The organism is Kurthia massiliensis (genome assembly GCF_000285555.1).
GTDB classification, from domain to species: Bacteria; Bacillota; Bacilli; order Bacillales_A; family Planococcaceae; genus Kurthia; species Kurthia massiliensis.
The window spans coordinates 473471-588813 of record NZ_HE610997.1 but is presented as its reverse complement, the minus strand read 5'-3'; the positions used below and the strand labels follow the sequence as shown (position 1 = coordinate 588813).

General features: G+C 39.8%; 103 protein-coding genes, 1 tRNA gene, 1 pseudogene, 1 riboswitch and 2 other annotated features (1 of these 108 cut by a window edge). Of the genes and pseudogenes, 98 read left to right on the top strand and 7 right to left on the bottom strand.

Annotated features, from left to right (window positions below):
* On the bottom strand, window positions 1-292 hold the start of the coding sequence (gene hisJ / locus KMHG_RS07225) for a histidinol-phosphatase HisJ (RefSeq protein WP_010288308.1). Its footprint begins 500 nt before the window's first position; the window shows 292 of its 792 coding nt (coding positions 1-292); the start codon lies at window positions 290-292; its stop codon lies off the left edge, out of view.
* Between the two features lie 136 nt (window positions 293-428).
* Here hisJ and KMHG_RS07220 point away from each other — a divergent pair, with 136 nt between their 5' ends.
* The 9 genes from KMHG_RS07220 (at window position 429) to KMHG_RS07180 (ending at window position 10531) form a co-directional block, all read left to right on the top strand.
* Window positions 429-2132 carry a septation ring formation regulator EzrA gene (locus KMHG_RS07220; protein ID WP_010288307.1) on the top strand — a complete coding sequence of 568 codons (1704 nt, stop codon included), beginning with the start codon at window positions 429-431 and terminating at the stop codon, window positions 2130-2132.
* A 137-nt stretch (window positions 2133-2269) separates the two neighbouring features.
* Window positions 2270-3427 carry a cysteine desulfurase family protein gene (locus KMHG_RS07215; RefSeq protein WP_010288306.1) on the top strand — a complete coding sequence of 386 codons (1158 nt, stop codon included), beginning with the start codon at window positions 2270-2272 and terminating at the stop codon, window positions 3425-3427.
* Complete coding sequence (gene thiI / locus KMHG_RS07210; RefSeq protein WP_010288305.1) at window positions 3414-4619, top strand: tRNA uracil 4-sulfurtransferase ThiI; 1206 nt, start codon at window positions 3414-3416, stop codon at window positions 4617-4619. The genes KMHG_RS07215 and thiI overlap by 14 nt, the downstream gene beginning before the upstream one ends.
* A gap of 214 nt (window positions 4620-4833) precedes the next feature.
* Entirely contained in the window at window positions 4834-6405 is a 1572-nt protein-coding gene (gene mbcS / locus KMHG_RS07205; protein WP_010288302.1) for an acyl-CoA synthetase MbcS, read from the top strand.
* Between the two features lie 106 nt (window positions 6406-6511).
* On the top strand, window positions 6512-7417 hold the full coding sequence (gene rarD / locus KMHG_RS07200; RefSeq protein WP_010288300.1) for an EamA family transporter RarD: 906 nt from the start codon (window positions 6512-6514) through the stop codon (window positions 7415-7417).
* 14 nt (window positions 7418-7431) lie between these two features.
* The gene (gene sppA, locus KMHG_RS07195; RefSeq protein WP_010288299.1) at window positions 7432-8448 is read left to right on the top strand and encodes a signal peptide peptidase SppA; all 1017 of its coding nucleotides are present in this window, start codon (window positions 7432-7434) and stop codon (window positions 8446-8448) included.
* A gap of 11 nt (window positions 8449-8459) precedes the next feature.
* Complete coding sequence (locus KMHG_RS07190; RefSeq protein WP_010288297.1) at window positions 8460-8969, top strand: RDD family protein; 510 nt, start codon at window positions 8460-8462, stop codon at window positions 8967-8969.
* Window positions 8970-9005: 36 nt separating this feature from the next.
* Window positions 9006-9506 carry a thiol peroxidase gene (gene tpx / locus KMHG_RS07185; protein ID WP_010288296.1) on the top strand — a complete coding sequence of 167 codons (501 nt, stop codon included), beginning with the start codon at window positions 9006-9008 and terminating at the stop codon, window positions 9504-9506.
* 89 nt (window positions 9507-9595) lie between these two features.
* Window positions 9596-10531, top strand: coding sequence for a class I SAM-dependent methyltransferase (locus KMHG_RS07180; RefSeq protein WP_010288293.1), 936 nt, complete (start codon window positions 9596-9598; stop codon window positions 10529-10531).
* 63 nt (window positions 10532-10594) lie between these two features.
* Here the strand turns inward: KMHG_RS07180 and KMHG_RS07175 are convergent, their stop codons facing one another.
* Entirely contained in the window at window positions 10595-11044 is a 450-nt protein-coding gene (locus KMHG_RS07175) for a universal stress protein (RefSeq protein ID WP_010288291.1), read from the bottom strand.
* Between the two features lie 291 nt (window positions 11045-11335).
* On the opposite strand from KMHG_RS07175, the gene ald reads away from it, so the two are divergent.
* Window positions 11336-12454, top strand: a complete 1119-nt coding sequence (gene ald / locus KMHG_RS07170; protein WP_010288290.1) for an alanine dehydrogenase — start codon at window positions 11336-11338, stop codon at window positions 12452-12454.
* Window positions 12455-12495: 41 nt separating this feature from the next.
* Here the strand turns inward: ald and KMHG_RS07165 are convergent, their stop codons facing one another.
* Window positions 12496-13578 (bottom strand): M24 family metallopeptidase, encoded by a 1083-nt coding sequence (locus KMHG_RS07165; RefSeq protein ID WP_044504497.1) that lies wholly within the window; start codon window positions 13576-13578, stop codon window positions 12496-12498.
* Window positions 13579-13796: 218 nt separating this feature from the next.
* On the opposite strand from KMHG_RS07165, the gene KMHG_RS07160 reads away from it, so the two are divergent.
* The 27 genes from KMHG_RS07160 (at window position 13797) to rplT (ending at window position 45774) form a co-directional block, all read left to right on the top strand.
* Window positions 13797-14477: a metal-dependent hydrolase gene (locus KMHG_RS07160; RefSeq protein ID WP_010288288.1), complete on the top strand. Its 681-nt coding sequence runs from the start codon at window positions 13797-13799 to the stop codon at window positions 14475-14477.
* 105 nt (window positions 14478-14582) lie between these two features.
* Entirely contained in the window at window positions 14583-15893 is a 1311-nt protein-coding gene (locus KMHG_RS07155) for a DRTGG domain-containing protein (protein ID WP_010288287.1), read from the top strand.
* 99 nt (window positions 15894-15992) lie between these two features.
* Entirely contained in the window at window positions 15993-16922 is a 930-nt protein-coding gene (locus KMHG_RS07150) for a DHH family phosphoesterase (protein ID WP_010288284.1), read from the top strand.
* An 18-nt stretch (window positions 16923-16940) separates the two neighbouring features.
* Window positions 16941-20009 (top strand): DNA polymerase III subunit alpha, encoded by a 3069-nt coding sequence (gene dnaE, locus KMHG_RS07145; protein WP_010288283.1) that lies wholly within the window; start codon window positions 16941-16943, stop codon window positions 20007-20009.
* Window positions 20010-20136: 127 nt separating this feature from the next.
* Window positions 20137-20808, top strand: a complete 672-nt coding sequence (locus KMHG_RS07140) for a FadR/GntR family transcriptional regulator (protein WP_010288282.1) — start codon at window positions 20137-20139, stop codon at window positions 20806-20808.
* Window positions 20786-21640: an acetyl-CoA carboxylase, carboxyltransferase subunit beta gene (gene accD / locus KMHG_RS07135; RefSeq protein ID WP_010288281.1), complete on the top strand. Its 855-nt coding sequence runs from the start codon at window positions 20786-20788 to the stop codon at window positions 21638-21640. The genes KMHG_RS07140 and accD overlap by 23 nt, the downstream gene beginning before the upstream one ends.
* A complete protein-coding gene (locus KMHG_RS07130; RefSeq protein ID WP_010288280.1) occupies window positions 21641-22594 on the top strand; it encodes an acetyl-CoA carboxylase carboxyltransferase subunit alpha in 954 nt (317 codons plus the stop codon). It abuts the gene before it with no gap.
* 174 nt (window positions 22595-22768) lie between these two features.
* Window positions 22769-23725 carry a 6-phosphofructokinase gene (gene pfkA / locus KMHG_RS07125; protein ID WP_010288278.1) on the top strand — a complete coding sequence of 319 codons (957 nt, stop codon included), beginning with the start codon at window positions 22769-22771 and terminating at the stop codon, window positions 23723-23725.
* Window positions 23726-23746: 21 nt separating this feature from the next.
* Entirely contained in the window at window positions 23747-25504 is a 1758-nt protein-coding gene (pyk, locus tag KMHG_RS07120) for a pyruvate kinase (protein WP_010288276.1), read from the top strand.
* Window positions 25505-25955: 451 nt separating this feature from the next.
* Entirely contained in the window at window positions 25956-27074 is a 1119-nt protein-coding gene (citZ, locus tag KMHG_RS07115) for a citrate synthase (protein WP_010288275.1), read from the top strand.
* A gap of 134 nt (window positions 27075-27208) precedes the next feature.
* On the top strand, window positions 27209-28468 hold the full coding sequence (gene icd, locus KMHG_RS07110; RefSeq protein ID WP_010288274.1) for an NADP-dependent isocitrate dehydrogenase: 1260 nt from the start codon (window positions 27209-27211) through the stop codon (window positions 28466-28468).
* Window positions 28469-28556: 88 nt separating this feature from the next.
* Window positions 28557-29495, top strand: a complete 939-nt coding sequence (gene mdh / locus KMHG_RS07105; protein ID WP_010288273.1) for a malate dehydrogenase — start codon at window positions 28557-28559, stop codon at window positions 29493-29495.
* Between the two features lie 113 nt (window positions 29496-29608).
* Window positions 29609-30013 (top strand): hotdog family protein, encoded by a 405-nt coding sequence (locus KMHG_RS07100; protein ID WP_010288272.1) that lies wholly within the window; start codon window positions 29609-29611, stop codon window positions 30011-30013.
* A 47-nt stretch (window positions 30014-30060) separates the two neighbouring features.
* Window positions 30061-30762 (top strand): response regulator transcription factor, encoded by a 702-nt coding sequence (locus KMHG_RS07095; protein WP_010288271.1) that lies wholly within the window; start codon window positions 30061-30063, stop codon window positions 30760-30762.
* Window positions 30762-32201, top strand: a complete 1440-nt coding sequence (gene pnpS / locus KMHG_RS07090; RefSeq protein ID WP_010288270.1) for a two-component system histidine kinase PnpS — start codon at window positions 30762-30764, stop codon at window positions 32199-32201. Before KMHG_RS07095 ends, pnpS begins: the two co-directional genes overlap by 1 nt.
* A 193-nt stretch (window positions 32202-32394) precedes the next feature.
* Window positions 32395-35016 carry a DNA polymerase I gene (gene polA, locus KMHG_RS07085; protein WP_010288269.1) on the top strand — a complete coding sequence of 874 codons (2622 nt, stop codon included), beginning with the start codon at window positions 32395-32397 and terminating at the stop codon, window positions 35014-35016.
* Window positions 35017-35028: 12 nt separating this feature from the next.
* The gene (mutM, locus tag KMHG_RS07080; RefSeq protein ID WP_010288267.1) at window positions 35029-35901 is read left to right on the top strand and encodes a bifunctional DNA-formamidopyrimidine glycosylase/DNA-(apurinic or apyrimidinic site) lyase; all 873 of its coding nucleotides are present in this window, start codon (window positions 35029-35031) and stop codon (window positions 35899-35901) included.
* An 11-nt stretch (window positions 35902-35912) separates the two neighbouring features.
* The gene (gene coaE, locus KMHG_RS07075; RefSeq protein WP_010288264.1) at window positions 35913-36515 is read left to right on the top strand and encodes a dephospho-CoA kinase; all 603 of its coding nucleotides are present in this window, start codon (window positions 35913-35915) and stop codon (window positions 36513-36515) included.
* A 153-nt stretch (window positions 36516-36668) separates the two neighbouring features.
* Window positions 36669-37688, top strand: a complete 1020-nt coding sequence (locus tag KMHG_RS07070) for a glyceraldehyde-3-phosphate dehydrogenase (protein ID WP_010288263.1) — start codon at window positions 36669-36671, stop codon at window positions 37686-37688.
* A 177-nt stretch (window positions 37689-37865) separates the two neighbouring features.
* Entirely contained in the window at window positions 37866-38345 is a 480-nt protein-coding gene (gene nrdR, locus KMHG_RS07065) for a transcriptional regulator NrdR (protein WP_010288262.1), read from the top strand.
* A gap of 21 nt (window positions 38346-38366) precedes the next feature.
* Window positions 38367-40142 (top strand): DnaD domain protein, encoded by a 1776-nt coding sequence (locus KMHG_RS07060; RefSeq protein ID WP_010288261.1) that lies wholly within the window; start codon window positions 38367-38369, stop codon window positions 40140-40142.
* Between the two features lie 9 nt (window positions 40143-40151).
* Window positions 40152-41084 (top strand): primosomal protein DnaI, encoded by a 933-nt coding sequence (dnaI, locus tag KMHG_RS07055; RefSeq protein ID WP_010288260.1) that lies wholly within the window; start codon window positions 40152-40154, stop codon window positions 41082-41084.
* A 54-nt stretch (window positions 41085-41138) separates the two neighbouring features.
* Window positions 41139-41377 (top strand) — a binding site (T-box leader).
* A gap of 82 nt (window positions 41378-41459) precedes the next feature.
* On the top strand, window positions 41460-43391 hold the full coding sequence (thrS, locus tag KMHG_RS07050; RefSeq protein WP_010288259.1) for a threonine--tRNA ligase: 1932 nt from the start codon (window positions 41460-41462) through the stop codon (window positions 43389-43391).
* 189 nt (window positions 43392-43580) lie between these two features.
* Window positions 43581-44297, top strand: coding sequence for a glucosaminidase domain-containing protein (locus tag KMHG_RS07045; protein WP_010288257.1), 717 nt, complete (start codon window positions 43581-43583; stop codon window positions 44295-44297).
* Between the two features lie 311 nt (window positions 44298-44608).
* Entirely contained in the window at window positions 44609-45115 is a 507-nt protein-coding gene (infC, locus tag KMHG_RS07040) for a translation initiation factor IF-3 (protein WP_010288255.1), read from the top strand.
* A gap of 34 nt (window positions 45116-45149) precedes the next feature.
* Window positions 45150-45347, top strand: a complete 198-nt coding sequence (rpmI, locus tag KMHG_RS07035) for a 50S ribosomal protein L35 (RefSeq protein ID WP_010288254.1) — start codon at window positions 45150-45152, stop codon at window positions 45345-45347.
* Window positions 45348-45414: 67 nt separating this feature from the next.
* The gene (gene rplT, locus KMHG_RS07030) at window positions 45415-45774 is read left to right on the top strand and encodes a 50S ribosomal protein L20 (protein WP_010288252.1); all 360 of its coding nucleotides are present in this window, start codon (window positions 45415-45417) and stop codon (window positions 45772-45774) included.
* Between the two features lie 99 nt (window positions 45775-45873).
* Here rplT and KMHG_RS07025 read toward each other — a convergent pair whose 3' ends face one another.
* The gene (locus KMHG_RS07025; RefSeq protein ID WP_010288250.1) at window positions 45874-46311 is read right to left on the bottom strand and encodes an RrF2 family transcriptional regulator; all 438 of its coding nucleotides are present in this window, start codon (window positions 46309-46311) and stop codon (window positions 45874-45876) included.
* Between the two features lie 170 nt (window positions 46312-46481).
* On the opposite strand from KMHG_RS07025, the gene hmpA reads away from it, so the two are divergent.
* The 18 genes from hmpA (at window position 46482) to KMHG_RS06935 (ending at window position 68605) form a co-directional block, all read left to right on the top strand.
* Window positions 46482-47648, top strand: coding sequence for an NO-inducible flavohemoprotein (gene hmpA, locus KMHG_RS07020; RefSeq protein WP_010288248.1), 1167 nt, complete (start codon window positions 46482-46484; stop codon window positions 47646-47648).
* A gap of 205 nt (window positions 47649-47853) precedes the next feature.
* Window positions 47854-49572, top strand: a complete 1719-nt coding sequence (locus KMHG_RS07015) for a DUF5776 domain-containing protein (RefSeq protein WP_010288246.1) — start codon at window positions 47854-47856, stop codon at window positions 49570-49572.
* Window positions 49573-49667: 95 nt separating this feature from the next.
* Complete coding sequence (dut, locus tag KMHG_RS07010) at window positions 49668-50102, top strand: dUTP diphosphatase (RefSeq protein WP_010288245.1); 435 nt, start codon at window positions 49668-49670, stop codon at window positions 50100-50102.
* A gap of 95 nt (window positions 50103-50197) precedes the next feature.
* Complete coding sequence (locus tag KMHG_RS07005; RefSeq protein WP_010288244.1) at window positions 50198-51289, top strand: M42 family metallopeptidase; 1092 nt, start codon at window positions 50198-50200, stop codon at window positions 51287-51289.
* 280 nt (window positions 51290-51569) lie between these two features.
* Window positions 51570-52541: an ornithine carbamoyltransferase gene (gene argF, locus KMHG_RS07000; protein ID WP_010288243.1), complete on the top strand. Its 972-nt coding sequence runs from the start codon at window positions 51570-51572 to the stop codon at window positions 52539-52541.
* 208 nt (window positions 52542-52749) lie between these two features.
* A complete protein-coding gene (locus KMHG_RS06995; protein ID WP_010288241.1) occupies window positions 52750-52995 on the top strand; it encodes a hypothetical protein in 246 nt (81 codons plus the stop codon).
* Window positions 52996-53239: 244 nt separating this feature from the next.
* Window positions 53240-55072, top strand: coding sequence for a hypothetical protein (locus tag KMHG_RS06990; RefSeq protein WP_010288239.1), 1833 nt, complete (start codon window positions 53240-53242; stop codon window positions 55070-55072).
* A gap of 59 nt (window positions 55073-55131) precedes the next feature.
* Window positions 55132-56127: an NEAT domain-containing protein gene (locus KMHG_RS06985; protein ID WP_010288237.1), complete on the top strand. Its 996-nt coding sequence runs from the start codon at window positions 55132-55134 to the stop codon at window positions 56125-56127.
* Window positions 56128-56212: 85 nt separating this feature from the next.
* Window positions 56213-57196 (top strand): zinc-binding dehydrogenase, encoded by a 984-nt coding sequence (locus tag KMHG_RS06980; protein WP_010288236.1) that lies wholly within the window; start codon window positions 56213-56215, stop codon window positions 57194-57196.
* A gap of 10 nt (window positions 57197-57206) precedes the next feature.
* Window positions 57207-57953 carry a Cof-type HAD-IIB family hydrolase gene (locus KMHG_RS06975; protein ID WP_010288235.1) on the top strand — a complete coding sequence of 249 codons (747 nt, stop codon included), beginning with the start codon at window positions 57207-57209 and terminating at the stop codon, window positions 57951-57953.
* A gap of 86 nt (window positions 57954-58039) precedes the next feature.
* Window positions 58040-58798: a TrmH family RNA methyltransferase gene (locus tag KMHG_RS06970; protein WP_010288232.1), complete on the top strand. Its 759-nt coding sequence runs from the start codon at window positions 58040-58042 to the stop codon at window positions 58796-58798.
* 48 nt (window positions 58799-58846) lie between these two features.
* Window positions 58847-59076: a binding site (T-box leader), on the top strand.
* A gap of 76 nt (window positions 59077-59152) precedes the next feature.
* Window positions 59153-60190: a phenylalanine--tRNA ligase subunit alpha gene (pheS, locus tag KMHG_RS06965; RefSeq protein WP_010288230.1), complete on the top strand. Its 1038-nt coding sequence runs from the start codon at window positions 59153-59155 to the stop codon at window positions 60188-60190.
* Between the two features lie 15 nt (window positions 60191-60205).
* Window positions 60206-62611, top strand: coding sequence for a phenylalanine--tRNA ligase subunit beta (pheT, locus tag KMHG_RS06960; protein ID WP_010288229.1), 2406 nt, complete (start codon window positions 60206-60208; stop codon window positions 62609-62611).
* Between the two features lie 308 nt (window positions 62612-62919).
* Window positions 62920-63930, top strand: coding sequence for an ABC transporter ATP-binding protein (locus KMHG_RS06955; protein WP_010288227.1), 1011 nt, complete (start codon window positions 62920-62922; stop codon window positions 63928-63930).
* Window positions 63927-64877: an ATP-binding cassette domain-containing protein gene (locus KMHG_RS06950; RefSeq protein ID WP_010288226.1), complete on the top strand. Its 951-nt coding sequence runs from the start codon at window positions 63927-63929 to the stop codon at window positions 64875-64877. The genes KMHG_RS06955 and KMHG_RS06950 overlap by 4 nt, the downstream gene beginning before the upstream one ends.
* Before the next feature lie 2 nt (window positions 64878-64879).
* Window positions 64880-65842 carry an oligopeptide ABC transporter permease gene (gene opp4B, locus KMHG_RS06945; protein WP_010288225.1) on the top strand — a complete coding sequence of 321 codons (963 nt, stop codon included), beginning with the start codon at window positions 64880-64882 and terminating at the stop codon, window positions 65840-65842.
* A 30-nt stretch (window positions 65843-65872) separates the two neighbouring features.
* Window positions 65873-66787 (top strand): ABC transporter permease, encoded by a 915-nt coding sequence (locus KMHG_RS06940; protein ID WP_010288224.1) that lies wholly within the window; start codon window positions 65873-65875, stop codon window positions 66785-66787.
* Between the two features lie 30 nt (window positions 66788-66817).
* A complete protein-coding gene (locus KMHG_RS06935) occupies window positions 66818-68605 on the top strand; it encodes an ABC transporter substrate-binding protein (protein ID WP_010288221.1) in 1788 nt (595 codons plus the stop codon).
* Between the two features lie 48 nt (window positions 68606-68653).
* Here KMHG_RS06935 and rnhC read toward each other — a convergent pair whose 3' ends face one another.
* Window positions 68654-69586 carry a ribonuclease HIII gene (rnhC, locus tag KMHG_RS06930; protein ID WP_010288219.1) on the bottom strand — a complete coding sequence of 311 codons (933 nt, stop codon included), beginning with the start codon at window positions 69584-69586 and terminating at the stop codon, window positions 68654-68656.
* 93 nt (window positions 69587-69679) lie between these two features.
* Between rnhC and zapA the strand changes: the two genes are divergently transcribed.
* The 13 genes from zapA to KMHG_RS06865 all read left to right on the top strand — a co-directional run bounded on the left by zapA (window position 69680) and on the right by KMHG_RS06865 (window position 84216).
* A complete protein-coding gene (gene zapA, locus KMHG_RS06925; RefSeq protein WP_010288218.1) occupies window positions 69680-69952 on the top strand; it encodes a cell division protein ZapA in 273 nt (90 codons plus the stop codon).
* Entirely contained in the window at window positions 69945-70484 is a 540-nt protein-coding gene (locus KMHG_RS06920) for a CvpA family protein (protein WP_010288217.1), read from the top strand. The genes zapA and KMHG_RS06920 overlap by 8 nt, the downstream gene beginning before the upstream one ends.
* 59 nt (window positions 70485-70543) lie before the next feature.
* Window positions 70544-72250 carry a DNA polymerase/3'-5' exonuclease PolX gene (polX, locus tag KMHG_RS06915; RefSeq protein WP_010288215.1) on the top strand — a complete coding sequence of 569 codons (1707 nt, stop codon included), beginning with the start codon at window positions 70544-70546 and terminating at the stop codon, window positions 72248-72250.
* A 13-nt stretch (window positions 72251-72263) separates the two neighbouring features.
* The gene (locus KMHG_RS06910) at window positions 72264-74633 is read left to right on the top strand and encodes an endonuclease MutS2 (RefSeq protein ID WP_010288214.1); all 2370 of its coding nucleotides are present in this window, start codon (window positions 72264-72266) and stop codon (window positions 74631-74633) included.
* Window positions 74634-74648: 15 nt separating this feature from the next.
* Window positions 74649-75056 (top strand): DUF350 domain-containing protein, encoded by a 408-nt coding sequence (locus KMHG_RS06905; protein WP_010288212.1) that lies wholly within the window; start codon window positions 74649-74651, stop codon window positions 75054-75056.
* Window positions 75057-75236: 180 nt separating this feature from the next.
* Entirely contained in the window at window positions 75237-76949 is a 1713-nt protein-coding gene (locus KMHG_RS06900; protein WP_010288210.1) for a long-chain-fatty-acid--CoA ligase, read from the top strand.
* Window positions 76950-77025: 76 nt separating this feature from the next.
* Window positions 77026-77607, top strand: a complete 582-nt coding sequence (fadR, locus tag KMHG_RS06895; RefSeq protein WP_010288208.1) for a fatty acid metabolism transcriptional regulator FadR — start codon at window positions 77026-77028, stop codon at window positions 77605-77607.
* 60 nt (window positions 77608-77667) lie between these two features.
* A complete protein-coding gene (locus KMHG_RS06890; protein ID WP_010288207.1) occupies window positions 77668-78438 on the top strand; it encodes an enoyl-CoA hydratase in 771 nt (256 codons plus the stop codon).
* Window positions 78439-78465: 27 nt separating this feature from the next.
* Complete coding sequence (locus tag KMHG_RS06885) at window positions 78466-79239, top strand: electron transfer flavoprotein subunit beta/FixA family protein (RefSeq protein WP_010288206.1); 774 nt, start codon at window positions 78466-78468, stop codon at window positions 79237-79239.
* Between the two features lie 38 nt (window positions 79240-79277).
* Window positions 79278-80255, top strand: a complete 978-nt coding sequence (locus tag KMHG_RS06880; protein ID WP_010288205.1) for an electron transfer flavoprotein subunit alpha/FixB family protein — start codon at window positions 79278-79280, stop codon at window positions 80253-80255.
* A 195-nt stretch (window positions 80256-80450) separates the two neighbouring features.
* Entirely contained in the window at window positions 80451-80765 is a 315-nt protein-coding gene (trxA, locus tag KMHG_RS06875) for a thioredoxin (RefSeq protein WP_010288204.1), read from the top strand.
* Between the two features lie 103 nt (window positions 80766-80868).
* Window positions 80869-82641 carry an excinuclease ABC subunit UvrC gene (gene uvrC, locus KMHG_RS06870; RefSeq protein WP_010288202.1) on the top strand — a complete coding sequence of 591 codons (1773 nt, stop codon included), beginning with the start codon at window positions 80869-80871 and terminating at the stop codon, window positions 82639-82641.
* A 56-nt stretch (window positions 82642-82697) separates the two neighbouring features.
* Window positions 82698-82880: riboswitch (Lysine riboswitch) on the top strand.
* Between the two features lie 106 nt (window positions 82881-82986).
* A complete protein-coding gene (locus KMHG_RS06865; protein WP_010288200.1) occupies window positions 82987-84216 on the top strand; it encodes an aspartate kinase in 1230 nt (409 codons plus the stop codon).
* Between the two features lie 209 nt (window positions 84217-84425).
* On the opposite strand, the gene KMHG_RS06860 is transcribed toward KMHG_RS06865, so the two are convergent.
* Complete coding sequence (locus tag KMHG_RS06860; protein WP_010288199.1) at window positions 84426-84845, bottom strand: YslB family protein; 420 nt, start codon at window positions 84843-84845, stop codon at window positions 84426-84428.
* A 275-nt stretch (window positions 84846-85120) separates the two neighbouring features.
* Between KMHG_RS06860 and KMHG_RS06855 the strand changes: the two genes are divergently transcribed.
* The 12 genes from KMHG_RS06855 to KMHG_RS19420 all read left to right on the top strand — a co-directional run bounded on the left by KMHG_RS06855 (window position 85121) and on the right by KMHG_RS19420 (window position 93672).
* Complete coding sequence (locus KMHG_RS06855; RefSeq protein ID WP_010288198.1) at window positions 85121-85732, top strand: succinate dehydrogenase cytochrome b558 subunit; 612 nt, start codon at window positions 85121-85123, stop codon at window positions 85730-85732.
* A 58-nt stretch (window positions 85733-85790) separates the two neighbouring features.
* Entirely contained in the window at window positions 85791-87545 is a 1755-nt protein-coding gene (gene sdhA / locus KMHG_RS06850) for a succinate dehydrogenase flavoprotein subunit (RefSeq protein ID WP_010288196.1), read from the top strand.
* Window positions 87546-87547: 2 nt separating this feature from the next.
* Entirely contained in the window at window positions 87548-88315 is a 768-nt protein-coding gene (sdhB, locus tag KMHG_RS06845) for a succinate dehydrogenase iron-sulfur subunit (protein ID WP_010288195.1), read from the top strand.
* Window positions 88316-88447: 132 nt separating this feature from the next.
* A complete protein-coding gene (locus tag KMHG_RS06840) occupies window positions 88448-88897 on the top strand; it encodes an acyl-CoA thioesterase (RefSeq protein WP_010288193.1) in 450 nt (149 codons plus the stop codon).
* A gap of 75 nt (window positions 88898-88972) precedes the next feature.
* On the top strand, window positions 88973-89416 hold the full coding sequence (locus KMHG_RS06835; RefSeq protein ID WP_010288191.1) for a MarR family winged helix-turn-helix transcriptional regulator: 444 nt from the start codon (window positions 88973-88975) through the stop codon (window positions 89414-89416).
* 10 nt (window positions 89417-89426) lie between these two features.
* Window positions 89427-90221: a glutamate racemase gene (gene racE, locus KMHG_RS06830; protein ID WP_010288190.1), complete on the top strand. Its 795-nt coding sequence runs from the start codon at window positions 89427-89429 to the stop codon at window positions 90219-90221.
* Window positions 90222-90298: 77 nt separating this feature from the next.
* On the top strand, window positions 90299-90889 hold the full coding sequence (locus KMHG_RS06825; RefSeq protein ID WP_010288189.1) for an XTP/dITP diphosphatase: 591 nt from the start codon (window positions 90299-90301) through the stop codon (window positions 90887-90889).
* 11 nt (window positions 90890-90900) lie between these two features.
* A complete protein-coding gene (locus tag KMHG_RS06820; protein ID WP_010288186.1) occupies window positions 90901-91395 on the top strand; it encodes a metallophosphoesterase in 495 nt (164 codons plus the stop codon).
* Window positions 91396-91476: 81 nt separating this feature from the next.
* A tRNA-Arg gene (locus KMHG_RS06815) sits at window positions 91477-91550 on the top strand.
* Between the two features lie 333 nt (window positions 91551-91883).
* Complete coding sequence (locus KMHG_RS19530) at window positions 91884-92507, top strand: hypothetical protein (RefSeq protein ID WP_010288185.1); 624 nt, start codon at window positions 91884-91886, stop codon at window positions 92505-92507.
* A gap of 159 nt (window positions 92508-92666) precedes the next feature.
* Window positions 92667-93452 (top strand): Ltp family lipoprotein, encoded by a 786-nt coding sequence (locus KMHG_RS18340; protein ID WP_010288184.1) that lies wholly within the window; start codon window positions 92667-92669, stop codon window positions 93450-93452.
* Window positions 93453-93522: 70 nt separating this feature from the next.
* Complete coding sequence (locus KMHG_RS19420; RefSeq protein WP_010288182.1) at window positions 93523-93672, top strand: hypothetical protein; 150 nt, start codon at window positions 93523-93525, stop codon at window positions 93670-93672.
* A gap of 57 nt (window positions 93673-93729) precedes the next feature.
* On the opposite strand, the pseudogene KMHG_RS19525 reads toward KMHG_RS19420, so the two are convergent.
* Window positions 93730-94003 (bottom strand): annotated as a pseudogene (locus KMHG_RS19525) (IS30 family transposase); the annotation flags it as partial.
* Window positions 94004-94107: 104 nt separating this feature from the next.
* On the opposite strand from KMHG_RS19525, the gene KMHG_RS19925 reads away from it, so the two are divergent.
* From KMHG_RS19925 to hemL, 18 genes are all read left to right on the top strand, one after another.
* Entirely contained in the window at window positions 94108-94230 is a 123-nt protein-coding gene (locus KMHG_RS19925; RefSeq protein ID WP_390618818.1) for a universal stress protein, read from the top strand.
* Between the two features lie 113 nt (window positions 94231-94343).
* Window positions 94344-95480: a helix-turn-helix domain-containing protein gene (locus tag KMHG_RS18330; RefSeq protein WP_010288179.1), complete on the top strand. Its 1137-nt coding sequence runs from the start codon at window positions 94344-94346 to the stop codon at window positions 95478-95480.
* A gap of 469 nt (window positions 95481-95949) precedes the next feature.
* Window positions 95950-96372 carry a helical membrane plugin domain-containing protein gene (locus tag KMHG_RS06780; RefSeq protein WP_010288177.1) on the top strand — a complete coding sequence of 141 codons (423 nt, stop codon included), beginning with the start codon at window positions 95950-95952 and terminating at the stop codon, window positions 96370-96372.
* Window positions 96373-96409: 37 nt separating this feature from the next.
* Complete coding sequence (locus tag KMHG_RS06775; protein WP_010288176.1) at window positions 96410-97600, top strand: NAD(P)/FAD-dependent oxidoreductase; 1191 nt, start codon at window positions 96410-96412, stop codon at window positions 97598-97600.
* Window positions 97601-97815: 215 nt separating this feature from the next.
* Entirely contained in the window at window positions 97816-99303 is a 1488-nt protein-coding gene (gene dacB / locus KMHG_RS17445; protein WP_238984678.1) for a D-alanyl-D-alanine carboxypeptidase/D-alanyl-D-alanine endopeptidase, read from the top strand.
* Between the two features lie 151 nt (window positions 99304-99454).
* On the top strand, window positions 99455-100708 hold the full coding sequence (dacB, locus tag KMHG_RS06765; protein WP_010288174.1) for a D-alanyl-D-alanine carboxypeptidase/D-alanyl-D-alanine endopeptidase: 1254 nt from the start codon (window positions 99455-99457) through the stop codon (window positions 100706-100708).
* A 248-nt stretch (window positions 100709-100956) separates the two neighbouring features.
* Window positions 100957-101841: a hypothetical protein gene (locus tag KMHG_RS06760; protein ID WP_010288173.1), complete on the top strand. Its 885-nt coding sequence runs from the start codon at window positions 100957-100959 to the stop codon at window positions 101839-101841.
* A 33-nt stretch (window positions 101842-101874) separates the two neighbouring features.
* The gene (locus KMHG_RS06755; RefSeq protein WP_010288171.1) at window positions 101875-102867 is read left to right on the top strand and encodes a tetratricopeptide repeat protein; all 993 of its coding nucleotides are present in this window, start codon (window positions 101875-101877) and stop codon (window positions 102865-102867) included.
* 104 nt (window positions 102868-102971) lie between these two features.
* Window positions 102972-104261, top strand: coding sequence for a trigger factor (gene tig, locus KMHG_RS06750; protein WP_010288170.1), 1290 nt, complete (start codon window positions 102972-102974; stop codon window positions 104259-104261).
* Between the two features lie 158 nt (window positions 104262-104419).
* Entirely contained in the window at window positions 104420-105679 is a 1260-nt protein-coding gene (clpX, locus tag KMHG_RS06745) for an ATP-dependent protease ATP-binding subunit ClpX (RefSeq protein ID WP_010288169.1), read from the top strand.
* Between the two features lie 161 nt (window positions 105680-105840).
* On the top strand, window positions 105841-108159 hold the full coding sequence (gene lon, locus KMHG_RS06740; RefSeq protein ID WP_010288167.1) for an endopeptidase La: 2319 nt from the start codon (window positions 105841-105843) through the stop codon (window positions 108157-108159).
* Window positions 108160-108780 (top strand): ribosome biogenesis GTP-binding protein YihA/YsxC, encoded by a 621-nt coding sequence (yihA, locus tag KMHG_RS06735; protein WP_010288163.1) that lies wholly within the window; start codon window positions 108160-108162, stop codon window positions 108778-108780. It begins immediately after the preceding gene.
* A gap of 264 nt (window positions 108781-109044) precedes the next feature.
* Window positions 109045-110400, top strand: a complete 1356-nt coding sequence (gene hemA, locus KMHG_RS06730) for a glutamyl-tRNA reductase (protein ID WP_010288162.1) — start codon at window positions 109045-109047, stop codon at window positions 110398-110400.
* Window positions 110401-110482: 82 nt separating this feature from the next.
* On the top strand, window positions 110483-111313 hold the full coding sequence (locus tag KMHG_RS06725) for a cytochrome C assembly family protein (protein ID WP_010288160.1): 831 nt from the start codon (window positions 110483-110485) through the stop codon (window positions 111311-111313).
* A 16-nt stretch (window positions 111314-111329) separates the two neighbouring features.
* Complete coding sequence (gene hemC / locus KMHG_RS06720) at window positions 111330-112262, top strand: hydroxymethylbilane synthase (RefSeq protein ID WP_010288158.1); 933 nt, start codon at window positions 111330-111332, stop codon at window positions 112260-112262.
* Window positions 112252-112983 (top strand): uroporphyrinogen-III synthase, encoded by a 732-nt coding sequence (locus tag KMHG_RS06715; RefSeq protein WP_010288157.1) that lies wholly within the window; start codon window positions 112252-112254, stop codon window positions 112981-112983. Before hemC ends, KMHG_RS06715 begins: the two co-directional genes overlap by 11 nt.
* A 2-nt stretch (window positions 112984-112985) precedes the next feature.
* On the top strand, window positions 112986-113969 hold the full coding sequence (gene hemB / locus KMHG_RS06710) for a porphobilinogen synthase (RefSeq protein WP_010288156.1): 984 nt from the start codon (window positions 112986-112988) through the stop codon (window positions 113967-113969).
* Window position 113970: 1 nt separating this feature from the next.
* On the top strand, window positions 113971-115260 hold the full coding sequence (gene hemL, locus KMHG_RS06705) for a glutamate-1-semialdehyde 2,1-aminomutase (protein WP_010288155.1): 1290 nt from the start codon (window positions 113971-113973) through the stop codon (window positions 115258-115260).
* Window positions 115261-115343: the final 83 nt, after the last annotated feature.

Below are 115343 nucleotides of genomic sequence, written 5' to 3'. Positions count from 1 at the left end.
GTGCTTCGTAACCTTCGATGAAATCAAGCTCTACGCCTAAACGAATACGAATTTGATCGCGATATTGTGTTTGAAGGTTCTGAATTTTTTCGACATATGCACGGAAGTTTTCCATCGTCATAAAGCTATCTTGATCCGGCGTCGGATCGATGAAATCCGCTGGAATCGGGGCATGCTCGGTAAATGAAATATCGGTAAATCCTTCACTGATTGCTTTTTCAATATAGCTTTCAAATGTGTCTGTTGTGCCATGTGGGCAATAAGGAGAATGGATATGACCATCTCGTTTCATAATAAATCCCTCCAGTTTAATGGAAAATTGATGAAATTGTATACTTTTAGATAAACAAAAGTAATAAAAACATGGTACTATTAAACAAAATATAGAATTAAGAAAAGTATATAGTACAAGGACAAGGGGGCTTACGATGATTAAATACATCATTCCAATCATCATCGTACTAATCGTAATTATAGCAGTCATCTTTGTTTTTCGTAACAAACATCTTACAGAGATGAAACGACTGCAAGCACTCAAAGACAAACTTCAAATGAAGCCTGTGCAAGATGAACTCGCGAAAGTAAAGGGTTTAAATATGAATGGGCAAACAGAAGAAATGTTTGAGAGCTGGAAAAATAAGTGGGAAAATTTAAACGACCAAGAGTTCCCTAAGATTGATGCATTAATTGACGAGCTACGTGGCCATATCGATCGTTTCCAGTTCGGTAAAGCGTCGATTGCTGAAAAAGAAATTGATGCGCGCATTGCGGACGCTGACAAAACAATTATTCAAATTTTAGATGAATTAGACTACTTAGTGAATAGCGAAAAACAAAGCAGTATTGAAATTGAACAATTACATGAACAATATCGTACGTCTCGTAAAACGTTACTTGCGCACCAATATTCATTCGGTGATGCAGCACGTCCACTCGAAGAACGTTTAGAATTGTTCAATCCGCAGTTTGAAGATTATCATCAATTAACAGAAGCGGGCGATTATTTAAAAGCGCGCGAAATCGTTGAACATTTGAATCGTGAAGGTCAAGAAATTTTTAAATTGATCTCAACGATTCCAGGATTACTGCGTGAAATTCAAAAGCAAATTCCTTCTGATTTACAAGAACTTCGTTACGGACATAATGAGTTAGTAGATACAGGATTTTACTTACGTCATTTAGAAATTCCTGAATGGATTCGTGATATCGAAGGAGAATTAATTGAATTAAAAGATAAAGTCGCTGAGCTAGAAATTGGAACAGCGGAATTACGCGTTCAAGAAATTCGTGAAGATATTGATCATTACTTTGATGCATTAGAAGCAGAATACAATTCGAAAAAATATGTCGACCAATCTGTTGCACCGATTGGTACGCGCCTTCACGAAGTATTAAAGTATACGATGGATACAGCGAAAGAAACTGAAGAAGTTCAAAAAAGTTACCAAATACCACAAAATGAAGCGGCAATTCCTGTGAATTGTAAGCAAGAGTTAACGAGCATTCAACAACGTTATGAAACGATCGTGCACGAGCTAGAACTTCATCAAGCTGCGTACTCAATGGTAGAAGTAGAATTAAAAGAAATTGCAAACGATGTTGAACGTATTTTTGAAGAACAAGATGCGTTCTCAGACCGTCTGAAAAATTTACGTCTCGACGAAAATAGTGCAGCGGATCGTTTAAAAAAATATACAGCGAAATTACGTGACACAGAACGCCGATTACATAAGGCCAATATCCCTGGTATTCCAGATGATATTGACGCACGTTTGTCAGAAGCAGAAGAGCAGTTATTTATTGCACACAATAAATTAAAAGCCATTCCACTTGATATGCCGGATGTATTTGAAGCGGTGAAAACAGCAGAAATCGCTGTCAATGAAACGACGAAACACGTTGACAGTATGATCGAAGACGTGAAGCTTGTAGAGTTACTCATTCAGTACGGAAATCGCTATCGCATGACGAAGCCTGGTATGGATGAAAGTTTAACAGAAGCAGAAGATGCATTTAACAATAAGCGCTATACGAAAGCACTTGAAATTGCCGCAAAAGCTGTTGAAAATGTTGAACCAGGTACAATTGTGAAATTAGAAGAAATTGTCAACGAAACATTAGGCAAAGCATAAAAAGGTGCGTCGGAAGGTCAAACTTCTGACACACCTTTTTTAATTTGGCTCAAATAACTGATAAAGCAAATTTTTTGTTATATAATATGTACTTAGCAAAAGACATATGTTTTTGTTAGAAGGAAGGAATTGACAAAATGATTTATCTTGATCACAGTGCCACAACGAAACCAAGCGCTGAAGTCATGCATACATTTATCCAGGCGAACGAACGTTATTATGCGAATCCTGCATCACTTCATGAGATGGGCGTATCAGTAAATAACTTATTAAATCGTTCTCGTGAACAAGTAGCGGGACTTATCCATACAACGCCTGAACATGTTATTTTCACATCAGGTGGTTCAGAATCAAACAACTTTTTAATTAAAGGCTTAGCCCGTGCGAATACGCATCGTGGTAAACATATCGTCGTTTCAAGCATCGAGCACGCCTCTGTATTAGAAACGGCCCGTGCGTTAGAACACGAAGGTTTTACAGTAGATTACGTTAACGTCGACCGTCACGGTGTCGTTGATTTAGAAGATTTAAAAGCGAAATTAACAAAAGATACAGTCGTTGTCAGCATTATGCATGTCAACAATGAGATGGGTGCAATTCAACCGATTGCGCAAATCGCGCAAATTGTTCGTGACAACAGCCGCGCATTTTACCATGTCGATGCTGTACAAAGTTTCGGGAAATTACCGATTCAATTTAATGATGATTTAGGTCCAGATGCAATTTCAATTTCTGGTCATAAAATTAACGGTTTAAAAGGAACTGGTATTGCAGCACTTCGTAAACGTACGACAATTGAGCCGATTATTCATGGCGGCGGTCAAGAAATGGGTTTACGTAGCGGTACAGTTGCTGTTCCTCAAGACGTTGCTCTCGCAAAAGCGGCCCGTATTGCAATTGAAAATCAACGCGAACGTGCAGTGAAATATGCTGCTTGGCGTAACGATATTCATGCCTTTTTAGAACCGATGGAAGATGTACACGTATTATCTTCTAACGACGGTGCACCACATATCGTATCTTGCTCGATTCGTGGCTTAAAAGGTGAAGTCATCGTTAATGCGATGCAACGCGCAGGCGTCATCGTTTCAACATCAAGTGCTTGTCATTCAAAAGACAATCAAATTAGCCATGTCGTACAAGCAATTGGCGTACCAGACGATTTTGCACGTGGTGTCATTCGTATGAGCTTCGGTGAAGGATTAACAGACGCAGACATTGAAACATTTAAACAAGCATTCGCGCAAGTCGTGAAACAAGTTAGAGGAGAGATTAAAACCCATGAAATGGCATGAGATTTTAGTACGTTACGGTGAAATTACGACGAAAGGCCGTAATCGTAATCAATTTATTAACCGTCTACGTGACAATATTAAAGCGACGTTCAAAGACTTAGACGATATGAAAATTCGTTTAGAACGCGACCGTATGTACATTAGAAGTTCATCAGACGAAGAAATGGAACAACTGATTCAACGTTTACCAGACGTGTTCGGTATCCAATCATTTAGCCCAGTGGCAGAATGTCCAACAGATTTAGATGCGATGAAAGCGTTAGGTAAAGAAATCGTTTCTACATTAGATTATGCAGGTAAATCATTCAAAGTAAATGTGAAACGTTCATTCAAGCGCTTCCCATTAGAAACGTATGAGTTAAACCGTGAGCTTGCAAGCTACGTATTAACAGAACTACCTGGTATGACAGTAGAAATGAAAAACCCTGATATTGAGCTACGCGTCGAAGTACGTGAAGAAGCAACATATATGATGGTCGATATTATTCCTGGTGCTGCTGGTCTTCCAGTAGGTTCAAACGGTAAAGCATTACTATTATTATCAGGCGGTATTGATAGCCCAGTCGCAGCATACTTAATGATGAAACGTGGCGTAACAGTCGAAGCAATTCACTTCTTCAGTCCACCATTTACGAGCGATCAATCACTTGGTAAAGTAAAAGAATTATGCCAAATTATTAGCAAATTCGGCGGTAAAGTAAAATTACACGTCATTCCATTTACAGAAATCCAACAAACGATTCAACAAGCTGTGCCGAAAAACGTAACGATGACAACGACACGTCGTTTAATGATGAAAATCTCTGATATCGTGCGTAGCGAAACGAAATGTAAAGCACTTGTAACAGGTGAAAACTTAGGTCAAGTAGCTTCTCAAACGTTAGACAGCTTAGCAGCGATTAATGCGGTGACAAATACACCAATTTTACGCCCATTAATTACGTATGATAAATTAGAAATTATCGACATCGCGCAAAAAATTGGCACATACGAAACATCAATCGTACCATTTGAAGATTGCTGTACAGTATTTACACCAGCAAATCCGAAAACAAAACCACGCGTTGAAAAAATGGAATACTACGAAAGCTTTACAGACTTCGATGAAATGATTGCGAAAGCAGTACGTAATCGTGAAATCCATACATTCCCGAAAAAAGAAGTTGTAAGTGACTTCGACGATTTACTATAAGAGAAAAATTTCAAAAAAATCTTCCGGATTTATTCGGAAGATTTTTTCTGTTTTAAAGAGAAAATTGTTTCCTTTTCGAGCATATAAATGTAAAATAATAACTGTATAAAAATTCCAAACATTTTTATATGACAAATGTTAGTAGTAGGTACTAATGTTTAGTGCTAGTATGTAGTTATCTAAACACGAATTGTTTGACTAGGGGGAGTTCATGATGAAACAAAAAGATCTCATCGCACCACAAAGCTATAATTTAGCAGAGGAAATTCGACGTTTTGCAACTGGAGAAGATCGTACAGCACTGATTTACGAAGATGACGAAGGAAACAAAAACACGATTACGTATGATGCGCTCGTAAAACGTGCAAACAAAGTATCGCAAGCACTACAAGCGCAAGGCCTTCAAAAAGGCGACGTTATGCTTGTCATGGTACCGCGTTTAATTCAAGCGTACACAATTTATTTAGCAGCCATTCAAGCGGGTGTTATCGTTATTCCTAGCTCTGAAATGTTGCGCGCAAAAGATATTGATTATCGTATTACACATAGTCGTGCGAAAGCAGTTGTCGCTTATGCACCTCTTGTAGCAGAGTTTGATGAAGCAGAACATGTCGACCATGTAAAGAAATTTACGATCGGTGAAGCAGAAGGTTGGGTCAACTTATCGACAGCAGCCGATGAATTTAGCGAATCATTTGATGTCGTTGAAACGAATAGCCAAGATACGGTATTTTTATCGTATACGAGTGGCACGACGGGCAATCCGAAAGCGGCGGTACATACGCACTCTTGGGCATATGCACATTTACGCACAGCTTCTCGTGCATGGTTAGGCGCGGAAGAAGGACGCATCGTTTGGGCGACAGCAAGTCCTGGTTGGCAAAAATGGATTTGGAGTCCATTTTTATCTGTTCTCGGCACGGGAGCTATCGGCTTTGTTTATAATGGTCATTTCGAGCCGCATAAATATTTACAATTGCTACAAGACTACAAAGTAGAAGCACTATGCTGCACACCGACAGAATATCGCATTATGGCGAAAATCGAAAATTTAGCCGACTATGATTTAAGTCATTTAAAGAGCGCTGTTTCAGCAGGTGAACCGCTGAATATCGAAGTGGTCGATACGTTTAAACGCGAGTTTGGTATTACGGTACGCGACGGTTACGGTCAAACCGAAAATACGTTACTTGTCGGTACGATGCTCGGTATGACGCCGCGACCTGGTTCAATGGGTAAACCGACGCCGGGTAACATCGTCGATATCGTCAATGAAGATGGTGAAGTGTGCGAGCCAGGTGTTGTCGGTAATATTGCTGTCCACAAATCAACGCCTGCTTTATTTAAAGAGTATTTTGAAGATCCAGCACGTACGGCGCAACAATATATCGGTGATTACTACATTACTGGTGACCGCGCGCGTAAAGATGAAGATGGTTATTTCTGGTTTGAAGGTCGTCGTGATGATATTATTATTAGTTCAGGCTATACAATCGGACCTTTTGAAGTAGAAGATGCGCTCATTAAACATCCAGCCGTTTCGGAATGTGCAGTTGTCGCAAGTCCACACGAATTGCGTGGCGCAATCGTAAAAGCATACGTCGTTTTAAAAGATACGAGCCGTCAACATGAAGAGGACTTCGTCAAAGAATTACAAAACTTCGTGAAAGAACATACAGCACCATACAAATACCCACGTGCAATCGAGTTTATCGACGAGCTGCCGAAAACAACTTCTGGCAAAATCCGTCGTGTCGAATTACGTGAGGCTGAATACCAACGTTAATTGTCATATGAACAGCAGGCGGATTTCCTCTCACAAATCCGCCTGCTTTTTCGTTTGTATTTTTTTGCTATAATAAGGCCATGTTACATGTAAAAGGAGTCTTCTTATGCAAAATGAAAGAAAAGGGATCATTGCAGCACTCATTGCGTATATGTGCTGGGGGTTATTCCCGCTTTACTGGAAAGCGTTAGCAGGCGTTGGCAGTGAAGAAATTTTAGCGAGTCGCGTCATTTGGAGCTTTATTCTAACATTACTTTTCGTCATTTTTATTCGAAAAAGTCATGCGCTCGTCCGCGACGTCAAAGCATTATGGCAACACCAAAAATCATTTTGGACATTAATGCTTGCCGCATACTTAATTATGGTGAACTGGTATTTATACATTTGGGCTGTAAACCATAATCACATTTTAGAAACGAGTCTAGGTTATTATTTAAATCCAATCGTTTCTATTTTGCTAGGCATTATCTTTTTAAAAGAACGCTTATCGAAAATCCAATTGATTGCAGTGGCAATTGCACTTATTGGTGTCGTCATTATGATGGTCAATTACGGTCGCATACCTTACGTATCGCTCGGCTTAGCGTGCTCATTCGGTGTGTATGGGTTGCTGAAAAAACGCATTAAACTCGATGCAACACGTGGCCTCATTATTGAAACAGCGTTCGTATTACCGTTGGCGCTCTTATATTATGCATATTTAGCATATGAAGGAAAAATGGCTTTCGGTATGGTAGACTGGAAAACGACGGTATTACTAATTGGTGGGGGTGCTGTGACATCGATACCACTCGTCTTATTTGCCATCGGTGCACAAAACATTCCATTATATTTAGTTGGCTTTATTCAATATGTATCACCGACGCTTACATTGCTCATCGGCGTGTTTGTGTATGGTGAAACATTCGGTTCGACAGAATTGCTATCATTTGGCTTCATTTGGGTAGCGCTTGCTATTTTCTCTGTCACAACGATTTTAGATGTAAGAAAACATCATCATAAAACAGTATAGGGAGGACGAGGTATATGAACGCAAAGCGTTGGTGGGCAGTAGGAATTGCCATTTTCCTATTTGTCGCCTCGACAGGATTTACTGCAGTAACAACACTCATGTCGAAAGATGTAAGTGAAGGACTGACGTCATTTTTAGATGACGAAGAGTTATTATCAGAAGACCGTCTAACGGCTGGGGATACAGATAGAAGAATTGCTGTATTAACAGTAGATGGTACGATTCAAGACACTGGCGATACGTCTTCATTACTTTCAAGTGAGACGTACAATCATGATTTATTTTTACAACAGTTAGATCAAGTGAAAGAAGACCAAACTGTCAAAGGTGTTGTGTTGAATGTGAATTCACCTGGTGGCGGTGTGGTCGAATCAAAACAAATTTATGAACGCATTAAAGCGATTCAATCAGAACGTAAAATCCCTGTTTATGTGTCAATGGGTGCGATGGCAGCTTCTGGCGGTTACTACATTTCAGCGCCAGCAGACAAAATTTTCGCCGATGAAGAAACGATGACAGGGTCAATCGGTGTCATTATGCAAGGTGTGAACTATTCGAAATTAGCGAAAAAATACGGTGTTGAATTTGAAACGATCAAAACAGGTCCGTATAAAGATATTATGAGTGGCACACGTGAAATGACAGACGAAGAACGCGACATTTTACAAAATATGATTAATGAATCATACGATCGTTTCTTAACAGTGATCGCAGACGGTCGCGATATGTCGAAAAAAGAAGTGAAAAAATTAGCAGATGGTCGTATTTATAGCGGTTCTCAAGCGAAAGAAGTCGGTTTAGTCGATGAGCTTGGCTATGAAGAAGATGCAATTGCTGCGATGAAAAAAGAACAAGATTTAAAAGGTGCAGAAGTGTTTGAGTATAGTGCAAATACAGATTGGGCATCTATGTTTGCAGTGAAAGCGAGCTCAGTATTAATGAGTGGCTCAGCAGATGCACAAATTATCGGTAAAATGTTAACGAACTACAATAGCGCACCGCGTATGATGTATATGTACGGGAACGAATAGGAGGGTGAACGATGCAAGAAGTAACCTATGAAGCAAAGTCAGCGGGCTTTTGGATTCGTCTATGCGCTTACACAGTCGATACGCTCCTCATTTGGGCAGTGTTAAAACTACTCGTCGTTCGCAATTTGTTTCGTGCGCTCGATATAGATGATATGAAGCTATGGATTTTTAGCGTTGAAAGTGTTGTGGCAGGTATCCTATTTTACGTCTACTTCGTCATTATGACGAAAATTTGTGGACAGACGCTCGGTAAAATGATTTTCGGTTTGAAAGTCATTACTGAAAGTGGGAAGCCATTAAGCTGGGCAACGGTCATCGTACGTGAGTGGGCAGGTCGTTATATTTCTGTGAAAATTATGTTGCTTTACTTAATTACAGCAGTGACACCACATCATAAAGCACTGCACGATTTCCTTGCAGACACACGTGTCGTACACGAAAATACGTTCGAATTAAAGAAAAAGCCACAAACACCTGCACTTCAAGAGATGAAAGAGTTGCAAGGTGAAGGTCAAGTTTAGTAAAATTGGAATAGATTATTTAGGAGGCGTTGGAACATGGCACAAGTAACATTCGGGGGTTCCCCAGTCACATTAGTAGGACAAGAAGTAAAAGTAGGCGACAAAGCACCAGATTTTAAAGTGCTTGATAACAGTCGTACTGCAAAAACATTAGCAGATTACGCTGGTAAAAAAGTATTAATTAGCGTTGTCCCTTCATTAGACACTGGCGTATGTGATCAACAAACACGCAAATTCAATGAAGCAGCTAGCGAACTAGGTGATGAGTACAAAGTTTTAACAATCTCTGTAGATCTTCCATTCGCACAAAAACGTTGGTGCGGTAATGCAGGTGTTGAAAATGTTGAAACACTATCAGATCACTATGCAGTTTCATTCGGTGATGCTTATGGCGTACACATGAAAGAACACCGCTTACTAGCTCGCTCAATCTTCGTGATTAACGAAGCTGGTGAAGTAACATATGTGGAATACGTATCAGAAGGTACGAACCACCCAGATTACGATAAAGCGCTAGAAGCATTAAAAGCACTTTAATCGAGATCGTACTTAAGTTGTGAAGGAGATGTCCTCGTTGATTTTTGGCAGGACATCTTTTTCACGTTTAAAGGAGAATTTAGTTAACGATGGAAAATATAGAACAATTATTCAATTTTATCGATACAAAAGCAGTTGCATTACAACAAGCCGAAAACGTGACATATTTAGAAGGTGTATTAGAAGCGCTGAATGCGTGGTTAGACGGTGAAGCTCCAGAAGGCGAATGGGACCGCAATGACATTCGTAAAGGGATTCAATTAGCACTGTTAAAAGGAATGCGTGAAAGCGTTCAAGTAAACCACCAAATGACACCTGATTCACTTGGATTACTTGTCGGTTATTTAGTCGAACAATTTTTCGAAGATACATTTGCTAAAAATGAATCGATTACAGTATTAGACCCAGCAATCGGTACAGGTAACTTATTATTAACAGTGATGAACTTAATCGGTGATAAAGTAACAGGCGCAGGCGTTGAGCTGGACGATTTATTAATTCAAATTTCCGCAGCCTCAGCAGATTTACAACAACAACCAGTGGCGTTATATCACCAAAACGCATTACTACCATTGTTAATTGACCCAGTTGATGCAGTCGTTTGTGACGTGCCAGTCGGTTACTATCCAGATGAAGAATATGCGAATGCGAACTATACGATTCATGCTGAGAGTGGCATGACGTACGCACATCACTTATTTATCGAGAAGTCAATCAACCAATTACGTGATGGCGGTTATGCCTTTTTCTTAGTGCCAAGTAACATTTTTGAATCAGAACAAGCACGTCAATTGTTCTCGTATGTGAAAACGAATACGTGGATTCAAGCGGTTATTCAATTACCGAGCACGTTGTTCAAAAAAGAAGAAATGTCAAAAAGCATTTTCGTATTACAAAAGAAATCAGAACAAGACAAACCTGTTAAAGATGTATTGTTAGCGAAAGTCCCAAGTTTATCCAATCCAGAAGCGTTAGAGCAATTTTTCTACCGCGTACGTCAATGGAAAAAAGACGAAGGTAAATAAAAAGCTATATAAAAAGGATGCCCTCCCCAGGGCATCCTTTTTTGTAGCTTAAATTGGCAAGTATTATGCGTCTAGATCGCCAGGTGTGCGTACGACTAATACGTCACATTTCGCAGAGCGAACGATGTTAGCAGATACAGACCCGATTAAGAAACGTTCAACAGCATTTAAACCTGTTGCGCCGCAAATGATTAAGTCAGCTTCTGTTTTTTGAGAAATTTCTTTTGTAATCATCGTTTTCGGTGAACCGTATTCGATGACTGCTTCAGCACGAACGCCTGCTTGTTCAGCTTCCGCTTTGTACTCAGCTAATTTCTCTTCCGCAAATTCCTTCGCACGTTCTTGAATTGAACGGTCGTAAGCTTCAATTGCAGCGAATGAACGCGTATCGATAATGTTTACTAAGTGTAATGTTGCATCATTACGTTTTGCGACCTCAATTGCTTTGTGGAATGCAAATTTTGCTTCGTCTGAACCATCTACTGCTACTACGATATTGTTATAAGTTGCCATACTTTATTCCTCCCTACCTGTTATACCCACATTATAGCATTATCTTCCAAAAAAGACATACGTAAAATTGACAGAACGATGAAGGAATATTGAACAAGTTGTGCACAAAAACTTTTATAACATATTAAAAATAAATCCAAATTGTTGACGAAAGTTGATGAATACCAAAAATACATTATTTAGAAATAATTCATAAAAAAGGGTGTCTAAAGTTTTTTTGCATGTTACAATAGATTTGTTTAAAAGAAATGGAAACGCTTACGAAATTGATTCAATGGAGGCTTGATGGAAATGATTATTGGTGTACCTAAAGAAGTAAAAAACAATGAAAATCGTGTCGCGATGACCCCGGCAGGTGTTGTACATTTAACATCGTTCGGTCATGAAGTAGTGATTGAAAAGGGCGCGGGTGCAGGATCTTCATTTACAGATGATGAGTATGTTGTAGCAGGTGCACGTATTGTCGATACAGCCGCAGAAGCATGGGACGTCGAGATGGTCATGAAAGTAAAAGAACCAATTGCGCAAGAATACGATTTCTTTAAAGAAGGGCTCATTTTATTTACGTATTTACATTTAGCGCCAGAGCCAGCGTTAACGAAAGCATTAATCGATCGTAAAGTTATTGCGATTGCTTACGAAACGGTGCAATTACCGAATGGTTCGTTGCCATTACTAACACCGATGAGTGAAGTAGCGGGACGTATGGCCACACAAATTGGCGCACAATATTTAGAAAAAATAAATGGTGGCAAAGGCGTGCTATTAAGTGGTGTACCAGGCGTTGAACGTGGAAAAGTAGTGATTATCGGTGGTGGTCAAGCAGGAGAAAACGCTGCGAAAATTGCAGTCGGTATGGGGGCACAAGTAACGATTTTAGACATTAATCCAGCGCGCTTACGTGAACTCGATTTATTGTTTGGTAACAATATTCAAACGCTTATGTCCAATCCGTTTAACATTGCTAAAGCTGTCGCGGAAGCCGATCTTGTCATTGGCGCTGTGCTTATTCCAGGCGCGAAAGCACCAACGCTCGTCACAGAAGAAATGATTCGTGCGATGTCACCAGGTTCTGTAATTGTCGATATTGCGATTGACCAAGGCGGTATTTTTGCGACGACGGATCGCGTAACGACACATGATGACCCAACGTACGTAAAGCACGGCGTCGTTCATTATGCCGTAGCAAATATGCCAGGTGCCGTACCGCGTACGTCAACGATTGCATTGACAAATGACACGATTCCATACGCCGTACAAATCGCCAACAAAGGATATGAACGTGCGTTATTAGAAAATGAAGCTTTGAAAAAAGGCTTAAACGTTGCGAATGGTTATGTGACATTTGAAGCGGTTGCAGAGGCACTCGGCTATGATTATATTTCAGCAGATGTCGTATTGAATCATTAAAAAAAGCGCTCGCAGTTGCGGGCGCTTTTTCATACATATCATTATTTTGGTTCGATAATTTGAAGTTCTTTCGGGAATGACGTTAATACTTCAACGCCATCAGCTGTTACGTATACATCATCTTCGATACGTACGCCGGCAGCATCGCCTTTATAAATACCAGGTTCGATTGTGAAGACCATACCTTCAACAACTTCTTTTTCGTTCGCACCGTGCATAGATGGTTCTTCATGCACGCTAATGCCTAAGCCGTGGCCCATACGGTGTGTATAGTATTCGCCATAACCAGCTGCTTCGATAACGTCACGAGAAGTTTTATCTAAATCCATTGCGCGTACGCCAGGTTTTACAGCTTTAATTGCGGCTTCGTTTGAGGCACGAACTGTTTCATAAATAGTACGTTGTTCTTCAGTACGTGGTTCTCCGAATGCAACGGTACGTGTAATATCTGAGCAGTAACCTTCATATACGACACCAAGGTCAAATAATACGAGGTCACCTTTTTGGATTTTTGTGTTACCAGGTGTACCGTGTGGAGACGCGGCGTTTAAGCCTGTTAATACCATTGTGTCGAATGACATGTAGTAACCTTTTTTCAAAATTGCTGCTTCAATTGCAGATAACACTTCGATTTCGGTTTTTCCTTCTGCTAATTCGTCGCAACCGACTTGAATCGCATAGTCTGCAAGTTTTGCAGCTTCACGCATTTTTTGTAGTTCGTCAGCAGATTTTACAAGGCGCATATCAGCGATTTTTTTGTCTAAGCCGACAACTTGTACGCCCGTAAACATGCTTTCAAGTAATTCTAAACGTTCAACTGTTACGTGTGATTTTTCGATTGCAAGTGTTTGAATGCTTGCGTATTGTGCAGCAGTGTCACGTAAAATTTCCCAAGCGTTTTGTTGGTCATCGTGGCCAACAGCCTTAAAGTTCCAACCTGCAGCAAGTGCATCTGGTACTTCCATTTTAGGGCAAATCATAAATGGTTCGGCATCTTTAAATACCATTACCCCTAATAAACGCTCGTGTGGGTCGCTTTTAAAACCTGATAAGTAAAATACGTTGTCAGGTGTTGTAATAAATGCGGCATCAATATTTTGTTCCTTTAAATAAGTTTGAATCATTTCTACTTTAGTAGCCAATGAAAAACCCTCCTTACGAAAATTGGATTGTCCTCACACATAATGGGTATAAGTTAAAAGGACGCAAATGTTCATTCCTTTTATGTTATATGCATAATGCTCATCCAATAGTGTAACAAAAAAAAGGGAAATTGAATAACTGCAAAGAATTAAATATAGTAATACTGTTATTAAAAAATGTTGTAGTAGGGGGAGAAAAAATGAAAGTTTCTTATCATGGACATTCCGTTGTCAAAATTGAAACGAATGGGAAAACGATTTTAATCGATCCTTTTATTAATGGAAATGATTTAACGGATTTAAAAGTAGAAGATCAACGTGTCGACGTCATTATTTTGACGCACGGACATAACGACCACGTCGGCGATACGGAAGCAATTGCGAAAGCGAATGACGCACTTGTCATTGCAACAGCAGAGCTTGCAACTTATTTATCGTGGCAAGGATTAAAAACCCATCCATTAAATATCGGTGGTGCAGCAACGTTTGATTTCGGTACAGTAAAATTAACACAAGCGTTCCATAGTGCTTCGTATACGACAGCAGACAATCAAATTATTTATACAGGGATGCCAGCGGGCGTGTTGTTATTTATTGAAGATAAAACGATTTATCATGCAGGGGATACGTCATTATTTAGCGATATGCAATTAATTGGCGAACGTCACCCAATTGATTTAGCATTTTTACCGATTGGTGATAACTTTACGATGGGGCCTGAAGATGCAGCGACTGCGGTTGAATTTTTAAAACCGAAAACAGTTGTACCAATTCATTACAATACGTTCCCGTATATCGTTCAAGACCCACAACAATTCGTCGATCTCGTTCATTCTGCGGAAGTAAAAGTGCTTTCAGCAGGAGATGCTGTCGAACTATAACAGGAAATTGGCTGAATAAAAGGTTTTTCAGCTTCAAAATGATATGACTAGAGTGAAATTATGGTACACTTAAAGGTAGAATGAAGTTGGAAATTAGGTGATTTTTTGGTTACAAAACATGAGAAAATTATTCAGTACATCGAATCTCTACCCGTTGGTGACAAGATTTCGGTGCGACAAATTGCAAAAGATATGTCGGTCAGTGAAGGGACAGCATATCGTGCGATTAAAGAAGCTGAAAACAGAAGACTTGTTAGTACGATTGAACGTGTAGGAACGATCCGTATTGAGAAGAAGAAAAAAGAAAATATCGAACGTTTAACGCTAGCTGAAATCGTCAACATCGTTGATGGCCAAGTGTTAGGTGGTAAAAGTGGTTTACACAAAACGTTAACAAAATTCGTCATCGGTGCGATGAAAATCGACGATATGATGCGCTATACCGATGCGGGTAGCTTATTAATCGTCGGGAACCGTAGCGATACACATGAAGCGGCATTAAAAGCGGGTGCAGCTGTATTAATTACTGGGGGCTTCGATGCATCAGATTCTACGAAAGCATTAGCCGATGAATTAGAATTACCGATCATTTCATCAAGCTACGATACGTTCACTGTAGCGACAATGATCAACCGTGCGATTTATGACCAATTAATTAAAAAAGAAATTTTATTAATTGAAGATATTGTCGTGCCGATTCAAGATACATCTTATTTAAAATCAACTGCGACGGTCGCAGATTTCAATGTGCTGAACTCACAAACGACACACGGTGGTTATCCAGTTGTTGATAAAAGCCAAAAAATCGTCGGCATCGTCACGTCAAAAGACGTCATCGGCAAGCAAGAAGAAGAATCAATTGATCGTCTGATGACACGTAACCCAATTACGGTCACGATGAAAACGAGTGTGGCAACGGCCGGACACCGTATGATTTGGGAAGGTATCGATTTATTACCAGTTGCAGATGACCATGGCGTACTGCAAGGTGTCGTGAGTCGTCAAGATGTGTTGAAAGCACTTCAAATGGCACAACGTCAACCGCAACATGGTGAAACGATTGATGATCTCGTGAAAAATGAAATTCAAATGACCGATGACTTTACAGATACGGTCGTTGATTTTACCGTCACACCGCAAATGACGAACCAATTCGGCGCCATTTCTTACGGTGCCTTTACGACAGTACTTGTTGAAGCAGGAGCGCAAGCGTTAAAGAAAACGAAGCGCGGTGAAAGCGTTGTGGAAAATATGACTGTATACTTCATGAAGCCTGTACAAATGGAAAAAGTCGTACATGTCGTACCACGCATTTTAAACTTAAGCCGTAAATTCGTGAAGATGGACTTTGAAGCATTTTCAGAAGACGTATTAGTCGCAAAAGCAATGATTACATTCCAATTACTAGAACGTTAATAAAAAGTAGACAAAATCGATTGAATCGGTGTTGTCTACTTTTTTCTATGTGGAAATTACTATAGAATAGAAGGAAATGAGTGTTTAGGGAGTGGAATTATGAAACAACAAATTATCGACAACATTGAAAAATATGACACGATTATTTTACATCGTCACGTACGCCCCGATGAAGATGCGTACGGTTCACAATTAGGCTTAGCTTCTTTATTACGCACGAATTATCCGCATAAACAAATTTTTACGACAGGACTACATAGCGCGCCATTAGACTATTTAGGTAAACCAACGGGCGTAGCAGATGAGACGTATGAAGGTGCGTTAGTCATTGTGACAGATACGGCGAATACAGATCGTATCGACGATAAGCGCTATACGAACGGTGCATATTTAATTAAAATTGACCATCATCCAAATGACGACCAATACGGTGACATGCGATGGGTCAATACAGACGCAAGTTCTTGTTCGGAAATGATTTTTGATTTAGCGAAGACAGCTGGTTGGACATTAACGGGTGAATCAGCACGTTTCCTATTCGCAGGAATTGTCGGTGATACAGGTCGATTCCAATTCCCAAGCACGACAGAGTTTACATTCAATACAGTTGCAGAATTAATCGAATATGATTTCGACCGTTCAGCATTATTCAATGGTATGTATGAAGTGTCTTGTAATGTATTACAGTTACAAGGCTACATTTATCAAAATTTCTCAATGAATAAAGACGGCGCAGGGTATATTAAATTAACAAAAGAAGTGTTAGACCGCTTTAATGTGACGGTAGAAGAAACAAATAACTTAGTCCCATCACTTGGTAATGCAAAAGGGATTATTGCCTGGGCAATGTTCGTAGAAGAAGCGGATCAAATCCGTGTTCGCCTACGTTCAAAAGGGCCAGTCATTAATACGATTGCGAAACAATTCCGTGGTGGCGGTCACCCTGTAGCAGCGGGCGCAACAATTTATGATTGGTCTGAAGCAGATGATGTTATTGCAGCAATCGAGGCAGTGTGTAAACAGCAGTAAAAGAAAGAGGTGGATACGATGAATGTCGTCTATACACAAATAGTTACGGCGCACGATATGCTACAAAGTACGATTCGTATCGAAGAACTCATAGCAAAAATGACACGTGAAAACGTCCAAATGGCAGCAATCACCAATTCAAAGCTTTACGGTGTGCTGCCTTTTTGGCATGCGATGACGAAAGCAGGATTAAAGCCGGTAATCGGTTTAACGTTACGTGTACAACTATCAACGATTCAACGTCAGCTCGTCGTCTACGCAAAAAATGACGTCGGCTATCAGCATTTATTAAAATTATCATCGGCAAGTTCTTTAAAAGAAGGCGCTGTGCCGCTGAAATGGTTAGAAGGTTACCGCGAAGGATTATGTGCGATGATTCCGCTAAGTGATGAATCTTGGCAATTAGATGTCAAAGATGACTTAATCGCATTAAAAGCATTGTGGCAAGAAGATTGTATCGCTGGCATTGCGCGTCCGAATGGCATCGCGAGTCACAATGAAGGATTTTATGAAGAGTTATGCGACAATATCGCATTAAAAATAGGGGCTACACATCGCAGTACATTTTTAGAACGTGAAGACGTACTCGCTTATGAAATTGCACAAGCAATCGACACCGGTCAAAAATTGGCGGATAAAGCACCATTATTAGCACATGAACAACATCAATTCGTTCCGACAGCATCAGATATGACGACGTGGTTTACAGACCGTTCATTATGGCTAACGCAAATGCATACGTTTTTATCCGCTTGTCATGTGACGTTGCCAACAACACATTTCCATATGCCGAAGTTTCCGACAGCAAGTAAAACGGCTGCCGAACTGCTAAAGGAACGTTGTCAACAAGGACTCGTCGCACGTTTCGGTGAGGTGACAGCACCGTATCAAGCACGCCTCGATTATGAACTATCGGTCATTACGAAAATGGGGTACGATGATTACTTTTTAATTGTCGCAGATTATATTGCCTACGCCCGTCAGAAAGGTATTTTGACAGGACCTGGTCGTGGTTCATCAGCGAGTTCATTAGTCGCTTATGCGATGCGGATTACCGATATCGACCCACTTGAATATGGCCTATTGTTCGAACGATTTTTAAATCCAGAACGTATTACGTTGCCAGATATCGATGTCGATTTCGCCGATCATCGACGCCAAGAAGTCATTCAATACGTTGCGAATAAATATGGCTCAAAATACGTGGCTCAAATTATTACGTTCGGGACGTTATCGGCAAAAGCTGTGCTACGAGACGTCGGTCGTATGTTTGGTTTATCGATGGAAGCATTATCGGAGCTATCATCGCTCGTCCCATCAAAACCAGGAACGACATTACAAATCGCATTAGACGGCCCGTTGCAACAATGGCGCCAACAGAGTGAGTTACATGAAAATATCGTGTCAGTTGCTTTACGGTTAGAAGGGCTGCCACGAAATGCATCGACGCATGCTGCGGGGGTTGTATTAGCACCAGAGCCACTCGTTGAAACGGTACCGATTGAGCAAGGACATGAAGGGCTTTATTTAACGCAATGGCCGATGCAAGAAGTCGAACAAGTCGGCTTACTGAAAATGGACTTTTTAGGGTTACGTAATTTAACGACACTTGAAATGATTCGCAATATGATTTATGCCGATATCGGTAAAACGCTTAAGTTTGAAAAAATTCCGATGCATGACGCTAAGACGTTTGATTTACTACGTCGTGGTGATACGCTCGGTGTGTTCCAATTAGAGTCGGAAGGCATGCGCGAGGCACTTCGTGAAATTCAGCCGACGCAGTTTACCGACTTAATTGCGATCAATGCATTGTATCGTCCAGGTCCGATGGCATTTATTCCATCGTATGCGAGAAGGAAACACGGTCAAGAAGCGGTCGACATGCCACACGAAGCGCTACGTCCTATTTTGGCTGAAACATACGGGATCATCGTCTATCAAGAACAAATTTTACAAATTGCTGCACGCTTTGCAGGCTTCTCGATGGGCGAGGCAGATTTACTGCGCCGTGCCGTTAGTAAGAAAAAACGTGAAACGCTCGACCAAGAACGGAAACATTTCGTCAGTGGTGCGATCCAGCAAGGATTTGATGAACGAATTGCAAATGACGTCTACGATTTAATCGTTCGCTTTGCCGATTACGGTTTCCCGAAATCTCACTCGGCAGCGTACAGTGTGATTACGTATCAAATGGCGTATTTAAAGGCGAATTTCGCCCCGTACTTTTATGCGGCAATGTTGTCATCTGTAATGGGTGATAAAGAAAAGACTGCACAACTGATGCAAGAAATGCGTCAAAAACAAATTGCACTATTACCGCCATCAATTACGAAAAGTGGGAAAGGTTTCCGCGTGGAGCAAGGGGCAATTCGTTATGCACTCGGCGCGATTAAAGGCGTACCGAATACGTTTTTAAACGAGCTCAAAAAGTTACAAAAAAATGACCAAGCAACGTGGCGCAACTTATATGAGATGGCGGCAGTTTTCCCAGCGCAGCATTTTAAAGAAAGCGCACTTGTACCCCTCATTAAAGCGGGTGCACTTGATGAATTTGGCAAAGATCGTGCCGTGTTACTTGCATCGGTGAAAGGTGCTATTGCGCAAGTTTCACTGCAAGCTGATTTAGTCGGTGAGAGCGACAATGCAGATGACTTTGCGTTGTTCGGGACTCCGAAATATGCGACGGCTGAACCGATGACTGAAAAAGAAAAGTTAGCGTACGAAAAAGAAGTACTCGGCTTTTATTTTTCTCCGCATCCGATTAAAACTTTAAAACGTCAAATGGCGATTGAAAGTCAGACGACAGCGCAGTTTCATGCGATGCGTCCAGAGTCGACGTGTCAAATTGTTGCGATGGTTCAGCAAAAAAAACAGATCCGTACGAAAAAAGGAGAACTGATGGCATTTTTACAATTAGAAGATGAAGAAGGTTCTTTATCAGCGACGATTTTCCCGAGAGATTACGGAGCAGTTGTCGATTGGGTAGATGTAGACGTGCCAGTCATTGCATATGGCAAAATTGAGCAACGTGGCGGTAAAAATCAGCTGATTATTAAACGTTTAGAGCAAGTTTTAGGAATTTAATATAAGACCAAGTACTAAAAACTGCGCCAAAAGCGCAGTTTTTTCTTTACGAACAATTATTTTTTATGTATGCTAATAAAAAGTGGTCAGACCACTTTTGTTAGCTATTTGCTAAGGAGCGATCAGAATGACATCAAATCAATCAAAAACAAAAGTGTTTATTGAAATCGTCAATGACCTACAAGCGATTATCCAACAAGAGGGGATCCGACCAGGAGACAAATTACCATCCGAGCGTGTGTTAGCGGAACGATTAGGCGTGGGGCGTTCATCGGTTCGTGAAGCATTGCGCAGTATGGAGTTATTAGGATTAATTCAAACGAAGCATGGTGGGGGGACGTATTTATCGGACTACCGCAATCATCAGCTCGTTGAAATACTCGGTAAATTTATTTTGCCGACAGAATCCGATATTGAACACGTATTTACGACGCAACGTATTTTGGAACGTGATGCAATTTGTACGGTCGTATTAGAAGACGACTTGCGAAAGCTACCCGTATGGGAAAGCTTGCTACATATGGTCATTGAAGATCAGGAAATTGTACGCGAAGACATCGTCAGAGAAATTATCGTCGCTGCGAACAATCGACTCGTTTATAAAATGTGGCTGTTGTTAAATCAACATGCTCAACGACCGTACAAAGGCACATCGACAGCAACAGAAAAGGTCCATTTAGAACGATTTTTAAGCAATTTACGTATGGGACAGCCAACGCTCGCGCTAGAGGCGTATGAGCATTGGGTGGAGGCATTAGTGAAGGAGCGAGAACGGAATGAACATTCGAGAGATTTTTAAAAAAGGTAAAAAGAAAAAGCATTTTACGATGCCGCATGACGATGCGCGTTTGAAAGAAGAACTAACGAAATGTGAATCATGTAACCACGTGATGCGCAAAACGGAATTAGCCGCTTCATTGTACGTCTGTGATCGTTGTGGATATCACCATAAAATGCATGCACCTGACCGTTTAGCGATAACGTTAGATGCTGGCACATTTAAAGCATTTGATGCGGATTTACATACCGCAAATCCATTACAATTCCCTGGGTATTTAGAAAAAGTAAAAGCCGATCAAGAAAAAACAGGTTTGGCAGAAGCAATCGTGACAGGTCAAGGAAAAATTGACGGACGAACAGTTGTCGTCGCTGTGATGGATGCTCATTTTCGCATGGGATCGATGGGATCAGTCGTAGGGGAGAAAATTACACGCGCCATTGAACGCGCAACAGATTTAGGGGTACCGTTTATTATTTTCACCGCAAGTGGCGGCGCACGTATGCAAGAAGGGGTATTGTCATTAATGCAAATGGCAAAAACGAGCGTAGCACTTAAACGTCATGCAAATCACGGACAATTATTTATTTCTGTGATGACGCATCCAACGACGGGCGGTGTATCTGCAAGTTTCGCATCTGTCGGAGATATTAATATCGCTGAACCACAAGCGCTAATCGGCTTTGCGGGTCGACGCGTCATTGAGCAAACAGTTCGTGAAAAATTGCCGGACGATTTCCAAACAGCAGAATTTTTATTAGCGCATGGTCAGCTAGATGCAATCGTTGCACGTAGCGATATGCGTCAAACGTTATCGACAATTGTGAAGTTACATACGAAGGAGGAGCGCTAAATGTCTAAGCCATTACCTTTCGAAAAACCACTCGTTGAATTACGAGCAAAAATTGATGAATTGAAAAAAATGACGACTTCTGAATCATTTGATTTCACCGATGAAATCGAGCAATTAGAAAGTCGTTTCAACCAGCTAGAGCACAATATTTATACGAATTTAAAACCGTGGGATCGCGTGCAAGTAGCACGTGTCGCAGAACGTCCGACGACACTCGATTACGTGCAGTACATTTTTGATGATTTTATCGAACTACATGGTGATCGCCATTTCGGTGACGATGAAGCATTAATTGGTGGTATTGCATCGTTAAACGGTCAAGCTGTTACGGTCATTGGTCATCAACGTGGTCGTGATACGAAAGAGAACGTACGTCGTAATTTCGGTATGCCACATCCAGAAGGTTATCGCAAAGCATTGCGCTTAATGAAACAGGCGGAAAAATTCCACCGTCCAATCATTTGCTTCATCGATACGAAAGGGGCTTATCCTGGTAGCCAAGCCGAAATGCGCGGTCAAAGTGAAGCAATCGCACGCAACCTTGTCGAAATGGCTGGACTCACTGTGCCAATCATTAGTGTCGTCATTGGTGAAGGTGGTAGTGGCGGTGCGCTAGCAATCGGCGTAGCGAACCATCTACACATGTTGACGAACGCAACATTTTCGGTCATTTCACCAGAAGGCGCGGCGTCAATTTTATGGCGCGACGGTTCGAAAGCACAGCAAGCAGCAGAAGCGATGCGCATTACAGCACCGGATCTTTTAGAGATGGATATTATCGATAGTATTATTCCAGAAGTATTAGGTGGGGCACATAAAGACCCTCAAGCCCAAGCAGCACTTTTAAAAGATGCGCTTGAAAAGTCAATAAACACGCTACGTACACTAAACGAGGAACAATTAATTGAGCAACGTTATAAAAAATATCGTGAAATCGGTATTTTTACACAATAATTATTTCCAAATCGTTCATAAATGAGTATGATAGAACATAGGGAGAGATGTTAGACCTCATACAAGATTTTTCTCGAAAAGGTTTAAATTATCTCGATAAATGATAGGCTGAATGAAGGCAACTCGTCTCATTCAGCCCGTCTTTGTTTTAACTGACTAACAGGGGGTCATCCGATGAAGAAAATTGGTGTGTTAACAAGTGGCGGCGATTCACCCGGTATGAATGCTGCGGTGCGTGCAGTCGTACGTAAAGCAATCTATCATGATATGGAAGTTTACGGGATTTACCAAGGCTATCAAGGATTGATTGATGGCAACATGAAGCCACTAGAGCTTGGAGACGTAGGGGATATTATCCAACGTGGAGGTACCGTTCTACATTCAGCTCGTTGTTTATCGTTTAAAGAGGATGCAGTACAGCTAGAAGCAATTGAACAATTGAAAGCAAAAGGTATTGAAGGACTTGTTGTCGTAGGGGGCGACGGTTCTTACCGCGGTGCGCTTGCACTTACTGAAAAAGGTTTTCCAGCGGTCGGTGTACCGGGAACAATCGATAACGATATTCGTGGTACAGATTATACGATCGGTTTCGATACAGCGCTCAATACGGTCGTTGAAGCGATTGATAAAATTCGTGATACAGCAACGTCTCACGATCGTACGTTTATTATTGAAGTGATGGGGCGCGATGCGGGAGATATCGCGCTTTGGACAGGTCTTGCTGGTGGTGCAGAAACGATTCTCGTACCAGAAGTAAAAGATGATATCGATGAAATGGTACGTCGCTTACAACGCGGGAAAGCGCGTGGGAAAAAGCACAGTATTATTGTCGTCGCGGAAGGCGTTATGTCAGGAACAGATTTACAAAATAAATTAAATGAAAAAGGTATTGATACACATGTGTCGGTGTTAGGTCATATTCAACGCGGTGGCTCACCGACAGCGCGAGACCGCGTGTTGGCAAGTATGATGGGTGCACATGCTGTGGAAGTATTAATGCAAGATATGGGAGGCCGCGCTATTGGTATCCGCAACCAAGTGGTGGTAGACTATGATTTGAAAGAAGTATTTGAAACAGAGCATCATTTAAATCAAGCAATGTATACATTATCAAAAGAGTTATCTATCTAAATTTATGGGAGTGTTCAGCGAATGAGAAAAACGAAAATTGTATGTACGATTGGTCCAGCAAGTGAATCACACGAAACACTAGTAAAATTAATCGAATCAGGTATGAACGTTGCACGACTTAACTTTTCACATGGCTCGCACGAAGAGCATGCGGCACGTATCGAAGCGATTCGTAACGCTGCAAAAGAAACAGGTAAAATCGTCGGGATTTTATTAGATACGAAAGGACCTGAAATTCGTACGCACAACATGGAAAATGATGCGATCGAGCTCGTAACAGGTCAAACAATTGATATTTCAATGACAGAAGTACTTGGCACAACAGAAGTATTTTCAATCACATATGAAAAATTAATTGAAGATGTCACAGAAGGATCAATCATTTTATTAGATGATGGCTTAATTGAATTGCGTGTGACAGGCAAAGACGATGCAAAAGGATTAATTCATACAGTTGTTGAAAATGCCGGTACACTTAAAAATAAAAAAGGCGTCAACGTACCAGGCGTCTCTGTACAATTACCAGGGATTACAGAGAAAGATGCATCAGATATTGAATTTGGGATTGGACAAGGAGTAGACTTCATCGCTGCTTCATTCGTTCGTCGCGCTTCTGACGTATTAGAAATTCGTAAAATTTTAGAAAAACACGATGCGCATATTCGTATCATTCCTAAAATTGAAAACCAAGAAGGCGTAGATAACATTGATGAAATTCTTCAAGTATCAGACGGTTTAATGGTTGCACGTGGTGACCTTGGCGTAGAAATTCCTGCTGAAGAAGTACCAGTCGTACAAAAAAGTTTAATTCATAAATGTAACCGTCTTGGTAAACCAGTTATTACAGCGACACAAATGCTAGACTCAATGCAACGTAATCCACGTCCGACACGTGCCGAAGCAAGTGACGTTGCGAATGCGATTTTAGACGGTACAGATGCGATCATGTTATCAGGTGAAACAGCTGCTGGTTTATATCCAGTAGAATCTGTGCAAACGATGCACAAAATTGCATCACGTATTGAAGATACGTTAAATCATAAAGAAATCGTTCGTGCGCGTAGCAAACAAAACGGTTCAACGATGACAGAAGCGATCGCACAATCCGTTGCATACACATCATTAAATTTACAAGTATCTGCGATTTTAGCGCCAACTGAAAGTGGTGCAACAGCACGCGCTATTGCGAAATATCGTCCTGGTGTGTCAGTTGTTGCTGTTACATCTTCAGATCAAACGAGTCGTCAACTGACACTCGTTTGGGGCGTTCAACCGTTAACAGCACCAAAAGTAACATCTACCGATGAAGTACTTGAAATTGCTGTTCAAAAAGCACTAGAAAGTGAAGTTGTTAAATATGGTGACTTAGTTGTCATTACAGCAGGCGTACCAGTAGGAGAAGCCGGCACGACAAACTTAATGAAAGTACACATGATTGGCGATAAATTAACGAAAGGCCAAGGTATTGGAAAAGCTACAACGAACGGGAAAGCACTTGTCGTTCGTAATGCAGAAGAAGCGTTAGGGGAAGATGCGACAGGTCGCATTATCGTCACAATCGGTTCAGACCGTGAGATGATGCCAGCTATTGAAAAATGCGCTGGTTTAATTACCGAAGAAGGCGGTTTAACATCACACGCTGCAGTCGTTGGTTTATCACTTGGTATTCCAGTAATCGTCGGTGTGAAAGATGCAACGAAAATTATTGAGCAAGGTCAAGAAATCTCAATGGACGCTACATCAGGCGTTATTTATAAAGGCTATTCTAGCATTTTATAATCAAAATATTATAATGAAAAAGCGAATGTTAAATTTTTAACATTCGCTTTTGTTTTGTTCGATTTTTGATAAAATGTGAAGAAAATAATGAAATGAACGAGCATCAACAATGTTTATGACAGCTTAAAAAACATTTATAGGTATTTTCTGAATGGCACACGTTAGGAGGTAAAATGTAACTTTTTATTTCAAAATTCCCATTAATGAACCATTTATTGATATATTTATCATCTAGATAAAAGCATATTTTTATGCGAAAATGTTGAAAATATCTATTAAAAACGCTGAATCTATAAAAACATCGCTTTTAATTCACAAATAAGACAAAATTGATTATAATAAACCATGTAAGCGATTTACTTATAGAATCATATAATTTTTTTGGGGTGATGAACGACTCAGAAGAGTTGTCATCACAAATACTTATGATATGAATAGGAGCGATATTACTATGGCATCAACTAAAGGTTTAGAAGGTATCGTAGCAGCAGAAACAAAAGTAAGCTCAATTATTGACGACAAACTTACATACGTAGGTTACAGCATCGATGATTTAGCTGAAAACGCATCATTTGAAGAAGTGGTATTCTTACTATGGAACACTCGTCTTCCAAACGCACAAGAATTAGCAGAATTAAAAGCAGAATTAGCTGCAAACATGGAAATCCCATCAGCAATTACTGACTTATTCAAAGCTATGCCACTTGATCAAGTGCATCCAATGGCTGCTCTACGTACAGCAATCTCAATGTTAGGAACATTCGACGAAGAAGCTGACGTAATGGAAGAAAAAGCAAACTACCGTAAAGCGATTCGCCTGCAAGCAAAAATCGGTACTGTTGTAACTACTTTCGCACGTATCCGTAACGGTCAAGAACCAGTAGCACCTAAAGCAGATCTTAGCTACGCAGCTAACTTCTTATACATGCTAAAAGGTACTGAACCAGAAGCAATCGAAATCGAAGCATTCAACAAAGCTTTAGTTCTTCACGCTGACCACGAATTAAACGCTTCTACATTCACTGCACGTGTATGTGTAGCTACATTATCTGATATCTATTCAGGTATCACTGCAGCTATCGGCGCATTAAAAGGTCCATTACACGGCGGCGCGAACGAACAAGTTATGAAAATGTTAACTGAAATCGGTTCTATCGATAACGTTGAATCTTGGGTACAAGATAAATTAGACAACAAAGTGAAAATCATGGGCTTCGGTCACCGCGTATACCGCACTGGCGATCCTCGTGCACCACACTTACGTAAAATGTCTGAAAAACTTACTAAATTAACTGGTAAACCAGAACTTTACGATATGTCAGTGAAAATCCACGACATGATCTGGGAACAAAAACACTTACCTGCAAACGTGGACTTCTTCTCAGCATCAGTTTATGATTCACTAGGTATTGAACACGATTTATTCACACCAGTATTCGCTGTATCACGTACAGCTGGTTGGTCTGCACACATTTTAGAACAATACGCAAACAACCGCTTAATCCGTCCACGTGCTGAGTACGTAGGACCTGCTGGTTTACAAAAATACGTACCAGTTGAAGAACGCTAATAAATTTAGCGAATTTGGGCTTAAAAGCGAAATACTTGAAAGCAACTGTATGATATAATGTAATTGTCATTGGGCTTGGGACCTTTTGGACCAAGCCCATGATTGTGATATATAATTTAGGAGGCGTAATTTACATGGCAAAAATTACTATGGAAAACAACGTATTAAACGTACCAAACAATCCAACAATCCCATTCATCATTGGTGACGGTATCGGTCCTGATATCTGGCACGCAGCTTCTCGCGTTATCGACGCAGCTGTGAAAAAAGCTTACAATGGCGAAAAAACAATCGAATGGTTAGAAGTTTTAGCTGGTGAAAAAGCATTCAACGCTACAGGCGAATGGTTACCACAAGAAACTTTAGACAAAATCAACGAATACTTAATCGCTATCAAAGGTCCTCTTACAACTCCAATCGGTGGCGGTATCCGTTCATTAAACGTAGCATTACGTCAAACTCTTGACTTATATGTATGCTTACGTCCTGTACGTCACTTCGAAGGTGTACCATCACCAGTTAAAAAACCAGAAGACGTTGACATGGTAATCTTCCGTGAAAACACTGAAGATATCTACGCTGGTATCGAATACAAAGCTGGTTCAGACGAACAAAAGAAATTATTAAACTTCTTACAAACTGAACTAGGTGTTAACAAAATCCGCTTCCCAGAAACTTCAGGTTTAGGTATTAAACCAGTTTCTAAAGAAGGTACTGAGCGTTTAGTTCGCGCTGCAATCAACTATGCAATCGAACACAACAAACCAACTGTTACTCTAGTACACAAAGGTAACATCATGAAATTCACTGAAGGTGGATTCAAACAATGGGGTTACGATCTTGCTGAAGCAGAATTCGGCGATAAAGTATTCACTTGGGCTCAATACGATAAAATCAAAGAAGCAGAAGGCACAGACGCTGCAAACAAAGCACAAGCTGACGCTGAAGCTGCTGGCAAAATCATCGTAAAAGATTCTATCGCAGATATCTTCTTACAACAAATCCTTACTCGTCCGAAAGAATTCGACGTAGTAGCAACTATGAACTTAAACGGTGACTACATCTCTGACGCATTAGCTGCTCAAGTAGGTGGTATCGGTATCGCACCAGGCGCGAACATCAACTACGTAACTGGTCACGCTATCTTCGAAGCTACTCACGGTACAGCTCCTAAATATGCTGGTCAAGATAAAGTTAACCCTTCATCAGTATTACTTTCAGGCGTATTAATGCTTGAACACTTAGGCTGGCAAGAAGCTGCTGACGCTATCACTGCATCAGTAGAAAAAACAATCGCTTCTAAAGTTGTAACTTACGACTTCGCACGTCTAATGGACGGCGCTACAGAAGTGAAATGCTCTGAGTTCGCTGACGAATTAATCAAAAACCTTTAATTTTTAAAGGATTATAAGAGATGAAGCTTGCTTCATCTCTTTTTTTGTACCAAATTACCATTTTATTGTATAAAAGGAGTTTTTTATTATGTCAAACATACGTAAAAAGATTTCTGTTATTGGTGCTGGTTATACAGGTGCAACGGCGGCTTTTTTAGTAGCACAAAAAGAATTAGGTGATGTCGTACTCGTAGACGTACCTCAAGCGGAAAATCCGACAAAAGGAAAAGCGCTAGATATGGCTGAGGCGACACCGATTTTAAATATTGATGCGCACATTAAAGGTACATCTCATTACGAAGATACAGCAAATTCGGACATCGTCATTATAACGGCAGGTGTTGCCCGTAAACCGGGAATGAGCCGTGATGACCTCGTTCGAATTAATCAACGTGTCATGCAATCAGTGACAGAAGAAGTCGTTAAATATTCACCAGATGCGACGATTCTTGTATTAACAAATCCAGTCGATGCGATGACGTATACAGTTTATGAAACGTCTGGTTTTCCGAAAAATCGTGTCATCGGTCAATCGGGTATTTTAGATACGGCACGTTTCCGTACATTTGTTGCAGAAGCGCTCAATATATCTGTAAAAGACATTTCAGGATTTGTGCTCGGTGGTCATGGAGATACGATGGTGCCACTCGTTCGCTATTCATATGCTGGTGGCGTACCGTTATCATTATTACTAGATGAAGCGCAATTAGAAGCGATTGTGCAGCGTACACGTGTCGGTGGTGGAGAGATTGTAAATTTATTAGGCAATGGTTCAGCCTACTATGCGCCGGCTGCTGCGATGGTTGAAATGGCAGAGGCAATTTTAAAAGATCAACGACGCGTATTACCGACAATTGCTTACTTAGAAGGTGAGTACGGTCAAGAAGGTATTTATTTAGGTGTACCAACGGTTATCGGTGCAAATGGTGTCGAAAAGATTATCGAATTGCCGCTGACGGATGAAGAACAAACAGCGCTTAATCATTCTGCAGATGCTGTACGTAATGTGATGCATGCGTTAGATTAAAAAATGAGGAAGCGTCTGTTATAGTTGACGCTTCTTTTTTGTATGCGACTGTTGCTCGATTTTTCGTCTTATAACTGATACTATAAAAGCATAGTAGAAAGGGGAGAGTCCAATTGCTATTAGGTAATAACAATAGAAGGGGGAAAACGTTCGCAGAAATTGAAGTAGGAGATTCTATTCAAATTACAGAAAAGATTGAAGATCAACAGCTGCTACTATATTTAGGTTTAACGAACGATAGTAACCCGCTATTTATTCAACACGATTATGCGAGCCGAACAGAATTTGAGCGTCCAATCGTGCCAACGATTATGGTTAATGGCATGATTACATCGACGATTTCGAAATATTTACCTGGACCAGGCGCCCTCTTTCATTACGAAACAATTCATATCGTCTTAAAAGTCATTGATAAGCGTGAGGCGATTCAAGGTGTAACCATTCACGTAGAAGGACGTAATCTTTCTACCGATGAATTAATCGTGACAGGAACAGTTATCGCAATTCCGCCTAAATAAGTGAATTTGAGATGGGGGTTTCAAATGAACATATTGGAGGCAAAAACATGAATAAAATTTTAGTCGTAGAAGATGAATTATCCATTTCAACATTATTACAATACAATTTAAAACAAGCAGGATTTGATGTTTTACAAGCATTTGACGGCCAAGATGGTTTAGAACAGGCGATTGCGGAAAAACCGGACTTAATTTTGCTTGATTTAATGTTGCCTAAAAAAGATGGCATGGAAGTATGTAAAGAATTACGCATGCAAAAAATGGATACGCCGATTATTATGCTGACAGCGAAAGACGATGAGTTCGATAAAGTACTTGGTTTAGAACTTGGCGCAGATGATTATATGACGAAACCATTTAGTCCACGTGAAGTCGTTGCCCGCGTAAAAGCAGTATTACGTCGTTCTAAAACGTTAGATCAGCCAGAAACACCGCGTGAAAAAACGTATCACATCGGTCAATTAAGCGTCTATCCTGATCGTTTCGAAGCAACGCTTGGGGACAAAGCACTTGAATTCACGCCAAAAGAATTTGAGTTACTCGTTTATTTATTAGACAATAAAAATCGTGTATTAACTCGTGATCAATTGTTAAGTGCTGTATGGCATTATGATTTTGCTGGAGATACGCGTATCGTTGACGTACATATTAGTCACCTTCGCGAACAAATCGAAGAAAATAGCCGTAAGCCACGTTTCATTAAAACGATTCGTGGGCTTGGATACAAATTTGAGGAGCCAAAAGTATAATGAAGTCGATGCGTTTACGTTTATTAATCGCATTTGGCTTTTTATATGGAACGGTGCTTGCTTGTTTAGCATTCGTACTTGGCCAATTATTACCTGCTTATATTGATACATCAACAGTAGGTGAAACCACTGCTTCTTCACCGATGATGAACAGCTTATATTTTTGGCTGTTTTATATTGGCTCATTCGTCATTGCATTCGTCGTGATGCTATTGTTAACGAATCGGATTTTGTACAACGTGATGTCGTCTGTTGATCACGTGACGAATACGGCATTAGAATTAGCAAAAGGCAACTACCGTGCACGTGCGTATGAAGCGCGCGACGTGCCAACGTCTGCATTAAGTCGTTCCATTAATGTGTTGGCTCGTAACTTACAAGATATGATGATGACGCGTGAAATTGAACAAGAACGTTTAAAAACATTAATTGAAAATATGGGGAGCGCGCTCATTATGATCGGTCGCGAAGGCGATATTTCGGTCGTCAATCGCGTGTTTTTAGACCTATTTGATAAGCAACATGACATCGTAACGGAGCAAGTATTTCGTGATCTCGGAATGCCAGCAGAGCTAGAAGAGTTCGTTGACCACGTCTTTATGACTGAAGAGGCGTATCGTCAGCAAATTCAACTGCCACTTGAAAGTGAAATACGTCATATGGAAGTGTACGGTGCACCGGTCATCGGGGAGCATGGGCATTGGCTCGGTGTTGTAATCGTGATGCATGACATTACGGAGTTGAAAAAACTCGAGCAAGTGCGCAAAGATTTCGTGGCGAACGTATCGCATGAACTGCGTACGCCGATTACGTCGATGAAAGGATTTTCAGAGACGTTATTAGATGGTGCGTATAAAGACGAAGAAACGTTGCTGACATTTTTAGAAATTATGAATAAAGAAAGTAATCGATTGCAAATGCTCGTCAATGATTTATTAGAGTTATCAAAGCTTGAAAAACATGGTTTCGTACTCGATTTATTACCAACGAACTTAAACGATCTCGTACGACGTGCTACAGAGTTATCCGCACAACGTTTATCAGAAAAAGATATGGCACTTGTCGTAGAGGCACCGACAGAAATTACTGTGCTCGGTGATGCCAATCGTCTAATGCAAGTCATCGTTAATTTATTGTTTAATGCGATTAGTTATTCACCAGAAGCGACGAAGGTGACGATGACGCTTCGTGAAGATGAGCAGTACGGTATTTTAGAAGTGCACGATGAAGGCATCGGGATTTCAAAAGAGGAAATCCCGCGTGTGTTTGAACGATTTTATCGTGTTGACCGCGCGCGTAGCCGTAATTCAGGTGGTACAGGCCTCGGTTTAGCAATCGTCAAACATTTAGTTGAAATTCATCATGGGAAAATTCAAGTCGACAGTGAAGTAGGGAAAGGAACAACGATGCGTGTCATGTTGCCAAAACAAGCAACTTAACAAATCTTTTACAAAGGCTTCATATGCGCTTTAAATCTATTTGATAATGTATAGCTAGAAGCCCCCTTCGACTGTCACACAGATGACCGCTTATTCCGAGCGGTCTTTTTTTATTGGAAAAGAACGTGTGTGCGACGAAAAAAGTGCGTGCATGGTAAAATAGAAAAGGACATAAAAGCAAAGGAGAATTGATATGACAAAAGAAAAATTACTATTACTAGACGGTAATAGCTTAGCATATCGTGCATTTTTCGCCTTACCATTATTAACGAATGATCAAGGCATTCATACGAACGCGATTTACGGCTTTACGACGATGCTACAAAAAATTTTAGCAGAGGAAAATCCGACCCGTGTACTCGTTGCATTTGATGCTGGGAAAACGACTTTCCGCCATAGTACGTATAAAGAATATAAAGGTGGCCGTCAAAAAACACCACCTGAGTTGTCAGAGCAATTCCCGTATTTACGTAAATTATTAGATGCTTACAACATGCAACGTTACGAATTAGAAATGTATGAAGCAGATGACATTATCGGTACGCTTGCACGTGAAGCAGACGAAGCAGGTTTAGAAACTGTTGTCGTTTCTGGTGATAAAGATTTAACGCAACTAGCATCAGACAATACGACAGTCTATATTACGCGCAAAGGAATGACCGATATCGAGCATTACACACCTGCGCACATTTTAGAAAAATATACGTTAACACCACTTCAAATTATTGATATGAAAGGGTTAATGGGTGATAAATCAGATAATATTCCAGGCGTACCGAGCGTCGGTGAAAAAACAGCGATTAAATTGTTAACGCAATTTGAAACTGTTGAAGGCGTTTATGAACATATTGATGAAGTAAAAGGAAAGCTAAAAGAAAAGCTCGTAGAAAATGAAGCGCAAGCGAAGTTAAGTAAAGAACTAGCGACGATTAATCGCCAAGCGCCAATTGATGTAACGATTGATCAATTAGCGTGGGAAGGCCCAAATACAGAACAACTATTTGCGCTATGGCATGAGTTATCATTCAAATCATTAATCGAAAAAAGTGATCTTGAAGTTGAAACGACAGAACAACAAGACATTCCATGGCAACACGTTGAAACGTTATCAACAGAACTTGTTTCAGGCATGGGTGTGCACGTAGAGTTAGACGATGCACATTACCATACGTGTGATATTTTAGGTATCGGCTTTAGCGATGGGAAAGCTTCTTATTATATGACGTTTGATGATGTCTTAAAAAGCGAAGCGGTGAAAGCGTATTTAGCAGATGACACGCTTGAAAAATACGTATTCGACGTGAAAGCACAAAAAGCAGCACTTCGCCGATTTGATATTGAATTAAACGGTGTAACGGAAGATGTCATGTTAGCTGCATACATCGATGAAGCAAATCAAAACGTAGATGAAATTGCACAAGTTGCAAAAACGTACGGTTACTACGATGTGCAAGTCGCGGAGCAAGTATATGGTAAAGGTGCAAAACGTGCGATTCCAGCAGTAGACGTCGTTGCTGAACACGTTTGTCGTAAAGCGCTTGCGGTATGGAATGTTATGCCGAAACTTGCTGAAACGCTTCAAGAAAAAGAACAGTTTGAGCTATACAAAACGATTGAATTGCCACTTGCACTTATTTTATGTGATATGGAATGTGCGGGTGTTGCGGTAGATGAGCAGTGCTTAGTGGAAATGGGTCAAGAGTTAACGTCTAAATTAGCGGCGATTGAGCAAAAAATTTACGCGCTTGCAGGGACGCAATTTAATATTAATTCGCCGAAGCAATTAGGTGTCGTATTATTTGAAACGCTCGGTTTACCGATTATTAAAAAGACGAAAACAGGTTACTCTACAGCAGCGGACGTATTAGAAAAATTACAACCAGAGCATGAAGTGATTGACTACATTTTAGAATATCGTCAATTAGGCAAGTTAAATTCGACGTATATTGAAGGATTATTAAAAGTCGTTCATGAAAAAGACCATAAAATTCATACGCGCTATCAACAAGCATTAACAGCGACAGGCCGTTTAAGCTCCGTCGATCCGAACTTACAAAACATCCCGATTCGATTAGAAGAAGGGCGTAAAATTCGTCAAGCGTTCGTGCCAAGTCACGAAGGTTGGACGTTGTTCTCAGCCGATTATTCACAAATTGAATTGCGCGTCTTAGCTGATATGGCAGATGAGCAAAATTTAATCGATGCGTTTAAACACGATTTAGATATTCATACGAAGACAGCGATGGACGTTTTCGGTGTCGCTAAAGAAGATGTAACACCGAATATGCGTCGCCAAGCAAAAGCGGTTAACTTTGGGATCGTCTACGGTATTAGCGATTACGGTTTATCTCAAAACTTGGGCATTACGCGCAAAGAAGCGGCTGAATTTATCGAACGTTACTTTGAAAGCTATCCAGGTGTGAAAGGCTATATGGAATCAGTCGTCGCACAAGCGAAAAAAGATGGCTACGTCACGACGTTATTAAATCGTCGTCGCTATTTACCAGATTTAAATAGCCGTAACTTTAATATTCGTAGCTTTGCGGAACGTACAGCGATGAATACACCGATTCAAGGAACAGCGGCCGATATTATTAAAAAAGCGATGATTGATATGGCTGCAGCGTTAAAAGCGCACAATTTACAATCAACGATGTTGTTACAAGTACACGATGAATTAATTTTTGAAGCACCACCAGAAGAAGTAGATATTTTAGCGAAACTCGTACCAGAAGTGATGGAACATGCGGTTGCATTAAAAGTGCCACTGAAAGCAGATGCTGCATCAGGTGCTACTTGGTACGACGCAAAATAAAGGAGTTTTTATATGCCTGAATTACCAGAAGTAGAAGGCGTCGTTCGAATGTTGAAACCTGCTGTTGAAGGTAAGACTGTTCAACGCGTCATCATTTCGCCGGTTATTTATGCGTCAAAAGAAGCCGGCAAAGAAGCAATTATTAAAGGGAAAACACCCGAACAGTTTATTGAACAAGTGACGAATATGACGATTCAACGTATTGAACGTCACGCAAAATATATTTTCTTTACGGTCATAAAAGACGGACAACAACAATTACTCGTCAATCATTTAGGCATGTCAGGGGCATGGTTCCACGTCTCACATCCAGATGATGTGACAGAAGGTAAGTTTCATAAACATATGCACGTCATGTTGCAACTCGCACCGGAAGAATGGCTCATTTATGCTGATATTCGTCGATTCGGTGAGATGCGCTTATTACGTGAAGTGGCAGATTATCCACCGTTATTAGAGATGGCACCGGAACCTTTTGCCGACGATGCCTGTAATTTCTTTTTAGCAAAATGTGCACAACGAAAGTACAATCACAAAGCGATTAAAGCGGTCATTATGGATGGTAAAGTTGTAAGCGGCTGTGGAAACATTTATGCGAACGAAGCATTGTTTAGACAGCGTATACATCCGGGACGATTAGTGTCCCAAATGACAAATGATGAATTGGTTGCGTTATTCAAAGAAATTGTCGCTGTTTTAACAGAAAGTATCGCATTTGGCGGCTCTTCTATCTCAGATTACCGTAATATTAACGGTGAAGCAGGGGGTATGCAACACCGCTTGCAAATGTATGGGATGAAAAAATGCCCAATGTGTCATACTAATACAGAGCAACAAATTATCGCTGGACGCAACTCGTTTTACTGTCCAAACTGTCAGCATTAGGAGGAGAAAAAATGATTATAGGATTAACGGGAAGTATTGCGAGTGGGAAAAGTACCGTCGCAAAAATGTTCGAACATTTACAAATTCCAATCGTCGATGCCGATAAAGTTGCGCGTGTCGTCGTCGAACCTGGAACGGAAACATTAGCGGAAATTGCCGAAGCATTTGGCCATGAAGTAATCTTAGAAGATGGTCATATGGATCGCCAAAAAGTCGGTGCACTGATTTTTCACGACCCAGCAAAACGTAAACAATTGAACGATATTATTCACCCGGCGATTCGAAAAGAAATGCTTCGTCAGCGCGATGAATACTTATCTGACGGGCATCTACACGTAGTGATGGATATTCCACTATTGTTTGAGAGTGGCCTTCAAAGCTACGTTGAGAAAATTCTCGTCGTCTCTGTGAATGAAGAAAATCAACTGACACGTTTGATGCAACGAAACGGATTAACAGAAGAAGAAGCGCGTGCGCGTATTAGTTCGCAGTTGCCGATTTCGGTTAAAGAAAAAGGTGCTGATGCAGTTATTTATAACAACGAGTCGATCGAACAAACGGAAGCACAATTACGATATATTTTAAACAAATGGAACGTCCTACAAGAGCTGTAAAAAGCTCTTGTTTTTTTACGGTTAAATTTATCAGAAAATAAAATCTTTTAAAAAACGATGAAAAAAAGGTTTTACTTTTCGATGAATGTGCTATACTAATTGCAAATAAGATGTTTAATTAAAAAAACCGATCACTTAGGAGGACTTTATATAATGACAGTTTCAATTGCGATTAACGGATTTGGCCGCATCGGTCGTATGGTATTCAGAAAGGCTATGGCAGAAAATTTAAATATTGTAGCAATTAACGCTAGCTATCCTGCAGAAACATTAGCTCACTTAATTAAATATGACACTACACACGGTCGTTTCGATGGCACAGTGGAGCCAGGTGAAGATTTCTTAGTCGTAAATGGTAAGCGCATTCAATTAATTGCGGAGCGTAATCCATTACTATTACCTTGGAAAGAAATGAACGTTGACATCGTAATCGAAGCGACTGGTAAATTCAACGAACGTTCAAAAGCAGCACAACACTTAGAAGCAGGCGCGAAAAAAGTGATTTTAACTGCTCCAGGTAAAAATGAAGATGTCACAATCGTTATGGGTGTTAATGATGATAAATTAGATCTTTCTAAACACGATGTGATCTCAAACGCATCTTGCACAACGAACTGCTTAGCACCAGTTGCAAAAGTATTAAACGACACATTCGGTATCGACAACGGTTTAATGACAACTGTGCACTCATATACAAATGACCAAAATAACATTGATAACCCACATAAAGACTTACGTCGTGCACGTTCTTGCGCAGAATCAATTATTCCAACATCTACAGGTGCCGCGAAAGCGTTAACATTAGTATTACCGGAACTAAAAGGTAAATTACACGGTATGGCGCTTCGCGTACCAACACCAAACGTGTCACTAGTAGACCTTGTTGTTGATTTAAATGAATCTGTAACAGTTGAACAAGTAAACGATGCATTCAAAAAAGCTGCAAAAGGTGATTTAAAAGGCATTTTAGATTTCACAACTGAACCACTTGTATCGAGTGATTTCAACACAAACCCAGCTTCTGCGACAGTAGATGGTTTAACAACAATGGTAATGGGCGACAAAAAAGTGAAAGTATTAGCTTGGTACGATAACGAGTGGGGCTACTCTTCACGTGTCGTTGATTTAACGAAAAAGGTAATTGCTGGCTTAAATACTGCGGTTAACGCGTAATTTAAAGACTGTTTTTATATATCTAACGTCAAAAAGGCTCATGCGACTTGCATGAGTCTTTTCTTTTTGTAGCAATGTCACGTTTTTCTTAGTGAAATAACGACATCTATTCGATTTTTGCACGTGTTTTTTGATATAATAAATAAACTATAAAGAAATATTCAGGAGATTAAAATTATGAGATGTCCATCGTGTCAATATAACGGAACGAAAGTCATTGATAGTCGCCCGGTAGATGACAATAAAGCGATTCGCCGTCGTCGAGAATGTGAATCATGTGGTTTTCGTTTTACAACATTTGAAAAAGTCGAAGAGATGCCGCTGATCGTTGTTAAAAAAGACGGCTCTCGCGAAGAGTTTAGTCATGAAAAAGTGCTACGTGGCTTAATTCGCGCATGTGAAAAACGTCCAGTACCACTCACAGATTTAGAAGAACTCGTATTTAATATCGAGAAAGCACTACGTCGTAAAGGCAACGCAGAAGTGAAATCAGAAGAAGTCGGCGAAATGGTGATGGAGCGCTTAGCGAAAATTGATGAAGTATCATATGTACGCTTTGCCTCTGTTTATCGTCAATTTAAAGATATTTCTGTGTTCTTAGAAGAAATGCGCGACTTATTAGAAGCAAAACAACGAGACAATAAAGAGAAACAATAAGGAACAAGGGGGACAATTACGTTGGTAAATTTATATCGAGAATTACAACCAGTAGACCGACTGTCAATTCGTATTCCTTTCCCATTATCTAGTTATGAACGCAAGCTTGTCACACTGCTTTATCAACCGTTGATCGGTCCAGATGCTGTCAGCCTGTACTTTATGTTATGGGCAGAGGGCGAGGATATGATTGACACGAATTTATCGCATTATCATTTAATGAATGCGCTTGATATGCCGATTGCAAAAGTGTTTGAATCTCGCATCGCACTAGAAGCAATCGGTTTGTTGCGTAGCTGGCGCCGTGAAGATGAAACGATGCGGTCATTTATTTATGACGTCATGCCGCCACTCGATGCAAAGTTATTTTTTGATGATCCGATTTTATCGATGTTTTTATATAGCAAAATTGGTGAACATGCGTATCGTACGTTGCGCCAACGTTTTATTCCGAAAGGCTCAACGACAGAAGGATTCAAAGACGTATCACGCTCATTTATGGACGTTTATCAACCTGTTCAACAGCATATGCCGCCAAATGATTTACAAATGTCAACAGGGGTAGAGAAGCCGAAAGATATTCCGTTTGATCATAAAGGGTTCGATTTTGACGCGCTTCGCCAAGGCTTATCAGAGCAACTTATTCCACAAAATGTGTTAACGGTGGAAGTAAAAGCGCTCATTGCAAAGCTGGCATTTTTATATCATTTGTCTCCAAAAGATATGCAACAAATCGTCATGATGTCACTTGATGAAATGATGCAAGTGAGTGAAGCAAAACTGAAAAAGTCTGCGTCAAGTTACTATAAAATGACGATGTCGACAGAGCCGCCAGCGATGCATCAATATGTGCAAGTTGTAGAAGCAGCACCAGAAGCGGAAGAAACGGAAAAGCCGCAGACGAAAAAACAAGAACTCATTGAATGGTTTACGAAAGCCTCGCCGCTAGACGTCTTAACGAATGTGGCAGGTGGTAAAAAGCCGTTTCCGAAAGACGTTGAGCTTGCAGAAGACCTCGTCGTGCAATACGACATGGAACCACAAGTCGTCAACGTATTACTACATTATGTATGTTTACGAAATGGTGGAAAACTGAACCGTAAATATATCGAATCTATTGCGAGTCATTGGCGTAATACGGGTGTTAAAACAGCCGAAGAAGCGATGGAGCTTGCAAAAGAGTTTGAGCACCGCGTTCAACCGACAACGACAAAAATTACGCCAAGTACGGAAATGCATGAGCAGTTTAAATTGTTACGTGCAGCGGCAGGAAGTTATTATTTGATTGAGTCGATGAAAGATGTGGACATTAATGAAGCGACACTAAAAGCAGACGTCGTGAAGTTATTTGAACAAACAGAGCCGCTCGTATTGTTACAAATGATGAATGATGGTAAAGAACCGATTGGGAAAGACATACGCGTCGTTGAAGAAGCATGTGAAGCGTATGAGGATTTACCGAAAGATGTCATGAACGCACTGATTCATTACGGTTATTTCATTACGACAAACTCACTGAATATGAACTTTTTACAATCGATTTTGAGCAGTTGGCGTAAAGAAAATATTCAAACAGCGGCTGAAGCGCTTGAATATGCAAAAGCGTATCAACAAGCAAAATCACAAAAATATTATAAAACGACATATCCACAAAAACCGCAAGTCGATGAATCATTATTGCCAGAATGGTTTAAAAATGAGCAACATAAAAAACATAAACAAGATGCTGAGCCTGTGAAAGATTTTGAAGCAGAACGTCAAAAGATTTTAGAACAGCTTGGTTTAGACAAAGGGTAGGTGACCATCGTGGAGCCAATTAATAAACAATTACAACAGATGAAAGGTACAGATTTTAATGCGCGCCTTCAGCAAATTCAACAAGAAGTATTAAAACATCCTGCGATTCAATCATTTATCAATGAACATCAGTTATCTCAACAAACGATTGAACGCGGTATGGGAAAATTACTCGAATTTACGTCGCAACAGCACGATTGTAGCGCTTGTGAATCGGTTGCAACGTGTAAAAATCCAATTAACGGGCTCGTACCGAAATTAATTGTTGAACGTGATAACATTGATTTAGAATACGTCCCTTGTGATACGAAACGCCGCGAAGATGATCGTCGTAAAACGGCATCGATGATTTCAAGTATGCATATGCCACGCGAGGTAATGAAAGCAACACTTGATGATATTAAAGTTGATAGTGAGCAACGTTTAAATGCGTATAAAGAAGCGATGGCCTTCATCGTTGACGTGAAAAAAAATCGCGAGCAATTGCCGTCAGTTGGCTTATATTTACATGGTAGCTTCGGCGTTGGGAAATCATTCGTCCTTGCAGCGATTGCCAATGAACTAGCGACGATGGAAATTCGTACAATTTTAGTGTACGTGCCAGAATTTTTACGCGAGCTGAAAAGTGCTATAGGGGAAAATTCATTAGAAGAAAAAATTGATTTCGTCAAAAAAGCACCGGTATTAATGCTAGATGATTTAGGTGCAGAGACGCTAACGACGTGGACGCGTGATGAAATTTTAGGAACGATTTTACATTATCGTATGGCTGAACGCTTGCCGACATTTATTTCATCAAACTTAAATTATGCAGAGCTTGAAAAGCATTTAGCGAAGACGCGTGGCGATGTAGACCCTGTGAAAGCAGGACGTATTATGGAACGTATTCGCACGATGACAAAACCGGTTGATATGACGGGCGAAAATCGTCGTAGTTTTTAATAAACGTGCTTGAACGTTTCATCTATTCAGTATATAATGTGTAACATAAAATATTGAAATGCATTGAAAAGGACAACAATTAAGTGTACGGCTTTCAGAGAGAGAGGTATTGGTGCGAGCCTCTTAGTACGACACTTTATTTACCACCTTGGAGCAGCGGCAGTGAACTCATAGTAATTGTCGACGGTAGCGGCCCGTTAGCCGATCGAGAGCTTCATCTTTGGAAACTACACTCGTATTGTGTCCATTGAAGGAAGAAGGGTGGAACCACGAGTATATATCTCGTCCCTTTGCGGACGGGATTTTTTTTATGCAAAAATCTCCAACACGTGGCCTAACGCTTTCGAAAATATACAAAAGGAGAGAATTTTTAAAATGGCAGACATGATTAAATTAACTTTCCCAGACGGTTCTGTAAAAGAATTCGACAAAGGGATCACAACTGATGCAGTTGCGGCTTCAATTAGCCCAGGACTTCGTAAAAAAGCACTTGTTGGTAAATTCAACGGTGAATTAGTGGATACAAAAACACCATTAAACGAAGACGGTACAATTGCAATTTTAACGCAACAAGATGAAGAATCTTTAGACGTAATGCGTCATTCAACTGCTCACCTTCTAGCACAAGCATTAAAACGTCTATACCCTGGTGTGAAACTAGGTATCGGACCAACAATTGAGCATGGCTTCTACTATGATGTTGATTCAGAAACACCGATTACTGCAGAAGACTTCCCAGCAATTGAAAAAGAAATGAAACGTATCGTTGCTGAAAACTTAGAAATCAAACGTCAAGACGTTTCTCGCGCTGAAGCACAAGCAAAATTCGAAGAAATTGACGATCAATATAAATTAGAGCTTCTTGAAGCAATTCCAGAAGATGAACAAGTATCAATTTACTATCAAGGCGAATTCTTCGACCTTTGCCGCGGTATTCACGTACCATCAACAGGTAAAATTAAAGAATTCAAATTATTATCAGTAGCAGGTGCATACTGGCGTGGTAACTCAGATAACAAAATGTTACAACGTATTTACGGTACTGCATTCTTCGACAAAAAAGATTTAAAAGCACATCTTCAAATGCTTGAAGAAGCAAAAGAACGTGACCACCGTAAACTAGGTAAAGAATTAGAAATCTTTACAACTAGCAAATTAGTTGGTCAAGGTTTACCACTTTGGTTACCAAACGGCGCAACAATCCGTCGTACAATTGAACGCTACATCGTAGACAAGGAATTATCTCTAGGCTACAAACACGTATACACACCAGTACTGGGTTCTAAAGATTTATACGTAACTTCTGGCCACTGGGATCACTACCAAGAAGATATGTTCCCACCAATGGAAATGGATAACGAAACATTAGTGTTACGTCCAATGAACTGCCCTCACCACATGATGGTTTACAAATCAGCAATGCGCTCTTACCGTGATCTACCATTACGTATCGCAGAGCTTGGTATGATGCACCGTTACGAAATGTCAGGTGCTGTTTCAGGTCTACAACGTGTACGTGGGATGACTTTAAACGATGCTCACCTTTTCGTACGTCCAGACCAAATCAAAGAAGAGTTCAAAAAAGTAGTTGAATTAATCTTAGCTGTATATAAAGATTTCGACTTAAATGATTACGAATTCCGTTTATCTTACCGTGACCCTCAAGATACTGAAAAATACTTCGATGACGATGAAATGTGGGAAAAAGCGCAAAGCATGTTAAAAGAAGCGATGGACGATCTAGGTTTAGATTACTACGAAGCAGATGGTGAAGCTGCATTCTACGGTCCAAAACTTGACGTACAAGTAAAAACTGCAATCGGTAAACAAGAAACATTATCTACAGTTCAACTTGATTTCTTATTACCACAACGCTTCGATCTTGGCTACGTTGGTAAGGACGGCGAATTACACCGCCCAGTCGTTATTCACCGTGGTGTTGTATCAACAATGGAACGTTTCGTAGCCTTCTTAACAGAAGAATACAAAGGCGCATTCCCAACTTGGTTAGCACCTGTACAAGTTCAAGTAATCCCAGTATCTAACGAAGTTCACTTCGACTACGCAAAACAAGTAGAAGAAAAACTTCAAGCTGCTGGTATCCGTGTTGAAATGGATTACCGCGAAGAAAAACTTGGCTACAAAATCCGTGAAGCACAAATGAAGAAAATTCCTTACATGCTTGTACTAGGCGATAAAGAAGTTGAATCTAACAGCGTAAACGTACGTAAATACGGCTCTAAAGATTCAGAAACAATCGCATTTGATAAATTCTTAGCAAACTTAGTTCAAGAAGCAAATAAATAATACTTCTATATTTATCCAAAAGAGGAGCAGTCTATAAAGGCTGCTCCTCTTTCTATGGCTAAAGCAACGCTTTTTTGTAACAAAACGATGTCATTTGATACAAATGGATGAAATGTGATAATATTAAGCATATTTTTATGGGAAATGTGGAATGATAGGGAAAGACGGTAAAAAGAAAGAGGTTTTAAAATGAAATCATTGATTAAAAAGACAGCAGCGGTTATGGCGTTTAGTAGTATGTTCGCTGTTGCAACGCAAGCGGAGGCGAGTAGTTCATCTCAGTTTGTTTACACGTATGCACCGAGCGCGCAAAAAGTAGCGAATCAAATGAACTTGTATCCATCTGTCATGATTGCACAAATGGCATTAGAAAGTAATTACGGTACGAGTGGCTTAACAAAGTCTGCAAATAACTTATTTGGTGTAAAAGGGACGTACAATGGCAAATCTGTCAAAATGAAAACGGCTGAATACCATAACGGTAAATATGTAACGATCCATGATCATTTCCGTGCATATCCATCTTATTGGGCTTCGATGGTTGACTATACGATGATCATGCAAGGAAGTCATTTTAGCGGTGCATGGGTATCGAACACATCAAGCTATAAACAAGCAACGCAAGCGTTGGAAGGTGTCTATGCGACAGATGGTCAATATAGTGAAAAGTTAAATGCAATCATTGCACAATACAATTTAACACGCTATGATCGTAAAGCATCGATAAAATCAGTGAAACGTACAGCGACAACATCATCAGCAAGTACAACACATACCGTACGTGCTGGAGAAACGTTATCGAGTATCGCGATGAAGTACGGTGTATCTGAAAGTACAATTGCGGCAAGAAGTGGCTTATCAAATGCAAATCATGTTGTCGTTGGCCAAAAACTGCGTATTCGATAAAAAATAAAAGAATGTAGTTGACAGTCTTAGCTGTACATGATAGGATAGTTAAGGTTAATGAATACAATAGTTTGTGGTTGAAGTAGAGGCTGCCCGCTTCTCACCTGAATCTCGTCTCCTCGGAGTACGTGCAGGTTATGAAAACGAATCGAACATGCATTTCGCATGTACATATATATTGCGGGCGGACATTTCGACTATGTCCGCCCTTTTCTTGTGGACATCGAAATCCGACCGGTTTTTAGGGCAATCTTGCCCAAACAAATGTATTCGCGACAACTACTTGGAGGTGGATTATTATTAGCAAAGACATGTATGTAAACGAAGGTATCCGTGCTCGTGAACTTCGTGTTATCGACCAAAACGGCGAACAGCTAGGAGTTAAATCACGCATCGACGCTTTGAAAATTGCAGAACGTGCAAACTTGGACCTTGTTCTTGTGGCTCCACAAGCTAAGCCGCCTGTTGCACGAATTATGGACCATGGTAAGTTCAAATTCGAACAACAAAAGAAAGATCGCGAAGTTCGTAAAAATCAAAAAGTAATCGTATTAAAAGAAGTACGCTTAAGTCCTACTATTGACGAACACGATTACCAAACGAAATTACGTAACGGGATTAAATTCCTTGAAAAAGGTGACAAAGTTAAAGCGTCTATTCGCTTTAAAGGTCGTGCAATTACGCACAAAGAAATCGGTCAACGTGTATTAGACCGTTTTGCTGAAGACTGTAAAGAAGTAGCAACTGTTGAACAGCGTGCGAAAATGGAAGGTCGTAGCATGTTCTTAGTATTACAACCTAAGAACGAAAAAAAATAACTTTTTAGTTGAACAAGCTTAGGAGGAATTCGAAATGCCAAAAATGAAAACTCACCGTGGCGCTGCTAAACGTTTCAAAAAAACAGGTAGCGGTAAATTAAAATTTGACCGTGCTTATGGTAGCCACTTATTTGCAAACAAATCTACAAAACAAAAACGTCACCTACGTAAAGCTGGTATCGTATCAGCAGGCGACTACAAACGCATCAAATCTTTATTAGCTTATAAATAATCATTGATTCGTCAAAATAAAAAATATAGAAAATTCATCAACGTATGAATAGCAGGAGGTAATTTGTATGCCACGCGTAAAAGGCGGTACAGTAACACGCGCTCGTCGCAAAAAAGTTTTAAAATTAGCTAAAGGTTACTTTGGTTCAAAACACACATTATACAAAGTAGCTAACCAAGCAGTAATGAAGTCAGGTCAATATGCATACCGTGACCGTCGTCAAAAGAAACGTGATTTCCGTAAATTATGGATCACTCGTATCAACGCAGCTGCTCGCATCAACGGTTTATCTTACAGCCGTTTAATGCACGGTTTAAAATTAGCAAACATTGACGTTAACCGTAAAATGTTAGCTGAATTAGCAGTATCTGATGCTGCAGCATTCGCTCAATTAGCAGAAGCTGCTAAAGCTCAATTATCTAAATAATTAGAAGCACCGATGCTTCTTATAAAAGAGACTGACATGTTCAGTCTCTTTTTTTGTTGTATAAAAAAAGAACCGTATAAAAAACGGTTCTTCCTGATGTTACTCCCCGAATAATAACGCAGCAATTGCTTCTTTTTCATGAAGAAAATCACTTAATTTATATTCGTCAAGCACGCTAATATATGCATGAAGCGCTTTGTTTAAGGCACCTTTTAAGTTACAGACTGGAGAGATTATACAACCGACGGACTCGGGGTTGAAACAATCGACTAAGTAAAAGTCTTCTTCTGTTTGACGGACGACTTCACCGATCCCAATTTCTTCAGGGCGTTTTGCAAGACGAATACCACCGCCACGACCGCGAATCGTTTCGATATAGCCCATCTTACCAAGCTCATGCGTCACTTTCATTAAATGATTTTTAGAAATACCATATGCGTCGGAAATTTCTTTAATCGTTGATAATTCCTCGGGCGCTTTTGCTCCGAGAAATAAAAGTGTACGCAATGAATAGTCTGTGTACAATGTTAATCGCACTTGATTCACCACCTATTCACTTAAATTATAACAGAGCAACAGAAAAGAGTCTTGTTTTTAAACATGTATTTAAAATATGTCTTTTTTGTTAAAGATGTATTTTATATATTGCTTTAAGAATTTTTAAGGCGTATATTGAAGGTGTTAAAAGAAGAGAGGACGTGTCAAACATGTTATCACAACAAACAATGGACATCATTAAATCTACAGTACCCGTATTAGAAGTACATGGCCTTGCCATTACAAAAACTTTCTATAAAAACTTATTCGAAGCACATCCTGAATTATTAAATATTTTTAATCATACAAATCAATCTAAAGGTCGCCAACAAGGCGCTTTAGCAAATACAGTATATGCAGCAGCCGTACACATTGAAAACTTAGACGCTATTTTACCAGTCGTACACCAAATCGGCCAAAAACACCGTTCATTAGGAATTTTACCTGAACATTATCCAATCGTAGGTCAATTTTTATTAGCAGCAATTAAAGAAGTATTAGGAGATGCTGCAACAGAAGAAATTTTAGGTGCATGGGGCGAAGCATATGGCGTCATTGCAGATGCATTTATCCAAACAGAAGAAGGATTATACAAAGAAGCAGAAGAAAAAGAAGGCGGCTACCGTGGTTTCAAACCTTTCAAAGTAACAAAAGTCGTTACTGAAAACGAACTTGTAAAATCATTCTACTTAGTACCAGCGGATGGTGCAGCATTACCTAGCTATCAAGCAGGTCAATACGTATCTGTACAAGTGAGCATTCCAGGTCACCCATACACACATAACCGTCAATACTCTTTATCACAAGCATATAATGGTCAAGAATACCGCATTTCAATCAAAGCTGAAAAACAAGCAACGCCTCAAGGAGTCGTATCAAACTACTTACACGCGAACTTAAAAGAAGGCGATGAAATCATGGTATCTGTACCAGCCGGTGATTTCGTTTACAACACAGCAAATGGCACACCCGTAACATTTTTAGCAGCAGGTATCGGTGCAACACCATTACTTGCAATGTATCAAACAGCAGTCAAAGAAAACGATGCAAAAGTGAAATTCATTCATAGTGCATCACATATTCCATTACATCCATTCGAACGCGAATTACTAGGCATCGCTTTCCCAAGCAAAAATGCCACATACGTACCTGTGACAACAGCGGCAACTGGTCACATCGACCAAGACTTCTTAGCGAAGCACGTCGATACGACAGGTGAAGTATACCTATGCGGTCCTGTAGGCTTTATGGAAGCGATGATTACCAATTTAGTTGCAATTGGCATGCCGAAAGAAAACATTCACTTCGAATTCTTCGGTCCAGCAATGGCACTTTAATCATGATAAAAGGGATAGCGCATGACTTATGCGTTATCCTTTTTTTGTATCTGCTAACTATGTTATAATGTGGAATTAGTTGCAAATCATTTGTAATCGAATTGTAACTTTTTTGTTAAGATAAAAAATGTTTATAGATGGTACGCTATATGTAGCTAAAAGTATGTCATTTATACTAAAAAGCATTTAGGAAGGAAAGTGGAATATGGGAAAAGTGAAGTACTTTGCCGTATGTTTGATCGTCGCCATTTTATCATTCATCGGGTATAATCACGCTTCAGCCAAAGAAGTAGTGGAGGCGGAACAACACGTCAATACTGCAAAACCAGAAAGTACAGTACCGTGGGAATACGGTCAAGAAACGCCGATGTCAGCGATCAAACCATTGGCGTCAAGTCCTGTTATTGCAGATATTTCAAAATGGCAAGGCAATATTGATTGGTCAAAAGCATCTAAGGCTTTGGACTTAGTCATTATTCGTACACAATATGGTGCAGGTACAGAAGATTATATGCACAAATCTTACGAGGCAAGCGCCTATAAATACAATGTACCGTTCGGTGTATATTCTTACGTATTATCGAGTACACCAGCAAACGCACGTGCAGAAGCGCGTAAATTTTATGAACGTGCTTCAAAAAACACGAAATTTTATGTGCTAGATGTTGAGGAATTTACAAATAACAGCACACCTTATACGATGCGTACAATCATCGAAGCATATGTAGATGAATTACGTAGCTTAACGAATAAAAAAGTGGGGCTATACGTTGCCAACCATTTATATAGTAGCTTAAACTTAAAAATTTCAGACTTCGACTTCGTCTGGATTCCACGTTATAGCTCACAAGGGCCGAGTCACAAACATGATTTATGGCAATATACAGATAGCGGTCGTGTACCAGGGATTCCGGGTAACGTCGATTTAAACCGACTAGCTTCTGGTGTTTCATTAAGTTTCTTTACAGGTAAAACTGTGTCACAAGTATCAAATCCATCAACGAGTGAGTTTTATACAACGAATCCTAAAAAGGTTATCGCCAAATCAGATCTTCGTCAATTCAAGACGACAGCTTTTGAAAAATGGAGTGGGGTCGTAAAAAAAGGTGAAGTTGTTACAGTAAAACGCATTGTAAAAACAAAAGGTGGTACGCCACGCTTACAGTTAACAAATGGTCGCTACATTAGTGCGAACAAAAAATACGTATTAAAAGCAAGCAGCAATATTGCAAATTATTATACAGTGAACGATGATGTTTCATATGTTTTACTAAAAAAAACAGATTCTGAATTTGACGCTGTGAATTTCAACGACGATACACGTGGCGCAGATATTGCAAAAGGTAAAGTCGTAAAAGTAAGCAGCATCGTTTATACATCAGGTGGTACACCACGTTTAAAATTAACGAACGGTAACTATATCACTGCAAAGAAAACAGTCGTTCAAAAAATGAAAGATATGACGACACCAACACATTACTATACGTCACTTGATAGCGTGAAGCAGGTTCTTGTGAAACAAGACGAGTACGCTTACACATCAACGGCATTTAATACGAAAACACGTAGCAATCGAATTGCAGATCAGGCAATCGTTTCAGTGAAAAGTGTTGTGTATTCAACAGGTGGCGTACCTCGTCTAAAATTAGACAACGGTCGCTACATAACAGCGAAAAAAGACATCGTTCAAAAAGTAGCCTCTAACATTGATAATTTCTATACAGAAATCCCATCAAAATTAGTTGCTGCCGAAACGATTACAGCTTACGATGGTCTATATTTTGACGAAGCAAAAGCTGTAAATACGATTGCAGCAGGTACAGAAATTGCTGTTAAAAGTATCGTTTATACAACGAATGGTTATTCTAAATTCGTCTTAACAGACAATACAGTCATTTCAACAGAAAAAACATTATATGAATAATGACAGAAGAAGCATCGAATGCGGTGCTTCTTTTTTTCAAGTCTTTTTTTATGTGTAAAATTTCGTTACGATGAAGAGGAATAGGAGTGTTTCAGATGACAACATTTAAAGTAGAAAAATTGACAGAAGATGCGATTTTACCGTTCAAAGCACATGCAAGTGATGCAGGCTTTGACGTATTTGCGAACGAAGAAGTATTAATTCCAGCAGGTGAATCTCGCGGTATTGCGACAGGTATTCGTATGGAATTACCTGAATGGACAGAAGCGCAAGTACGTCCACGTAGCGGCCTAGCGTTAAAACATGCTGTAACGGTATTAAATACACCTGGAACAATTGATGCAGGTTATCGTGGCGAAGTGAAAGTAATTTTAATCAATCATGGGAAGTCGGATTTCCTCGTTGAAAAAGGGATGAAAATGGCGCAAATGGTCATTGCACCTGTGATGAAAATTGAGATGGAAGAAGCGCCGGTCAATATGGATTCAGATCGTAAAGAAGGTGGCTTCGGTTCAAGCGGCAAGTTTTAATAGATAGAGGCTAGTTAAGCTAGTCTCTTTTTTTATGTAGATATTTCGACGTTCGTAGTATAATAAAAACAGTTCAAAACGAGGGGGATGTTTAAATGACACAACAGTTAGATGAAACGTTACAAATGTTAAAAGCATTAACAGACGCACGTGCAATTGCGGGGAATGAGCAAGAATCACGTGACGTGATGAAAAAATATATCGCACCATTCGCAGACGAAATGGATAGCGACAATTTAGGATCAGTCATTGCGAAAAAAGTTGGCGATGCAGACGGTCCAAAAATTATGGTGGCAGGTCACTTAGATGAAGTTGGCTTTATGGTGACACAAATTACGGAAAAAGGGTTTATTAAATTCCAAACAGTTGGCGGCTGGTGGGGGCAAGTAATGCTTGCACAACGCGTTCAAATTGTAACATCAAAAGGTGAAACAATCGTCGGCGTCATCGGTTCAAAACCACCACACATTTTACCGCCAGCAGCGCGTACGAAACCGTATGACATTAAAGATATGTTCATCGATGTTGGTGCGACTTCTGCTGATGAAGTAAAAGAATGGGGCATTCGTCCAGGGGATATGATTGCACCGTACTTTGAATTTACCGTGATGAAAAATGAAAAACATTTACTAGCGAAAGCATGGGATAACCGTATCGGCTGTGCTATTGCAATCGAAGTATTAAAACGCTTAAAAGATGAACAACATCCAAATGTTGTATACGGTTGTGGTGTCGTACAAGAAGAAGTCGGTTTACGTGGCTCAAAAACAGCGACGTATAAAATTAATCCAGATATCGGTTTTGCTGTAGACGTCGGCATTGCTGGTGATACACCGGGGATTTCAAAAGCAGAAGCAGCAAGTGAAATCGGTAAAGGTCCACAAATTATCGTTTATGACGGCTCAATGGTATCTCATAAAGGCTTACGCGAGTTAGTCGTGAAAACAGCTGAAGACAACGACATTCCGTTCCAATATGAAGCGATTCCAGGTGGCGGTACAGATGCAGGCTCTATTCATTTAACGATGAATGGCGTACCAGCGCTATCAATCGGTATTGCTACACGTTATATTCACTCACATGCAGGCATCTTACATCGTGATGACTTTGAAAACACTGTGAAACTAGTCGTTGAAGTCATTAAACAATTAGATACAGAAACTGTAAATCATATTAAATTCGATTAATGATACCAAAAGCACATCTTTTAAAGGTGTGCTTTTTTGTATATACGTTTTTAAATGAATAAATGATGTATTTTGTATAAAGAGAATCATATTATTCATTCTTTTTCAAAAAAAAATAAAAGATTTTTTTGTTTGCAAAACATTGGTATATCAACGTTTTTAAAAATTTTTAATTCAGAAGAATTGATTTTTTCTAAAAAAACATAAAAATGCAATTGACTTTATAAATATACATATCTATAATAAAGACATCAAGTTAAATGTTTAGGAGAGATCGCATATGAAACTACTAGAAGAAATTGAACTACAACCAGTTAAATCACTAAAAGGTAAACATTTATTATCATTAATCGATTACACGAGTGAAGAAGTAAAACAACTTGTCGATTTAGCGATTAAAATGAAAATCGTTACAAAAGAAAGTGGCTCACCAAAATTATTAGACGGTAAAACGTTAGCAATGATCTTTGAAAAGAACTCAACTCGTACACGTGTTTCTTTTGAAGTCGGTATGCACCAACTAGGTGGTAAAGGCATGTACATGAATGCTCGCGACTTACAAATCGGCCGTGGCGAAACAGTTCACGATACTGCGCTTGTACTTTCAGGTTACGTAGACGGTATTATGATTCGTGCAAACGAACATACGATGGTAGAAGAACTTGCGACTTACTCAAAAGTTCCTGTTATTAACGGTTTAACAGACGTATCTCACCCATGCCAAGCATTAGCTGATCTTGAAACAATTGCTGAAGTAAAAGGTTCATTTGAAGGATTAAAAGTTGCATACATTGGTGACGGTAACAATGTTGCCCATTCATTAGTTGCAGCTTGTGCACATGTCGGTATGGATTCAGTCATTGCTGCACCGGTTGGTTATGAGCCAGATCCAGCAATTATCGCAAAAGTACAACAAATTGCTGCTGCAAACGGCGCAACAGTGACAGTGACAACAGATCCTGTAGAAGCTGTGAAAGATGCAGACGTTATCTACTCAGACGTTTGGACATCAATGGGTCAAGAAGAAGAATCTGCAAAACGTTTAAAAGACTTCGCAGATTACCAAATTAACGAAGCGCTTGTTGCACACGCAAAACCAGATTACATCTTCTTACACTGCTTACCAGCACACCGTGAAGAAGAAGTAACAACAGGTGTTATTGATAACCAAGAACACTCTTACATTTTCCATCAAGCTGAAAATCGTATGCATGCACAAAAAGCAGTACTTGTATCACTTTTAGCTGACTAATAAAAACAATCATTAAAGTACGTCAGAGAACGTCCATGATTTATACATCTAATAGGGAACACACTGAGTCGTATTTCACAGAGGGGAAAGAAAACTCAGCCGCTATTATACCCGGACTAGCTTGGCAGAGGACAAGCTAGTCCTTTTTTTAATTGAAAAAAGGCGGTGATTTCTCTACAATGTAATGAGGTAGAACGGAGGAATTATCGTGTTAGGCTTTATTTATTTACTTGTTGCAATTACGTTTTTAAAACTAACGTACGACACATCAAAATGGACAACTCAAGATGAAGGTGATGAGAAAGCAGCCATCAAACGTGGTCAATCATCATTTATCGCAGTACTGATGGTGACATTACGTTTTATGCCACTTGATACGCGCAAAAAATTAATGATGGCTGTATTCGCTATCATTACAATTGTGTTCTTCGTATTGTTTTGGAGAACGTTTTAAGGCATGCATTGCATGTCTTTTTTTGTACGAAAAATTACGCATTTTTCTATATTGACAGAAAAAAAGTTCGCCTCTTGCCGAATAATAGGGGGTGTTTAAAGAATCTAGATCCTAAAAGTGTCATTTTACCCTAAAATTCGCCTTTTTAATTGAAAATGAGAATTATTTTCAATTAACTATTTACAACATAAAAAAGGTGTTGCTAAACTGTAAGCAACTTACATAGAAAAAGGGGATTTTCACAATGTACAAAAAATTATTCGCAGCACCACTTGCATTATCAATCGCATTATCAGCAGTTGCACCGACATTTGCACATGCGGAAGAAGTGGCAACTTCAACACAGGAACAGGGACCAACTACTAGTGAACAAGTACAATCGAAAGGTTATGACGTTTACTATAAAGGTGAAGTCACAACAAAGTTCGATGCGAATTTTGGGCCAGTAAGTATTACAAAAGTAAACAATAAATACGAAGTGACATTAGAAGCATCAGAAATTTTAACTAAATTTGATATTAATGGGGTAGCAGCAACAAAAATTGACGGAGCTACAACAGTAGGTATGCAAAAATATAAATTCACGTTAGATTCAATCTCTGAAACAACACCGATTGTCATTGGATATAACGCAGGTTCTTACGGTTCAATGACACATGAAATGGGTTTGAATTTCTCAGCAACACCTGTTTCAGATGAGTCAATCTCAACACCAAGTATTACACCTCCAACAACTGATAGTACAACTACAGATGAAAACAAAGAACAAGCAACAGCTACTTCAGTTGTGCCAGTCATTTCATTCAAAGATGTGCCAACAGCAAGCTACAACAATTCATTTACAAACGTTAGCTACGTTAAAGACGGTGATAAATATAAAGTTACAATGAATGTTGATCAATTATTTACAACATTTAAAGTAAACGGTAAAGATGTTGCTTTAACAGCTGATGGTGAGGCGCAAAAAGCAGAATTTACATTAGCAGATATTAATGTAAATCCAACGATTACAATTGCATACAGTGCAGGTGGCTATAATGCATCACATGACTTCACCTTCGATTTTACGCCATCAGTTGCAGAGGTGACAACTGCATTTGAAGCAGCGTTAAAAGCACTTTCTTACACAGCAGATGACGCGATCAAAACGAAAGAAGATGTCACAGCAGCAGCGAAACAAATTTCAGCAGTTGATGGTATTATTGCCGCAGCGCAAGCTTCTTTAGTAGATACAGCAACTTTCGAAACAAATGCTGATTACGATAAACAAGTTGCAAACGTTACAGCTTACAAAACACCATTTATTACAGCTTTAACATCAGCAATCGCAGCGCTTTCTTATACACAAGCAGGTTCTATTACAACAGATGAACAATTAGCAGCAGCGCAAGCACAATTAAAAGCAGCAACAGATGCAGAAGCGGCAGCAACAGCAGCTGGTTTAACAGCACGTACAGAAATTGCCACGCTTGAAAACTATGCAAATATTGCAGCTCAAAAAGCAGTTGTAGAAGCTGGTGTAACGAAACAAGAAGCTGCACAAACTGAACGTTCATTAGAAGTAAAAGTAAGTAACGTAAAAGGTGCTTCAGATATCGTCAAAGTATACGGTGTTCAAAAAGGCGATACAGTTCGCGTTTACAATACGAAAGGCAAAGTCGTTGCAACAGAAACAGCAACAGGTGAATACGTACGCTTTGCAGGATTAAACCTTGGTAAGGTAAAAGGTAAAGTATCAGCGACAGCACAAGCAGCAGATCAACAAGAATCAGCAAAAGCTACAGTCGCATTTAAAGCAGAGCCTGTATCAAAAGCAATCGCTAAAGCAAGCGTTACAGTAAAAAACAACAAAGGTAAAAATGATGTTGTGACAGTTAAAGGCACTGTAAAAGGTGAAAAAGTACGTGTGTACGATGCGAACGGTAAAACGTTAAAAACAGTAACAGCGACTGGCAAAACGACAAAAGTATCGATTAAACAACTTGGCAAAAAAACAGGTAAAATCCAAGTGGCACGTATTCAAGTTGGAAAACATATTAGTGCAAAAACAACTGTTAAATTTTCTAAAGAAAAATAATGAATAATAAAAGCGGGCTCGCTTGATGAGTCCGCTTTTTTTAAAAGGAGATTTTAATAATGGAAAAAACATTTAGTGTATGTTTAGCCGCGGCATTAACAATGACAACATTAACGCCGACCATTTTTCAAGCACCAACGACAGCACAAGCTGCGACAACGATTGCAGATGGTCAATATGAAGTGCAAATTCAAGGTTACTATGACGGTAAACCGTCTGATTATGCGCAAGCGAACATTGAACCGACTGCGCTATTAACGGTAAAAGACGGGAAACAAACGGTAGTGATTACGCTAAAAAATGTAGAGAGTTATAAAGATATTGCGGATAAAGACGGTAAAAACGTACCAATCGTGAAAGGGTCAGACGGTAAATCGACGATTACATTTGAAGGAACGGACTTAATCGATAATGGCGTCATCGCTGTGCTACATGTGATTGTAGAAGCAATCAATTACGATCATCATTATGCGATGCAGTATAAATTAGATACGAATACACTCGTTTCAAAACAAGCGGTGCAAACAAAACGTTCATTGACAACAACAGCGAAAAATAATGTGAACAAAAAAGATACCGTTACGGTGAAAGGTGTACAAAAAGGCGATACCGTTCGTCTTTATAACGGCAAGGAAACATTCACAAAAACAGCTACTTCAAGCACTGTGACATTCACATTAAGCCAGCTCGGGAAAAAGGCAGGCACAGCATATATGACAGTACAAGCGGCTGGCGAACGTGAATCAGCAAAAGTAGCAGTCGCATATAAAGCAGAGCCCGTGTCAGCAACAGTCAATAAGAAAAAAGTTGTCGTTCACAACAACAAAGGAAAAACAAACGATAAAGTTGTTGTGAAAGGATTGAAAAAAGGCGATGTATTACGCTTTTATGACACGCTTGGGAACGGTTTAGGACGTGTGACAGCAACGTCTGCTACAGCGACATTTAAAACGAAATCACTGAAAGCAAAAGGTGGTAAGATTTACATTTCACGTACACAAACAGGGAAAGTGACAAGTAAAAAAGTAGCCATTAGTTATACAGCTGAAAAATAATTGATGAAGAAGCGTGTGTTATACGTTGAGCACGCTTCTTTTTTTGGTACACTATTGTAAGAATATTTTGAAAAGAGGGTTTCGGATGAAAGCAGTTTATGTAGAAAATAATAAAGTAACATTAGGGGAATTGACACAACCAGTCGCAACGGCTGGAGAAGTACTCGTAAAAATTTACGCGGCAGGGTTAAACCGTCGTGATTTATACACACCAAACCGTTTAGCGCCTGATGCGGCACCACTTATTTTAGGGAGCGATGCAGCTGGTGTGATTGAAGCTGTCGGTGAAGGCGTAGAGCAATTTCAAGTAGGAGATGAAGTCATTATCAATCCGTCGCTTCGTTGGTTTAAGCAAAGTGACGTTCCGCCAGCAGACTTTGAGATTTTAAGCTTGCCAGATAACGGTACGTTTGCGGAATACGTAGCGATTTCTGCAGAGCAAGTAGAGCCAAAGCCTAAGCATTTATCATTTGTAGAAGCGGCAACAATCGGTATTGCACCACTGACAGGCTATCGCGCCCTCGTGACAAAAGGTGATGTGAAACCTGGAGATACAGTGTTTATCCCGGGTGCAGGTAGCGGTGTTGCGACGTTTATGATTCAACTTGCGAAACATTTAGGGGCACGTGTTATCGTGTCGTCACGTTCAGATTATAAACGTCAAGAAGCATTGAAAATTGGTGCGGACTTAGCGATTTCAAATGATGACGTATGGCAAGATGTTTTAAAAGATGAAGTCATTGATGTCGTTATTGATAGCGTCGGTCGCGCGACATTTAACCGTTCATTAGGTGTATTAAAACGTGGTGGGACGCTTGTGACATTCGGTGCAACGACAGAAGATGTAGCAGATTTCGATCTACGAACATTTTTCTATGCACAACAAACGATTAAAGGGACGACCTTGGGCTGTCGTTCAGAATTTCGTGAAATGCTGGCATTGCTAGAACAAGACGCGATTCGTCCTGTCATTGACAAAACATTTTCATTAGAAGCGTACGAAGTCGCGCTTAATTATTTAGAAAAGAACGAGCAATTTGGTAAACTAGTATTTGAAGTAAGCCACTAGGAGGATTTTTGTGACAGTTCGATTACTAGCAATTGATGTCGATGGAACACTTGCCAATTCAAAGGGGAATGTTAGTGACTATACACGACGCGTTTTACATGAAGCGGTTGACCGAGGGATATACGTCGTCATTTCGACAGGAAGAAGTCGCTCATTTTTACAATGTGTTGCAGATCAAGTCGCGCTGAATCAGCCGATGATTTGTAACAATGGCGCAGAGATTTGGAAAAGTTGTGATGAATTGTTAACGCAACGATTTATGCCGTTACCAGTCGGGCAAAAAATCGTACATATTTTACAGCGTTACGGTGTAGAACATATGTGGGGCAATTGTGTTGACGGTGATTTCACGCCAGAAATTTTTGGGGAACCACTCAAAAATCCACCGATGAAGCTCGGTGCGTTTTTTGACGATGACCACCAGTTAGAAGTTGTCCGTAATGAAATTGCACAGTTGCCAGGCATTTCAATTACGAGTTCTGATGAGCTCAACATTGAAATGATGCAAGCAGGTACGTCAAAAGCATCAGGTTTACAGCTATTAGCAGAATCACTCGGCGTTTCGTTAAAAGATGCGATGTGTTTTGGTGATAGCTATAACGATCTTGAAATGTTTGATGTGTGCGGTACAGCGGTGGCAATGGGCAATGCGAATGAAGAAGTGAAAAAAAATGCTACGTACGTGACAGCGACGAATGATGAAGACGGTGTTGCACGTGCCATTGAAAAATATGTCTTTAATGCACAAATGATTTAAATTGTAGAAGATGTCCCAAAACAGTTGGGGGCATCTTCTTTTTTTGTGTATACTACTTAAAGGAATATAAAAAAGGCGGTAAAAACATGAAATTTATTGAATCAAATCAAAATGCACTCGTAAAATATTGGAAAAAGCTTGCGACAACACGTAAAGAACGCGATAAATCAGGAGAGTTTTTAGTGGAAGGCTTCCATTTAGTAGAAGAAGCACTAAAACATACAGACGTATTACATTTAATCGTACGTGAAGGTGTAGAAATTCCATCTGACTGGGATATCGACAACGTATTTTTAATCGAAGTGACAGACGCAATCGCAAAAGAACTTGCAGAAACAGAACATACACAAGGCATTTTTGCACAATGTAAACAAAAAGCATTTGACGCATCAGCACAATCTTCTTGGACAAAATTATTGTTAGTTGATGCCGTACAAGATCCAGGAAATATCGGTACGATGATTCGTACAGCCGATGCGGCAGGTATTGACGCTGTCGTGTTAGGTAAAGGTTCAGCGGATCCATATAATCCAAAAACTGTTCGTTCAACACAAGGCTCTATTTTCCACATTCCAGTCGTACGTGGCGACTTATCTGAATGGGTAGCAGACTTAAAAGATCGTGACGTGCCAGTATACGGTACAGCACTTGAAAATTCAGTCGTTTACAACGAAGTGAAAAAAGAAGGCAAGTTTGCATTAATTATGGGGAATGAAGGAAGCGGCATCGCACCAGAATTGTTAAAACAAACAGATGCGAACGTCATCATTCCGATTAATGGCGCAGCAGAATCATTAAATGTAGCAGTTGCAACAGGTATCGTTCTTTACCATTTTGCGCTGTAAGCTACTTGAACTTATGATATGACTTGTTTATAATAAACAAGAATCATACGAAATGCATTGACCGGGGAATAGTATAAAAATAAAAGGCTTTCAGGGACGCAACACCATAGACTGCGAGTGTGCGAGATACTTATTTTTAGAATTCACCCCGCTAGCAGCCACCGGGACCAGCAATTGCTGTAAAGGTAGGCCGGTAACTGAGCCGTTAATTCAATGGAGTGACTACACGTCTGTGTAGTAACTAGGGTGGTAACGCGAATTTCAACCTCGTCCCTTTTTTAGGGGCGGGGTTTTTATATTTCGGTACACCTATTTTGAGAGAATTTCTCGCGATCTTTGGAAGGAGGAGCAATAATGCAAGAGCAATTAGCACAATTAAAAGCAGAGGTGCTTGAAAAAATCGCCGCTGCACAAGATGTGAAACAATTAAACGACGTCCGCGTTGCCTACTTAGGTAAAAAAGGACCGATCACAGATTTACTAAAAGGAATGGGGAAACTTCCTCAAGAAGAACGTCCAAAAATGGGTGCTTTAGTAAATGAAACACGCGCACAAGTACAAGAAGTATTAGATGCTCGTAAAGTAGAATTAGAAGCTGCAGCACTTGATGCACAATTAGCTTCAGAAACAATTGATGTGACATTACCAGGTCGCACAGTGAAAGTCGGTAACCACCACCCACTTACACGTATTATTGAAGAAATCGAAGACTTATTCATCGGTATGGGTTATGAAGTCGCAGAAGGTCCAGAAGTCGAAAAAGACTACTACAACTTCGAAGCATTAAACTTACCAAAAGGTCACCCAGCACGTGATATGCAAGATACATTCTACATTTCAGAAGAAATCTTAATGCGTACACATACATCACCAGTACAAGCACGTACGATGGAAAAAGCGCAAGGTAAACCGATCCGTATCATTTGCCCAGGTAAAGTATTCCGTCGTGATAACGATGACGCAACACACTCACACCAATTCAACCAAATTGAAGGTTTAGTTGTCGGTGAAGATATCGCAATGAGCGATTTAAAAGGTACATTAGATTTATTCGCGAAAAAAATGTTCGGTGAAGACCGTGAAATTCGCTTACGTCCAAGCTACTTCCCATTCACTGAGCCATCAGTAGAAATGGATATTTCATGCTTCAAATGCGGCGGCGAAGGCTGTAACGTATGTAAAGGAACAGGTTGGATCGAAATTTTAGGCGCAGGTATGGTTCACCCGAACGTACTTGAAATGGCCGGTTATGATCCGAAAAAAGTAACTGGTTTCGCTTTCGGTATGGGACCAGAACGTATTGCAATGCTGAAATATGGTGTGGATGATATTCGTCACTTCTATACAAATGACGTGCGTTTCTTAGAACAATTCCACCGCGCAGAAGACTAGGAGGAGAGCGAAACAATGTTAGTATCATTAAAATGGTTATCTCAATATGTTGACATCTCAGGTTTAGAACCAGAAGAATTAGCGGAAAAAATTACGCGTTCTGGTATCGAAGTTGAAGCAGTCAACGACTTATCAAAAGGACTTAAAAAATTACAAATAGGTCAAATCAAGGAAGCAATACCACACCCTGATTCAGACCACTTAAACATTTGCCAAGTAGACTTCGGTGAAGAAGAATTATCACAAATCGTTTGTGGTGCACCGAACGTTGCTGTCGGTCAAAAAATCGTTGCCGTTCGTCCAAACGGTTACGTTGGCGGCAAAAAAATTAAAAAAGGTAAATTACGTGGCGTCGTGTCAATGGGTATGATTTGTTCATTACAAGAACTTGGCGTTGACGGTAAAGTTGTACCGAAAGCTTATGCAGACGGTATTTATGTTGTATCTGATGACGTACCAGTCGGTGCAGATGCGATTGAAGTATTAGGTTTAGATGACGTTGTTTTAGAATTAGGCTTAACACCGAACCGTGCAGATGCACTTTCAATGTTAGGTGTCGCATATGAAGTTGCAGCAATTTTAGACCAAGACATCAAACTTCCTGAAACAGCACATGCGACAGTTGCTGAAAAAGCAGCTGACAAAATTAAGGTGACAGTTGAAGCAAAAGACGTCAACCCAATGTACGCTGCAAAAGTCGTGAAAAACGTCAAAGTTGCAGAATCTCCACTTTGGTTACAACAACGTTTAATGACATCAGGTATTCGTCCATTAAACAACGTTGTCGATATTACAAACTTCATCTTACTTGAATACGGTCAACCACTTCACGCATTCGACTACGATAAACTTGAAACAGGTGAAATCGTCGTTCGTTTAGCAAAAGAAGGCGAACAAATTAAAACATTAGATGAAAAAGAACGTACATTAAAAGCATCTAACTTAGTGATCACAAACGGTCAAGCACCAGTTGCTGTTGCCGGTGTAATGGGTGGCTTCGATTCAGAAGTAACAGATGAAACGACAACTGTTGTCATCGAATCAGCTTACTTCGATGGTTTATCAGTACGTTACACATCTAAAGATCTTGGCTTACGTAGTGAAGCATCAGCTCGTTTCGAAAAAGGGCTTGATCCAAACCGCGTATTACCAGCTGCAGAACGTGCTGCGCAATTAATGGCAGAACTTGCAGGCGGCGAAGTGCTAGAAGGTACTGTATTAGTTGATGAATTAGATAAAGAACCAGCACGCGTTGTTGTATCTCCTGATTTCATTAACAACCGTCTAGGTATGAAAATTTCATTAAATGAAATGGTTGCTATTCTTAAACGTTTACGCTTCGATGTAGAACCAGCAAACGGTTTATTAATCATTGACGCACCAACTCGTCGTCAAGATATTAAAATCGAAGAAGATATCGTAGAAGAAATTGCACGTCTTTACGGCTACGATGAAATTCCAACGACATTACCTGTTACTGAAATTACACCAGGACGTCTAAACCGTAACCAACAAGTACGTCGTACAATCCGTCATGAATTAGAGTCAGCTGGTTTCTACCAAGCACTTACTTATTCATTAACATCTGACGCACTTGCACAAAAATATGCATTAAAAACAGCGCCAACAACACGTCTGTTAATGCCAATGAGTGAAGAACGTAGCACATTACGTCAATCTGTATTACCTCACTTAATCGAATCAGTTGCCTACAACACTTCTCGTCAAGCTGACGCAGTAGCGTTATATGAAATCGGTTCAGTATTTTTAGGTGAAACGGAAGAAGGTCTTCCATTAGAAGAAGAACACGTTGCAATCGCTGCTACTGGTAAATGGGTAGATAACGCTTGGCAAGGTGAACACAAAAATGTTGATTTCTTCGTGCTTAAAGGCGCAGTAGAACAACTATTTGCAAAATTAAACGTTGCAGATCGTATTGAATACGTTGCAGGTAAAGTAGAAGGTATGCACCCAGGCCGTACAGCCGACATTCTTTTAGATGGCGAACGTATCGGTTTCTTAGGTCAATTACACCCTCAAGAACAAAAAACAATCGGTGTGAAAGATACATTTGTTGCAGAAATTAACTTAGCACAAGTATTAGCAGCAGAAGTAGCACCATTACAATATGTAGCAGTACCACGTTACCCATCAATTTCTCGTGACATCGCATTAGTCGTTGATCGTGCAACAACAGCGAAATCACTTGAAGCGATTATCGTGGAAGCTGGCGGCAAATTATTAAAAGCTGTAAATGTATTTGACGTTTACGAAGGTGAACATATGGAAGCAGGCAAAAAATCAATTGCTTTCAGCTTAACGTACTTCGATCCAGAACGTACATTAACAGATGAAGATGTAACAGAAGCACATGACAAAGTCGTTGCGGCATTACAAGAACACGGTGCAACATTACGCTAGTGCTGTAATATTACTCCTAAGCGAAATTCCTTTATAGGAATTTCGCTTTTTTTTGTTCTAAAATATTTTTAAATGGGTATAGGTCAACATTATAGTAAAAACATGTAAATAATAGTGGAATAGCAATCAAAAAGGTGAGTCAAATATACTATAAAAGGTTTTTATATATGTTTAAGTATTTTTTATTGTCTAAATATATAGACAATTCGGATTTTTATGTTATATTAATAAACAATATAACATTTAGGTTAACGAAATATTATTTTTTCGGACTATCTTGTAAATGACTTCGGAAAGGAGTAGCGCATATGTTAGAAAAGCCATTGTTAGACATTAAACATCTATATACAAGCTTTCGAATCAAGGATACATATTATGATGCAATTGATGATGTAAGTATCACAGTGCAAGAAAATGAAGTATTGGCGATCGTTGGCGAATCCGGCTGTGGGAAAAGTACATTAGCGACATCAATCGTTGGACTGCACCCGCCGGCGAATACGAAAATAATCGGTGAGATTTTATATAAAGGTGAAAATCTTGTCAATTATACGGAAGATCAACTGAATAAAATTCGAGGAAATGATATCGGTTTTATTTTCCAAGATCCATTATCTGCTTTAAATCCACTCATGCGTATTGGAGACCAAATCGAAGAGGGTTTACTATTCCATACGAAATTGGACGAGAAAGCACGTAAAGATCGCGTATTACAGTTATTAGATCAAGTAGGCATTATTAACCCAACCCGCGTTGCTCGTCAGTTCCCGCATCAATTATCAGGTGGTATGCGTCAGCGTGTCATGATTGCCATTGCGATTGCATGTAAACCGAAATTGATTATTGCGGATGAACCGACAACGGCACTTGATGTAACGATTCAAGCACAAATTTTAGATTTACTACTAGAATTACAAGCAGAAACGAATGCAGGAATTGTGTTAATTACGCATGACTTAGGTGTCGTAGCGGAAGTTGCAACGCGAGTAGCTGTTATGTATGCAGGTCAAGTCGTAGAGGTTGCACCAGTAGAAGAACTGTTTGCGAATCCGAAACATCCGTATACACGCTCATTACTGAATTCGATTCCACAAACAGAACGTGATCACGATCGATTACAAGTCATTCAAGGTATGGTGCCGACGTTAACGAAAATGCCACGTATGGGGTGTCGTTTCGCACCGCGTATTCCATGGATGAGCGCAGACAGTCACGAACAAGATCCGAAAATGCATGAAGTGTCACCGGGTCATTCCGTTCGATGCACGTGCTGGCAAACATTCAACTTTGAAGCTGAAAAAGAAGGTGTAGTGCAATGACATCATTCATGGAAGTCAAAGATTTAAACGTCCATTACCCAATTCGCGGCGGATTTTTCAATACAGTCGTTGACCACGTATACGCAGTAGACGGCGTATCGATGGAATTCGAAAAAGGAAAAACGTACGGTCTTGTTGGTGAATCAGGTTCAGGAAAATCAACGACAGGTAAAGCGATTATCGGTCTTGAGAAAATTACATCAGGTAGTGTCATTTATGAAGGCGAAAACGTAACGAATCAACGTCGTAAACGTAACAGTGCGTTTAACCGCGATATTCAAATGATTTTCCAAGATAGTCACTCAGCGATGAATCCACGTAAACGTGTAAAAGATATTATCGCCGAACCGATTCGTAACTTTTTAAATTTATCGCCGCAAGAAGAAACGCGTCGCATCATTGAACTGTTAGAAATTGTCGGCATGTCTGAAGAAGCGATGGTTAAATATCCACATGAATTTTCAGGTGGTCAAAAGCAGCGTCTCGGTATTGCGCGTGCAGTTGCTTGTAATCCGAAAATGATCATTGCAGATGAACCTGTATCAGCACTCGATTTATCTGTACAAGCACAAGTATTAAACTTCATGAAAGATATTCAAACAGAATACGGATTAAGTTATTTATTTATTTCACATGACTTAGGCGTTGTACGTCATATGTGTGACCATATTTCAATTATGTATAAAGGTCGTTTCGTTGAGACCGGCACACGTGATGATATTTTTAACGCACCACAACATATTTATACGAATCGTCTGTTATCAGCCATTCCGAATATTGAACCTGCAACGCGTATTGCACGTAAAGCAGAACGTCAAAAAGTAGAAGCGACTTATAAAGCAGATGCGCATAAATATTATGATCAAGACGGTAAAGTGTACCCATTAAAACAACTTTCACCAACGCATAGCGTCGCGATGATGGGCACTGAAAAGGGGGCTGAATAACGATGTGGAAAACAGTTGTACGTCGTGTGCTCATCATGATTCCGCAGTTATTCGTACTAAGTATTTTAATCTTCGTACTAGCGAAATTCATGCCGGGCGATCCGTTTACAGGGTTAATTACACCAGAAACAGATCCTGCGGTGATTGAGGAGCTACGTGAAAAAGCAGGTTTAAATGATCCGTGGTATATGCAATATTGGCACTGGATCGTCAACATGTTCCAAGGGGATTTTGGGGATAGTTATACATTTAAAGTAAGTGTGGCCTCACTAATTGGTGACCGTGGCATGAACACATTATGGTTATCGCTATTAAGTGTTATTTTAACGTACTTAATTGCCATTCCATTAGGTGTTATCGCTGGTCGTTATCAAAATACGTTACGTGATAAATCAATCGTGTTATATAGCTTTGTTAGCTATGCGATTCCAACATTCGTACTAGCGCTGATCTTCCTATACATTTTCGGTTACCAACTACAATGGTTTCCAACGTCAGGTACAGTATCAGTCGGTGAAGAACCGGGTACAGCGGGTTACTTATGGAGTAAAATTTATCACTTAATTTTACCAGCTGTCACATATGCAGTATTAGCAACGACGGGTATTATCCAATACTTACGTTCAGAAATTATCGATTCACAAACGCAAGATTACGTGAAAACAGCACGTAGTAAAGGGATTCCGATGCGTAAAGTATATACGCGCCACATTTTCCGTAACTCTTTACTACCAATCGCAGCGTTTTTAGGTTTCTCAATTACCGGCATTTTAGGTGGTTCTGTATTTATCGAAACGATTTTCGGTTTCCCAGGTATGGGGCAACTATTCATTCACTCAATTCAAGGACGTGACTACAGTGTTATTACAGCACTTGTCATGTTATACGGTTTCTTGGCATTACTAGGTAGTCTGTTATCAGACATTATTTTAAGTATTGTCGATCCGCGTATTCGTATTGAGTAATGCATAAAACCGAAACGAGAGGTGATAAACATGGAGCAACAATTTAATGATCAACAATTGCAGGAACAAGAATTAGAAGCAACGCCAGCAACAGGATTTAAAGTCATCTGGCGCGAGTTTAAAAAAGATAAATTAGCGATGGGTTCATTAATCGTCGTCGCTTTAATTATATTCGGGTCAATGATTTGGACTCCATTTATTGACCAAGAAGAGCTGATGAAAATTAGCTTGCTAGATGAATTCGCCAAACCGGGCGAAAACGGCTTTATTCTCGGCGCAGACCAAGGTGGTAGTGATGTACTTGGCCAATTGATCGTTGGGGCACGTAACTCTATCGTCATTGCCATTGCGATTACATTAATTACGGGTGTACTTGGTGTTGCAGTCGGTATTATTTGCGGCTACTACGGTGGCTTCGTCGATAACTTCTTTATGCGTTTAATCGACTTTATTATCACATTACCATCTACAATGATCATCATCGTATTCGTGACGATCATTCCTAAATATAACGTATGGTCATTCATCATTATTATGAGTGCCTTTATGTGGGTGGGTACCGCAAGGCTCGTTCGAAGTAAAGCACTATCGGAAAGCCGCCGCGATTACGTGAGCGCTTCAAAAACGATGGGTACGAGTGATTTCGCGATTATGTTTAAAGGCATTATGCCAAACTTAAGTTCATTATTAATCGTTGAAATGACATTAAACTTCGCCGGCAACGTCGGTATTGAAACAGGTCTTACATTCTTAGGATTCGGTTTACCAGATTCAACACCGAGTCTCGGAACACTTGTCAGCTTCGCAAACAACCAAACGGTTATTGCTGAGAAGTGGTGGGTATGGTTACCGGCATCATTGCTAATTTTAGTACTGATGCTTGGCATAAATTATGTTGGACAGGCATTACGTCGTTCAGCAGATGCTAAACAAAGATTGGGGTAACAAAACAAGGGATTTTAAGGAGGAGATTGGATGAAGAAAAAGAATTGGCTCATGCTACTTCTTGTCGGTATCATCACGCTTGTGCTAGCTGCTTGTGGCGGCGGTTCTGATGATAAAGATAAAGGTAGCGAAAAAGAAAAAGTCGATACGTCGGCGCTTCCTGACACTGCGGAAAATGACGCAGAAGCAATTAAAGGTGGTACATTAAAAGTAGGTCTTGTAAGTGATGCACCGTTCCAAGGTATTTTCAACTGGGAATTATACAAAGACGCATATGATGCTGCAATTATGAACTGGACTTCAAATTCAATTTTTGACACAAAAGAAGATTTCTTAATTGCGGACACTGGTCTAGGTAAATTATCTGTAGACGAAGACGCGAAAAAAGCAACAGTAACAATCGAGAAAGACGTGAAATGGTCTGATGGTAAACCATTCACAATCGAAGATGTTATCTTCCCTTACTACATTATTGCTGATAAAGATTATACAGGCGTACGTTATGACGCTGATTTCCAAAACATCGTCGGTGCAAAAGAATACCACGATGGTAAAGCAAAAGATATTTCTGGTATTAAGAAAATCGATGATTACACAATGGAAATTTCATTTAAGAAAATTTCACCAGCGATCTACTCTGGTGGTGACGGTCTATGGGGCTACGCAGCACCTAAACACCAACTTGAAAACGTTAAAATTAAAGATTTAGTAAAAGCAGACGAAGTACGTAAAACTCCTGTAACACTTGGTGCATTCGTTGTTGATAAAATTGTTAATGGTGAATCAGTACAAATGGTTGCCAACAAAAACTACTGGAAAGGTCAACCGAAATTAGACAAAGTTGTCATTGAAGTTGTTCCTTCATCTTCTGCAGCTGCAGCAATGAAAGCTGGTAAATACGATTTACTAGATAGCTATCCTGCAAATGCATACGCAGATGTAAAAGATCTTAAAAACATTCAAATTCTTGGCCGCCCAGAATTAGCTTACTCTTACTTAGGTGTAAAACTAGGTAAATGGGATTCTAAAAAAGGCGAAGTAGTTGTAAACGAAGATGCAAAATTAAAAGATCCAAAAGTACGTCAAGCATTAGCTTACGCAATGAATATCGAAGAAGTATCTGAAGCTTACTATGATGGTTTACGTACACGCGCAAACTCATTAATTCCACCAGTATTTGAAACATACTATGATGATTCATTAGAAGGTTACAAATACGATGTTGAAAAAGCGAAATCACTTCTTGAAGAAGCTGGTTACAAAGATACAAACAACGATGGTTATGTAGAAGATCCAGACGGTAAAGAATTCACAATCAAAATGGCAGCAATGCAAGGTTCTGATAAAGATGAAAAAATCGTTCAATTCTACATCCAAAACTGGAAAGACGCTGGTATCAAAGTTGAATTAACAACTGGTCGTACGATCGAATTCAACAGCTTCTACGATAAAGTACAAGCTGATGACAAAGATATCGACATCTTCATGGCTGCATGGGGTACAGGTACAAACCCATCTCCAATCGGCTTATATGCGAAAAACGCACAATTCAACTACAGCCGTTACACAACGCCTGAGTTAGAAGATTTATTAGCAGATATTGATTCAAAAGAATCTTTAGATGCGGATCACCGTGCTGAAGCATTCACAAAATGGCAAGAATACATGAGTGAACAAGCAGTAACAATTCCAATGTACTTCCGTACAGAAATCGTTCCTGTCAACAATCGTGTGAAAAACTACGATGTTAAGTATGTTGACGGTGTTCAATTACAAGATATTGAAGTAACTGCAGACGCACCAGAAAAAGTAAAATAGTTTAAAAATGAAAAAGGAATCGTGCATCATGCGCGATTCCTTTTTGTATTACAGCATACGTTTGCGTGAAGCAATACGTGACGCTTTCGTCGTATTAGCAAAGTGCCATTTTGTGACTGTTTGTAAGACGTCTTCACCTTGTGACAATAAAATGTTGGCAGCGGCTTCATCAACGATCGCGCCAGCACCTTTCGGTAAATCGACACCGATTTCAACACTTAATTGATCCATCGCTGATAAGAAAGCGAAGCGGGCAATGATAGATGCTGCTGCGACTGACATATGCAGTTGTTCAGCTTTTGTCGCAAATAACACATTTTCGCGAATGATTTCTTTTTCTTCTTGAATATGACGATAATAGGTTTCACGTTCTTCAAATTGGTCAATTAGAATATAGTCGGGTTTTGTTGGTGCAATTTTTGATAAAACGTGACGAAGTGCTTGGTTATGAAGTAAGGCTTTAATTTTCCCTTGCGACCATCCTTGCGCTTTGACACGATTATATTTTTCGTTATGTAGCGTTAAAACGGTATGTGGAACAGCGGCCATAATCGCTGGTGCGATGTCGCGCATTTTTGCATCTGTGAGCATTTTAGAATCTTTGACGCCAAGTTCACGCAACAGTGCAATTTTTTCTTGTGGTACATACGCCGCGGCAACGGTCATTGGGCCGAAGTAATCACCTGTTCCTGTTTCATCTGAACCGATGACATTTAAATTTGCGAAGTTTTCTGGGAGCTTATCGCCTTTTGATGACGTCGTAGTAATAGGTGCTTCTACATTACCAAAACGATTGGCTTCTTGTGCCGCCTCGTTACCTTGAAACATTACTTTTCCAGACTTATAAGACGTAATCGTTGCATGAGCAGTTTTCGCCATAAAGATCGCGCCTGGTGCTTTTGTTGGAACAGCTTGGGCATTATAATAATCATGAACTTTTTGTTGATCTGTTTTCGATAATTTTAAAACGATAGTAGCCATTTTTTTTCTATTCCTTTCTTTTAGCAGATTATTCACATGAATATACGTTTCGTGGTATGATTAGAAATAGGATTTAGAAGGAGGGAACGGGCATTGTCGGAGCAACGCTTAAATCGTATTTCTGTGAAAATTTATGGACAAACCTATAATATGGTAGGGACAGAATCCCCGAGCCACATGCGGCACGTAGCGAGTACGGTCGATGAACAAATGCATGCGATTCGCAACGCAAACCCTTCTTTAGACATTGCTAAGCTTGCTGTTCTAACGGCGGTTAACGCGGTCAATGACTCGATGCAATATAAACAACGTATCGAAATGTTAGAAGCACAACTTCAAAAATTAAAGGATGACGTGAATGATTGATTTAATCATTATTATATTACTTATCGCAGGAGTGCTTACAGGCGTAGGTCGTGGCGTGCTGTATCAACTTGTAAACTTAGTAGGCCTCGTAATCGCACTTATTGTGGCAGTACTTGCCTATAAACCATTAGCTGAAAAATTTGTGATGCTCGTACCATACCCGACAGTCAGTGATGACACGGCGTTAAAGTTCGGTATGGACGGCGCAGACTTGATGCAGACGTTTTACAATATTTTGGCGTTCGTGTTAATCTTCTTCATCGTCAAGTTTGTATTTAAAGTGATTGCATCATTATTCAATTTTATTCAGCATATCCCAGTGCTAGGTGGGTTTAACCGTCTATTAGGTGGATTACTTGGCTTTATCCAAGTGTACGTCATGTTATTCTTCTTACTTTACATCCTTGCTTTATTGCCGGTTGCTAGTATTCAGAATTTCATTGACAGTTCTATTTTAACAAACTTAATACTTAAATATACACCACTCATTTCGACAATGTTCCAACAATTGTGGTTCGTTTATACGAAATAATAATGAAAAGCGGGCGTCTACTGTTGTGGACGCTCGTTTTGCTATAAGGAGACTTTTAGATGCATAAAAAAAATATCGTCAACGTATTAGAGACAATTGCGACTTATTTAGAATTAAAAGGTGAAAATCCATTTAAAATTTCGGCATTCCGCAAAGCTGCAGCAGCGCTAGAAAATGACCCACGTAGTATTGAAGAAATCGATGATGTCACAAAATTAAAAGGTATCGGTAAAGGAACTGCAACCGTGATTCACGATTTGCTAGAGACAGGCGTGTCGCGTGATTTAGAATCATTGAAACAAGAAGTGCCGGCAGGGTTACCACCACTCCTTAAAATTCCAGGCTTAGGCGGTAAAAAAATTGCGAAGTTATACAAAGAACTCGGCGTAGATTCAGCAGAAAGTTTAAAAGCTGCTTGTGAATCAGGACAAGTGAGTGAACTGGCTGGCTTCGGTAAAAAAACGGTCGAAAAATTATTAAAAGAACTTGAAACGTTTGGCAAACGTTCAGAACGTCATCCAGTATGGCAATTAGAAGTCAATGTCCGCGAAGTGAATGACGTGCTTGCGAGTATCGAAGAAATTGACCGTTTCTCTGTTGCAGGTTCATTCCGTCGTGTCACAGAAACGAGCAAAGATATCGATTTCATTATCGCATCGAGCAAGCCAGCTATTGTCAAAGAAAAATTGTTAGCACAGCTTGCTTATACGGAAATCATTGCTGCAGGCGATACGAAAATTTCAGTCGTTTTAACAGGTGATGATCCAGCAAACGTCGATTTCCGTATCGTTACAGATGCTGAATATCCGACAGCGTTGCATCATTTTACAGGTTCAAAAGAACATAATGTTCGCATGCGTCAAATTGCGAAAGAACGCAACGAAAAAATTAGCGAATACGGTGTAGAACAACCAGACGGCTCGGTATTAACGTTCGAAACGGAAGAAGCATTTTTCAATCACTTTGATTTACCGTTTATTCCACCTACATTACGTGCAGGACATGCTGAATTTGAGCAACATGAATATATCCCGGATTTAGTAACGCTTGAAGATATCCAATCGGATTTACACATGCATACGACGTGGTCCGATGGTGCGCATACGGTACGTGAAATGGGTGAAGCACTCATTGAAAAAGGATACAAATATGCGGTCATTACCGATCACTCACAATATTTAAAAGTTGCAAATGGTTTAACGCCAGAACGTCTTGAACAACAAAAAGAAGAAATTTTAGCGTTCAATCATGCGCACCCTGATTTCCATTTATTACGCGGAACGGAAATGGACATTTTACCAGATGGTTCTTTAGACTTTAAAGATGAAGTCATGGCAGATTTAGATTTCGTCATTGCGTCGATTCATTCAAGTTTTTCACAACCACAAGAACAAATTATGGAACGTTTACACAACGCAATGAAAAACCCACATGTCGATATGATTGCGCATCCGACAGGTCGCGTCATTCATCAACGTGACGGATATAACCCAGATGTTGCACAACTCATTGCATGGGCGAAAGAATATGGTAAAATTTTAGAGTTGAATGCAAATCCGTACCGACTCGATTTATGCGTCGAACATTTAGAAATGGCGGCAGCAGCAGGTGTGCCAATTGCTATTAATACAGATGCACATGCAATTGAGCAATTACGCTATATGGATATCGGTACGAAATATGCACAAAAAGCATGGTTACACAAAGATCTAATCGTCAATACGTGGGACTTTGAACAATTCATGACGTTTTTAAATAAGAAGTAGGAGGCGTTTTTAGATGATCGCCAATCGCGCATTAAAAACACTGGAGTTTGACAAAGTACGTGAGCAAGTTGCGACATTTGCTACGTGCTCGCTCGGTGTAGAAGGCATCGAAAAATTAGTGCCTGAAACAGAACTAGAGAAAGTACAACAATTATTAGCAGAAATGGACGAAGCATTATCGATTTTACGCATTAAAGGTAGCGTACCGATGGGTGGTATTTTCGATGTCCGTCCACATGCGCGTCGTGCGCAAATCGGTGGGATGCTCAGCCCAAAAGAATTAATGGAAATCTCAAGTACGATTCGTGCGAGTCGTATTTTCCGCGAATTTATCGAAGTCGTAGAGGCAGACGATGAAGTACGTATTCCATTATTCGTTGCGAAAAAAGAAGAGCTCCCAATTTTAACAGGCTTACAACATGAAATTAACAGCTGTATCGATGACAACGCAAAAGTGATGGATTCAGCAAGCCAAACGTTACGTAGTATTCGTACACAATTACGTACGCAAGAAGGTCGTGTGCGTGACCGTCTAGCGAGTTTAACACGCGGTAGTAGCGCAGCAAAAATGTTATCAGATACGATTATTACGATTCGTAATGATCGCTTCGTTATTCCTGTTAAAGCGGAATATCGTAGTCATTACGGTGGCGTTATTCATGACCAATCCGCTTCAGGTCAAACGCTATACATTGAGCCAGATGCAGTCGTGCAAGCGAACAACGAAATTCAAGGCTTAAAAGTAAAAGAAAAAGCAGAAGTGGACCGTATTTTAATGGAACTGTCTGCAAAAGTACAAGAAGTCGCACATAGCTTATTCGTACTCGTACAAATTTTAGGTGAAATTGATGTCGTCCTTGCAAAAGCAAAATACGGTCAAGCACATAAATGTACGATGCCTAAAATGAATGATCGTGGCTATATGAAATTAACGAAAGCACGCCATCCACTATTAGATGTCGATACAGCAGTAGCGAACGACATCGAATTCGGTGATGATGTGACGGCAATCGTCATTACTGGTCCGAATACAGGTGGTAAAACGGTTACGCTGAAAACAATCGGTTTATGTACGTTAATGGCGCAAGCTGGTTTACCAGTACCGGCGCTAGACGGCTCTGAACTTGCAGTATTTACACAGCTATTTGCCGATATCGGTGATGAACAATCAATTGAACAAAGCTTATCAACGTTCTCAAGTCATATGGTGAACATCGTCGATATTTTAAATGAGTTTGACCATGATTCACTTGTGCTATTTGATGAACTTGGTGCTGGTACGGACCCACAAGAAGGGGCCGCACTTGCGATTTCAATTTTAGATGAAGTACATGGTCGCGGTGCACGTGTGATGGCAACGACACACTATCCAGAATTAAAAGCATATGGCTATAACCGTCCAGGTGTTGTCAATGCAAGTATGGAATTCAATGTTGATACGTTAAGTCCGACATATCGATTATTAATCGGTGTCCCAGGTCGTTCAAATGCCTTTGAAATTTCAAAACGTTTAGGTTTACCAGATAACATTATTGAAACAGCAAAATCATATACAGGTACTGAAACGCACGAAGTAGAGTCGATGATTGCATCGCTTGAAACGTCTCGTCGTCAAGCTGAAAAAGACGCGGAAGAATCAGCGCGTCTATTAGCAGAATCGAATGCGTTACGTGCAGATTTAGATGCGAAAATTGCTGAATATGAAGCGACGAAAGACGAGCTTGCGAAAAAAGCGAAAGAAAAAGCGCGTAAAATTGTTGCAGAGGCGAAACAAGAAGCCGAAAGTATTATTGATGAGTTGCACAAAATGCAACATCGTGCCAACCAAGCGGTTAAAGAGCACGAAATTATTGATGCACGTAAACGTCTTGAAAGTGCAGCTCCAGCGCCAGAAAATCGCATCTTGAAAAAACAACGTCAATTGAATGCCCGTGCACAAACATTACAAGTCGGCGATGAAGTGAAAGTATTGAGCTATGGACAACGTGGTACATTACTGAAAAAAGATAAATCAGGTGAGTGGCACGTACAAATCGGTATTTTAAAAATGAAATTACCAGAAGAAGATTTAGAATACATCAAACCTGAAAAAGTAAAAGATACGGTCAACGTTTCAACAGTCCGTAATCGTAGCCAAGCTGTGAAGTTAGAGCTAGATTTACGTGGGGAACGTTACGAAGATGCGATGCATCGTACAGAGAAATATTTAGATGATGCATTGTTAGCAAACTATCACCAAGTATCGATTATCCACGGTAAAGGTACAGGTGCATTACGTGAAGGCATTCAACAACTACTCAAACGTCATCCTCGTGTGAAAAACTATCACTACGGAAATGCCAATGAAGGCGGCTACGGTGTGACAGTTGTTGAATTTAAATAGAATGGAGGCATATCGATGACATCGTTTTGGCAACATCCAGTCGTAGAGATGACCGGTTACTATACGGTCGTATTGTTATGCTTACTCGTCGCGATGGCGATGTTTGAAGTCGTAACACGATATAAAAACTGGCAAGAAATCCAAAATGGCAATGTTGCTGTTGCCCTTGCAACGGGTGGTAAAATCATCGGTATTTGCAACGTATTTCGTTATTCTATTGAACATCACTCATCACTATTAGAAATGGTGGGGTGGGGTATGTTCGGATTTGTCCTCCTGATTGTGGCGTATTTATTGTTTGAGTTCGTGACACCAAAACTGAATGTAGATGAAGAAATCGCAAAAGATAATCGCGCTGTCGGTTTTATTTCTTTTGCAATTTCCATCGGATTATCGTTCGTGATCGGCTCAACGATCCCATAATGTGAAAGACTTACCATTGCGGTAAGTCTTTTTTTTGATAAGGAAATGATAAATTGCTATTTTATACACGTTATATTCTCGAAAATACGAAAAAATGAGCCGCTATTCATTGAATTTTATGTATATGTATTTTATACTGAGAGTAAGTTTTTAACATTTTGTTGCAAAGGGGTGTTGCAAGTGACTGAGAAACTTTGGCTTAATAGTTATCCGAAAGAAGTACCGACGACGCTCAACTATAGAAAGATTCCACTACAACAATATTTAACAGAAGTAGCGGAACGCACACCAGACAACGTAGCGATTTATTTTATGGGCAAGGAAATTAGCTTTAAAGAGCTACAGCAATATGCGTATCAGTTCGCGAACTATTTAACATCACTCGGACTGAAAAAAGGCGACCGTATTGCGATTATGTTACCAAATACACCGCAAGCTGTTATTAGCTTTTTCGGCGCCATGTACGCAGGATGTACCGTCGTTATGACGAATCCGTTATATACGGAACGGGAAGTAGCATATCAACTAAAAGATTCAGGTGCCAAGCTGATCGTGACGTTAGACATTTTATATCCACGTATTATGAAAGCATGGAAACAAACCGACTTAGAGCATATTGTCGTAACGGGGTTAAAAGATTTCTTACCGTTCCCGAAAAACGTCGTATATCCATTTATGCAAACAAAAGAATACGGTTTCAAAGTGTCGGTCAAGCATCAAGGGGCAAATCATTTATTTAGTGAAATATTGAGAACGAGTGATGCGACACCTGTATCACCCGACCCGACATTTGATTTTGAAAATGATCTCGCGCTTTTACAATATACAGGGGGAACGACCGGTTTTCCGAAAGGTGTGATGTTAACACATCGCAATATCGTCTCAAACGTCCAAGCTTGTGCGACATGGACGACCGATCTTCGAATTCCACCAGAAGAACGGAAACCAGATGTCGTACTCGGAGTGTTACCATTTTTCCACGTATATGGAATGACAACGGTTCTCGCGCTCGGCGTTATGATGGGCTTTAAAATGCTGCTCGTACCAAAATTTGATGCGACAGAAATGCTTAAAACGATTGATAAGCAACGCCCGACGCTTTTCCCAGGGGCACCGACGATTTATATCGGTATTTTAAATCATCCCGATTTAAAAAAATATGACTTATCGTCGATTAAAGCATGTATTAGTGGCTCTGCACCGCTACCTGTAGAAGTGCAAGAACAATTTGAAGCGATTACAGGTGGTAAGCTCGTTGAAGGTTACGGTTTAACCGAATCTTCACCAGTTACGCATAGTAATTTCATTTGGTACGACCAACGTGTCAAAGGCTCGATTGGTGTGCCATGGCCAGATACCGATGCGGCCATTATGGATACGACGACGATGACAGAAATGCCAATCGGAGAAGTTGGCGAGTTATGTGTCAAAGGTCCACAAGTGATGAAAGGGTACTGGAATCGCCCAGAAGAAACGGCGCAAGCACTGCGCGATGGCTGGTTGTTAACCGGCGATATGGGTTACATGGACGAAAATGGTTATTTCTTCGTCGTGGATCGTAAAAAAGATATTATTATTGCAGGTGGTTATAACATTTATCCACGTGAAGTAGAAGAAGTACTTTACGAACATGATGCTGTTCAAGAATGTGTTGTCATTGGTGTGCCAGATCCATATCGCGGTGAAACGGTGAAAGCCTTTATCGTACTAAAAGAAGATGCAGAAGTAGATGAAGCTTCGCTTAATCGCTACTGCCGTAAAAATTTAGCAGCGTATAAAGTGCCTCGTATTTACGAGTTCAGAGAAGAACTACCGAAAACTGCTGTCGGTAAAATTTTACGTAGACAGTTAGTGGATGAAGAAAAAGCAAAACAAAATGATAACCTTGCTTGACAAAAGTTACCAGTAGCATTTATGATGGAGATGTGAATGAATAACCATTCATTTTTGGATATGGTGGTGATACAAAGTGAGGAAAGAAAAGCCGAAGTACAAACAGATTATCGACGCTGCAGTGATTGTCATTGCAGAAAACGGCTATCATCAAGCACAAGTTTCCAAAATCGCAAAGCAAGCTGGCGTTGCTGACGGAACAATCTACTTATACTTTAAAAACAAGGAAGATATTTTAATCTCCGTTTTTGAAGAAAAGATGGCGGTCTTTATCGACCGATTACAACCGATCATTGATGCTGACTTATCTGCGGCGGAAAAATTAAAGCTGATGATTAACAGTCACTTTAAGGTACAAACGGATAACAAGCATCTGGGAATCGTTACACAACTAGAACTACGCCAATCCAATAAAGAAGTTCGTGCAAAAATCAACGCTATTTTAAAAGGTTATCTAGATCAGATTGATCAGATCTTACAAGAAGGTGTCGATACAGGCGAATTTAAAGCGGATATGGACATTCGTTTGGCGAGACAATGCATTTTTGGCACGATCGATGAAGTAACAACTTCATGGGTAATGAAAGACCAAAAATTTGATTTGCTCGCACTAACACCCAATGTATATGAGTTATTGCTGAATGGTATTAAGTCATAATCTACGACATTGTCTCAAGCATTTGAGGCAATGTTGTTACATATAGGAGGTCTATAGCGAATGAGCTTTCTACAGTTATCGAAAGAAGGAGCGATATCCGTCATCACGATTAATCGCCCACCAGCAAATGCAATGAGCTACTCGCTCATCATCGAGCTTGACGAACTATTCGATCAAATCGCAAAAGATGAAGAAACACGTGTTGTTGTCATTCACGGCGAAGGTAGATTTTTCTCAGCAGGTGCAGATATTAAAGAGTTCACCCAAGTAAGTGAACAAAAAATGCATGATCAAACAATGTCTGTCCATAAAATTTTCAGAAAAATCGAAACTTTCGAGAAACCTGTGATTGCCGCAATTCATGGTGCAGCACTAGGTGGCGGATTAGAGTTAGCTATGAGCTGCCATATCCGATATGTCGCGTCCAACGCAAAGCTCGGGCTTCCTGAGCTCAACCTCGGATTAATCCCAGGTTATGGAGGTACGCAACGACTGCCGAGCCTTGTTGGTCTTGCTAAAGCAGCTGAATTGATGTTTACGAGCGAGTCATTAACAGGTGAGGAAGCCGTACAGTGGGGGCTAGCCAATGCCCATTTCCCAGAAGCGGAACTTCGTGAAAGCGTTCTCGCAAAAGCACATAAAATTGCTGAAAAGAGTCCGATTGCATTGAAGTCAGCGATCGACCTACTTCGTTTAGGCGACGCGCCAAATCTGCGTGAAACGCTAGAAGCAGAAGCCCAACACTTTGCGGGGTGCTTTAAAACAGAAGATGCTAAAGAAGGCATCACTGCATTTGTTGAAAAACGCAAGCCAGTATTTAAGGGACAATAGATAATACACATAGGGAGGTTTACGATTATGAACATCTTTGTATTAGTAAAAAGAACTTTTGATACGGAAGAAAAAATCGTTATTAACGGAGGCCAAATTCAAGAAGACGGTGCTGAATTCATCATCAACCCGTACGATGAATATGCCATCGAAGAAGCGATTAAAGTACGTGACGCTGAAGGCGGCGAAGTAACAGTTGTGACAATCGGTAACGATGAGTCAGAAAAACAACTACGTACAGCGCTAGCAATGGGTGCGGACAAAGCCGTATTAATTAACGCTGAAGAAGATTTAGATGATTTAGACCAATATACAGTATCAGCTATTTTAGCTGAGTACTTAAAAGATAAAGAAGCCGATTTAATTTTAGGTGGTAACGTAGCAATCGATGGTGGTTCTGGTCAAGTAGCACCTCGTTTAGCTGAACTACTAGGTATTAACTATGTAACAACGATCACGTCTCTTGAAATCAACGGTGACAAAGCGAGCATCGTGCGCGACGTAGAAGGGGATTCAGAAGAAATCGAAACGTCTCTACCTTTACTAATCACAGCGCAACAAGGTTTGAACGAACCTCGTTACCCGTCATTACAAGGTATTATGAAAGCGAAGAAAAAACCGCTTGAAGAATTAGAATTAGATGATTTAGACATCGACGAAGACGATGTAGAACCAAAAACAAAAGTTGTGGAAATTTTCCTTCCACCAACAAAATCAGCAGGTCGCGTACTTGAAGGTGAACTACCAGCACAAGTAAAAGAATTAGTATCGTTACTACATTCTGAAGCGAAAGTTATTTAATTACATCCTAAGTAAACAAATTGATGGGAGGATTTACAATGTCAAAAAAAGTAGTTGTTTTAGCAGAAGCACGTGAAGGCGCATTACGTAACGTATCATTTGAAGCAATCGCAGCGGGTAAAACGATCTCTGGCGGCGGCGAAGTCGTTGCAGCATTATTCGGCCAATCAGTAGGTGACTTAGCTGGTGAACTATTCGCTTACGGCGCAGATCGCGTAGTAACGGTGGAACACCCACACTTACAACACTATACTTCAGATGGTTATAGCCAAGCGTTAAACGCAGTGCTTGATCAAGAAAGCCCAGAAGCAATCGTTTTCGGTCATACAGCACTAGGTAAAGACTTATCACCAAAAGTAGCAGCGAAATTACAAGCTGGTTTAGTATCTGACGTAACAAAAATCGAAGGCGAAGGCGATAGCGCACAATTTATCCGCCCAATCTACTCAGGTAAAGCTTTCGAAAAAGTGGAATCAGAAAGTTCGCCATTACTTGTATCAGTACGTCCAAACAACATTGAGCCACTTGCAAAAGACGCATCAAAATCTGGTTCAGCAGAATCAATTTCAGTTGATATTACAAACTTGCGTTCAATCGTGAAAAACGTTGTTCGTAAATCAACTGAAGGTGTCGATCTTTCAGAAGCGAAAGTAATCGTTTCAGGTGGCCGTGGTGTGAAAAGTGAAGAAGGTTTCGAGCCATTAAAAGAGCTTGCAAACTTACTTGGCGGTGCTGTTGGCGCAAGCCGTGGCGCATGTGACGCAGAATACTGCGACTACTCACTACAAATCGGTCAAACAGGTAAAGTTGTTACACCAGATCTTTATATCGCTTGCGGTATTTCAGGTGCGATTCAACATTTAGCTGGTATGTCTAACTCTAAAGTAATCGTTGCGATCAACAAAGATCCAGAAGCGAATATTTTCAATGTAGCAGACTACGGTATCGTAGGCGACTTATTCGAAGTAGTACCACTACTAATCGAAGAAGTAAAAGCGTTAAAAGTAAACGCTTAATAGAACGAACAGAGCATCGTAAGTCTAAAAACTTACGATGTTCTTTTTTGTAGGTATTAATGCTCTGAATGTAAGCAGACGTTAAGAATCACGAAAGATATCGGCAATTTTATCTTAAATTCAAGCAAAATAGATGTAACACCTAGAGAAATATGCTACACTTTCGATAATGAGAACTAAGGAGGCAATATAATTATGGCAATTAAACACGCAACAGATGCATCATTCCACGGTGATATCGAAAAAGGATTAGTATTAGTAGATTTCTGGGCAACATGGTGTGGCCCTTGTAAAATGATCGCGCCAGTTCTTGAAGAACTAGCACCTGAAATCGAAGGTAAAGCTGAAATCGTAAAAGTAGATGTTGACCAAAACCAACAAACAGCTGCTGAGTTCGGTATCATGTCAATCCCAACATTAGTATTATTCAAAGATGGCGAATTAGTAGATAAAGTTGTCGGTTACCAACCAAAAGAAGCTTTAGCTGAATTCGTTTCTAAACACGCATAATTAATCGATTGAACGATATAAAGGAGCTGTGCTTTTGCATGGCTCCTTTTTTGTTGAACATATGTTCTGTTTTTGTATAATGAAAGAGAAGTGAGGGGATCATGTGAATGACTTATTAAAACAAAAGCTGGCGATATTACCAGATCAGCCAGGTTGTTATTTGATGAAAGATCGACAAGGAACAATCATTTATGTTGGTAAGGCGAAAGTGCTCAAAAATCGTGTGCGCTCGTATTTCACAGGCTCACACAATGCAAAGACAGAGCGACTCGTCAGTGAAATTGAAGACTTTGAATATATTATGACATCTTCGGATATGGAGGCATTTTTATTAGAGCTCAATTTAATTAAATTGCACGATCCGAAATATAACATTATGTTAAAAGACGATAAAACGTATCCATACATTAAAATCACGAATGAACGTTACCCGCGATTGCTCATTACGCGTAAAGTGAAAAAAGACAAAGCGAAATATTTCGGTCCTTATCCGAACGGCTATGCAGCAGCTGAAACGAAAAAATTGCTAGACCGCCTTTATCCATTGCGTAAATGCGATCCAATGCCGAATCGTTCATGTTTGTATTATCATATCGGTCAATGTTTGGCGCCGTGTGTAAAAGATATTCCAGCGAGCACGTACGACGACATGAAGCAAGATATTACCCGCTTTTTAAAAGGCGGACAAGATGATGTGAAAGAAATGCTAACGAAAAAAATGTACGAAGCATCTGAACAACTCGATTTTGAACGTGCAAAAGAATTTCGTGATCAAATCGCGCACATTGAGAAAGTGGTAGAAAGTCAAAAAATGATTATGAATGATTTTACTGATCGTGACGTATTCGGCTATGCAGTCGATAAAGGTTGGATTTGCGTTCAAGTATTTTTCGTGCGACAAGGAAAGTTGATTGAACGAGAAGTATCGATGTTTCCAACGTATAACGACCCTGCAGAAGAATTTTTAACATTTGTTGCACGTTTTTATGAAGCGGGGCATTTGTTGCCAAAAGAAGTACTCGTACCGAAAACAGTTGATGCTTCGATGCTTCAAGAAGCGTTAGACGTTACTGTATTGCAACCGCAAAAAGGGAAGAAAAAAGAACTCGTCGACTTGGCAACGAAAAATGCGCAAAACTCAATTGATGAAAAATTCAAGTTGATTGAGCGTCAAGAGGAGCGTACAATCGGCGCATGTGAAGAACTCGGTAAAGCGCTTAATATCGTCACACCGTTACGTATTGAAGCGTTCGATAACTCGCATATTTTTGGTGCAGATACTGTATCTGCGATGGTCGTTTTTGTCGATGGGAAACCGAGCAAAAAAGATTATCGTAAGTTTAAAATTCGTGATGCAGGCGCACACGATGATTACGGTGCGATGCGTGAAGTCATTCGCCGACGCTATACACGAATGCTTCGTGACGATCAGCCATGGCCTGATTTAATCGTTACAGATGGTGGGAAAGGACAAATGGAAGTCGTCCGTGAAATTTTAGAAGATGAACTCGGGCTTGATATCCCAATCGTTGGTCTTGCGAAAGATGATAAACATAGAACGTCGCAACTGTTATATGGATTTCCACCTGAAGTCATTCCGCTGAAGCGCAATAGCGAAGCGTTTTATTTGTTGCAACGTATTCAAGATGAAGTACACCGCTTTGCGATTACGTTCCATCGTCAGTTGCACCAAAAAAACGCCATTACATCTGTATTAGACAATATTCCAGGCGTCGGACCGAAGCGTAAACAACAGCTCTTAAAGCACTTCGGTACAGTGAAAAAAATTAGAGAGGCAACCGCTGAAGAGCTACTCGAAGCAGAAGTGCCAAAAAATCTGATTAATACAATAATTGACTATTTTTCGAAAAAATAATTGTCTTTTTAAGAAACGTATGCTATCGTTAACTCACCAAATCAAATCACTATTACAGTGATGATAGAGGCGCGGAACTCTAATAGTAAGCATCCCGAGGTTGGATAGAACCGATGACTGATGCTGAAAGGGGAGGCCGCCGAAATGGTTAGTGAATCTATTCTCTCTAACTGTTGGTTCTACATTTAAGAAATGTAGAATTGTCAGAATCTGAACGGTTCTGGAGGGCTATCACACATGAATGTTCGAACGATGAACGTACATGCAAAAGGCGGCCCAATTGAGGTCGCCTTTTTTTAATTCATGTTGACTGCCTAACATAGATATATGTGGGGAGCGAAAAATTTGAGTACTTTAGTAGTGAAATTCGGCGGTACTTCGGTAGCGACGACTGAAAGAATTCAACACGTAGCAAAACGCATTGCGAATGAACAAGCAAAGGGGCACAAAATTGTAGCAGTTGTATCGGCGATGGGGAAAACGACAGATCAACTCGTTGCAATGGCGAATGAAATCGTGACAGCACCTTCAAAACGCGAGATGGATGTTTTATTAACGACAGGGGAGCAAGTAACGATTTCATTATTATCAATGGCACTACATGCACGCGGGTTAGAGGCACAGTCGTTCACGGGATGGCAAGCAGGTATCGTGACGGAACAAGTACCGAGCAATGCACGCATTGAAAGTATTGAAACAAAAGCGATTCAAGCAGCACTCGATGCCGGAAAAATCGCGGTCGTTGCGGGTTTCCAAGGCATTGACGACGCGGGCAATATTACAACACTCGGTCGCGGTGGTTCAGATACGACTGCAGTCGCATTAGCTGCAGCATTAAAAGCCGTACGTTGTGACATTTATACGGACGTTGATGGTGTTTATACGAGTGATCCACGTTACGTGAAACATGCGCGTAAGTTGCAAGAAATGTCTTACGATGAAATGTTAGAAATGGCGCATTTAGGTGCAGGGGTGTTGCATCCGAGAAGTGTAGAAGTGGCGAAAAATCATCAAATACCGATGACGGTGCGCTCAAGTTATGACGAAGTAGAAGGTACGTTGTTGAAGGAGGAAGTAACAGTGGAAAAAGATTTAGTCGTTCGTGGGGTCGCATTTGAAGAACAAATTGTGCGTATGACCGTTTATTACAAAGAGCATTATACAGGCTCACTCGCAAATGTCTTTATGACGCTTGCGAAAAATCATATCAATGTCGACATTATTGTACAATCGTTAATTGAACAAGGCTGTCCAAGCGTCTCATTCTCTGTGAAACAATCACAGCTCGCAGAAACGTTAGACGTATTAGCAACGCATCAAGCAACATTAGGATTTGATCGTATAGAGCATGAAACAAACTTAGCGAAAGTATCCATTGTCGGGTCAGGCATGGCGTCGAATCCAGGGGTGGCGGCTGCGATGTTTGATCGTTTATTCCGAGAAGGAATTGTCGTTAAAATGGTTAGCACATCAGAAATTAAAGTATCGGTCGTTGTACTAGCAGAAGATATGTTACAAGCGGCAAATGCGTTACACGATCAATTTGAACTAGGCAAAGTTGCTGTAGAAGTATAGTACTCATTTTCACAAAAACAAGGGGAGAAGAAAATGCTTGAAATGCTTAAAAATAGACAATATTTTTTTCAAAATAATAGCAGTTTCTTCTATTAAATAATGTAAATGATTTTGAAAAAATAATAATATATATTTTTTTCAGAAAGATACGATTTTTTAAACAAAAAAGGATTGTGCTAATTTAATCGCACAATCCTTTTTTTTGATCACTATTTTTCGATGGGATCTTTCAAATCCCATTTTACATGGAACATCACTTGCTGTTTTTTCTCTTGCTTATCATCAAGGCACTCTGTTAGAAATCCTGATATGTGTTGGTGTTGTTCTGCTAAAAATCCGGCTTCTAAGCGGAAACAACGATGCGTAATATGTAGCAAGTCTTCTGGTCCCGATAGCGTGAAGAAAGCTTCGTCCTTCGATTGCTTATCGATTGTTAATGTTCCCCAGCTTGCATCAGTGAAAAATTGTATGACTTCTTCAAGATTATCAGCGGGGAACTTTCTAGCAAGTTCTTTCCCAGCCCAATAGAGAATATCCTCTTCATTTTTTCCTAAGATTGATGAGAGAATATGGTCACGAATTAGCTCGTAGCCAAAGGCAGAGACGTTTTGTGTTAATTGTTGCGACATATGACCACTTCTTTCTAAAAAATTTGTCTAAAATTTGAATAAGAAAGCAAAAATCGTTGTATAATAGCATTTCTTTATCAAATGTAGCGATTTTTAGACGTTTATCACGCGTTAAAATTGCTTTTGTTTCCTTGACGCTCAATAGTTATGAGAGTACAATGAACTTGTCATAATATTGTACCATGATAAAGCTTGCAGTTAAACCATGCGTTAGCGAATCTGGCGTTGGTTAATATTACGGCTGCCTGCTTTAAGTACTAAGGGGGGTAACAGTCTTGGCGAAAGAAAAAGAGTTCCATTGGCGTCGACTACATTCACTACTTGGTTTAATTCCAGTAGGTCTGTTCTTAACGTTCCATTTATTAGTCAACTTCCAAGCTACTAAAGGTGTAGAAGCATTTAACGATGCTGCAGGTCTGGTTGAAAAAATGCCATTCCTATTAATTGTTGAGTGGGTAGTAATTTATATTCCATTAATGTTCCATGCATTCTATGGTGTGTATATTGCATTCACAGCAAAACCAAACTTGAACCGTTTCGGTACATTACGTAACTGGTTCTTCGTATTACAACGTTTCACAGGTATTTTCCTTGTAATCTTCATTGCATGGCACATCTGGGAAACTCGTTTACAAAAAGCACTTCACGGTACTGAAGTGAACTTCGATATGATGGCAGAAATTCTGTCAAATCCTGCAATGGTAGTATTCTACATTTTAGGTGTCATCTCAGCTACATTCCACTTATCAAACGGTATCTGGTCATTCCTAGTAAGCTGGGGTATTACACAATCTAAACAATCTCAAAAAGTTGCAACTTGGGTAACAATGATTTTCTTTGTATTGCTATCTGTAGTAGGCGTAATGGCAATCTTAGCTTTCGTTTAATCGAAAGTAAGTAATTGAAAACGCTAACTACTTATTTGAACGAGGAGTGAGAAAAAACATGGCGAAAAGCAAACTTTTAGTCGTTGGTGGCGGTCTTGCCGGCTTAATGACTACTATGAAAGCTGCTGAAATGGGCACTGAAGTTGAATTATTCTCATTAGTTCCGGTAAAGCGTTCACACTCTGTATGTGCGCAAGGCGGAATGAACGGTGCTGTAAATACTAAAGGTGAAGGTGACTCACCTTGGATTCACTTTGATGATACAGTTTACGGCGGTGACTTCTTAGCGAACCAACCACCAGTTAAAGCAATGTGTGAAGCAGCACCTGGTATCATCCACTTATTAGACCGTATGGGCGTTATGTTTAACCGTACACCAGAAGGTCTTTTAGACTTCCGTCGTTTCGGCGGTACTATGCACCACCGTACAGCATTCGCTGGTGCGACTACTGGTCAACAACTTCTATACGCACTTGATGAACAAGTACGTAAATGGGAAGTAGAAGGCTTAGTAACAAAATTCGAAGGTTGGGAATTCCTAGGCTTAATCCTTGACGAACAAGGCGTTTGTAAAGGTATTAAAGCACAAAGCCTTAGCACACACGAAATCCGCGCATTCCGCGGTGACGCTGTTGTTATGTGTACTGGTGGCCCTGGTATCATCTTCGGTAAATCTACAAACTCAATGATCAACACTGGTTCTGCAGCATCTATCGTTTATCAACAAGGTGCTAAATACGGTAACGGTGAAATGATCCAAATCCACCCAACTGCGATCCCTGGCGATGACAAATTACGTCTAATGTCAGAATCTGCTCGTGGTGAAGGTGGCCGTGTTTGGACATACAAAGACGGTAAACCTTGGTACTTCTTAGAAGAAAAATATCCTGCGTACGGTAACCTAGTTCCTCGTGACGTAGCGACTCGTGAAATCTTCGACGTATGTATCAACCAAAAACTAGGTATTAACGGTGAAAATGTCGTTTACCTTGACTTATCACACAAAGACCCACACGAATTAGACGTAAAACTTGGTGGTATCATCGAGATTTACCAAAAATTCGTTGGTGACGATCCACATAAAGTACCAATGAAAATTTTCCCAGCCGTTCACTATTCTATGGGTGGTCTATGGGTTGATTACGATCAACATACTTCTATCCCTGGATGTTTCGCTGCAGGTGAATGTGATTACTCTCAACACGGTGGTAACCGTCTTGGCGCTAACTCATTACTTTCAGCTATCTACGGTGGTACAGTTGCTGGTCCAAACGCTGTTAAATACATCCGCGGCTTAGACAAACACGTTGAAGATTTACCATCTAAAATCTACGACGATGCTGTTCGTGAAGAACAAGCTAAGTGGGATGAAGTAATTAAAATGGATAAAGGTAACGAAAATGCTTACCTTCTTCATAAAGAGCTTGGCGAAATCATGACTAAAAACGTTACAGTAGTACGTTACAACAAAGATTTACAAGCTACTATGGATAAATTAGCTGAATTCAAAGAACGTTGGAACAACATCAACGTAAACGATACAGCTAAATGGTCTAACCAAGGTGTTCAATTCACTCGTCAATTGAAAAACATGTTAGCCCTTGCAAACGTTATTACAAAAGGTGCATTATTACGTGATGAATCTCGTGGTGCTCACTACAAACCAGAATTCCCAGAACGTGATGATGAAAACTTCTTAAAATCTACAATTGCAGAATTCACGCCTTCATTCGATCCGAAAATCACTTACGAAGCAGTTGATTGCTCAATGATCAAACCTCGTAAACGTGACTACACAGGAGGTGCTCACTAATCATGGCAGAGCAAAAAACGATTTCAGTTAAAATTAAACGTCAAGATACACCAGAATCATCTCCACGTTGGGAAGAATTCGAAGTACCTTACCGTCCAAACATGAACGTTATTTCTGTTCTTATGAAAATCCGTGAGAACCCAGTAACGAAACAAGGTAAAGCTACTACTCCAGTAGCATGGAACATGAACTGTCTTGAAGAAGTTTGTGGTGCATGTTCAATGGTTATCAACGGCCGTCCACGTCAATCATGTTCAGCCCTAGTTGACCAATTACAACAACCACTTGTAATTGAACCAATGAGTACATTCCCAATCGTACGTGACTTACAAGTCGATCGTTCTCGCATGTTCGATTCACTTAAAAAAGTTAAAGCTTGGGTTCCAATCGATGGTACTTACGATTTAGGCGAAGGTCCACGTTTACCAGAACGTAAACGTGAATGGGCTTATGAGTTATCTAAATGTATGACTTGCGGTGTTTGCTTAGAGTCATGCCCTAACGTAAACTCTGGCTCTTCATTCATGGGTCCAGCTCCTTTATCACAAGTTCGTTTATTCAACACTCACCCAACAGGTGCAATGGTGAAAGACGAACGCTTAAACGCAATCATGGGTGATGGCGGTCTTGCTAACTGCGGTAACTCACAAAACTGTGTTCAAGCATGTCCTAAAGGTATTCCTTTAACAACTTCTATTGCTTCACTTAACCGTGCTGCAACAGTTCAAATGTTCAAAAACTTCTTCGGTTCTGACCACATGGTTGACTAACAATTTGAACGTCAAAGCTGTCTCTTTTAGAGGCAGCTTTTTTTGTTATGGAAGAAAATAGGTGCTTTTTCGAGTGAATATTGGTAAAATGTGAGAATGAACGACTATTCATATGTGGATGGAGGAATGGATATGTTACCTACTTATATTGAAGATGTATCAACTTGGTTAGCAGATTTTCATTATTTCGAGGATATTAAAGTGCGATTTTGTGAGACCGATTTATACGGTCATATGAATAATACAGTACCGTTTATTTATTTTGAACAAGTGCGCGCAAGTTTCATGGAGCAACACGAACTATTAGGGGCAGAAATAGAGCCAGGTGTACTTGCACTAGCAGTCATAGCGAATCAGCACTGTGACTATGTGCAACAAGCTTTTTACAATGATACATTAAAAGTCGGTATTAAAATTGCACGTATCGGTCGTGCATCAATTGATATGCATTATGTCGCTTTGAAAGATCAAGAAATTATTTTTACAGGAACGAGTACATTAGTACAAATGAATAAAAATACAGGAAAATCTATACCATGGACAGAAGCACAATTAGCTTCGGTTACCGAAACGGTTAAATAATTCAGAAATAACTTGCGTATTAAGGCATTTGAAGTCAAAATAGAGGTTATATAGACGTTACGGGAGTGATTTTGAATGCTACATGAACAACTAGACGAAAATATTTTTGCTGTAGAAAAAGACTTGCGTCACATCGCTGCAATCATTAAACAAAAAGGTCGCGAAATTTTGAGTAATTATACAATTACGCCTCCTCAATTTATTGCGCTTCAATGGTTAGATGAACTTGGAGACATGACAATTGGCGAACTTTCGAATAAAATGTATTTAGCGTTTAGTACGACGACGGATTTAGTCGATCGCATGGAACAAAATGATTTAGTTGTTCGTGAGCGAGATACGAGAGACCGACGCGTCGTTCGTGTTCATTTGCTAGAGAAAGGTGAGCAAATTATTACCGAAGTTGTCGTCAAACGACAGCGCTATTTAAAAGATGTCGTCAAAGATTTTGACGAAGCCGAAATTGAAGTTTTAGCCAAACTTCTTTCGCGCATGTATCAAGAAATGAAAGAGGAATGAGGCGGTTAACGTGAATGCTCCAATCGGAGTTATTGATTCAGGTGTTGGTGGCTTAACCGTTGTAAAAGAAATGCTTCGCTATTTACCTAATGAAGAAATTTACTATATCGGTGATACGGCACGCTGCCCATACGGACCAAGAACGCCTAAAGAAGTCGTGAAGTTTACATGGCAAATGGCTAACAAATTGGAAGAGATGGGTATTAAAATGCTTGTCATTGCGTGCAATACAGCAACATGTGTAGCATTAGAAAGTTTACAAAAATATAGCAAAATCCCAGTTATCGGTGTTATTAACGCTGGCGCGCAAGCAGCGATTAAAGCGACAAAAACACACGATATCGCGGTGATTGCTACAGCTGGAACAGTGAAAAGTGCAGCGTATGAAAATGCGATTGCGTCTTTATACTCTTCAAGTAATATTACATCACTCGCTTGTCCACCACTTGTACCACTTGTAGAAAGTGGCGAGTATCATAGTGACTTTGCATTCGATTTAGTAAAACATACGCTTCAGCCATTGGAAAAAGATAAATTCGATACGTTAATTCTTGGATGTACACACTATCCGATTATTAAAGACTTGATTCAACGTGCAGTTGGTGATGATGTACATATCGTATCATCCGCAACAGAGACAGCGAAACAAGCACTCGACATTTTACAGTTCCAAGGCATTGAACGCAAATCGAACGAAGCACCACAACATAAATTCTTTGCAACAGGTTCATTGCCGATCTTTAAAGATATCGCAACGAACTGGTTACCAATTGACAACGTGAACGCAGCACGTATTACGTTATAAACAACAAGGAGCTGTCCTAGAGTGTGCTTATTTAAGCTTCTCGGGAAAGCTCCTTTTTTACATAGGAGGTTTTTTTAATGAAACAAGTAGTTATTGCCACAAAAAACAAAGGGAAAGCACGTGACTTTGAAGCGATTTTCAAACCGATGGGATATGACGTGTTAACGCTTTTTGACGTTGCCCCAAGTATGGATATTGAAGAAACAGGTACAACATTTGAAGAGAATGCAATCTTAAAGGCAGAAGCGTTGGCGAAAGATTTAGGTCAGCTTGTTATTGCTGATGATAGCGGGTTAGAAGTCGATGCATTAAACGGTGAACCAGGCGTTTATTCAGCCCGTTACGCAGGCGACCATGACGATGAAGCAAATATCGATAAAGTGCTCGCAAACCTATCAGAAACGCCTGATAATGAACGTACAGCACGCTTCGTTTGTTGCTTAGCAATCTCAGGTCCAGATTTCCCAACAACGACTGTAAAAGGCTACTGTGAGGGCCAAATTTTACGTGAACGTCAAGGGTCAGATGGTTTCGGATATGACCCGATTTTCTATATGCCTGAGCTTGGCAAAACGCTTGCTGAAGTAACAGCAGAAGAAAAAGGGAAAGTATCACACCGCGGAAACGCATTACGTTTATTAACAGAAACGTTAGCCAATAAACTGTAGGGGGTATACACATGAAAATTGTCGTATTAAGTGATACACATGGTGACGGCGATATTATTCCAACAGTCGTTGCTGCACATCCAGATGCAGATGCTTATTTCCATTGTGGAGATAGTGAACTAGCATACGATGACCCACGCATTCAGCAATGTAAACGCGTGCGCGGTAATTGTGATGGAGATATTCAATATCCTGTCGAAGAAATGGTAACGATTGAAGATCGAACGATTTTTATGACACATGGACATTTGTTTAATGTAAAAACGACGCTAACACCACTTTCTATGCGCGCACGTGAAGTAGCAGCGAATATCGTTTTATTCGGTCACTCACACGTATTAGGAGCCGAATTAGTCGACGATACGCTGTTCTTAAATCCAGGTAGCTTACGTCTTCCACGGGGTCGGAAAGAAAAAAGTTACGCTGTCATTGAGTGGCAAGCAGGTCAGTATGACATTCGCTTTTTAGACGAGCAACATCAACTTATTACAGCTGTAAAATTATAATCTTATATTAAAAAAATTTATTGACGTTATACACACTGTCATATATAATAAATATTGTCTTAAGGAACTTAGGACGATATTGTCTCAGTAGCTCAGCTGGATAGAGCAACGCCCTTCTAAGGCGTCGGTCGGGGGTTCGAATCCCTCCTGGGACATTGAAGGGTTCAGATATGTAAAGTTTGAACCAAAATAAAATCGCTTCAAATCCTTGATATATAAGGGTTTGGGGCGTTTTTTGTATTTATATAGAATACGGAATGATACGATAGAAAACGATGAAATTGCAAATAATTTTACACAAATTTAGTTCACATTATTCTCTAGTTAGTGATGAAATTTGATATATATTGAAATGAGCTTTTAATACCCTGATATACTATAAAATATAATTTATGTAGTATATGGTGAAAAATACTAATTTTTTCATATTTACGTTAACTTATATTTAGATTATTGTTATAAATATTAAAAATATAAGGAGGATTTCTATGAAAGGATGTCTCAGATTATTCGGTTATTTGCTTATTGTTGTAGTATTAATAGGCGCTTGTTCGATGATTTTTGGAGACGATGAAGAAAATTCATCTGATAAGGAAGAAAAAACTGAAAAGACTGTTCAGAAAGAAGAAAAACCAAAAGAAGAAAAACCAAAAGAAGTTCAAGTGAAGCAGGACGAGTTTGAAGCATATGCACAAAATATCACAGGTGGTCCATTCATCAAAAATATTAGTGTAAAAGATAACAAAGGGCATGTGGATTATTTTGGAAACTATGAAGAGTATAAAAAAGCAAATCCAGATAGCCAAGTAACCGAAGAATCATATAAACAATATTTTGATTCAGGTGATGCAATTGAAAAAATTTTAGTAAGTGAAAACGTTCGTTTATTAAGAGAGTTCCCAGACTTAAAAAGTACTTCAATGTCTTTACCATATGAAGGAAAAGAATATTCGATTAATCTAAATCGTCAACATGCCAACGAGTATCTAGGTTTCAAGATTGAGGACTTAAATACTGAGGATGGATCTTGGGAAGAAAAATTTGTTAGTGCAATAGTTTATAACGACGTAGAGCGCCAGAAGTTCTTTAATGAATTTGTAACAGTAAAATAAAAGATGACTGTAAGAGAAAGCATTTTTATATTAAATCACTTTTAGCTTTATTGCTAAAAGTGGTTTTTTGTGCTGTCGTGCATATGTCTATGTGCATTAAGGGTATAGGTGAATAATTACGTATGACGATCGAAGTAAAAAACTATGAGGTGAGTGCAAATGCAATCATTACAACCGAAGAAACCGTGGTATAAACGATTTTGGGTTTGGCTCTTAATTATTGTGTTCGTAGTAGGATTAATCGGAAGTTTGCCAGATAGTGAACCGACTGTTTTAAATACGTCTGATGATGAGCAAACATTAGAAGATGAATCGACAAAAGAAGAAACTGAGGAAGAAACAGAAGATGTAGAATTGATGACTCCAATTGAAGATGCTGATGAAGCGCTTGAAGACGAAAGTGAAGAAGAGCAAGTGATAGAGGAAGAATCGAAAGAAGAAAAAGAAGAATCTGAACGTACAACGTCTTCTGAAGAGACACCATCAGAAAGTGAAGAAACGTCATCACCGACGACTTCTTTAGCAGAAGGGGAAGCATATGCGCGTGCAGAATCGTATTTACAAACGTCTGCTTTTTCGAAGAGTGGTCTTGTTGAGCAACTTGAATACGAAGGTTATTCGTCAGCTGAGTCAGAAGCTGCAGTTGCACAATTGTCGGTAAGTTGGGAAGAACAAGCAGCGATAAAAGCAAAGTCATATTTACAAACATCTGCTTTCTCAGAAAGTGGCCTTGTTGAGCAACTCGAATATGAAGGGTTCACGAATGCACAAGCATTGTACGGGGTTAGTCAATCGGGTGCAGATTGGAAAGAACAGGCTGCAAAAAAAGCGGAATCGTATTTACAAACGTCTTCTTTCTCGAAAAGTGGATTAATTGAGCAGTTAGAATATGAAGGCTTCACTGCTGATCAAGCAGCTTACGGTGTTTCACAAGTAGGCTATTAATCAATTTTCTAATATGTACAAAATACGTTATAATGAATAGAGGTTAAGAAGTAAAAAGTAGGTGAAACAAATGGGTAAATATCAATTAGATGCTAAAGGTCAAGTAGCAGTAACGAAATTCCACGAGAAAAATAAACCTGCACAGTTCGATAAAAAGCAACAACTTGAAAAATTACGTGCTGAATATTTAAAAAAGAAGCAAGCAAAACAAGGTAAATAATATAACGGTATCCTAGCTACATATAGTGGCTAGGATTTTTTAATGCTTGATAGGTTGTCAAATTAACTGCACCACTACATATTTAAATGCATCCTGTGTGGTGTTCCAGTTGAGGCACTTTCTTGGTCGATTATTGATCAATGAAAGTGCTTTTTCTATGTTTGATGATGTGAATTGTCCCAAATCCATTCGTTTCGGGAAAAATTCACGTAAAAGAGCGTTACTATTTTCATTTGTGCCACGTTGCGTACGGATCTGCAAAGTAACATGGGATACCGTACTGTTTTTCAAGTTCGATGTAACAGCTAAATTCTTTTCCACGATCCGTCGTAAACTTACAACGATTGAGCGTTTATTAAGCCAACATCATATCGCGCATAAGGTAACGATTCTTAAAGGAGAACCCGGCCCAACGATTGAGCGCTATGTACAAGAATAACAAGTAGATTCAGTCGTTATTGGAGTCGGGGGCTAAATGGTTTACAACAAATGATGCCAGGTAGCGTGAGTCATAAAGTGATAAAACATGTAAATTACTCTATATTAGTGGTTAAATAGTTCTATTATAAGAGTCGCATATACGGCTCTATTTATATATTTATGAGAAATGACTCAAAAAAACAGAGAAAAAGTCGATAATGATTAATAATAGATTTAAAGGAGTCTGATTCATGGGGTTAAATGAAAAATGTTCAGTAATTGAGGAAACGTTTCGTATTCCTGTTCATATCATTCATAACGAAACGTTAGAAATGACTTTTCCATGTAAGAAAACGTGGACGGAACCGTTCATACAATCGTTATTAAAACAGAAGAAATGCGATTGTACGGAGACGTTTGAAAAATATTCGACAAATGGTATCGAATGCTATTATTATTTTTACTTGCCACGCGAAACGGTGATTGTTGGACCAGTTATTCATACGCGTTTTTCTATGACACATTTAGTAACAGAATGGCGTCATTCAGGAAAATTAGCAGGACATCAAGTGAATGAAATTGTGACGCATATTCCCGTCATTGATTTAGACGATATGCAGCGTTATAACAAAATGATTCATATGTTGTTATTTAATAAGCCGTTGACGTTAGAAGACCCGCCACTTGAATTATCAACGAACGATAAACAACATCAGCGCACACGTTTCGTGACATATCAAATGGAACTCGACTTTTTAGAACTTATGAAAACAGGTGATGTAGAGAAAGTTGAAATGATCATTAATCAATTTGCGACAGCTCAAAACATCGGCGTATTAGCGACAACGAATGCGCTACGTAATACAAAAAATTTAGCGATTGTCGTAATGACTGTTACATCACGAACGGCAATTCAAGCAGATGTATTAGAAGATATCGCATTTTCAATGAGTGATGAAGCGATTCAACAAATTGAACGCCAAACGACGATGGAAGATGTGCATAACATCGTTAAGCATTATATTTTAACGTTTACAAAATTGATTCAAGAAGAGAAAAAAGAGAGTTATTCTTTACCGATTGTTAAATGTCGTCAATACATTGCTTCTCACGTATATGATGATATTTCATTGTCGACGGTTGCAGAAGAAATCGGCCTTCACCCCGCATATATTTCTACATTATTTAAAAAGGAAGTCGGCATTACATTGAAAGAATACGGTCAGCAAAAACGTATTGAAGAAAGTAAGCGTCTATTATTAAATGCGAATTATATGATTAGTGATATTGCAAAATTACTCCATTTCCACGATCAAAGTCATTTTACGAAAGTGTTCAAAAAAATAACAAATTATACACCAAAGCAGTTTAGAAGTACGTACTTATAAACGATGAAATGGATTCTTATATAAAAATATTAAAAATGAAGCATGAAAAAACGTAATTGAAAGAATTTTCAGTACAATTTCTATATGAATTCATGGTCTACAGGTGTATAATCCTTTGTGAAAGGTTTCACGCAACAAGAAAAAAGCGGTGCGCAAGCAGTGGTGGAATTCTCGATAAACAAATGTTTTTTCATAGTAATGTATGTTAAAATTGAAATGAGATTTGCTGATGAAGCAACGTGAAGCAATGACATGAAATGCGAGATTATTACTAATGGCGTTTACCTGTCGTAACACTACGTGCGTCTAACATATGAAGGGTTTGTTCATATGAATCGCTTTTGAAGTATTTCAAAAGATGTTGAAATACGGCGCCTGCAAAACAACTAAGGACGCTTTTAGCGCGCTTAAGTCATTCATTTCACATATGTGAAGTCACAGAAATAGTTATTGTAAAGGAGAATTGGATATGTCAGAACAGACTACTCAATCACAACAACCAGCAGTAAGCCAACAACAATTGGATGTACTTGATCAATTACTTGATCCGAAAGTACAAGAATCATTAACAGCTTTAGTAAATGAATTACCAAAACTTGCAGAAATGGTAACAACATTAACAAGCATTTATGATGTCGCACAAGGCCTTGCAACAGACAAAGTATTCAAAAATGATATGGTGAACGCAACTTCTGAAATCGTAGGACCAGTCGTGAAATCTGCTAAAGGTTTAGCTGCAACTGCAATTGAAGCAAAAGACCGCGCAGATGTAAGCCATGAACAAATCGGCTTATTCGGCATTTTAAAACTTCTTAAAGACCCACAAGTACAAAGCATCTTCCGCTTTGCAAATGCGTTCTTAGAAGTAAGCAAAGAAAACAAAAACCACTAATATCCCACAACACTTAGTAACATGGAGGTTTAACCAAATGAAAAAAATCGTCATTTTAGGTGCAGGTTACGGCGGCGTATTAGCTGCAACAACTGTACGTCAATACGTAGACGCGAACGAAGCAGAAGTAATCGTTGTCAACAAATATCCAACACACCAAATTATTACTGAATTACACCGTTTAGCTGGTGGTACAGTAAGCGAAAAAGCCGTTGCATACGACTTAGGAAAATTATTCCGCGGTAAAGATATTAAAATTAAAATCGCTACAGTGGAATCATTCTCTGTCGACAACAAATCAGTAAAATTAGATAACGGTGAAACTTTATCTTACGACGCATTAGTTGTCGCATTAGGTTCTAAAACTGGTTTCTTCGGTATCCCAGGTCTTGAAGAAAACTCATTCGTTTTAAAATCTGTTGAAGATGCAAACAACTTACGCGAACACATCATCGGTCGCATTAAAGCTTACGCTGAAACAGGCGATAAAGCAGATGCAACAATCGTCATCGGTGGCGGTGGTTTAACAGGTGTTGAGCTTGTTGGTGAAATCATCGACAACATGCCAAAAATCGCAGCGAAATATGGCGTAGCAGCTGATGAATTAGACGTGAAATTAGTAGAAGCTGGCCCACGTATTTTACCAGTACTACCACAAACATTAATCGAACGCGCAACAAAATCTCTTGCAGATCGTGGCGTTGAGTTCTTAACTGGCCTACCTGTAACAGGTGTTGAGGGTAACGTTGTTTCTCTTAAAGACGGTCAAAAAATTACAGCAAACACAATCGTTTGGACAGGTGGCGTAGCTCAATATCCAATCGTTGAAGAGTCTGGTTTAGTATGTAACCGTGGTAAAGCAGTCGTAAATGACTTCTTACAATCTGATTCACACCCTGACGTATTCGTAGTCGGTGATGCTGCAGCAGCATACGCACCAGGCGCGAACAAAGAAACAGACCGTCCGTACCCACCAACTGCACAAAATGCATGGCAAATGGGTGAATTAGTTGGTTACAACTTATTCGCTTACTTAAACGGTAAAAACATGAAAGGCTTCAACCCAGTAAACTCTGGTACGTTAGCTTCTCTAGGCCGTAAAGATGGTGTTGCAACAGTCGGTGGTAACAACACTGAACTAAAAGGTTTACCAGCATCATTAATGAAAGAAGCGTCTAACATTCGCTACCTTTCTCACATCAAAGCTTTATATGGTTTAGCTTACTAGGCCGATAGTTTAGATGGTTTCAAGAGAACTGCAACTTTATGCAGTTCTCTTTTTTTGTGTGTCAAATGAACTATTTTTTTAGCTTGTTTTGATGATATTCTTGAATGTCTGTATGTTGACATTTAATTCTAAAAAATGTAATCAAAAAGTAATATAAATTTTGCATTTGTTACCCCTATAATAAAACGAGGAAAGGGGCAAGTGAATTGAAAAAAATGAAACGATTTACTGTCGCAAGTGCTTTAGCAGGGCTAATAATTGTTAGCCCAATGATGCAATCGCATGCGGCAACAACGGCACCAGTTCAAAAAGAAGTATTATCAAAAACGACACAAACGACTTTAAATAATATGTTGAAAACATCAAAAATAGCATTAGGGGTAAGTATCCGCGATGCAAAAACGGGTGCGACACTCTATAGCTATAATGCGAAAAACTTAATGTCTACCGCTTCAAATATGAAACTATTAACAGCAGCTGCTGCACTTGATACGCTCGGTGAAAACTATCGCTTTAAAACAGTTGTCAAAACGACAGGTAAGATTAAGAAAAACGGTACGTTAATGGGAGATGTGTATTTAGTTGGTCAAGGTGACCCAACGCTACATAAATCAGATTTAACGAAATTTGCACAGGCGTTAAAAGCAAAAGGTATTAAAAAAATTAACGGTCATGTGTATGGCGATGAAAGCTACTTTGACCATAATTACGTAGCGCCAGGGATTAATAAAAAAGATTCATTAACATATTACGGTGCGCCGGTATCTGCGTTAGCACTATCACCAAACAATGAATACGATACAGGTACGGTCGTTGTTTATGTGAAAGGTTTAAAAGAAGGGAAAGCACCAAAAGTTGCTTTCAGTGCGCAAGGACATTTAGAAGTTGTCAACAAAGCAAAAACTGTGAAAAAAGGCGAACGCACGAGCATTAGTATTTCACGTGCGTATGGCACGAATAAAGTATACGTTTCTGGACAAATTGCAGAAGGTTCAAAAAAAGATAAATGGATTTCTGTAGATAATCCTTCAAAACATACGATGACAATTTTCGAAGATGAAATTGTAAAACAAGGTATTGCGGTGAAAAACCCAGGATTTAAATTAGCGGTTACACCGAAAAAAGGCACAACAACAATCGTTACCGATCAATCTGTTAAATTATCATCTATTATGATTCCATTCATGAAGTTAAGTAATAACGGTATTGCCGATACTTTAACAAAAGCGATGGGTAAAAAAGTGTTTGATAAAGGTACAAATGCAGATGGTGTAAAAGCGATTGAGCAATATGCAGTTACTCATAAAGTGTCAACAAAAAATTGGACATTTATTGATGGTTCAGGTTTATCAAGTCAAGATCGCGTGACAGCGGAGCAAATGACGAAGTTTTTATACCACACGCAAAAAGCAAAATTTTATAAAACGTATTACACGAGCTTACCAGTGGCCGGTAATAATGATCGCTTAGTAGGCGGTACGCTACGTTCACGTTTAACGGCACCAGATTTACAAGGACGCGTCGTTGCGAAAACAGGTTCTATTAACAATGTACGTACGTTAAGTGGATACGTTACGCAAAAAGATGGCGATCCAGTAATTGTGAGCGTTTTAACACGTGGCACAAATAGCACATCATTTATCGATAGCGTTGTAACGACGATCGTAAATGACAGTGTCTTAACGACAGCAAAGAAAAAATAATGAATGGGAAAGCGTAGTGATGTACTACGCTTTTTCTTTTTGCGTAAAAAAATTAATAAATTACATTTTATAGTAAAAAATACATAAAAATAAACGATATTATAAAAGTACCAACTTACATATTTTACAACTATCGAAGGGGTGTAGTGAGATGAAATGGCAATGGGGAATCGCCACAGCACTTGTAGGTGCATGTCTATTCGGACAAGGTGGAGACGTATCAGCGAAACAAGTACTTTCTAGTTCAGCAAAATCAGCACTTCAAAAAATTGCGAAGACAGGCGGAACGAAAGGGATTTCTGTTCGTGATGCAAAAACTGGAGAAACGTTATATAGCTATCAAGGAACGAAAAAATTTACGCCTGCTTCAAATATGAAAATTTTAACGGTGACAGCAGCGTTAAATGAACTTGGCGAAAATTATCGTTTTCAAACGACTGTCAAAATAACAGGGAATTTAAAGAAAAATGGTACGTTAGATGGGGATTTATATTTAGTTGGACAAGGGGACCCATCATTGCAAAAGAAGCATTTACAGAGCATCGCGAAAAGTTTAAAAACGAAAGGTGTTAAAAAAATTACTGGGAAAGTGTATGGAGACGATAGTTATTTTGATCGTAACTATTATGCGCCTGGTATTTTAGAGGCTGATAAATCAACGTATTACGGCGCGAAAGTATCAGCACTCACATTATCACCGAATGACTATTATGGAACGGGAACTGCCTATCAAGGAAGCCAACGCGTACCATTGAAAAATCCCGCACAATATACGATGACAACATTTATAAGTGCGTTAACGTCGGCAAGTATTAAAGGTGTGAGTCAAACATATCAATTGAAAAAAGCACCAAAGAAAGCAACGGTGCTCGTACAACATCAATCACCGAAGCTAGCAAGCATTATCGTACCGTTTATGAAATTAAGTGACAATGCGGTAGCGGACGTATTAGTGAAAACACTCGGTCAAACGACGTTCCAAAAAGGGACAAATGCACATGGTGTTTTAGCGATTAAAAAATATGCGAAAGCAAATGGTGTAAATACGAAAAACTGGACGTTTATTGATGGGTCAGGGATGGCGCATGCGAATAAAGTAACACCACAAGAAATGACGAGTTATTTATATAAAGAACAAAAGAAACCGTATTATGCTGCGTTTTTAGCAAGTTTACCAGTAGGCGGTAAATCGGGCTCAATGGTAGGTGGAACACTCGCTGGTCGCTTAAGTGGTTTAGGCGACGGTACGGTTCAAGCGAAAACCGGTACGTTAGAATATGGGACGCATACGTTAAGTGGGTATGTGACACAACGTGATGGGGATAAAGTAATTGTGAGTGTATTAACGAAAGGTAGTTCTCGTAGTTACGTTGATCAAGTATATCGTGCAATCGTAAAAGATTAACGAAAAACCGAGCAATGGCAAAAGCCAACGCTCGGTTTTTTGTATCGCTTCGAACGAGGAATACAGCGATACGTGTATATAAAACAGCATCCCACTTCTCTCAATGTTAATGGGGGTACTATCTATATACTTTATATATAACATGAAATAATAGAAAATTCAAAAAATATAGCAAAAAATGATTCAGCGAATGTCGTGTAAAATGTGTATACTATTAGTTAACGAAAATGAATAAATGAGGGATTGTTATGAACTGTTTAATAGTAATGCAAGGCGAAACGTATGATGAGGAACGGAAGCAATCGATTCTAAAGACGCCTGTATTTGATCGTGCTGGAGCGCGTAATTTTTCGTGGGAATATATGAATGATTTAGTACCACAAGATCTCATTTTCCACTATGTAAAAGGAGAAATTTCGGCGGTAAGTGTTATCGAAGAAAAGACGAAAATTGTGACAGACGCGAACGGTCAAAAACAGTATGTAGCGAAAACACGTTATCATGAACTTGATCGTCCACTGATGATTGCACCGATTTTTCATGAAATATTACCATTATTACCTGAGAAATATGCACCGTTCCAACAAGACGGTAGTGGGAATGGTGGGTATTTATTTCCGATTCATTTAGAGCTCGCGCAATTATTGCTCGGTCACTTAGAAGAGAGCGTAGAAGATCAAATTATCCAGCCGACGTTATTAGAAGAAACGAGCAGTTTAACGATTGCCTTACTGAGTGATATTCACTATTGGCAACAAACATTGCAAACGGAAGCACAACACGCGCAACAAGTAAGACGTCAAAAAATGTTCGAAACACATGGCGCGCATTGTGCAGTTTGTGCTGTGGCAGTAGATCGTTTATTAGCCGTACCGTATGCAAAACGTCCTGAAAAATGCACGTTAGCTGAACGACAATCAGTTGATAATGGGCTTGTGCTTTGTTTAAATCACGCATCACTTTATGAAGCGGGGTTGATGACGACGAACGACAAAGGACAATTACTCGTATCTGAACATTTAATAGAAGATCAATATGCGTTAGGGTTATATGAAGGGCAACAAATCAATGTAAACAAAACGCAGAAAAAGTATTTAAGATGGCATAGAAAACATATGTTTCAAACGATATAATATGCTAACATTTTGCAAAAGGAGCGTCACGTTATGCCGAAGAAAAAATATATTACGAAAAACAATGTGGTCATGTTTCCCGGAACGATTGAGCGCTTAAAAATGCAGGCGCATCAATACGCTGGAAATTATCAATATGACAAAGCGGTTGACGCATTTGAAGAAGTACTTGCTTATGAACAAGGAGACGAACAGTTGTTAAGTGCCTATGCCTTTTCATTGTTTGAAATACGTCGCTTTGAAGATGCACGTGCGGTATGTGAACAATTGTTTGCGATGGGAACGGATTTATATATCGAAGTGATGGAATTGTATTTATCAACATGTATGGAGTTACGTGAATTTCAACATGTCGAAAAAATGATTTCAGAATTGATGAATGAAAACGCCATTCCACCTCAAGCACTCGAACAATTTGAACATATCCGAGCGCTCAATGCACGTATCGCTGAAAGTGCTGCGCAAAAGGAAACGAGCGCGCACATTGAAGAGACATTAGATGAAACAGATTATTTATTAGATGCGTTTTTCGAACAAAGTTTATTGAAGCAAGTACAGTTGCTACGTACGTTACAACAAGCGAATGTACGTCCGATTGCGAAGCGCTTAAAACATATTATCGAGCATGAAGAAGCCCATCCGATGATTCAATCTATCGCGCTCTATATATTAGTAGAACAACAAATTGCTATGTCGATTGAAGTGACGAAATTTGGCCATACTGCGACGGTAGACCCAAGTACGTTACAACTGCCTGAAAATATGGATATTGTCGCTCGCGTACTAGAAATCGTAGAAAATAAATTACAACAGGAGATTTCAACGCTCGACATGGTACAATATTTAATAGCGCGTCACGTGCTTGTGACGTATCCGTTCGCATGGTTTGACTATGAAGCAGAAGACCTTGCAGACGGCTATGTCGACTATGTACATCAAATGTTCGGACACATCCAAGAAACGGATTATGAGCTCATAAATTTCATTATGGAACTTGAAAAATTTTCAGAGTTGCCAGAAGCATGAAAATGAGTTGAAAGTGCGAGGAACTATGATATACTAAAACAGTTATCAAATGAGCGGTAAAACACAGATTTTAGCTCTTTGAATTTAATTTTGGAGGTATAAACATGTCAGCAAAATGGGAAAAACAAGAAGGCAACAACGGTTTATTAACAGTTGAAGTGCCAGCTGAAGAAGTAAATGCTGCGCTAGATGCTGCATTCAAAAAAGTAGTAAAACAAATCAACGTACCGGGCTTCCGTAAAGGTAAAATGCCTCGTCAAATGTTCGAGAAAAAATTCGGTGTAGAATCTTTATACCAAGATGCATTAGACATCTTATTACAAGCTAACTACCCTAAAGCAATCGATGAAACTGGTATCTCTCCAGTAGACCAACCAGAAATCGACTTCGCTCCAGATGCTCTAGGTAAAGACAAAGCTTTCACTTTCACAGCGAAAGTTGTTGTTATTCCTGAAGTGAAACTAGGCGACTATAAAGGTCTAGAAGTAACAAAAGAAACTGCTGAAGTAACTGACGAAGAAGTTGAAGCAATCATTGCTGAAAACCAAGCTCGTCTTGCTGAATTAGTAGTTAAAGAAGACGGCACTGTTGAAAACGGCGACACAGCTGTAATCGACTTCGAAGGTTTCCAAGATGGCGAAGCATTCGACGGCGGTAAAGGTGAAGATTACGCTCTAGAAATCGGTTCTGGTTCATTCATCCCAGGTTTCGAAGAACAATTAATCGGCGCTAAAACTGGCGAAGAAAAAGAAGTTGAAGTTACTTTCCCAGAAGAATACCACGCTGCTGAATTAGCTGGTAAACCTGCTGTATTCAAAGTAACTGTTAAAGAAATCAAAGCTAAAGAACTTCCTGAATTAAACGATGATTTAGCTTCTGAAATCGATAGCGAAGTTGAAACTTTAGACGCTTTACGCGCTAAATTAAAAGAAACTACTGCTAAACAAAAAGAAGAAGCCGCTGAAGGCAAATTACGTGACGATTTAGTTGAAGCTGCTGCAGCAAACGCTACAATCGACATCCCAGAAGCTATGGTTGAAACTGAATTAAACCGTATGTTACAAGAATTCAACCAACAACTTCAAATGCAAGGTTTAAACCTTGAATTCTACTTCCAAATCTCAGGTACTGATGAAGCTGCATTCCGCGCTGAACGCAAAGAAGAAGCTGAACAACGCGTACGCGTATCATTAGTATTAGATGCTGTTGCTGAAGCAGAAGGCATCACTGCTACTGACGAAGACATCCAAGCTGAGCTTACAAAAATGTCTGAACAATTCAAAATGACAGCTGATCAAATCCAAGCTGCTCTAGGTGGTACTTCAATCATCGCGCATGATGTAAAAGTACAAAAAACTGTTGAATTCTTAGTAGAAAACGCTAAAATCGCTTAATTTTCTTCTATAGAAGGATAACTTATACAAACAAGGTACGGTTTATATCCGTACCTTGTTTTGTCATACATAGATTTTTCAAAAGCCAGGCCTTCGTGCATTATAGTTGCGAAAAAAGTAACTATCTTGTAACATTGGCTTGAATAGGGGTGAAATAATTGTTCAAATTTAATGATGAAACAGGCAATTTAAAATGTTCTTTCTGTGGCAAACCGCAAGAGCAAGTGCGTAAACTTGTGGCCGGCCCTGGTGTTTACATTTGTGACGAATGTATCGACCTTTGCTCCGAGATCGTAGTAGAGGAGCTTGGCACAGAAGAAGAAGTAGAAGTAAAAGATATTCCGAAACCACAACAGATCCGTGCGATTTTGGATGATTATGTCATCGGTCAAGAACGTGCGAAAAAAGCCCTTTCTGTAGCAGTATATAATCACTACAAACGTGTGAATTCAAATAGTAAAATTGATGATGTTGAACTTGCAAAATCAAATATCGTATTAATCGGACCAACTGGCTCTGGTAAAACGTTATTAGCGCAAACATTAGCACGCATTATCGACGTACCGTTTGCCATCGCAGATGCAACTTCTTTAACAGAAGCTGGTTACGTAGGTGAAGACGTTGAAAACATTTTATTAAAATTAATTCAATCCGCAGATTATGACATCGAACGTGCGCAAAAAGGGATCATCTATATTGATGAAATCGATAAAGTGGCACGTAAGTCAGAAAACCCATCGATTACACGTGATGTTTCTGGTGAAGGTGTGCAACAAGCACTACTTAAAATTCTTGAAGGTACGACAGCGAGCGTTCCGCCTCAAGGTGGCCGTAAACATCCACATCAAGAATTTTTACAAATCGATACGACGAATATTTTATTCATCGTCGGTGGTGCATTTGACGGTATTGAACAAATCATTAAACGTCGTTTAGGCTCAAAAGTCATTGGCTTTGGTTCTCAACAAGAAAAATTTGATGAAGATAACTTCATGCAACATTTAATTCCAGAAGACTTATTAAAATTCGGTTTAATTCCTGAATTTATCGGTCGTCTGCCAGTGTTGGCAAGCTTAGAACGCCTTGATGAGAAAGCATTAGTACAAATTTTAACAGAGCCGAAAAACTCGTTAACAAAACAATATGTAAAAATGCTTGAGCTTGATGGCGTAGAATTAGTATTCGAAGAAGATGCTTTATACGAAATCGCAAAAGAAGCAATCGAACGTAAAACAGGTGCACGTGGTCTTCGTTCTATTATTGAAGATACGATGTTAGATGTGATGTTCGAATTACCTTCTCGCGAAGATATCGTAAAATGTATCATTACGAAAGAGACGCTACAAGATAAAGCGCGTCCAAAATTATTGCTAGAAGACGGAACTGAAGTTCAAGACGATGAAAAAACATCGGCTTAACGTCTAAGCTGTTGCTGGCTTCGATGGTGTCCAAGCGTACCAGTCGAAGCCAGCTTTTTTTGGTGTTTTGACATTTTTTCTGTACAATAACTATTAAAGAACATATACGTCTGTTTGATTAGCGGGTAAATCGGACAACAATGATGGAGGTGATCCCCCGCATGACAGTAAATCAACATATTCCAATGATCCCATTACGTGGTCTCGTTGTATTCCCAAAATTGTCTTTACATATTGATGTTGGTCGCACACGTTCAATGGCTGCTGTAGAAGAAGCCATGGCGACTGATCATCTCGTTTTTTTAGTAACGCAACAACATGCTGCAACAGAAGAACCGACACGTGAAGATTTTTACAGCGTCGGTGTCGTTGCGCGTATTAAGCAACTTGTTAAATTACCGAATGACGCAATGCGCTTAATCGTTGAAGGTCAATATCGTGCGAAAATAACGGAAATGATTGAAGAAAAAGACGCGACTTTCGTGAACGTTGATGTGTTCGAAGATGATGAAGAAGTAGACGTTTTAACAGAATCATTTATGCGTCTCGTAACCGATCAATTTTCACGCTACGTAAAAATGAATGGACGCATTTCGCCAGATACGATTGATCACGCAAAAGAAATTGAAGAACCTGGACGGTTAGCAGACTATATTGCGACGCAATTACCGCTAAAAATGAAAGGTAAACAAGAAATTTTGCGCATTACAGATGTGCGTGAGCGTTTAGAAACGCTGATGAATCGTCTGCAAAACGAACAAGAAATTTTAGTCGTTGAAAAGCGAATTAATAGTACTGTGAAGCGAGCGATGGAAAAAACGCAAAAAGAGTTTTATCTTCGTGAGCAAATGAAAGCTATTCAAAAAGAACTAGGCGATAAAGACGGTAAGCAAAAAGATAGCGAAGCGCTACGTGAGAAAATCGCAGCAGCAGGTATGCCAGAAGAAACGATGAAAGTTGCATTGAAAGAGCTTGCACGTTATGAAGCAATTCCTGTGCAAGCGGCGGAAAGTAGCGTCATTCGTAACTATTTAGATTGGCTTGTCGCGATTCCTTGGTCGGAAGAAACGAAAGACCGACACAATCTAAAAAAAGCGGAGCAAATTTTAAATAAAGACCATGAAGGACTCGATAAAGTAAAAGAACGTATTTTAGAGTTTTTAGCGGTACAACAGTTAAAAGGCTCGTTAAAAGGACCAATTCTTTGCTTAGTCGGCCCTCCAGGTGTCGGTAAAACGTCGCTTGCGCAATCTGTTGCGACATCGCTCAATCGTCATTTCGTCCGTATGTCACTCGGTGGTGTGCGCGATGAATCTGAAATTCGTGGTCACCGTCGCACGTATGTCGGCGCAATGCCAGGACGTATCATTCAAGGAATGAAAAAGGCAGGTACGACAAACCCAGTATTCTTACTTGATGAAATCGATAAAATGGCCAATGACTTCCGAGGTGACCCAGCCGCGGCGATGTTAGAAGTGCTAGATCCAGAGCAAAATAGCACGTTTAGCGATCATTTCATTGAAGAACCTTACAATTTATCAAATGTGTTATTTATCGCTACAGCAAATGATTTAGGTAGCATTCCAGGACCACTTCGTGACCGTATGGAAGTCATTCAAATTGCTGGTTATACGGAGCATGAAAAGCTAGCGATTGCGAAAAATCATTTATTACCGAAACAAATTGAAGCGCACGGTTTAACGAAATCACAAGTGCAAGTGAAAGAAGATGCACTGCGTGATTGCATTCGTTATTACACGCGTGAAGCTGGTGTGCGTAATTTAAATCGTGTCGTCGCAACGCTTTGCCGTAAAGCTGCGGGCACGATTGTACGTGGTGATAAGAAAAAAGTAATCTTTACAGCGAAAAATTTAGAGGATATACTCGGAAAGCACCGTTTCCATTACGGACAAGCGAACGAAGAGAATTTAGTTGGAGTTGCAACGGGTCTTGCGTATACGACTGCTGGCGGAGATACGCTTCAAATTGAAGTGTCGATTTCACCAGGGACGGGTAAAATCCAATTAACAGGTAAGCTAGGCGACGTGATGAAAGAGTCTGCACAAACTGCACTTTCATACGTTCGTTCTCAGCAACAAAAATATGATATTGAAGACGACTTTTTCGCGAAGCATGATGTGCACATTCACGTGCCAGAAGGTGCTGTACCGAAAGATGGTCCGTCAGCAGGTGTAACGATGGTCACAGCGTTAACGTCTGCCATTACGAATACCCCTATTTTGAAAGAAGTAGGGATGACTGGTGAAGTAACACTTCGCGGTCGAGTACTACCAATTGGTGGTTTAAAGGAAAAATCGTTAAGTGCGCATCGAGCGGGCTTAAAAACGATTATTATTCCAAAAGAAAATGAACGCGATTTAGAAGATATTCCACAAAGCATACGCGAGGAGTTAACGTTCCATGCGGTATCAAATGTAGAACAAGTGCTTCAAATCGCACTAGATGGAGGAAACAAGTAAATGAAAGTCCATAATGTAGATATGATAATGAGTGCGGTACGCCCAGAGCAGTACCCAGAGGATGGCTATCCAGAATTTGCGCTAGCAGGTCGTTCGAACGTAGGGAAATCTTCGTTCATTAACCGCATGATTGGTCGTAAAGCGTTAGCACGTATTTCGGCAAAACCAGGTAAAACACAAACGCTTAACTTCTACAAAATCGAAGAACAACTATTTTTCGTTGACGTACCAGGCTATGGCTATGCAAAAGTATCAAAAAGCGAGCGCGAAGCATGGGGTAAAATGATCGAAACATATTTAACAGGCCGTCGTCCACTAAAAGCGGTCGTTCAAATTATCGACTTACGTCATGAGCCAAGTGATGATGATTGCATGATGTATGATTTCTTAAAGCATTACGGTATTCCAACAATTTTAATTGCAACAAAAGCAGATAAAGTGAAAAAAGGGAAATGGGCACATAACTTAAAAGTCATTAAAAATGTCCTTGATAAAGACCCAAGCGACCCAATCATTTTATTCTCATCTGAAACAGGTATGGGCTATGATGAAGCTTGGGCAGAAATCGAAAAATATTTAGTGCCTGAAGACCCAATCGATGTAGAATTTCCAGAAGCATAATGTTTAAAAGGCTGCCTTCATGGGCAGTCTTTTTATATGTGGAAAATATGACGGCTTTTTGTGAAGCAATTGTGTCGGCTCGTGAAAAAAACCTTACTTTAAAGACAATAAGGTTGAAATATTTGAAGAGACGATGTATATTTTTATTTAGAATAATTCTAATTTAACAATACAAAATAAATCGCTTGAAAAAGTAAGACAATTTAGCGTGATGCAGTATGCTATAATAGAGAAGTTAATTTGAACGTGAGAGGTGTCAATTTCATGCATACCCTAGTAGTAGGCTTGAACTATAAAACAGCTCCCGTCGAAATCCGTGAAAAATTTTCGTTTGCTGATGGTACGTTAGCGGATGCGATGAGAGCATTACAAGGTCAAAAAAGCATTTTAGAAAACGTAATCGTATCAACGTGCAACCGTACAGAAATTTATGCAGTTGTCGACCAATTACATACAGGTCGTCATTTTGTGAAGCAATTTTTATCAACGTGGTTCCGTATGCCAGTCGAAAGTTTCGAATCACATTTATATATTCGCGAAGATGATGCGTCAATGAATCACTTATTTAAAGTGACAGCAGGGATCGACTCTATGGTGCTAGGTGAAACACAAATTTTGGGGCAAGTGAAATCTAGTTTCTTAGAAGCACAGCAAATCGGTACGACGGGTACGATTTTCAATCATGTCTTTAAACAAGGCATTACATTCGCAAAACGCGCACATGATGAAACGAGTATCGGTGAAAATGCCGTCTCTGTATCATATGCCGCGGTAGAACTTGCAAAAAAAATCTTTGGCTCATTACAGAAAAAACATATTGCCATTCTTGGTGCTGGTAAAATGGGTGAGTTAGCGATGGAAAACTTATATGGCAGCGGTGTTGGCAAAGTAACGGTTGTCAATCGTACGTTTGAAAAAGCGGAAACGCTCGCTTCTAAGTTCCATGGCGAAGCAAAATCAATGAAAGAACTACAATGTACATTATTAGAAGCAGATATTTTAATTACATCAACTGGTGCGACAGATTATGTGATCGACCGCGAATTGATGGAATTTGTGGATAACATGCGCAAAGGCAAACCACTGTTTATGGTCGATATCGCTGTACCACGTGATATTGATCCGGCTGTTGGGGACCTTGAAAATGTTTTCTTATATGACATTGATGACTTACACGGTATCGTTGAAGCAAACCTTGCAGAACGTGAACGTGCAGCAGGTCAAATTATGAATATGATCGACAATGAGCTAGACATGATCAATGAATGGGTTGGCCAATTAGGGGTTGTGCCAGTCATTTCAGCGTTACGTGCAAAAGCGAATACGATCCAACAAGAAACGATGAAAAGTATTGAAAATAAAATGCCTGATTTAACAGAACGCGAACGCAAAGTGTTGAGCAAGCATACAAAATCAATCGTTAATCAATTACTAAAAGAGCCAATTCTTCAAGCAAAAGAACTTGCAGGAGAAGCAAATGCGAAAGAACAACTTGCATTATTTGAACGCATTTTTGGCATTGAAGAAGCCGTTGTCGTGGAGAAAGAAAAGCATCAATTAGCGGAAAAAGAACGCCGTGAAAAAGCCGCTTTAAAACAAACAGATTTGCTATTTAATTAATTCTTTAACGAGCGTTTTCGTATCTTTATGTTAAAATTGTAGATACGAAGACGCTTTTTTTTGAGAGCAGAGGGAGACAATTATGACGGATATGACGATGACGAGGCTACATGAAGTAATGGTCATCATCTATGCCATTAGCCTTGTCTTTTATTTCATCGATTATTGGCGGAAAAACAAGCGATTGTATCGTTATGCGTTCTGGGGTGTATCAATTGTTTGGGTATTACAAACAATCTTCTTAGTGCTTTATATCGTTGAAACGCATCGTTTCCCGATATTGTCACTATTTGAAGGGATTTACGTATACTCATGGTTGCTCGTCGCGATTTCGATTGCGATGCATTGTATTTTTAAACTCGACTTACCGGTTATTTTATTAAACGTGCTCGGCTTTTGCTTTATCGTCGTGCACACGTTTGCGCCGGCACAAGTCGCCGCATCGCCAGTCGGGCAATCACTCGTCTCAGAGCTGTTAGTCATTCATATTACGTTTGCGATTTTATCATATGGTGCATTGGCGATTGGATTCGTGTTTGCGATGCTTTACATCGTCCTGCACAATATTTTAAAAAGTAAAAAATGGCCGAAACAATTTTCTCGTTTGCCGTCACTTGCTGCCGCAGAACAAGGCATGAACTACACAGCGTATTGTGCTATTCCACTGTTAGGTATAAGTCTCATTTTAGGGATGATGTGGGCATATGTTGCATTGCCAGGTGTAAGTATTTTCGACTCGAAAATTATCGGTTCATTTATTTCATTATTTTTATATTCATTTATTATTTATCAAAACCGAAAAGGAAAACTATACGCGACGAAATATGCGTGGGCGAATGTATATGCATTTTTATTAGTGCTCATCAACTTCTTCCTCGGTAGTCGTTTTTCGGGTTTCCATTTTTGGTATTAAGAGAGGTTGAATTATTTTGCGTAAAATTATCGTCGGTTCAAGAAGAAGTAAATTAGCTTTAACACAAACAAACTGGTTCATCGAACAAATGAAACAAGCAGGTGCACCATTTGAATTTGAAGTAAAAGAAATCGTCACAAAAGGTGACCGTATTTTAGACGTGCAATTATCAAAAGTAGGCGGTAAAGGTTTATTCGTAAAAGAAATCGAACAAGCGTTATTTAACAAAGAAATCGATTTCGCCGTACACAGCATGAAAGATATGCCCGCAGTACTTCCAGAAGGTTTAGTAATCGGCTGTATTCCAGAACGTGAAGATCCACGCGATGCCTTCATCTCAAATGGTCATGTGAAATTTGCAGATTTACCACAAGGTGCAACTGTTGGTACTTCAAGCTTACGTCGTAGCGCACAATTATTAAAATTACGTCCTGACTTAAACATTAAATGGATTCGCGGGAACGTTGATACGCGTTTAAACAAATTAGAAACAGAAGATTACGATGCGATTATTTTAGCAGCAGCAGGTCTAAAACGTCTCGGTTGGTCATCTGATGTCGTAACGGAATATTTATCAACTGATATTTGTATGCCAGCAGTAGCGCAAGGTTCTCTAGGTATTGAATGTCGCGGTGATGATGATGAGTTACTTGCAGAACTTGCGAAGTTAACAGACAAAGCAACGTGGGAAACAGCACATGCAGAGCGCGCATTTTTAGCGGCAATGGATGGTGGATGCCAAGTACCAATCGCTGGTTACGCAACGTATGACAACGAAGAAATTCACTTTACAGGATTAGTCGCAGCTCCAGATGCATCAGAGTTTTACGAAGAGTCAGCAACATCAACAAATGCTGTTGAAGCAGGTAAAGCCGTTGCAACGAAATTAACAGAACAAGGTGCTTACGAATTAATTCAACGTGTAAAGGCTGAACAAAATGCCGAATAATGTACTTGCTGGTGAAACGGTCGTTCTAACGGGTACGAGCGTTACAGCGTCGATTATGACTTATATCGAGTCTCTCGGGGCGACCGCAATACATTTACCACTCATCGAAGTGATTGAACGTACGTCAGAAGACGCACAATATTTTATTCAAAGTATGGATGCAGATTGGCTCATTTTCACGAGCCAAAATGCTGTCCATTTTTTAAAACAAAAATTGATTCGTTACGGTTATCATGCGAGCCATTTCAACGGTCACATCGCCGCTGTCGGTCAAAAAACGAAAGAAGCATTAGAAGCGATTGGCTTTACGATTGATTTTATGCCAACGACGTACAGTGCAGACGTCTTTATTGAACAGTTCCAAGTTGAAAAAGGCGCTACGTGCGTCTTTTTTCGAGGCAATTTAGCAAAATCAACAATCCCAAATGGTATCAATTGTGATGTACAGTGCTATACTGTGTATGATACCGTTCAAACAGCGCGCAACATGCCTGCGCTAAATGAGTTATTAACGGAGCGAGTAACGATCGTTTTTGCTAGTCCATCTGCTGTAGAAGTGTTTGAAGCCCATAAACAAGAGGCGTCTTACAACGTTGCAGCAATTGGTCATATTACACGTGATGCACTTGTGGCACACGGGGAGCAACGAATTATCATGCCTGATACGTATACGATGCGTGCGGTTATTGATGAGCTCGCTAAACAGAAAGGAACGAAGTAAACATGACACAATTAACATTCAAACGTCACCGTCGTCTACGTCAAAGTGACGCGATGCGTAAAATGGTTCAAGAAACATACTTACACAAAGAGGATTTCATTTATCCAATCTTCGTCATTGAGGGCGAAAACATTAAAAACGAAGTATCTTCAATGCCTGGTGTGTACCAATTTTCAATTGACCGCCTAGCAGAAGAAATGGATGAAGTAGTGGCTCTAGGTATTAAAGCGGTAATTTTATTCGGCTTACCAGCAGAAAAAGATGAAGTCGGTTCACAAGCATACCACGATCACGGTATCGTACAAGAAGCGACACGTTTTATTAAAAAGAACTATCCTGATATGTTAGTCGTAGCAGATACTTGTTTATGTGAATTCACATCACACGGTCACTGTGGTGTCGTGTCAGAAGATGAACGCATTTTAAATGACCCATCTCTTGATTTACTAGCAAAAACAGCTGTATCACAAGCGGAAGCAGGCGCGGACATTATCGCACCATCAAATATGATGGACGGTTTCGTAGCAGCCATTCGTGAAGGTTTAGATGCAGCAGGTTTTGAAGATGTGCCAATTATGTCTTATGCAGTCAAATACGCATCAGCTTATTACGGCCCATTCCGCGATGCAGCAGACGGCGCACCACAATTCGGTGACCGTAAAACGTATCAAATGGACCCAGCGAACCGTATGGAAGCAATGCGCGAAGCAACTTCTGACGTTGAAGAAGGCGCAGATTTCTTAATCGTAAAACCGGCGCTTGCTTATTTAGATATTATTCGTGACGTGCGCAACAACTATGATTTACCAGTCGTTGCTTACAACGTGTCAGGCGAATATGCGATGGTCAAAGCGGCTGCACAAAACGGCTGGATCGACGAGAAAAAAGTTGTATTAGAAACATTATTAGGTATGAAACGTGCAGGTGCTGACTTAATTATTACGTACCATGCGAAAGATGCAATTCGTTTTATGGAGGAAAATTAATATGCGTTCATTTGAAAAATCACAAGCAATTTATAACGAAGCAGTAAACTTAATGCCAGGTGGCGTAAACTCACCAGTACGTGCATTTAAAGCTGTAAAACAAGACCCAATTGTGATGGCAAAAGGGAAAGGCGCTATCATTACAGACGTTGACGGCAACGACTATATTGACTACGTATTATCTTGGGGTCCACTTATTTTAGGTCACGCTGAACCAACTGTCGTAAAAGCGATTCAAGATACTGCAATGCTTGGTACAAGCTTCGGTGCTTCTACTGCAATCGAAAATGAATTAGCAAAAGAAGTGATCAACCGCGTTCCTTCAGTTGAAATGGTTCGTATGGTGAACTCTGGTACAGAGGCGACACTTTCTGCGATTCGTTTAGCACGTGGTTTCACAGGTCGTGACAAAATCTTGAAATTTGAAGGTTCTTACCACGGTCATAGTGATTCATTATTAATTAAAGCAGGTTCTGGTGTGGCAACACTTGGCTTACCAGATAGCCCTGGGGTACCGATGGGTATTGCACAAAATACATTAACAGTCCCTTACAATGATTTAGCATCTGTAAAACTTGCATTCGAACATTACGGTGAAGATATCGCAGCGATTATCGTAGAACCTGTTGCAGGTAATATGGGGTGCGTACCACCACAACCAGGTTTCTTAGAAGGCTTACGTGATATCACAACAAAAGCTGGCGCATTATTAATCTTTGATGAAGTAATGACAGGTTTCCGCGTTGGTTTAAACTCTGCACAAGGTTACTACGGTGTCACACCAGATCTTACTTGCCTCGGTAAAGTAATCGGTGGTGGTCTACCAGTAGGCGCATTTGGCGGTCGTCGTGATATTATGGAACAAATCGCACCAGCGGGTCCAGTGTATCAAGCTGGTACATTATCTGGTAACCCACTTGCAATGGCTGCAGGTTTAGCGACAATCAAACAATTAACACCAGCATCATACGAATACTTTGAAAAACTAGGTGATCGTTTAGAAGCAGGTTTCCGTGAAGCGGCAGAAACATACAATATTCCGCACACAGTGAACCGCGCCGGCTCAATGATCGGTTACTTCTTAACGAATGAAAATGTTGTTGACTTCGATACAGCGAAAACAGCGGATCTTGAACTATTTGCTGAATACTACGGCTTAATGGCGCAAGAAGGCGTATTCTTACCACCATCACAATTTGAAGGTGTGTTTATGTCTACAGCACATACAGAAGCGCATATCGACAAAACAGTTGAAGCATTCCAAAAAGTATTTAAACAATTACGTCGTTAATATAAAAAAAGAGGCTGGGACATAAGTGTAAAAACACGATCTCAAATGAGCATAAGAAAAACCGGAATCGCGCTGTTGCGCGG

Excerpts from the sequence above, each read along its gene's own strand:
- KMHG_RS07220 (WP_010288307.1), top strand. The coding sequence starts at position 429 with ATGATTAAATACATCATTCCAATCATCATCGTACTAATCGTAATTATA.
- KMHG_RS07215 (WP_010288306.1), top strand. The coding sequence starts at position 2,270 with ATGATTTATCTTGATCACAGTGCCACAACGAAACCAAGCGCTGAAGTC.
- thiI (WP_010288305.1), top strand. The coding sequence starts at position 3,414 with ATGAAATGGCATGAGATTTTAGTACGTTACGGTGAAATTACGACGAAA.
- mbcS (WP_010288302.1), top strand. The coding sequence starts at position 4,834 with ATGAAACAAAAAGATCTCATCGCACCACAAAGCTATAATTTAGCAGAG.
- rarD (WP_010288300.1), top strand. The coding sequence starts at position 6,512 with ATGCAAAATGAAAGAAAAGGGATCATTGCAGCACTCATTGCGTATATG.
- sppA (WP_010288299.1), top strand. The coding sequence starts at position 7,432 with ATGAACGCAAAGCGTTGGTGGGCAGTAGGAATTGCCATTTTCCTATTT.
- KMHG_RS07190 (WP_010288297.1), top strand. The coding sequence starts at position 8,460 with ATGCAAGAAGTAACCTATGAAGCAAAGTCAGCGGGCTTTTGGATTCGT.
- tpx (WP_010288296.1), top strand. The coding sequence starts at position 9,006 with ATGGCACAAGTAACATTCGGGGGTTCCCCAGTCACATTAGTAGGACAA.
- KMHG_RS07180 (WP_010288293.1), top strand. The coding sequence starts at position 9,596 with ATGGAAAATATAGAACAATTATTCAATTTTATCGATACAAAAGCAGTT.
- KMHG_RS07175 (WP_010288291.1), bottom strand. The coding sequence starts at position 11,044 with ATGGCAACTTATAACAATATCGTAGTAGCAGTAGATGGTTCAGACGAA.
- ald (WP_010288290.1), top strand. The coding sequence starts at position 11,336 with ATGATTATTGGTGTACCTAAAGAAGTAAAAAACAATGAAAATCGTGTC.
- KMHG_RS07165 (WP_044504497.1), bottom strand. The coding sequence starts at position 13,578 with ATGATTCAAACTTATTTAAAGGAACAAAATATTGATGCCGCATTTATT.
- KMHG_RS07160 (WP_010288288.1), top strand. The coding sequence starts at position 13,797 with ATGAAAGTTTCTTATCATGGACATTCCGTTGTCAAAATTGAAACGAAT.
- KMHG_RS07150 (WP_010288284.1), top strand. The coding sequence starts at position 15,993 with ATGAAACAACAAATTATCGACAACATTGAAAAATATGACACGATTATT.
- dnaE (WP_010288283.1), top strand. The coding sequence starts at position 16,941 with ATGAATGTCGTCTATACACAAATAGTTACGGCGCACGATATGCTACAA.
- KMHG_RS07140 (WP_010288282.1), top strand. The coding sequence starts at position 20,137 with ATGACATCAAATCAATCAAAAACAAAAGTGTTTATTGAAATCGTCAAT.
- accD (WP_010288281.1), top strand. The coding sequence starts at position 20,786 with ATGAACATTCGAGAGATTTTTAAAAAAGGTAAAAAGAAAAAGCATTTT.
- KMHG_RS07130 (WP_010288280.1), top strand. The coding sequence starts at position 21,641 with ATGTCTAAGCCATTACCTTTCGAAAAACCACTCGTTGAATTACGAGCA.
- pfkA (WP_010288278.1), top strand. The coding sequence starts at position 22,769 with ATGAAGAAAATTGGTGTGTTAACAAGTGGCGGCGATTCACCCGGTATG.
- pyk (WP_010288276.1), top strand. The coding sequence starts at position 23,747 with ATGAGAAAAACGAAAATTGTATGTACGATTGGTCCAGCAAGTGAATCA.
- citZ (WP_010288275.1), top strand. The coding sequence starts at position 25,956 with ATGGCATCAACTAAAGGTTTAGAAGGTATCGTAGCAGCAGAAACAAAA.
- icd (WP_010288274.1), top strand. The coding sequence starts at position 27,209 with ATGGCAAAAATTACTATGGAAAACAACGTATTAAACGTACCAAACAAT.
- mdh (WP_010288273.1), top strand. The coding sequence starts at position 28,557 with ATGTCAAACATACGTAAAAAGATTTCTGTTATTGGTGCTGGTTATACA.
- KMHG_RS07095 (WP_010288271.1), top strand. The coding sequence starts at position 30,061 with ATGAATAAAATTTTAGTCGTAGAAGATGAATTATCCATTTCAACATTA.
- pnpS (WP_010288270.1), top strand. The coding sequence starts at position 30,762 with ATGAAGTCGATGCGTTTACGTTTATTAATCGCATTTGGCTTTTTATAT.
- polA (WP_010288269.1), top strand. The coding sequence starts at position 32,395 with ATGACAAAAGAAAAATTACTATTACTAGACGGTAATAGCTTAGCATAT.
- mutM (WP_010288267.1), top strand. The coding sequence starts at position 35,029 with ATGCCTGAATTACCAGAAGTAGAAGGCGTCGTTCGAATGTTGAAACCT.
- coaE (WP_010288264.1), top strand. The coding sequence starts at position 35,913 with ATGATTATAGGATTAACGGGAAGTATTGCGAGTGGGAAAAGTACCGTC.
- KMHG_RS07070 (WP_010288263.1), top strand. The coding sequence starts at position 36,669 with ATGACAGTTTCAATTGCGATTAACGGATTTGGCCGCATCGGTCGTATG.
- nrdR (WP_010288262.1), top strand. The coding sequence starts at position 37,866 with ATGAGATGTCCATCGTGTCAATATAACGGAACGAAAGTCATTGATAGT.
- thrS (WP_010288259.1), top strand. The coding sequence starts at position 41,460 with ATGGCAGACATGATTAAATTAACTTTCCCAGACGGTTCTGTAAAAGAA.
- KMHG_RS07045 (WP_010288257.1), top strand. The coding sequence starts at position 43,581 with ATGAAATCATTGATTAAAAAGACAGCAGCGGTTATGGCGTTTAGTAGT.
- infC (WP_010288255.1), top strand. The coding sequence starts at position 44,609 with ATGTATGTAAACGAAGGTATCCGTGCTCGTGAACTTCGTGTTATCGAC.
- rpmI (WP_010288254.1), top strand. The coding sequence starts at position 45,150 with ATGCCAAAAATGAAAACTCACCGTGGCGCTGCTAAACGTTTCAAAAAA.
- rplT (WP_010288252.1), top strand. The coding sequence starts at position 45,415 with ATGCCACGCGTAAAAGGCGGTACAGTAACACGCGCTCGTCGCAAAAAA.
- hmpA (WP_010288248.1), top strand. The coding sequence starts at position 46,482 with ATGTTATCACAACAAACAATGGACATCATTAAATCTACAGTACCCGTA.
- KMHG_RS07015 (WP_010288246.1), top strand. The coding sequence starts at position 47,854 with ATGGGAAAAGTGAAGTACTTTGCCGTATGTTTGATCGTCGCCATTTTA.
- dut (WP_010288245.1), top strand. The coding sequence starts at position 49,668 with ATGACAACATTTAAAGTAGAAAAATTGACAGAAGATGCGATTTTACCG.
- KMHG_RS07005 (WP_010288244.1), top strand. The coding sequence starts at position 50,198 with ATGACACAACAGTTAGATGAAACGTTACAAATGTTAAAAGCATTAACA.
- argF (WP_010288243.1), top strand. The coding sequence starts at position 51,570 with ATGAAACTACTAGAAGAAATTGAACTACAACCAGTTAAATCACTAAAA.
- KMHG_RS06990 (WP_010288239.1), top strand. The coding sequence starts at position 53,240 with ATGTACAAAAAATTATTCGCAGCACCACTTGCATTATCAATCGCATTA.
- KMHG_RS06985 (WP_010288237.1), top strand. The coding sequence starts at position 55,132 with ATGGAAAAAACATTTAGTGTATGTTTAGCCGCGGCATTAACAATGACA.
- KMHG_RS06980 (WP_010288236.1), top strand. The coding sequence starts at position 56,213 with ATGAAAGCAGTTTATGTAGAAAATAATAAAGTAACATTAGGGGAATTG.
- KMHG_RS06970 (WP_010288232.1), top strand. The coding sequence starts at position 58,040 with ATGAAATTTATTGAATCAAATCAAAATGCACTCGTAAAATATTGGAAA.
- pheS (WP_010288230.1), top strand. The coding sequence starts at position 59,153 with ATGCAAGAGCAATTAGCACAATTAAAAGCAGAGGTGCTTGAAAAAATC.
- pheT (WP_010288229.1), top strand. The coding sequence starts at position 60,206 with ATGTTAGTATCATTAAAATGGTTATCTCAATATGTTGACATCTCAGGT.
- KMHG_RS06955 (WP_010288227.1), top strand. The coding sequence starts at position 62,920 with ATGTTAGAAAAGCCATTGTTAGACATTAAACATCTATATACAAGCTTT.
- KMHG_RS06950 (WP_010288226.1), top strand. The coding sequence starts at position 63,927 with ATGACATCATTCATGGAAGTCAAAGATTTAAACGTCCATTACCCAATT.
- opp4B (WP_010288225.1), top strand. The coding sequence starts at position 64,880 with ATGTGGAAAACAGTTGTACGTCGTGTGCTCATCATGATTCCGCAGTTA.
- KMHG_RS06940 (WP_010288224.1), top strand. The coding sequence starts at position 65,873 with ATGGAGCAACAATTTAATGATCAACAATTGCAGGAACAAGAATTAGAA.
- KMHG_RS06935 (WP_010288221.1), top strand. The coding sequence starts at position 66,818 with ATGAAGAAAAAGAATTGGCTCATGCTACTTCTTGTCGGTATCATCACG.
- rnhC (WP_010288219.1), bottom strand. The coding sequence starts at position 69,586 with ATGGCTACTATCGTTTTAAAATTATCGAAAACAGATCAACAAAAAGTT.
- KMHG_RS06920 (WP_010288217.1), top strand. The coding sequence starts at position 69,945 with ATGATTGATTTAATCATTATTATATTACTTATCGCAGGAGTGCTTACA.
- polX (WP_010288215.1), top strand. The coding sequence starts at position 70,544 with ATGCATAAAAAAAATATCGTCAACGTATTAGAGACAATTGCGACTTAT.
- KMHG_RS06910 (WP_010288214.1), top strand. The coding sequence starts at position 72,264 with ATGATCGCCAATCGCGCATTAAAAACACTGGAGTTTGACAAAGTACGT.
- KMHG_RS06905 (WP_010288212.1), top strand. The coding sequence starts at position 74,649 with ATGACATCGTTTTGGCAACATCCAGTCGTAGAGATGACCGGTTACTAT.
- KMHG_RS06890 (WP_010288207.1), top strand. The coding sequence starts at position 77,668 with ATGAGCTTTCTACAGTTATCGAAAGAAGGAGCGATATCCGTCATCACG.
- KMHG_RS06885 (WP_010288206.1), top strand. The coding sequence starts at position 78,466 with ATGAACATCTTTGTATTAGTAAAAAGAACTTTTGATACGGAAGAAAAA.
- KMHG_RS06880 (WP_010288205.1), top strand. The coding sequence starts at position 79,278 with ATGTCAAAAAAAGTAGTTGTTTTAGCAGAAGCACGTGAAGGCGCATTA.
- trxA (WP_010288204.1), top strand. The coding sequence starts at position 80,451 with ATGGCAATTAAACACGCAACAGATGCATCATTCCACGGTGATATCGAA.
- KMHG_RS06860 (WP_010288199.1), bottom strand. The coding sequence starts at position 84,845 with ATGTCGCAACAATTAACACAAAACGTCTCTGCCTTTGGCTACGAGCTA.
- sdhA (WP_010288196.1), top strand. The coding sequence starts at position 85,791 with ATGGCGAAAAGCAAACTTTTAGTCGTTGGTGGCGGTCTTGCCGGCTTA.
- sdhB (WP_010288195.1), top strand. The coding sequence starts at position 87,548 with ATGGCAGAGCAAAAAACGATTTCAGTTAAAATTAAACGTCAAGATACA.
- KMHG_RS06840 (WP_010288193.1), top strand. The coding sequence starts at position 88,448 with ATGTTACCTACTTATATTGAAGATGTATCAACTTGGTTAGCAGATTTT.
- KMHG_RS06835 (WP_010288191.1), top strand. The coding sequence starts at position 88,973 with ATGCTACATGAACAACTAGACGAAAATATTTTTGCTGTAGAAAAAGAC.
- KMHG_RS06825 (WP_010288189.1), top strand. The coding sequence starts at position 90,299 with ATGAAACAAGTAGTTATTGCCACAAAAAACAAAGGGAAAGCACGTGAC.
- KMHG_RS06820 (WP_010288186.1), top strand. The coding sequence starts at position 90,901 with ATGAAAATTGTCGTATTAAGTGATACACATGGTGACGGCGATATTATT.
- KMHG_RS19530 (WP_010288185.1), top strand. The coding sequence starts at position 91,884 with ATGAAAGGATGTCTCAGATTATTCGGTTATTTGCTTATTGTTGTAGTA.
- KMHG_RS18340 (WP_010288184.1), top strand. The coding sequence starts at position 92,667 with ATGCAATCATTACAACCGAAGAAACCGTGGTATAAACGATTTTGGGTT.
- KMHG_RS19420 (WP_010288182.1), top strand. The coding sequence starts at position 93,523 with ATGGGTAAATATCAATTAGATGCTAAAGGTCAAGTAGCAGTAACGAAA.
- KMHG_RS18330 (WP_010288179.1), top strand. The coding sequence starts at position 94,344 with ATGGGGTTAAATGAAAAATGTTCAGTAATTGAGGAAACGTTTCGTATT.
- KMHG_RS06780 (WP_010288177.1), top strand. The coding sequence starts at position 95,950 with ATGTCAGAACAGACTACTCAATCACAACAACCAGCAGTAAGCCAACAA.
- KMHG_RS06775 (WP_010288176.1), top strand. The coding sequence starts at position 96,410 with ATGAAAAAAATCGTCATTTTAGGTGCAGGTTACGGCGGCGTATTAGCT.
- dacB (WP_238984678.1), top strand. The coding sequence starts at position 97,816 with ATGAAACGATTTACTGTCGCAAGTGCTTTAGCAGGGCTAATAATTGTT.
- dacB (WP_010288174.1), top strand. The coding sequence starts at position 99,455 with ATGAAATGGCAATGGGGAATCGCCACAGCACTTGTAGGTGCATGTCTA.
- KMHG_RS06760 (WP_010288173.1), top strand. The coding sequence starts at position 100,957 with ATGAACTGTTTAATAGTAATGCAAGGCGAAACGTATGATGAGGAACGG.
- KMHG_RS06755 (WP_010288171.1), top strand. The coding sequence starts at position 101,875 with ATGCCGAAGAAAAAATATATTACGAAAAACAATGTGGTCATGTTTCCC.
- tig (WP_010288170.1), top strand. The coding sequence starts at position 102,972 with ATGTCAGCAAAATGGGAAAAACAAGAAGGCAACAACGGTTTATTAACA.
- lon (WP_010288167.1), top strand. The coding sequence starts at position 105,841 with ATGACAGTAAATCAACATATTCCAATGATCCCATTACGTGGTCTCGTT.
- yihA (WP_010288163.1), top strand. The coding sequence starts at position 108,160 with ATGAAAGTCCATAATGTAGATATGATAATGAGTGCGGTACGCCCAGAG.
- hemA (WP_010288162.1), top strand. The coding sequence starts at position 109,045 with ATGCATACCCTAGTAGTAGGCTTGAACTATAAAACAGCTCCCGTCGAA.
- KMHG_RS06725 (WP_010288160.1), top strand. The coding sequence starts at position 110,483 with ATGACGGATATGACGATGACGAGGCTACATGAAGTAATGGTCATCATC.
- KMHG_RS06715 (WP_010288157.1), top strand. The coding sequence starts at position 112,252 with ATGCCGAATAATGTACTTGCTGGTGAAACGGTCGTTCTAACGGGTACG.
- hemB (WP_010288156.1), top strand. The coding sequence starts at position 112,986 with ATGACACAATTAACATTCAAACGTCACCGTCGTCTACGTCAAAGTGAC.
- hemL (WP_010288155.1), top strand. The coding sequence starts at position 113,971 with ATGCGTTCATTTGAAAAATCACAAGCAATTTATAACGAAGCAGTAAAC.